This window comes from Roseovarius sp. D22-M7 (genome assembly GCF_037083785.1).
GTDB lineage: Bacteria > Pseudomonadota > Alphaproteobacteria > Rhodobacterales > Rhodobacteraceae > Roseovarius.
The window spans coordinates 1-110561 of sequence record NZ_JBAPKY010000003.1; the positions used below are offsets into that span (position 1 = coordinate 1).

119 protein-coding genes (1 of these 119 running past the window's edge) are annotated in these 110561 nt (G+C 66.5%); 66 read left to right on the plus strand and 53 right to left on the minus strand.

The features are described from left to right. Positions 1–203: hypothetical protein (locus V8324_RS01945; protein ID WP_336418228.1), on the plus strand; the 203-nt coding region annotated here is incomplete at its 5' end. A gap of 315 nt (positions 204–518) precedes the next feature. On the opposite strand, the gene V8324_RS01950 is transcribed toward V8324_RS01945, so the two are convergent. After that, entirely contained in the window at positions 519–1298 is a 780-nt protein-coding gene (locus tag V8324_RS01950; RefSeq protein ID WP_336418229.1) for a Bax inhibitor-1/YccA family protein, read from the minus strand. A gap of 169 nt (positions 1299–1467) precedes the next feature. Continuing rightward, complete coding sequence (locus V8324_RS01955) at positions 1468–2436, minus strand: NADPH:quinone oxidoreductase family protein (RefSeq protein ID WP_336418230.1); 969 nt, start codon at positions 2434–2436, stop codon at positions 1468–1470. A 327-nt stretch (positions 2437–2763) separates the two neighbouring features. On the opposite strand from V8324_RS01955, the gene V8324_RS01960 reads away from it, so the two are divergent. Beyond that, entirely contained in the window at positions 2764–3132 is a 369-nt protein-coding gene (locus tag V8324_RS01960) for a helix-turn-helix domain-containing protein (protein ID WP_336418404.1), read from the plus strand. A gap of 59 nt (positions 3133–3191) precedes the next feature. Continuing rightward, positions 3192–3968, plus strand: coding sequence for an inositol monophosphatase family protein (locus tag V8324_RS01965; protein WP_336418405.1), 777 nt, complete (start codon positions 3192–3194; stop codon positions 3966–3968). A gap of 75 nt (positions 3969–4043) precedes the next feature. On the opposite strand, the gene V8324_RS01970 is transcribed toward V8324_RS01965, so the two are convergent. Both V8324_RS01970 and guaD read right to left on the minus strand, forming a co-directional pair. Continuing rightward, positions 4044–4292, minus strand: a complete 249-nt coding sequence (locus V8324_RS01970; protein ID WP_336418231.1) for a hypothetical protein — start codon at positions 4290–4292, stop codon at positions 4044–4046. A 95-nt stretch (positions 4293–4387) separates the two neighbouring features. Further along, positions 4388–5671: a guanine deaminase gene (gene guaD, locus V8324_RS01975; RefSeq protein ID WP_336418232.1), complete on the minus strand. Its 1284-nt coding sequence runs from the start codon at positions 5669–5671 to the stop codon at positions 4388–4390. 145 nt (positions 5672–5816) lie between these two features. Here guaD and mgtE point away from each other — a divergent pair, with 145 nt between their 5' ends. From mgtE to rplP, 10 genes are all read left to right on the plus strand, one after another. After that, positions 5817–7211 (plus strand): magnesium transporter, encoded by a 1395-nt coding sequence (gene mgtE, locus V8324_RS01980; RefSeq protein ID WP_336418233.1) that lies wholly within the window; start codon positions 5817–5819, stop codon positions 7209–7211. After that, positions 7208–7771 carry a 5-formyltetrahydrofolate cyclo-ligase gene (locus tag V8324_RS01985; protein ID WP_336418234.1) on the plus strand — a complete coding sequence of 188 codons (564 nt, stop codon included), beginning with the start codon at positions 7208–7210 and terminating at the stop codon, positions 7769–7771. The genes mgtE and V8324_RS01985 overlap by 4 nt, the downstream gene beginning before the upstream one ends. Positions 7772–7904: 133 nt before the next feature. After that, positions 7905–8717 (plus strand): TIGR00282 family metallophosphoesterase, encoded by an 813-nt coding sequence (locus V8324_RS01990; protein WP_336418235.1) that lies wholly within the window; start codon positions 7905–7907, stop codon positions 8715–8717. 79 nt (positions 8718–8796) lie between these two features. Further along, positions 8797–9537: a YebC/PmpR family DNA-binding transcriptional regulator gene (locus V8324_RS01995; RefSeq protein WP_336418236.1), complete on the plus strand. Its 741-nt coding sequence runs from the start codon at positions 8797–8799 to the stop codon at positions 9535–9537. Between the two features lie 103 nt (positions 9538–9640). Then, positions 9641–9760: an entericidin A/B family lipoprotein gene (locus V8324_RS02000; protein WP_336418237.1), complete on the plus strand. Its 120-nt coding sequence runs from the start codon at positions 9641–9643 to the stop codon at positions 9758–9760. 252 nt (positions 9761–10012) lie between these two features. After that, complete coding sequence (rplB, locus tag V8324_RS02005) at positions 10013–10855, plus strand: 50S ribosomal protein L2 (RefSeq protein WP_336418238.1); 843 nt, start codon at positions 10013–10015, stop codon at positions 10853–10855. 3 nt (positions 10856–10858) lie between these two features. Beyond that, positions 10859–11137, plus strand: a complete 279-nt coding sequence (gene rpsS / locus V8324_RS02010; protein WP_336418239.1) for a 30S ribosomal protein S19 — start codon at positions 10859–10861, stop codon at positions 11135–11137. 3 nt (positions 11138–11140) lie between these two features. Next, positions 11141–11521: a 50S ribosomal protein L22 gene (rplV, locus tag V8324_RS02015; protein WP_336418240.1), complete on the plus strand. Its 381-nt coding sequence runs from the start codon at positions 11141–11143 to the stop codon at positions 11519–11521. Further along, on the plus strand, positions 11521–12231 hold the full coding sequence (gene rpsC, locus V8324_RS02020; protein WP_336418241.1) for a 30S ribosomal protein S3: 711 nt from the start codon (positions 11521–11523) through the stop codon (positions 12229–12231). The genes rplV and rpsC overlap by 1 nt, the downstream gene beginning before the upstream one ends. Before the next feature lie 13 nt (positions 12232–12244). Continuing rightward, complete coding sequence (gene rplP, locus V8324_RS02025) at positions 12245–12658, plus strand: 50S ribosomal protein L16 (protein WP_336418242.1); 414 nt, start codon at positions 12245–12247, stop codon at positions 12656–12658. Positions 12659–12732: 74 nt separating this feature from the next. Here the strand turns inward: rplP and V8324_RS02030 are convergent, their stop codons facing one another. Further along, positions 12733–13470: a hypothetical protein gene (locus V8324_RS02030; RefSeq protein WP_336418243.1), complete on the minus strand. Its 738-nt coding sequence runs from the start codon at positions 13468–13470 to the stop codon at positions 12733–12735. A 69-nt stretch (positions 13471–13539) separates the two neighbouring features. Between V8324_RS02030 and V8324_RS02035 the strand changes: the two genes are divergently transcribed. The 15 genes from V8324_RS02035 (at position 13540) to V8324_RS02105 (ending at position 20431) form a co-directional block, all read left to right on the plus strand. Then, positions 13540–14160: a 2OG-Fe(II) oxygenase family protein gene (locus V8324_RS02035; RefSeq protein WP_336418244.1), complete on the plus strand. Its 621-nt coding sequence runs from the start codon at positions 13540–13542 to the stop codon at positions 14158–14160. A 186-nt stretch (positions 14161–14346) separates the two neighbouring features. Beyond that, positions 14347–14553 (plus strand): cold-shock protein, encoded by a 207-nt coding sequence (locus V8324_RS02040; protein ID WP_336418406.1) that lies wholly within the window; start codon positions 14347–14349, stop codon positions 14551–14553. Positions 14554–14803: 250 nt separating this feature from the next. Further along, entirely contained in the window at positions 14804–15004 is a 201-nt protein-coding gene (gene rpmC, locus V8324_RS02045) for a 50S ribosomal protein L29 (RefSeq protein ID WP_336418245.1), read from the plus strand. A gap of 12 nt (positions 15005–15016) precedes the next feature. Beyond that, positions 15017–15247, plus strand: coding sequence for a 30S ribosomal protein S17 (gene rpsQ / locus V8324_RS02050; RefSeq protein WP_336418246.1), 231 nt, complete (start codon positions 15017–15019; stop codon positions 15245–15247). Positions 15248–15328: 81 nt separating this feature from the next. Beyond that, the gene (rplN, locus tag V8324_RS02055) at positions 15329–15697 is read left to right on the plus strand and encodes a 50S ribosomal protein L14 (RefSeq protein ID WP_336418247.1); all 369 of its coding nucleotides are present in this window, start codon (positions 15329–15331) and stop codon (positions 15695–15697) included. Between the two features lies 1 nt (position 15698). Beyond that, entirely contained in the window at positions 15699–16010 is a 312-nt protein-coding gene (gene rplX, locus V8324_RS02060) for a 50S ribosomal protein L24 (protein ID WP_336418248.1), read from the plus strand. Beyond that, positions 16003–16566, plus strand: a complete 564-nt coding sequence (rplE, locus tag V8324_RS02065; protein ID WP_336418249.1) for a 50S ribosomal protein L5 — start codon at positions 16003–16005, stop codon at positions 16564–16566. The genes rplX and rplE overlap by 8 nt, the downstream gene beginning before the upstream one ends. A 19-nt stretch (positions 16567–16585) precedes the next feature. After that, positions 16586–16891, plus strand: a complete 306-nt coding sequence (rpsN, locus tag V8324_RS02070) for a 30S ribosomal protein S14 (protein WP_336418250.1) — start codon at positions 16586–16588, stop codon at positions 16889–16891. A gap of 13 nt (positions 16892–16904) precedes the next feature. After that, positions 16905–17297 carry a 30S ribosomal protein S8 gene (rpsH, locus tag V8324_RS02075; protein ID WP_336418251.1) on the plus strand — a complete coding sequence of 131 codons (393 nt, stop codon included), beginning with the start codon at positions 16905–16907 and terminating at the stop codon, positions 17295–17297. Between the two features lie 12 nt (positions 17298–17309). Continuing rightward, complete coding sequence (gene rplF / locus V8324_RS02080; protein WP_336418252.1) at positions 17310–17843, plus strand: 50S ribosomal protein L6; 534 nt, start codon at positions 17310–17312, stop codon at positions 17841–17843. Positions 17844–17854: 11 nt separating this feature from the next. Next, positions 17855–18214, plus strand: a complete 360-nt coding sequence (gene rplR / locus V8324_RS02085; RefSeq protein ID WP_336418253.1) for a 50S ribosomal protein L18 — start codon at positions 17855–17857, stop codon at positions 18212–18214. Positions 18215–18226: 12 nt separating this feature from the next. Then, positions 18227–18796: a 30S ribosomal protein S5 gene (gene rpsE / locus V8324_RS02090; protein WP_336418254.1), complete on the plus strand. Its 570-nt coding sequence runs from the start codon at positions 18227–18229 to the stop codon at positions 18794–18796. 13 nt (positions 18797–18809) lie between these two features. After that, positions 18810–18998 carry a 50S ribosomal protein L30 gene (gene rpmD / locus V8324_RS02095; protein WP_336418255.1) on the plus strand — a complete coding sequence of 63 codons (189 nt, stop codon included), beginning with the start codon at positions 18810–18812 and terminating at the stop codon, positions 18996–18998. 153 nt (positions 18999–19151) lie between these two features. Beyond that, entirely contained in the window at positions 19152–19832 is a 681-nt protein-coding gene (locus V8324_RS02100; RefSeq protein WP_336418256.1) for a hypothetical protein, read from the plus strand. 161 nt (positions 19833–19993) lie between these two features. Further along, on the plus strand, positions 19994–20431 hold the full coding sequence (locus tag V8324_RS02105) for a GFA family protein (protein WP_336418257.1): 438 nt from the start codon (positions 19994–19996) through the stop codon (positions 20429–20431). A gap of 25 nt (positions 20432–20456) precedes the next feature. Here the strand turns inward: V8324_RS02105 and V8324_RS02110 are convergent, their stop codons facing one another. Further along, on the minus strand, positions 20457–21638 hold the full coding sequence (locus V8324_RS02110; RefSeq protein ID WP_336418258.1) for an acyl-CoA dehydrogenase family protein: 1182 nt from the start codon (positions 21636–21638) through the stop codon (positions 20457–20459). 145 nt (positions 21639–21783) lie between these two features. Here V8324_RS02110 and V8324_RS02115 point away from each other — a divergent pair, with 145 nt between their 5' ends. Next, a complete protein-coding gene (locus V8324_RS02115; protein ID WP_336418259.1) occupies positions 21784–22926 on the plus strand; it encodes a CaiB/BaiF CoA transferase family protein in 1143 nt (380 codons plus the stop codon). Here V8324_RS02115 and V8324_RS02120 read toward each other — a convergent pair. Continuing rightward, a complete protein-coding gene (locus V8324_RS02120; protein ID WP_336418260.1) occupies positions 22923–23357 on the minus strand; it encodes a DUF6691 family protein in 435 nt (144 codons plus the stop codon). The genes V8324_RS02115 and V8324_RS02120 overlap by 4 nt on opposite strands. Before the next feature lie 4 nt (positions 23358–23361). Then, on the minus strand, positions 23362–23802 hold the full coding sequence (locus V8324_RS02125) for a YeeE/YedE family protein (protein WP_336418407.1): 441 nt from the start codon (positions 23800–23802) through the stop codon (positions 23362–23364). Positions 23803–24075: 273 nt separating this feature from the next. On the opposite strand from V8324_RS02125, the gene V8324_RS02130 reads away from it, so the two are divergent. The 4 genes from V8324_RS02130 to V8324_RS02145 are packed head-to-tail and all read left to right on the plus strand — an operon-like array spanning position 24076 to position 28007. Next, positions 24076–25494 (plus strand): circularly permuted type 2 ATP-grasp protein, encoded by a 1419-nt coding sequence (locus tag V8324_RS02130; RefSeq protein ID WP_336418261.1) that lies wholly within the window; start codon positions 24076–24078, stop codon positions 25492–25494. 2 nt (positions 25495–25496) lie between these two features. Beyond that, a complete protein-coding gene (locus V8324_RS02135; RefSeq protein ID WP_336418262.1) occupies positions 25497–26438 on the plus strand; it encodes an alpha-E domain-containing protein in 942 nt (313 codons plus the stop codon). A 6-nt stretch (positions 26439–26444) separates the two neighbouring features. After that, complete coding sequence (locus V8324_RS02140) at positions 26445–27242, plus strand: transglutaminase family protein (protein ID WP_336418263.1); 798 nt, start codon at positions 26445–26447, stop codon at positions 27240–27242. Positions 27243–27266: 24 nt separating this feature from the next. Beyond that, positions 27267–28007 carry a peptidase gene (locus V8324_RS02145; protein ID WP_336418264.1) on the plus strand — a complete coding sequence of 247 codons (741 nt, stop codon included), beginning with the start codon at positions 27267–27269 and terminating at the stop codon, positions 28005–28007. Between the two features lie 13 nt (positions 28008–28020). Here the strand turns inward: V8324_RS02145 and V8324_RS02150 are convergent, their stop codons facing one another. Beyond that, the gene (locus tag V8324_RS02150; RefSeq protein ID WP_336418265.1) at positions 28021–28227 is read right to left on the minus strand and encodes a DUF2061 domain-containing protein; all 207 of its coding nucleotides are present in this window, start codon (positions 28225–28227) and stop codon (positions 28021–28023) included. A 111-nt stretch (positions 28228–28338) separates the two neighbouring features. On the opposite strand from V8324_RS02150, the gene V8324_RS02155 reads away from it, so the two are divergent. Continuing rightward, entirely contained in the window at positions 28339–29199 is an 861-nt protein-coding gene (locus V8324_RS02155) for a helix-turn-helix domain-containing protein (RefSeq protein WP_336418266.1), read from the plus strand. 32 nt (positions 29200–29231) lie between these two features. On the opposite strand, the gene V8324_RS02160 is transcribed toward V8324_RS02155, so the two are convergent. Continuing rightward, entirely contained in the window at positions 29232–30137 is a 906-nt protein-coding gene (locus V8324_RS02160; RefSeq protein WP_336418267.1) for a LysR family transcriptional regulator, read from the minus strand. Between the two features lie 101 nt (positions 30138–30238). Here V8324_RS02160 and metF point away from each other — a divergent pair, with 101 nt between their 5' ends. Further along, on the plus strand, positions 30239–31105 hold the full coding sequence (gene metF / locus V8324_RS02165; RefSeq protein ID WP_336418268.1) for a methylenetetrahydrofolate reductase [NAD(P)H]: 867 nt from the start codon (positions 30239–30241) through the stop codon (positions 31103–31105). A 51-nt stretch (positions 31106–31156) separates the two neighbouring features. Here metF and ectA read toward each other — a convergent pair whose 3' ends face one another. The 5 genes from ectA to V8324_RS02190 all read right to left on the minus strand — a co-directional run bounded on the left by ectA (position 31157) and on the right by V8324_RS02190 (position 38761). Then, complete coding sequence (ectA, locus tag V8324_RS02170; protein ID WP_336418269.1) at positions 31157–31702, minus strand: diaminobutyrate acetyltransferase; 546 nt, start codon at positions 31700–31702, stop codon at positions 31157–31159. Between the two features lie 97 nt (positions 31703–31799). Continuing rightward, a complete protein-coding gene (locus V8324_RS02175; RefSeq protein ID WP_336418270.1) occupies positions 31800–33824 on the minus strand; it encodes a CocE/NonD family hydrolase in 2025 nt (674 codons plus the stop codon). Between the two features lie 75 nt (positions 33825–33899). Then, positions 33900–35198, minus strand: a complete 1299-nt coding sequence (locus V8324_RS02180; protein ID WP_336418271.1) for an ATP-grasp domain-containing protein — start codon at positions 35196–35198, stop codon at positions 33900–33902. Between the two features lie 73 nt (positions 35199–35271). After that, complete coding sequence (gene cphA / locus V8324_RS02185; RefSeq protein WP_336418272.1) at positions 35272–37914, minus strand: cyanophycin synthetase; 2643 nt, start codon at positions 37912–37914, stop codon at positions 35272–35274. Further along, positions 37901–38761 (minus strand): cyanophycinase, encoded by an 861-nt coding sequence (locus V8324_RS02190; protein WP_336418273.1) that lies wholly within the window; start codon positions 38759–38761, stop codon positions 37901–37903. Before V8324_RS02190 ends, cphA begins: the two co-directional genes overlap by 14 nt. A gap of 166 nt (positions 38762–38927) precedes the next feature. On the opposite strand from V8324_RS02190, the gene V8324_RS02195 reads away from it, so the two are divergent. From V8324_RS02195 to V8324_RS02255, 13 genes are all read left to right on the plus strand, one after another. Continuing rightward, on the plus strand, positions 38928–39857 hold the full coding sequence (locus V8324_RS02195; protein ID WP_336418274.1) for an isoaspartyl peptidase/L-asparaginase family protein: 930 nt from the start codon (positions 38928–38930) through the stop codon (positions 39855–39857). Between the two features lie 192 nt (positions 39858–40049). Beyond that, positions 40050–41069, plus strand: coding sequence for a TRAP transporter substrate-binding protein (locus V8324_RS02200; protein ID WP_336418275.1), 1020 nt, complete (start codon positions 40050–40052; stop codon positions 41067–41069). Between the two features lie 169 nt (positions 41070–41238). Then, positions 41239–41778: a TRAP transporter small permease gene (locus V8324_RS02205; RefSeq protein WP_336418408.1), complete on the plus strand. Its 540-nt coding sequence runs from the start codon at positions 41239–41241 to the stop codon at positions 41776–41778. A 4-nt stretch (positions 41779–41782) separates the two neighbouring features. After that, on the plus strand, positions 41783–43069 hold the full coding sequence (locus tag V8324_RS02210) for a TRAP transporter large permease (RefSeq protein WP_336418276.1): 1287 nt from the start codon (positions 41783–41785) through the stop codon (positions 43067–43069). A gap of 15 nt (positions 43070–43084) precedes the next feature. Continuing rightward, positions 43085–43522: a universal stress protein gene (locus V8324_RS02215; RefSeq protein WP_336418277.1), complete on the plus strand. Its 438-nt coding sequence runs from the start codon at positions 43085–43087 to the stop codon at positions 43520–43522. Between the two features lie 189 nt (positions 43523–43711). Further along, positions 43712–45022 (plus strand): sn-glycerol-3-phosphate ABC transporter substrate-binding protein UgpB, encoded by a 1311-nt coding sequence (ugpB, locus tag V8324_RS02220; protein WP_336418278.1) that lies wholly within the window; start codon positions 43712–43714, stop codon positions 45020–45022. Positions 45023–45105: 83 nt separating this feature from the next. After that, positions 45106–45990 carry a sn-glycerol-3-phosphate ABC transporter permease UgpA gene (gene ugpA / locus V8324_RS02225; RefSeq protein ID WP_336418279.1) on the plus strand — a complete coding sequence of 295 codons (885 nt, stop codon included), beginning with the start codon at positions 45106–45108 and terminating at the stop codon, positions 45988–45990. Further along, on the plus strand, positions 45990–46835 hold the full coding sequence (gene ugpE, locus V8324_RS02230) for a sn-glycerol-3-phosphate ABC transporter permease UgpE (protein ID WP_336418280.1): 846 nt from the start codon (positions 45990–45992) through the stop codon (positions 46833–46835). Before ugpA ends, ugpE begins: the two co-directional genes overlap by 1 nt. A 7-nt stretch (positions 46836–46842) precedes the next feature. Next, on the plus strand, positions 46843–47898 hold the full coding sequence (locus V8324_RS02235; protein WP_336418281.1) for a sn-glycerol-3-phosphate import ATP-binding protein UgpC: 1056 nt from the start codon (positions 46843–46845) through the stop codon (positions 47896–47898). A gap of 68 nt (positions 47899–47966) precedes the next feature. Then, positions 47967–48830, plus strand: a complete 864-nt coding sequence (gene argB, locus V8324_RS02240; protein WP_336418282.1) for an acetylglutamate kinase — start codon at positions 47967–47969, stop codon at positions 48828–48830. A 63-nt stretch (positions 48831–48893) separates the two neighbouring features. Next, positions 48894–49532, plus strand: a complete 639-nt coding sequence (locus V8324_RS02245; RefSeq protein WP_336418283.1) for a ferredoxin — start codon at positions 48894–48896, stop codon at positions 49530–49532. Then, positions 49529–50017 carry a SixA phosphatase family protein gene (locus tag V8324_RS02250; protein ID WP_336418284.1) on the plus strand — a complete coding sequence of 163 codons (489 nt, stop codon included), beginning with the start codon at positions 49529–49531 and terminating at the stop codon, positions 50015–50017. Before V8324_RS02245 ends, V8324_RS02250 begins: the two co-directional genes overlap by 4 nt. 6 nt (positions 50018–50023) lie before the next feature. Beyond that, complete coding sequence (locus V8324_RS02255) at positions 50024–51139, plus strand: acetoin utilization protein AcuC (protein WP_336418285.1); 1116 nt, start codon at positions 50024–50026, stop codon at positions 51137–51139. Positions 51140–51234: 95 nt separating this feature from the next. Here the strand turns inward: V8324_RS02255 and V8324_RS02260 are convergent, their stop codons facing one another. The 13 genes from V8324_RS02260 to V8324_RS02320 all read right to left on the minus strand — a co-directional run bounded on the left by V8324_RS02260 (position 51235) and on the right by V8324_RS02320 (position 67411). Next, positions 51235–52017 (minus strand): amino acid ABC transporter ATP-binding protein, encoded by a 783-nt coding sequence (locus V8324_RS02260; RefSeq protein WP_336418286.1) that lies wholly within the window; start codon positions 52015–52017, stop codon positions 51235–51237. A 15-nt stretch (positions 52018–52032) separates the two neighbouring features. Further along, a complete protein-coding gene (locus V8324_RS02265) occupies positions 52033–53322 on the minus strand; it encodes an amino acid ABC transporter permease (RefSeq protein WP_336418287.1) in 1290 nt (429 codons plus the stop codon). Positions 53323–53325: 3 nt separating this feature from the next. Next, positions 53326–54540 carry an amino acid ABC transporter permease gene (locus V8324_RS02270; RefSeq protein ID WP_336418288.1) on the minus strand — a complete coding sequence of 405 codons (1215 nt, stop codon included), beginning with the start codon at positions 54538–54540 and terminating at the stop codon, positions 53326–53328. A gap of 120 nt (positions 54541–54660) precedes the next feature. After that, the gene (locus V8324_RS02275; RefSeq protein ID WP_336418289.1) at positions 54661–55680 is read right to left on the minus strand and encodes an amino acid ABC transporter substrate-binding protein; all 1020 of its coding nucleotides are present in this window, start codon (positions 55678–55680) and stop codon (positions 54661–54663) included. Between the two features lie 211 nt (positions 55681–55891). Further along, complete coding sequence (locus V8324_RS02280; protein WP_336418290.1) at positions 55892–56602, minus strand: ATP12 family chaperone protein; 711 nt, start codon at positions 56600–56602, stop codon at positions 55892–55894. Further along, positions 56599–57282, minus strand: coding sequence for an HAD-IA family hydrolase (locus V8324_RS02285; protein ID WP_336418291.1), 684 nt, complete (start codon positions 57280–57282; stop codon positions 56599–56601). Before V8324_RS02285 ends, V8324_RS02280 begins: the two co-directional genes overlap by 4 nt. Then, positions 57279–58322, minus strand: coding sequence for an RluA family pseudouridine synthase (locus V8324_RS02290; RefSeq protein WP_336418292.1), 1044 nt, complete (start codon positions 58320–58322; stop codon positions 57279–57281). Before V8324_RS02290 ends, V8324_RS02285 begins: the two co-directional genes overlap by 4 nt. Next, the gene (gene crcB / locus V8324_RS02295) at positions 58319–58696 is read right to left on the minus strand and encodes a fluoride efflux transporter CrcB (protein WP_336418293.1); all 378 of its coding nucleotides are present in this window, start codon (positions 58694–58696) and stop codon (positions 58319–58321) included. The genes V8324_RS02290 and crcB overlap by 4 nt, the downstream gene beginning before the upstream one ends. A 238-nt stretch (positions 58697–58934) precedes the next feature. Continuing rightward, positions 58935–60608 carry a cytochrome c oxidase subunit I gene (gene ctaD, locus V8324_RS02300; RefSeq protein ID WP_336418294.1) on the minus strand — a complete coding sequence of 558 codons (1674 nt, stop codon included), beginning with the start codon at positions 60606–60608 and terminating at the stop codon, positions 58935–58937. Positions 60609–60762: 154 nt separating this feature from the next. After that, positions 60763–61554, minus strand: coding sequence for a 23S rRNA (adenine(2030)-N(6))-methyltransferase RlmJ (rlmJ, locus tag V8324_RS02305; protein WP_336418295.1), 792 nt, complete (start codon positions 61552–61554; stop codon positions 60763–60765). 389 nt (positions 61555–61943) lie between these two features. Further along, positions 61944–63257, minus strand: a complete 1314-nt coding sequence (locus tag V8324_RS02310) for a pentapeptide repeat-containing protein (protein WP_336418296.1) — start codon at positions 63255–63257, stop codon at positions 61944–61946. A 131-nt stretch (positions 63258–63388) separates the two neighbouring features. Further along, positions 63389–66847, minus strand: a complete 3459-nt coding sequence (mfd, locus tag V8324_RS02315; RefSeq protein ID WP_336418297.1) for a transcription-repair coupling factor — start codon at positions 66845–66847, stop codon at positions 63389–63391. A gap of 36 nt (positions 66848–66883) precedes the next feature. Further along, positions 66884–67411, minus strand: coding sequence for a component of SufBCD complex (locus V8324_RS02320; RefSeq protein ID WP_336418298.1), 528 nt, complete (start codon positions 67409–67411; stop codon positions 66884–66886). A 121-nt stretch (positions 67412–67532) separates the two neighbouring features. Here V8324_RS02320 and hemB point away from each other — a divergent pair, with 121 nt between their 5' ends. Continuing rightward, a complete protein-coding gene (gene hemB / locus V8324_RS02325) occupies positions 67533–68528 on the plus strand; it encodes a porphobilinogen synthase (RefSeq protein WP_336418299.1) in 996 nt (331 codons plus the stop codon). Positions 68529–68651: 123 nt separating this feature from the next. Beyond that, positions 68652–69212, plus strand: coding sequence for a YSC84-related protein (locus V8324_RS02330; protein ID WP_336418300.1), 561 nt, complete (start codon positions 68652–68654; stop codon positions 69210–69212). Here the strand turns inward: V8324_RS02330 and V8324_RS02335 are convergent. Next, positions 69202–70131, minus strand: a complete 930-nt coding sequence (locus tag V8324_RS02335; RefSeq protein ID WP_336418301.1) for an MBL fold metallo-hydrolase — start codon at positions 70129–70131, stop codon at positions 69202–69204. The genes V8324_RS02330 and V8324_RS02335 overlap by 11 nt on opposite strands. A 40-nt stretch (positions 70132–70171) precedes the next feature. On the opposite strand from V8324_RS02335, the gene V8324_RS02340 reads away from it, so the two are divergent. Continuing rightward, positions 70172–71485, plus strand: coding sequence for an ATP-binding protein (locus V8324_RS02340; protein ID WP_442970446.1), 1314 nt, complete (start codon positions 70172–70174; stop codon positions 71483–71485). A 120-nt stretch (positions 71486–71605) separates the two neighbouring features. Beyond that, positions 71606–72328 (plus strand): NAD(P)-binding domain-containing protein, encoded by a 723-nt coding sequence (locus tag V8324_RS02345; protein ID WP_336418302.1) that lies wholly within the window; start codon positions 71606–71608, stop codon positions 72326–72328. A 204-nt stretch (positions 72329–72532) separates the two neighbouring features. Here the strand turns inward: V8324_RS02345 and V8324_RS02350 are convergent, their stop codons facing one another. The 8 genes from V8324_RS02350 to V8324_RS02385 form a co-directional block, all read right to left on the minus strand. Beyond that, entirely contained in the window at positions 72533–74098 is a 1566-nt protein-coding gene (locus tag V8324_RS02350; protein WP_336418303.1) for a DEAD/DEAH box helicase, read from the minus strand. 150 nt (positions 74099–74248) lie between these two features. After that, entirely contained in the window at positions 74249–75223 is a 975-nt protein-coding gene (locus V8324_RS02355; protein ID WP_336418304.1) for a glycosyltransferase family 2 protein, read from the minus strand. A gap of 43 nt (positions 75224–75266) precedes the next feature. Continuing rightward, positions 75267–75710, minus strand: a complete 444-nt coding sequence (locus V8324_RS02360; RefSeq protein WP_336418305.1) for a MaoC family dehydratase — start codon at positions 75708–75710, stop codon at positions 75267–75269. 138 nt (positions 75711–75848) lie between these two features. After that, positions 75849–76721 (minus strand): TIGR01459 family HAD-type hydrolase, encoded by an 873-nt coding sequence (locus tag V8324_RS02365; protein ID WP_336418306.1) that lies wholly within the window; start codon positions 76719–76721, stop codon positions 75849–75851. Positions 76722–76826: 105 nt separating this feature from the next. After that, positions 76827–77330, minus strand: a complete 504-nt coding sequence (locus V8324_RS02370; RefSeq protein WP_336418307.1) for a flavin reductase family protein — start codon at positions 77328–77330, stop codon at positions 76827–76829. Positions 77331–77450: 120 nt separating this feature from the next. Next, positions 77451–78827 (minus strand): TRAP transporter large permease, encoded by a 1377-nt coding sequence (locus V8324_RS02375; protein ID WP_336418308.1) that lies wholly within the window; start codon positions 78825–78827, stop codon positions 77451–77453. After that, positions 78827–79498 carry a TRAP transporter small permease gene (locus tag V8324_RS02380; RefSeq protein ID WP_336418309.1) on the minus strand — a complete coding sequence of 224 codons (672 nt, stop codon included), beginning with the start codon at positions 79496–79498 and terminating at the stop codon, positions 78827–78829. The genes V8324_RS02375 and V8324_RS02380 overlap by 1 nt, the downstream gene beginning before the upstream one ends. A gap of 114 nt (positions 79499–79612) precedes the next feature. Beyond that, positions 79613–80614, minus strand: coding sequence for a DctP family TRAP transporter solute-binding subunit (locus V8324_RS02385; protein ID WP_336418310.1), 1002 nt, complete (start codon positions 80612–80614; stop codon positions 79613–79615). A 244-nt stretch (positions 80615–80858) separates the two neighbouring features. On the opposite strand from V8324_RS02385, the gene V8324_RS02390 reads away from it, so the two are divergent. Next, entirely contained in the window at positions 80859–81029 is a 171-nt protein-coding gene (locus V8324_RS02390) for a hypothetical protein (protein ID WP_336418311.1), read from the plus strand. A gap of 183 nt (positions 81030–81212) precedes the next feature. Here V8324_RS02390 and V8324_RS02395 read toward each other — a convergent pair whose 3' ends face one another. Further along, complete coding sequence (locus V8324_RS02395; protein WP_336418312.1) at positions 81213–82949, minus strand: pentapeptide repeat-containing protein; 1737 nt, start codon at positions 82947–82949, stop codon at positions 81213–81215. Positions 82950–83066: 117 nt separating this feature from the next. Next, positions 83067–83654 (minus strand): YqgE/AlgH family protein, encoded by a 588-nt coding sequence (locus V8324_RS02400; protein ID WP_336418313.1) that lies wholly within the window; start codon positions 83652–83654, stop codon positions 83067–83069. Between the two features lie 129 nt (positions 83655–83783). Between V8324_RS02400 and V8324_RS02405 the strand changes: the two genes are divergently transcribed. Then, positions 83784–84596: a protein-disulfide reductase DsbD domain-containing protein gene (locus V8324_RS02405; RefSeq protein WP_336418314.1), complete on the plus strand. Its 813-nt coding sequence runs from the start codon at positions 83784–83786 to the stop codon at positions 84594–84596. Positions 84597–84602: 6 nt separating this feature from the next. Here V8324_RS02405 and V8324_RS02410 read toward each other — a convergent pair whose 3' ends face one another. From V8324_RS02410 to V8324_RS02420, 3 genes are all read right to left on the minus strand, one after another. After that, positions 84603–85430 carry an arginyltransferase gene (locus V8324_RS02410; protein ID WP_336418315.1) on the minus strand — a complete coding sequence of 276 codons (828 nt, stop codon included), beginning with the start codon at positions 85428–85430 and terminating at the stop codon, positions 84603–84605. Between the two features lie 98 nt (positions 85431–85528). Then, positions 85529–85978: an RDD family protein gene (locus V8324_RS02415; RefSeq protein WP_336418316.1), complete on the minus strand. Its 450-nt coding sequence runs from the start codon at positions 85976–85978 to the stop codon at positions 85529–85531. A 68-nt stretch (positions 85979–86046) separates the two neighbouring features. Beyond that, complete coding sequence (locus V8324_RS02420; RefSeq protein WP_336418317.1) at positions 86047–86514, minus strand: YbaK/EbsC family protein; 468 nt, start codon at positions 86512–86514, stop codon at positions 86047–86049. Between the two features lie 80 nt (positions 86515–86594). On the opposite strand from V8324_RS02420, the gene V8324_RS02425 reads away from it, so the two are divergent. The 6 genes from V8324_RS02425 to V8324_RS02450 all read left to right on the plus strand — a co-directional run bounded on the left by V8324_RS02425 (position 86595) and on the right by V8324_RS02450 (position 93199). Then, on the plus strand, positions 86595–89387 hold the full coding sequence (locus V8324_RS02425; protein WP_336418318.1) for a bifunctional [glutamine synthetase] adenylyltransferase/[glutamine synthetase]-adenylyl-L-tyrosine phosphorylase: 2793 nt from the start codon (positions 86595–86597) through the stop codon (positions 89385–89387). A gap of 5 nt (positions 89388–89392) precedes the next feature. Beyond that, positions 89393–89665, plus strand: coding sequence for a hypothetical protein (locus V8324_RS02430; protein WP_336418319.1), 273 nt, complete (start codon positions 89393–89395; stop codon positions 89663–89665). A gap of 61 nt (positions 89666–89726) precedes the next feature. Next, positions 89727–90923 (plus strand): RSP_2647 family RNA methyltransferase, encoded by a 1197-nt coding sequence (locus V8324_RS02435; protein ID WP_336418320.1) that lies wholly within the window; start codon positions 89727–89729, stop codon positions 90921–90923. Then, positions 90920–91465 carry an RSP_2648 family PIN domain-containing protein gene (locus V8324_RS02440; RefSeq protein WP_336418321.1) on the plus strand — a complete coding sequence of 182 codons (546 nt, stop codon included), beginning with the start codon at positions 90920–90922 and terminating at the stop codon, positions 91463–91465. Before V8324_RS02435 ends, V8324_RS02440 begins: the two co-directional genes overlap by 4 nt. A gap of 132 nt (positions 91466–91597) precedes the next feature. Then, positions 91598–91915 (plus strand): hypothetical protein, encoded by a 318-nt coding sequence (locus V8324_RS02445; RefSeq protein ID WP_336418322.1) that lies wholly within the window; start codon positions 91598–91600, stop codon positions 91913–91915. A 12-nt stretch (positions 91916–91927) separates the two neighbouring features. After that, on the plus strand, positions 91928–93199 hold the full coding sequence (locus V8324_RS02450; protein ID WP_336418323.1) for a PqqD family protein: 1272 nt from the start codon (positions 91928–91930) through the stop codon (positions 93197–93199). On the opposite strand, the gene V8324_RS02455 is transcribed toward V8324_RS02450, so the two are convergent. The 4 genes from V8324_RS02455 to V8324_RS02470 are packed head-to-tail and all read right to left on the minus strand — an operon-like array spanning position 93172 to position 96782. Further along, positions 93172–94356 (minus strand): vWA domain-containing protein, encoded by a 1185-nt coding sequence (locus V8324_RS02455; RefSeq protein ID WP_336418324.1) that lies wholly within the window; start codon positions 94354–94356, stop codon positions 93172–93174. The genes V8324_RS02450 and V8324_RS02455 overlap by 28 nt on opposite strands. Positions 94357–94362: 6 nt before the next feature. Then, the gene (locus V8324_RS02460; RefSeq protein ID WP_336418325.1) at positions 94363–94530 is read right to left on the minus strand and encodes a hypothetical protein; all 168 of its coding nucleotides are present in this window, start codon (positions 94528–94530) and stop codon (positions 94363–94365) included. A gap of 3 nt (positions 94531–94533) precedes the next feature. Next, positions 94534–95937: a DUF2927 domain-containing protein gene (locus tag V8324_RS02465; RefSeq protein ID WP_442970451.1), complete on the minus strand. Its 1404-nt coding sequence runs from the start codon at positions 95935–95937 to the stop codon at positions 94534–94536. After that, on the minus strand, positions 95937–96782 hold the full coding sequence (locus V8324_RS02470; protein ID WP_336418327.1) for an AAA family ATPase: 846 nt from the start codon (positions 96780–96782) through the stop codon (positions 95937–95939). The genes V8324_RS02465 and V8324_RS02470 overlap by 1 nt, the downstream gene beginning before the upstream one ends. Before the next feature lie 191 nt (positions 96783–96973). Here V8324_RS02470 and dksA point away from each other — a divergent pair, with 191 nt between their 5' ends. Continuing rightward, positions 96974–97396 (plus strand): RNA polymerase-binding protein DksA, encoded by a 423-nt coding sequence (dksA, locus tag V8324_RS02475; protein ID WP_336418410.1) that lies wholly within the window; start codon positions 96974–96976, stop codon positions 97394–97396. Positions 97397–97484: 88 nt separating this feature from the next. Continuing rightward, a complete protein-coding gene (locus V8324_RS02480; RefSeq protein ID WP_336418328.1) occupies positions 97485–98654 on the plus strand; it encodes an FAD-dependent oxidoreductase in 1170 nt (389 codons plus the stop codon). A gap of 69 nt (positions 98655–98723) precedes the next feature. Here the strand turns inward: V8324_RS02480 and xth are convergent, their stop codons facing one another. The 6 genes from xth to V8324_RS02510 all read right to left on the minus strand — a co-directional run bounded on the left by xth (position 98724) and on the right by V8324_RS02510 (position 105426). Beyond that, the gene (gene xth / locus V8324_RS02485; RefSeq protein WP_336418329.1) at positions 98724–99506 is read right to left on the minus strand and encodes an exodeoxyribonuclease III; all 783 of its coding nucleotides are present in this window, start codon (positions 99504–99506) and stop codon (positions 98724–98726) included. Further along, positions 99503–100840, minus strand: a complete 1338-nt coding sequence (locus tag V8324_RS02490; RefSeq protein WP_336418330.1) for a pyruvate dehydrogenase complex dihydrolipoamide acetyltransferase — start codon at positions 100838–100840, stop codon at positions 99503–99505. The genes xth and V8324_RS02490 overlap by 4 nt, the downstream gene beginning before the upstream one ends. 12 nt (positions 100841–100852) lie before the next feature. Next, positions 100853–102238 (minus strand): pyruvate dehydrogenase complex E1 component subunit beta, encoded by a 1386-nt coding sequence (locus V8324_RS02495; protein ID WP_336418331.1) that lies wholly within the window; start codon positions 102236–102238, stop codon positions 100853–100855. Positions 102239–102253: 15 nt separating this feature from the next. After that, positions 102254–103264, minus strand: a complete 1011-nt coding sequence (gene pdhA, locus V8324_RS02500) for a pyruvate dehydrogenase (acetyl-transferring) E1 component subunit alpha (protein WP_336418332.1) — start codon at positions 103262–103264, stop codon at positions 102254–102256. Between the two features lie 102 nt (positions 103265–103366). After that, a complete protein-coding gene (locus V8324_RS02505; protein ID WP_336418333.1) occupies positions 103367–105016 on the minus strand; it encodes a Na/Pi cotransporter family protein in 1650 nt (549 codons plus the stop codon). A gap of 113 nt (positions 105017–105129) precedes the next feature. After that, a complete protein-coding gene (locus V8324_RS02510) occupies positions 105130–105426 on the minus strand; it encodes an FtsB family cell division protein (RefSeq protein ID WP_336418334.1) in 297 nt (98 codons plus the stop codon). Positions 105427–105570: 144 nt separating this feature from the next. Here V8324_RS02510 and V8324_RS02515 point away from each other — a divergent pair, with 144 nt between their 5' ends. From V8324_RS02515 to folP, 4 genes are all read left to right on the plus strand, one after another. Then, positions 105571–107193, plus strand: a complete 1623-nt coding sequence (locus V8324_RS02515; protein WP_336418335.1) for an acyl-CoA dehydrogenase family protein — start codon at positions 105571–105573, stop codon at positions 107191–107193. Positions 107194–107335: 142 nt separating this feature from the next. Continuing rightward, on the plus strand, positions 107336–107782 hold the full coding sequence (locus V8324_RS02520; RefSeq protein ID WP_336418336.1) for a hypothetical protein: 447 nt from the start codon (positions 107336–107338) through the stop codon (positions 107780–107782). A gap of 191 nt (positions 107783–107973) precedes the next feature. Further along, the gene (locus V8324_RS02525) at positions 107974–108903 is read left to right on the plus strand and encodes a dihydroneopterin aldolase (RefSeq protein ID WP_336418337.1); all 930 of its coding nucleotides are present in this window, start codon (positions 107974–107976) and stop codon (positions 108901–108903) included. A gap of 14 nt (positions 108904–108917) precedes the next feature. Continuing rightward, the gene (gene folP, locus V8324_RS02530) at positions 108918–109922 is read left to right on the plus strand and encodes a dihydropteroate synthase (RefSeq protein ID WP_336418338.1); all 1005 of its coding nucleotides are present in this window, start codon (positions 108918–108920) and stop codon (positions 109920–109922) included. A 6-nt stretch (positions 109923–109928) separates the two neighbouring features. Here folP and V8324_RS02535 read toward each other — a convergent pair whose 3' ends face one another. Continuing rightward, positions 109929–110561, minus strand: partial view of a DMT family transporter gene (locus V8324_RS02535; protein ID WP_336418339.1) — the 3' portion only. The gene runs 285 nt beyond the window's last position; 633 of the gene's 918 nt are visible here — the last part of the coding sequence; its start codon lies beyond the right edge, outside the window; it ends in the stop codon at positions 109929–109931.

Here is a 110561-nt window from a genome sequence, read left to right on the forward strand (position 1 = left end):
GTTCATGGATGGCTCCCTTCGTTGGCCGTATTCACAGCACCCAACATGGCACATTGCGATGCCGGAAGCGGGAGCCATCCACTCCATCAATGGCGTTCCAATGGCTCACGCCCGACTGCCAGACCGCCGAAATCCACATCCGCATCGCCCTCATGAACCGCTTCTCGGCCCTCGGCACCGCCGAGATCGTCCGCGTGGCATGACGTCAATGGGGTAAGGGGAAGTCACGTCTCAGGCCTGAGTTCTGCAACACTGCCGTTTGAGACTGAGAGCCGACGAAACCTCAACGGAGTACGTCTCTCTTCGGGCTTTTCCATGTGCAAACTCCAGCACAGGTCTTAATGTAGTGAGTCACAGTGGTCGCTTTGGTCAAAGGCGAAGTTACATTTTTGTGCGCAGATCTGTGAGACCCGGGCATGGTTCGTCGAGATCGATGAGCGTGTTCGTAGGACACGAAAAACCCCGCCAAACCAGAGGCTTGGCGGGGTTGATGAGCTAAGGTGCTCCCGATGCGCTCTTTACTCTTGCTGGCCCATGAACATCAGCAGGAACTGGAACATGTTCAGGAAGCTGATATAAAGGTTCAGCGCGCCGTCATAGGCGGCCTTGTCGAGCCATTCCTGATCGCCCTGAGCGGCATGTTCCACGTAGACGTTCTTGATCTCTTGCGTGTGGAACGCGGTGAGGCCCGCGAAGATCAGCACGCCGATGGACGAGATCGCGAACATCATCGCTTCGCTCTGCAGGAAGATGTTGACGATCATCGCGACAATCAGGCCGATCACGCCCATGATCAGGAAGCTGCCCCAACCAGAGATGTCCTTCTTGGTGGTGTAGCCCCAGAGCGACAGCCCCGAGAACGCGATCGCCGTGACCACGAAGGTCTGCGCGATCGAGAAGTTGGTGAACACCAAGAAGATCGAACTGAGTGACAGCCCGATCAGCGCCGCGAAGCCGAAGAAGCCCAGCTGCACGCCGGCGGCGGGTGCGCGGCGCAGAAGCGAGCCCCAGCCAAGAAAGATGAAGGCCAGCGGTGCCAGCATCACCACCCATTTGAGCGGGGACAGGTAAAGCGCGGCCCCGAGACCGGTCAGCAGCTTGCCGTTGCCAAGCTCCGCCGCGGCGGCGGATGGATCGGTCGTCACGGCCAGTCCGGAAATGGCCCATGCCGCCAGAGCGGTGATGAGCATGCCGATGGACATGGTCGCGTAGACCTTGTTCATATGCGCGCGAAGACCCGCGTCGATCTGCTTGGACTGTGTCCCTGCCGCCGACCGGATCGTGTTGTACTCAGCCATGTAATCCCTCCGATATGTGGATGTCAGTCTTTTGACCCAGACTTTACTCGCAATATCGGTGAGGTTGCGGGCGTTTTCAAGTTTTTCCGACAGTTTTCGGCATGTTCTCTGCGACGCCGCCTGATGGCTGCACAGCATCCCCGCCCGCACAGCGTGATATCGCGCTAGATCAGTCCTGCGCCGTCGTGACCACCACCTTGCCGGTGGATGTGCGGCTGCGCAACAGGTCCAGCGCCTCTTCGGCCTGTTCGAGCGGCAGGACATGGCTGACATGCGGTCTGATCCGGCCCTCGGCATACCAGTCGAACAGGGTGCGCAGGCTGTCGGTGACCACCTCGGGGTGGAATTTCAGGTAGCCGCCCCAGTACAGCCCCATCACCGACAGGTTCTTGACCAGCAGGTGGTTGGCCGGAACCTGCGGCACATCGCCGCTGGCGAACCCGATGGTCAGGATCCGCGCCTCGGGGCGGCAGGCGCGAAAGGCGGCCTTGAACTGGTCGCCGCCGACCGGATCGTAGACCACGTCGACGCCGCCCAGCCCCTTGCAGACGTCGCGAATATCCTCGGACCGCGCGTCGATGAGGTGATCGGCGCCGGCGCGGCGCACCACGTCGAGCTTGTCAGGCCCGCGCGCGCAGGCGATCACCCGAGCACCCATCAGCTTGCCGATCTCGACCGCGGTCAGCCCGACGCCACCGGCCGCGCCCAGCACCAGCAGCGTCTCGCCGGGTTGCAGCCGCGCCTTGTGGTCCAGCGCCACGTGGCTGGTGCCGTAGGCGACCTGGAAGGCGGCGGCGTCCGTGAAGCTCATGGCGTCGGGCAGAAGCACCGCGCGCTCGGCGGGAAAGCAGCCCTGCTCGGCCAGTCCGCCATGCCCGCCAAAGACCGCGACGCGGGCGCCGACCGGCGGCCCGTCGGTGTCGGGCCCGCGCGACGTGACGCGCCCGGCGACCTCCATCCCGAGGGTGAAGGGGGGCGCGGGCATTTCCTGGTATTCGCCCTTGATCATCAGCAGATCGGCGAAGTTCAGCCCGCAGGCGGCGATGGCGACGCCGATCTCGCCCGCCTGGGGCGTGGGCTCGGCGATCTCGCGCAGGGCGGGCGGTGTCCCGGCAGAGGGGATGGCATAGGCGCGCATGGCGTTATTCCGGTTGTTGGCGCTGCAACGCTAGACCACCGGTGCCGCCGGTTTCAATGCGATTCGAACGGGTTCGCCCACCTGTGACCCCGAAAATGCACGGCCGGGGGTTTCCGTCAGGCGGATGAAAGCGGGTTCGCGTTTGAATTGAGTAGTTTGCGGAGACAGCACGTTAACGATTAGCGATATAACTTGTTTTCCGGCGTGAAATTGGTATGTATTAAGGAGCTGCTGGGATGCGTGGCGCAATGTCTTAAAGGTGCGGCAACGGTGACGGTCCATCCGATTGTCGCATCATGTTCGAAATGTTTCGAAGAGGAAAATCTTATGTCGCACCCCGTTGACGTGCATGTTGGCAAACGCATCCGCCACAGACGCTGGCTCGTCGGAATGACGCAGCAGCAGCTGGCAGAGGCTGTCGGAATCAAGTTTCAGCAGATTCAGAAATACGAAACCGGGGCGAACCGGGTGAGTGCATCGCGGCTGTGGGATATCGCAGCGGCGCTCGACATTCAGGTCAGCTTCTTTTTCGAAGGCATCGACGACAAGGAGAATGTCGGGGCCACGGGGCGTCTTTCGGACGACTTGATCGGGGACAAGGAAGCACTCGATCTTGTGCGCTCCTATTACGCGATCCCCGAGAATCAGCGTCGCCGCCTTTTCGATCTTGCGCGGGTTCTGAGCGAGGTTGCGTGAGCGACCCCACGATTTCGACAACGAAAACAAATCCTTACCCGGTCGAGGAGACAGGCGCGATCAGGCGGGCCGCGCATGCGGTCGCCGATGCCGCCCGGGGAGCGATCCTGCCGCATTTCCGCAGTGCGGGCCTGCTGACCGACAACAAGATGTCCGACGGGTCGTTCGATCCGGTCACGCAGGCGGATCGCACGGCGGAATTGGCAATGGGGTCTGTTATCAGGGACTTGCGCCCCGAAGATGCCATACTGGGTGAAGAGTACGGCGCGCAGTCGGGATCGTCGGGCCTGACCTGGGTGCTCGACCCGATCGACGGGACGCGGGCGTTTCTGTCCGGCGCCCCGACCTGGGGGGTACTGATTGCGGTGTCGGATGCGACTGGCCCCATATATGGTATCATCGATCAGCCCTATATCGGCGAACGCTTCGAGGGCGGCTTTGGCCGGGCCGCGCTTTGCGGACCGTATGGCACCCTGCCGCTGCGCGTGCGGGGCGACCGACCGCTGGCCGACGCGATCCTGTTCACCACCTTTCCCGAGGTTGGCACGCCCGCCGAGGGCGCGGCCTTCGCGGAGGTGGCAAACCGCGTGAGGCTGACGCGCTACGGCCTTGATTGCTATGCCTATTCCATGCTGGCCCTCGGGCAGATCGACCTCGTGATCGAGGCGGGGCTGCACGCCTACGATGTGGGCGCACCGATCGCCGTGATCGAGGCGGCGGGCGGCATCGTCACCGACTGGCAGGGGCGCCCCGCGCATGAGGGCGGCCGTGTGGTGGCGGCCGCGGGGCGGCAACAACACGCTGCCGCGCTGGAGATCCTGTCGCGGGTGCCGTGACGGCGAACCTGTACACAACAGGCCGCGGTTTTTCACAAACTCGCCCGCGCGCGCGACAGTCCCTCAGCCAGTCCCTCAGCCGAAGATCCGCGGCTTGAGCTTCAGGATCGTCTCGCCCATCTCGGCACTGATCTGGCGGGCGGCTGCAAGCGCCTCCTGGTGGGCGCCGTAGCCGGTGGCGACGGCAGCGTCGATGGTCGCGCTTTGCACCAGGCTTGCGACAAGTTCGGGGTGGTCGCGGGCGTAGCCGTCGCCGAACTGGGCGTCGATGGCGCGGGTGGCCTCGGCGAGGTGCCGGGCCGCGGCTGTGGGGATTTCGGTCATCGGGGGCTCCTTTCGGGATCTGTCATCCTGTTGACGACACGACAATAGGCCGAACACCCGGCGATCCAATTCGTCGCGCCGCGCATCGCGACCGGTCATGTCACCGGCCGCCCCGCGACCCAGACCTGCGCGATGGCGCGATCGTCGCCCATCATGATCGTCGGGAAAAGCGCGCTCCAGATATCGCCGGCGCGGTCGGCGCGTTGCGCGATGGCGGGGGTCGAGGCGAGGTCGAGGGTGACCAGATCGGCCTCCATCCCCGGGGCGATGGTGCCGATGCGGTCGCCGAGATGCAGCGCCTGTGCCGATCCGGCGGTGGCCAGCCACAAAAGCTGCGCGGGGTGCAGGGCGGTGCCAGAAATCTGGCCGATCTCGTAGGCTGCCGCCATGGTGCGCAGCATCGAGAAGGACGAGCCGCCACCGGTATCGGTGGCAAGTCCGACGCGGCAGTCCTCGGCGACGCGCGCGGCGAGATCGAACAGCCCCGAGCCGATGAAGGTGTTCGAGGTCGGGCAGTGGATCAGCGCCGCGCCGACCTCTGCCAGCCGGGCGCGTTCACGCGGGGCAAGATGAATGGCATGACCGTAAAGCCCGCGCGCGCCCAGCAGGCCGTGCGCCTCGTAGGTGTCGAGGTAGTCGCGCGCCGCCGGGAAAAGCGACGCGACCCACGCGACCTCGTCGGGCTGTTCGGCCAGATGTGTCTGCATCAGGCAATCGGGGTATTCGGCCCAGAGCGCGCCGAGCGCCTCGAGCTGTTCGGGCGTCGAGGTCGGCGCAAACCGCGGCGTGATGGCATAGCCCAGCCGGTCCACGCCGTGCCACGCCTGCAACAGGCGCTTGCTGTCGTCATAGGCCGATTGCGCGGTGTCGCGCAGGTCGTCGGGCGCGTTGCGGTCCATGCAGGTCTTGCCCGCCACGGCGCGCAGCCCGCGCGCGCGGGCTGCCTCGAAGAACGCGGTCACGCTGCCGGGATGGATCGTGCAATAGCTGACGGTCGTGGTGGTGCCATGCGCCAGCGTGAGGTCGAGGTAGCGGTGCGCGACCTCGTCGGCATATGTCGGGTCGGCAAAGCGCGCCTCTTCGGGGAAAGTGTAGGTGGTCAGCCAGTCGATCAGCCGCTTGCCCCAACTGGCGATGATCGCGGTCTGCGGATAATGCGCGTGGGCATCTATGAACCCGGCGGTGATCAGCCGCTCGCCCATGTCGCGATGCACCGCGCCGGGATAGGCGGCGCGCAGATCGGCGCGCGGGCCGAGGGCCGCGACATGGCCATCCGCGATGACCAGCGCCTCGTGCAGGCGCGCGGCCTCGGCCGGATCGCCGTCGAAGGGGGACCGGTCGTAGGCCAGGATCCGGCCGGTGAGAAGGGTGTCGGGCATCGCGAGGCGGGTCCGCTTCGGTCAAAGGCTGCGCGACCCGCAGGGTAGAGGCTGGCGATCTCGGGGTAAATCGCCCCATTGTCATTGTTTTAACCACCACCCTTCTTTATCCGTGATCGGGATTCAGGCGACGGGAGTGCGCGACATGGATGACAAGGACGACGTGGCGACCCCCGAGAGCGAGCCGGGGGAGGATGCCAATCCGCTCAACACGCAGGCCGTGTCGCGGATCATGGAGGCCGTGGACACCGATGATCGCGAGCGTCTCTGGCAGGAGATGGAGCCGCTGCACGCCGCAGACATCGCCGACCTTCTCGAACAGATCGGCGGAACCGACCGGCGCCGGCTGATCGCGCTTTACGGCACCGAGTTCGACGGCGAGATCCTGTCGGAGCTTGACGAGTCGATCCGCGAGGAGGTGATCGGCCTGCTGACGCCCGAGGTTCTGGCCGACGCGGTGCGCGAGCTCGAATCCGATGACGTGGTCGACCTGGTCGAGGATCTGGAGGACCGCCAGCAGGACGCCATCCTCGGCGCGCTCGAGGCGAGCGACCAGCTGGCGGTGCGGCAATCGCTGAGCTACCCGGAATACTCCGCCGGTCGCCTGATGCAGCGCGAGGTGGTGATGGCCCCCGAGCACTGGACCGTGGGCGACGTCATCGATTTCATGCGCAACGCCGAGGACCTGCCCGAGCAGTTCTATCACATCATCCTTGTCGATCCGCGCCTGCACCCGGTCGGCAACGTGATGCTGGGGCGGATCATGGCCGCGCGCCGCACCGTGGCGCTGCGCGACATGGTCGAGGAGACGTTCCACGTCATCCCCGTCACGCAGGCCGAGGGCGACGTGGCCTATGCGTTCAACCAGTATCACCTGATCTCGGCGCCGGTGGTGGACGAGGAGGGCCGGCTTGTCGGCGTGATCACCATCGACGACGCGATGGCGGTGCTGGATGCCGAGCACGAGGAGGACATCTTTCGCCTCGCCGGCGTCAGCGAGGAGGGCAGCCTGAGCGACACGGTGATGGATACCGTCAAGCGCCGCGTGCCGTGGCTGGCGGTGAACCTGGTGACGGCGATCCTGGCCTCGCTGGTGATCTCGATATTCGACGAGGCGCTGGCGCAGCTGGTGGCGCTGGCGGTGCTGATGCCCATCGTGGCGTCGATGGGGGGCAATGCCGGCACCCAGAGCCTTACGGTGGCGGTGCGCGCGCTGGCGACCAAGGATCTGACCGGCGCGAACGTCAAACGGGTGCTGATGCGCGAGGTCTCGGTCGGGCTGATCAACGGCGTGACCTTCGCGGTGGTGATGGGGATCGTCGGGGTGATCTGGTTCGGCGGGTTCGGGCTGGGCTACGTGATCGCCGCCGCGATGGTCATCAACCTTGCCGTGGCCGGTCTGGCCGGGGCGGCGATCCCGGTGGTCATGGACCGGATGGGGGTCGATCCCGCTCTGGGATCGGGCACCTTCGTGACGACGGTGACGGATGTCGTCGGGTTCTTCGCCTTTCTCGGGCTGGGGGCGATGTTCCTGTTATGAGCGACCGCGACGGGATCAAGCAGGCGGCGCGCAAGGCGGCTTTCGCGCGGCGGGCCGCGGCGCACAAGCTGGATGACGGCGCCGGGGCGCGGCATCTTCGGGACGTGCTGCGGGCGTGGCGCGGGGTGCCGGTGGCGGGCTACCTGCCGATCCGCACCGAGATCGATCCGCGCCCGGCGATGGCCGAAGCCGCCAAGCACGGCCCGGTGGCGGTGCCGGTGATCGTCGGGCCGGGGCGCCCGCTGCTGTTCTCGCGCTGGGCCCCGGATTGCACGCTGCGCGACGGGCCGTTCGGCGCGATGGTGCCGGAGGTCGACGATTTCCTCGAGCCCGAGGTGCTGATCGTGCCGCTGGTGGCCTTCGACCGCGCGGGCGGGCGGCTGGGCTATGGCGGCGGCTTTTACGACCGCACGCTGGAGAGGCTGCGGGCGCAGCGCCCCACCGTCGCGATCGGCTTTGCCTATGCCGCGCAGGAGACCGAGGCGCTGCCGCTGGAGGCGACCGACCAGCCGCTCGACATGGTGGTGACCGAGGCGGGCGTGATCGGGATCGGCGACTGACGGGTCTGCCGGGGACCGGGCCGTGCGCCGGGCCGCAACGCAGGGTGTCGAGTATTTTTGGAAAGATGAAGGGCAGGGTGGCGACCCATCCCGAACGCTTGCGCTTGCGGGCGCGCGGACCTATCAGGGCGGCATGAAGATACTTTTCCTTGGCGATGTCATGGGGCGTGCGGGACGCGCCGCGGTGGCCGACAATCTGCCCGCTTTGCGCAAGGCCTGGACCCTCGATTTCGTGGTGGTCAACGGCGAGAACGCCTCTGGCGGGATGGGGCTGTCGGCGGCGCATGCGACGGGCCTGTTCGAGGCCGGGGCCGATTGTGTCACGCTGGGCGATCACGCCTTCGACCAGAAGGACATGCTGCAGGCGGTCGAGCGCGAGACGCGCCTCATTCGGCCGCTGAACTATGCAAAGGTCGCCCCCGGGCGCGGGCACCGGGTTTTCACCGATGCCCGGGGCCGCAGGATCCTCGTGGCGCAGGTGCTGGGCAACGTGTTCATGCGGCGCGCCTTCGACGATCCGTTCTCGGCCATCGACACGGTGCTGCGCACGCATCCGCTGGGCGGGGCGGTGCAGGCGGCGGTGGTCGACATGCATTGCGAGGCCACGTCCGAGAAGATGGCGATGGGCCATTTCTGCGACGGGCGCGCCAGCCTCGTGGTGGGCACGCACACGCATATCCCGACCGCCGACGCTCAGATCCTGACCGGGGGTACGGCGTTCCAGGGCGATGCGGGGATGTGCGGCGATTACGATTCGGTGATCGGCATGGACAAGGCTGAGCCGATGCGCCGGTTCGTGACCGGCATGGGCCGCGACCGCTTCACCCCCGCGATGGGGGCGGTGACGCTGGCGGGCGTCTATGTCGAGACCGAGGACGCCACGGGGCGTGCGACCCGTATCGAGATGGTGCGCCAGGGCGGGCGGCTGCCGCAGGCCGGGCCGTAAGCGGGCCCCGGGGCGTTGCCCTGCTGTCCCTGAGCGGGTAGAAGGCCCCGAATTCCGGATTTCGCAGGAGACACGCACGATGGCCGGCCATTCCAAATGGGCGAATATTCAACACCGCAAGGGACGCCAGGACGCGGTCCGCGCCAAGCTGTTCTCGAAATTCTCCAAGGAGATCACGGTCGCCGCCAAGATGGGCGATCCCGATCCCGAGAAGAACCCGCGGCTGCGGATGGCGATCAAGGAAGCCAAGTCGCAATCCATGCCCAAGGACAATATCGAGCGCGCCATCAAGAAGGCGCAGGGCGGCGATGCCGATGACTACGAGGAGATCCGCTACGAGGGCTACGGCCCGGGCGGCGTCGCGGTGATCGTCGAGGCGATGACCGACAACCGCAACCGCACCGCCAGCAACGTGCGCAGCACCTTCACCAAGCAGGGCGGCAACATGGGCGAGACCGGCAGCGTGGTCTTCATGTTCGAGCGCAAGGGCGAGATCACCTATCCCGCCGAGGCCGGCGATGCCGAAACGGTGCTGATGGCGGCGATCGAGGCCGGTGCCGAGGATGTCGAGAGCGGCGAGGACGGTCACGTGATCTGGTGTGCCGATACCGACCTGAACGATGTGGCGACGGCGCTGGAGGCGCAGCTGGGCGAGTCGCATTCGACCCGGCTGGTCTGGAAGCCCAACATGACGACCGAGATGGACCTCGAGGGCATGCAGAAGCTGATGAAGCTGATCGAGGCGCTGGAGGACGACGACGACGTGCAGCGCGTCACCACAAATTTCGAGGCCCCCGACGAGGTGATGGAGCAGCTGTGACGGCGCCCGCGATCGCCGACCCTTCGGAGGCCGCGACGCGCGGCATCTTGCGCGCCCTGTCGCGGCTGTCATTATGTCGCCGACACCTCAAGGGAGAGACGAGATGAAATCCATCATGACACTGGTGCTGGCCTGCCTCGTGCTGACCGGCTGCAACACCGTGCAGGGGGCCGGGCAAGATATCGAGACGGCCGGGCAGACGATCGAGGATGCCGCCGAGTGAAGGGGCGCGGGGGTCGCGGATCGGGACTTGCCGAAATCGCGGCCCGAATTGCGGCCCGATGGCTTGACCCGCGGCGCGGGCTCGCCTAACAGGACATGTCTGCACGGCTCCGGATTCGTCCGGGGCCGTGCTGTCATTGGCTGAAACCGCCAGAACCGGGGACCTCGCCGAGGGCCCTTCATCCGGACCGGGACGCATCCGGTCCCAACATAGGCGGGGCAACCCGTCGCAAGCTAACGGAAGACAGAAAGCATGGCACTCAAGTCGTACAATCCGACGACGCCGGGCCAGCGCGGGCTGGTGCTGATCAACCGTTCGGAGCTGTGGAAAGGTCGCCCCGTCAAGTCTCTCACCGAGGGTCTGACGAAATCGGGCGGACGCAACAACACCGGGCGGATCACCTCGCGCAGACGCGGGGGCGGGGCGAAACGCCTCTACCGGGTCGTGGATTTCAAACGCACGAAATTCGATATCCAGGCCACCGTCGAGCGGATCGAATATGATCCCAACCGCACCGCCTTCATCGCGCTGATCCGCTATGACGACGGCGAGCAGTCCTACATCCTCGCGCCGCAGCGCATCGCCGCGGGCGACAAGGTGATCGCCTCGGCGAAGGCCGACATCAAGCCCGGCAACACGATGCCCTTCTCGGGGATGCCGATCGGCACGATCGTCCACAATGTCGAGCTGAAGCCCGGCAAGGGCGGGCAGATCGCCCGGGCCGCCGGATCCTACGCGCAATTCGTGGGCCGCGATGGCGGCTACGCGCAGATCCGGCTGAGTTCCGGCGAGCTGCGCCTCGTGCGGCAGGAATGCCTCGCCACCGTGGGTGCGGTCAGCAACCCCGACAACAGCAACCAGAATTTCGGCAAGGCCGGGCGCATGCGCCATCACGGCAAGCGCCCCTCTGTGCGCGGTGTCGTGATGAACCCGATCGACCACCCGCATGGCGGCGGCGAGGGCCGCACCAGCGGTGGCCGTCACCCGGTCACGCCATGGGGCAAGCCCACCAAGGGCGCACGCACCCGCAACACCAACAAGGCGTCGCAGAAGCTTATCCTGCGGTCGCGTCACGCGAGAAAGAAGGGCCGTTAAGACATGAGCCGCTCTGTATGGAAAGGCCCCTTCGTCGATGCCTACGTCCTGAAAAAGGCCGAGGCCGCGCGCGAATCGGGGCGCAACGACGTCATCAAGATCTGGTCGCGCCGCTCGACCATCCTGCCGCAATTCGTCGGGCTCACCTTCGGTGTCTACAATGGCAAGAAGCATGTGCCGGTGAATGTCAGCGAGGACATGATCGGGCAGAAGTTCGGGGAATATTCGCCGACGCGCACCTATTACGGTCACACCGCCGACAAGAAAGCGAAGAGGAAATAAGCCATGGGCAAGGACAAGAATCCCCGCCGCGTGGCGGATAACGAGGCGATGGCCAAGCTGCGCATGCTGCGCACCAGCCCGCAGAAGCTGAACCTCGTCGCGGCGATGATCCGCGGCAAGAAGGTGGACCGGGCGCTGACCGATCTGACATTCTCGAAAAAGCGCATTTCGGACGATGTGCGCAAGTGCCTGCAATCGGCGATCGCCAATGCCGAGAACAACCACAATCTCGACGTCGACGAGCTGGTGGTGGCCGAGGCCTATGTCGGCAAGAACCTGGTGCTGAAGCGCGGACGTCCGCGGGCCCGGGGCCGGTTCGGCGCGCTGCGCAAACCGTTCTCGGAACTGACGATCAAGGTGCGTGAAGTTGAGGAGCAAGCCTGATGGGAAATAAAGTAAATCCGATTGGCATGCGCCTGCAGGTCAACCGCACCTGGGACAGCCGCTGGTATGCCGACACCAAGGATTACGGGAACCTCCTGCTGGAGGATCTCAAGATCCGCGAGTTCATCAATACCGAGTGCAAGCAGGCCGGCATCAGCCGGGTGATCATCGAGCGGCCGCACAAGAAGTGCCGCGTGACGATCCACACCGCGCGCCCGGGCGTGATCATCGGCAAGAAGGGCGCGGATATCGAGACGCTGCGCAAGAAGCTGGCCAAGATCACCGCGAGCGAGCTGCATCTCAACATCGTCGAGGTGCGCAAGCCCGAGCTGGACGCCGCGCTGGTGGGTGACAGCATCGCGCAGCAGCTCGAACGGCGGGTGTCGTTCCGGCGGGCCATGAAGCGGGCCGTGCAGAACGCCATGCGGATGGGTGCGCTGGGCATCCGGGTCAATGTAGCGGGCCGTCTCGGCGGTGCCGAGATTGCGCGCACCGAATGGTATCGCGAGGGTCGCGTGCCGCTGCACACCCTTCGGTCGGACATCGATTATGCCAGCATCCAGGCGCAAACCGCCTACGGGATCATCGGGATCAAGGTCTGGATCTTCAAGGGCGAGATCCTCGAGCACGATCCCGCGGCGCGTGATCGCAAGGCCCAGGAACTCCAGGACGGTCCCGCGCCACGTGGTGCCGGCGGCGGTCGTCGATAAGGGGACATGACAGATGCTACAACCTAAACGGACGAAATTCCGCAAGCAGTTCAAGGGCCGGATCAGCGGCGAGGCCAAGGGCGGGTCCGATCTGAACTTCGGCGGCTACGGCCTGAAGGCGACCGAGCCCGAGCGCGTCACCGCGCGCCAGATCGAGGCCGCGCGCCGCGCCATGACGCGTCACATGAAACGCCAGGGCCGGGTCTGGATCCGGATCTTCCCGGATGTGCCGGTCTCGGCCAAGCCGATCGAGGTGCGGATGGGCAAGGGCAAGGGCTCTGTTGATCGCTGGGTCTGCAAGGTCAAGCCGGGCCGGATCATGTTCGAGATCGACGGTGTCAATGACGAGACCGCGATGGAGGCCCTGCGCCTTGCCGCGATGAAGCTGCCGGTCAAGACCCGGGTCGTGGTGCGCGACGACTGGTAAACGGGCAGCGACGCCGTTTGCGAAGAATGGCCCCGGCGCGCAAGCGGCGGGGTTTTTTCATGGCCGCGTACCGTTCAGCCGTCGAGGATCTCGCGCACCGCGCGGGCGTAGCGATTCCAGCTCATCGTGGCCTTGTTGCCGGCGACGCCGTGATAATAGCTGCGCCCCGAGGCCGTCGGCAGCCCGGCCCAGATCCGCGACAGGTTCAGAAGGAAGGCGGCCTCACTGATCTTGCCGCGCTGTACCTCGGCCAGCCCGGCCTCGGCCAGCAGCAGATCGCCCAGCCGATCCTGCACATGCGGGCCGAACCGCGTGCCGGGCGGCAGGTCCAGCGTTGCCGTCAGCCGGCGCAGCGTGGCGGGGATGAACTGGTAGCGCCCGATGGCGTGGGGCTGTCCCGGCGTGGCGCGGGTCCATGCCTCGATCTCGCGCAGGGTCATTCGGGTCGGCGGCTTGGGCGGACGGATGCGCGCGCCGTGCTGTACCGCGTCGTAACCGTCGGGCCCCGCCTCGGCCAGCGCGATGAGGTCGCGCAGGCGCGCGGCGACCGAGCCGTCGGTCAGCGGTCCGGTAAGGGCCCGGCGCGAGGCCGCGCCGAAAAGCCCGTCATCCTTGCGGCCCGTGAAGAGACTGGCGCTTTGCACCGGCGGGGCCTCGCGCGCGGCGAACATCGGCTGTCGCGCGCCATTGACGAGCGGTGTGCGATCCTCGAAGAGATCGGCCGCGGCGGGGCCGGCCAGCCCGCCAACCAGCATAAGGCCGATCGCGGCCGTCCTGCGGATGAGTCTTTGCGCCGTTCTGGTGCTTTCCATGCCGGTACCCTGTCGCAAAAGGGTTGAGAAACCCTTGCGCCGCGCCGCATCTGCGATCAGAAACGGGCCATGTCGTCGATCACATCCCTTTTTGTCACCCGGCTGTACCGCGCCGCGCTGTCGGAGCACGCCCCGGCCATCGACGCGGCAGAACTGGCCGCGTCGTGCTATTCCATCGCCGAGGATGACGAGGCCGGTCAGGACTGGTGCGAGAGCGAGGGCTATCCCGGCTACACGTCTTACGCGTCACTGACCGATCTGCCCTGGCGCTTCCCGATCTTCGCCGACCTTGTGAAGGTGCTCGATTCGCATGTCGCCGATTTCGCGCGCGACCTGGAATTCGACCTCGAGGGGCGGGACCTGAAGCTCGAGGATATCTGGATCAACATCCTGCCCGAGGGCGGCAGTCATGGCAGCCATATCCACCCGCATTCGGTGATTTCCGGCACGACCTACGTCGCGATGCCCAAGGGCACCAGCGCGCTGAAGCTCGAAGACCCGCGATCGGCGCGGATGATGGCGGCGCCCGCCCGGCTGCGCGACGCGCGCGAGGAGATGCGCAGCTTCGTCTACGTGGCGCCCGTGGTGGGCGAGGTGCTGATGTGGGAATCGTGGCTGCGCCACGAGGTGCCGATGAACCAGTCCGAGGACGAGCGCATCAGCGTGAGCTTCAACTACAGCTGGGGCTGAACCCGGCGATTTCGGGCAGCGCGCATTCGGGGCTTGCAATCGGTCGGCAACATCGTCATACAGGTATGGCTAACGTTATTCTATTTCGACGCTCTGTCTCCTCTCACGGCGGTCAGTACCTCGATCCAGACCGACCACGCCGAGCTGCCGCACTTCCGCGGGCAGGACAATCAAGGAGACGACACGATGGCAAATGGCACCGTGAAATGGTTCAACGCAACTAAAGGCTTCGGCTTCATCGCACCCGACGGTGGCGGCAAGGACGTTTTCGTCCACATCTCCGCTGTCGAGCGTGCGGGCCTGACCGGCCTCGCCGACGACCAGAAAGTGACGTTCGACGTCGAAGCCGGCCGTGACGGCCGCGAGAGCGCCGCGAACCTCCAGCTCGCATAAGCGACCTGACGAGATGTATGGACGGCCCCGGGGTGACCCTCGGGGCCGTCTTGCGTTGCGGTGCCCTGTCCCCGCGGCCGGGTTTGTCGCAGGTTTCGCTTGCCCTTGCCCGCCACGTCTTTTATAGAGCGCCAATCCACGGGGGTCTCCGATGCGGAGATTCGCGTGTCTTGCACATGATCCACCGGATGTCAGGTGACCCTGAAGCAACCGTCAGGGGCCGACCGGTGTTTTGAGAAAGGAAAAGGCGATGGACGCCAAGGAACTTCGCGACAAGACCCCCGACCAGCTTCGGGAAGAACTGACGCGGCTGAAGAAGCAGCAATTCAACCTGCGCTTTCAGGCGGCGACAAGCCAGCTCGAGAACCCCGCGCAGATGCGTCTGGCGCGCCGCGACGCGGCCCGCGTCAAGACCATCCTGAACGAAAAAGCCCGCGCGGCGGCAGAGTAAGGAGCCCCTGAGATGCCCAAACGAATCCTTCAAGGGGTGGTGACCTCTGACGCCAACGCCCAGACCGTCACGGTTTCCGTGGAACGCCGTCTGAAGCACCCGGTGCTGCAGAAGACGATCCGCAAGTCCAAGAAATACCGGGCGCACGATCCGAACAACGCCTACAAGGCCGGCGATGCCGTTCGGATCATCGAATGCGCGCCCTACTCGAAAACCAAGCGCTGGGAGGTGCTGGAGGCGTAACGTCACCAAGCATTTTTCGGCATCATCGAAACCCTGGGGACCAAGGCAATGCATCGCCCCCCATAGGTCGGGAGACATCAAATGATCCAGATGCAGACCAATCTGGATGTAGCTGACAACTCTGGCGCGCGCCGGGTTCAGTGCATCAAGGTTCTGGGGGGTTCCAAGCGGAAATACGCCTCCGTCGGCGACATCATCGTCGTCTCGGTGAAGGAAGCCATCCCCCGCGGTCGCGTGAAGAAGGGGGACGTCCGCAAGGCCGTCGTCGTGCGCACCGCCAAGGAGGTCCGTCGCGAGGACGGGACCGCCATCAGCTTCGACCGCAACGCCGCCGTGATCCTGAACAACGCGGGAGAGCCGCTGGGCACGCGTATCTTCGGGCCGGTGGTGCGCGAGCTGCGCTCGAAAAGCTTCATGAAAATCATCTCGCTCGCCCCGGAGGTGCTGTAAGATGGCAGCCAAACTGAAAAAAGGCGACAAGGTGATCGTCCTGGCCGGCAAGGACAAGGGCCAGACCGGCACCATCGCCAGCGTCGATCCGAAATCCGGCAAGGCCGTGGTCGAGGGGGTCAACATGGCCATCCGCCACACCCGCCAGAGCCAGTCCAGCCAGGGCGGCCGCATCCCCAAGGCGATGCCCATCGACCTGAGCAACCTCGCCATCGCCGACAAGAACGGCAAACCCACCCGCGTCGGTTTCCGGATCGAGGGCGACAAGAAGGTGCGGTTCGCCAAGACCACGGGGGACGTGATCGATGCTTGATACTGCCGCCTACACCCCGCGCCTGCGCACGCAGTTCCGCGATGTGATCAAGCCCGCGCTCCGCGAAGAGTTCGGCTATACCAACGACATGCAGATCGCGCGGCTCGACAAGATCGTGCTGAACATCGGCTGCGGCGCCGAGGCCGTGCGCGATTCCAAGAAGGCGAAGGCGGCCCAGGACGATCTGAGCACGATCGCCGGCCAGCGCGCCGTGATTACCAAGGCCCGCAACTCGATCGCCGGGTTCCGGGTGCGCGAGGACATGCCGCTGGGCGCCAAGGTGACGCTGCGCGGCGACCGCATGTACGATTTCCTCGACCGCCTGATCACCGTCGCCATGCCGCGCATCCGCGACTTTCGCGGCGTGCCGGGCAAATCGTTCGACGGGCACGGCAACTATGCCATGGGTCTCAAGGAACACATCGTTTTCCCCGAAATCAACTTCGACAAGGTCGACGAAGTCTGGGGGATGGACATCATCATCACAACCACGGCGAAGACCGACGCTGAAGCACGCAGCCTGTTGAAGCATTTCAACATGCCGTTCACCAGCTGAGCCGGGGAAGGATTACATCATGGCCAAGAAAGCAATGATCGAGCGCGAGAAGAAACGCCAGAAGATGGTGGATCGCTACGCCAAGAAACGCGCCGAGCTCAAGGCGATCATCAACGACCAGGCAAAGCCGATGGAAGAGCGCTTTCGCGCCTCGCTGAAGCTTGCCGAACTGCCGCGCAACAGCTCTGCCACCCGGCTGCACAACCGCTGCCAGCTGACCGGGCGTCCGCATGCCTATTACCGCAAGCTGAAGATCAGCCGCATCGCGCTGCGCGATCTGGGCTCTGCCGGGCAGTTGCCCGGTGTCGTGAAGTCGAGCTGGTGAGGAGGGCAGAGATATGAACGATCCTATCGGCGACATGCTCACCCGGATCCGCAACGGGCAGATGCGCGGCAAGTCCACCATCGTCACGCCGTCCTCGAAGCTGCGCGAGCGCGTGCTCGAGGTGCTGCAATCCGAGGGCTACATCCGCGGCTTCGAGACCGTGACGGGGGCCAACGGCCATCCCAACATCGAGGTCAGCCTGAAATATTACGAGGGCACGCCCGTTATTCGCGAGATGAGCCGGGTCTCGACCCCAGGCCGTCGCGTCTACATGGGCGTGAAGGACATCCCGCAGGTCCGAAAGGGCCTGGGCGTGTCGATTGTCTCCACCTCCAAGGGTGTGATGTCGGATGCAGCCGCGCGCGCCGCCAATGTCGGTGGCGAAGTGATCTGCACGGTATTCTGAGGAGCCCCGGACATGTCTCGAATCGGAAAACAACCCGTGGCCCTGCCGGATGGCGTCACCGCCAAGATGTCGGGCCAGACCATCGAGGTGAAGGGCCCGAAGGACGCGAAGTCCTTCACCTTCAGCGACGATGTCACCATCGCCATCGAGGACGCGCAGATCAGGGTGTCGCCGCGCGGCGCCTCGAAGCGGGCGCGCCAGCAATGGGGCATGACCCGCACGGTCATCGCCAACCTCGTCCACGGCGCGACCAACACCTTCAAGCAGGAGATGGAGATCCGCGGCGTCGGCTACCGGGCCCAGATGCAGGGCAACTCGGTCAAGCTCAATCTCGGGCTCAGCCATGATGTCGAGTTCCCGATCCCCGACGGCGTCACCGTCACCGTCCCCAAGCCCACCGAGGTGGTCATCGAGGGCACCGACAAGCAGCTTGTCGGGCAGGTCGCGGCCAACATGCGTGACTGGCGACCGCCGGAGCCGTACAAGGGCAAGGGGATCCGCTACAAGGGCGAATACCTGCTCTTGAAAGAAGGCAAGAAGAAGTAAGGACGCGACAGATGGCATACAGCAAGAGAAAACTGTTCCAGAAACGCCGCATGCGCGTTCGGAACAAGCTTCGCAAGGTCAATGCCGGGCGTCCGCGCCTGAGTGTTCACCGCTCCAACAAGAATATCAGCGTGCAGCTGATCGACGACGTGCGGGGGATCACCCTCGCCGCCGCCTCGACCCTCGAGAAGGATTTCGGGCTGGTCGGTCAGTGCAATGTCGAGGCCGCAACCAGGATCGGCACCGCGATTGCCGAGCGCGCGCGGGATGCGGGCGTGACCGAGGCGTATTTCGACCGCGGCGGGTTCCTGTTCCATGGCCGGATCAAGGCCGTGGCGGATGCCGCGCGTGACGCCGGCCTGAAGATTTAAGGAGACGATAGAATGGCAAGAGAAGACAACCGCCGCGGAGGTCGCGGACGCGACGAAACGCCGGAATTCGCCGATCGTCTCGTGGCGATCAACCGGGTCAGCAAGACGGTCAAGGGCGGCAAGCGCTTCGGCTTCGCGGCGCTCGTGGTCGTCGGCGATCAGAAGGGCCGCGTGGGCTTTGGCAAGGGCAAGGCCAAGGAGGTCCCCGAGGCCATCCGCAAGGCCAACGAGGCTGCCAAGCGCGCGATGTTCCGCGTGCCGCTGCGCGAGGGACGGACGCTGCACCATGACGGCTCGGGTCACGCGGGCGCCGGCAAGATCGTCATGCGCAGCGCGCCGCAGGGGACGGGCATCATCGCCGGCGGTCCGATGCGCGCGGTGTTCGAGATGCTGGGCGTTCAGGACGTGGTCGCGAAATCCACCGGCTCGCAGAACCCCTACGCGATGATCCACGCCACCATCGACGCGCTGAAATTCCAGGCCAGCCCCCGGATGGTGGCGCAGCGTCGCGGCAAGAAGGTCGCCGATATCCTCAAGAAGGGCGACGAGGCCCCGGCGAGCGCCGAGACGGCCGAAGCGTAAGGAGCCCCCAGAGATGTCAAAAACCATCGTCGTCAAGCAGATCGGCTCGCCCATCCGGCGCCCCGAGAAGCAGCGCCAGACCCTGATCGGTCTGGGCCTCAACAAGATGCACAAGACACGCGAGCTGGAAGACACGCCCGCCGTGCGCGGCATGATCGCCAAGATCCCGCACATGGTGCAGATCGTCGAGGAAAAGGGCTGACGTCCGTTTTCTTGCGAAGAAAGCCGTCCGGAAACTTTTGACGTTTCCACACCCCGACTGCTACGCCCCGGCCCCTCAAGGCCGGGGCGTTTTGGTTTGCGCCAGAACTAGCCTGCCGATACGCTAGATGTCGTTGTAGTTGGGAGATAACAGATGCGATTTTCCACAAACGCTTTGGCTGCGAGCGTTCTCGCTTTCTGCGGAAGTAACGTCGCGGCGGCGGTCTGCGATTACAGGCCAAGCGTGAAACTTGGCAGCGCGCCTTCCAGTGCCATCGTCGGTGCAGGTGGGGCTGCCGCTGTGGGCGGGGCCGCGATGAAAGCGGCGGGCTTTTACACCTTGGTGCATGCAGGATCTGGGCTGACAATGCTCGGTTCTACGTTAGCTGGTGCATCCGGCGCAGGCACAATCGGTATAATTGCCGGCACTGGTGGTGTGCTCGGTACAGTTGGAGCCGTGCTGATGGCACCCGCGACTCTGATCGCCGGGGGCGTCGCGCTGGTCGGGGTCGGCGGGCTCGAGGCCGGGTGCTATTTCACCGATGAGCGGGTCACGGAGTACGGAGCTGTTCTGACGATGATGAAACACTTCGCGGCCAACCATCCGCAGGATCGTTTCGCCCTCGTGCATGGCATGGACGGGCGTGAAGACGACGCGATCCTCATCTGGAATCCGGAAACCGGTGAACTGGATCGCTACCTTGTAGCGGATTTGTATATCGTTAACGGCACGCTGATGCACAGGAAATGGGGGCCTAACCGCAATCTCGGGCAGATCACCTATGTCGATCCCAAGGCTGATCCGGCGGAACTGCCGCCCTCCGCGCAGGACTGACCTGCCCCTTTACCGGTGCGTGGTCCGTTACACTATCACGCGCGCCCTTGGTCGCGGTGCTACGCGGTCGGGTAATGTGTTAAAATGTCGCAGCCCGTGGTTCATCGGCACGTCAGGGGGCCGCCCTGCGCCGACCCGCGGCATCACAGGAGGAGAAAGACATGGCACATACCTATTCCGGGGGCTGCGCGCATATCCACACCCATGCCGACAGCGAACCGATCGACAATCACACCTGCCATTGTTCGGTCTGCAAGGGCGTCACTGGCCAGGACACGACGCATGTCGTGTTCTTCAAGCACGGCGACGTGGTGGCGGACAACGAGGCGGGGATGAACCGCCAGCCCTTCAATGCCAACAATCCCGACGGCCCGCTGGAGCTGTGTACCTGCGCGGAATGCGGCGCGCCGATCATGCTGGATGACAAGCAGCGCCGCATCCGGGTGATCGTGCCCAACCTGATGGGCTATGACGGCCAGATCCCCGAGGCCCCCTATCACGCCTTCTACGACCCGGCGAGCGGCGTGCCGAAGCCCGATGACGGCCGCCCGGTCCACGAGGGGCTGCGCCCGGATTTCGTCTGGCCGGACCCGGCCTGACCCGCCGGGCCCCTGCCGGGGACGCCTAGCCGCGCCCCGGCCCGTAGGATTTCGGCAGGTCCAGCACCTGTTCGGCGATATAGGCCAGGATCAGGTTGGTCGAGATCGGTGCGATCTGGTAGAGCCGCGCCTCGCGCCACTTGCGTTCGACATCATATTCCTCGGCGAAGGCGAAGCCGCCATGGGTCTGCATGCAGGCCTCGGCGGCTTCCCAGCTGGCATCGGCGGCCAGAAGCTTGGCGGTGTTGGCCTCGACCCCCGGGGTCTCGCCCGCGTCATACATCGCCGCGGCGCGGTAGACGATCGCCTCGGCCCCCATCAGGTGCGCGTGGGCGCGCGCCAGCGGGAACTGCACGCCCTGGTTGGCTCCGATCGGTTCGCCGAACACCTCGCGCGAGCGCGCGTAATCCGCGCCGGTTTTCAGGAACCACTTGGCGTCGCCGATGCATTCGGCGGCGATCAGGATGCGCTCGGCATTCATCCCCGACAGGATGTAGCGAAAGCCCTTGCCCTCTTCGCCGATCAGGCTGTCCGCCGGGATGCGCAGGTTATCGAAGAACACCTCCGTGGTTGCGTGGTTGATCATCGTGCGGATCGGGCGGATGTTGACGCGCTTGCCGATATGTTCGCGCAGATCCACCAGGAACACCGACAGACCGCCCGTGCGCGAGCTGGCCTGATCTCGCGGCGTGGTCCGGGCCAGCAGGATCATCAGGTCGGAATGTTCGACCCGCGAGGTCCAGATCTTCTGGCCGTTGATGACGTAGTCGTCGCCGTCGCGCCGCGCCGTGGTCTTAAGTGCCAGCGTGTCGGTGCCGCTGGTCGGTTCGGTCACGCCGAAGGCCTGCAGCCGCAGCGACCCGTCGGCGATCCCCGGCAGATACGCCTCTTTCTGCGCGTCCGAGCCGTGCCGCAGCAGCGTGCCCATCGTGTACATCTGCGCGTGACAGGCGGCCGCGTTGCAGCCCTGGTGGTGGATCTCTTCGAGGATCACCGAGGCCGCCGTCAGGTTCAGCCCCGATCCGCCGTAGGTTTCCGGGATCATCGCCGCAAGAAAGCCCTCGCGGATCAACGCCGCGACGAAGTCGTGCGGATAGGCGCGGCGCGCGTCCAGATCGCGCCAGTAGGGCCCCGTGAAGTCCGCGCAGACACGCGCCACGCCGTCGCGGATATCGGCATAGTCGGCTGTCGGATCGAAAGAACTCATGGCATCCCCCTTGTGCGTTTCCCCGGTCCCTGACTGTCAGGTTTTCGCGGCGAGGGGAATATCGGTGGCGCTAGGATCGGGCTTTTCACCGTCGCCGTGGACGGGCAAGGTGCCGCCACGATGCCGCAACGCAAGGAGTATCCCGATGCGCACCGATCTCTGCGGTCTTCTCGTGGTCTCCGTCGAACAGGCGGTCGCCGCGCCCTATGCGTCGAACCGGCTGGCCGAGGCGGGCGCGCGGGTGATCAAGGTCGAACGTCCCGAGGGCGATTTCGCGCGGGGCTACGATGCGCTGGTCCATGGCGAAAGCGCGTATTTCGTCTGGCTCAACCGTGGCAAGGAATCGATCTGCCTCGATCTGCGCGAGGCGGGCGATCACGCGCTGCTGGCGCGGATGCTGGGGCGTGCGGATGTCTTCATCCAGAACCTCGCGCCGGGCGCCGTGGCCAGGCTGGGACTGGCGCCGGACAGCTTGCGCGCCGCCAATCCACGGCTGATCACCGTGTCGATCTCTGGCTATGGAGAGGACGGGCCGCTGGCCGATCTCAAGGCCTATGACTTGCTGGTGCAGGCCGAAACCGGGCTGTCGTCGATCACCGGCAACGCGGCGGGGCCGGCGCGCACCGGGGTGTCGGTCTGCGACATAGCGGCGGGGATGACCGCCTACCAGGCGATCCTCGAGGCGCTGATCGGGCGCGGCATCACCGGCCGAGGCCGGCATGTCGAGGTGTCGCTGTTTCACGCTCTGGCGGACTGGATGAACGTGCCGTACCTGCAATATACCCATGGCGGCAAGGTGCCGGCGCGCGCCGGGCTGAACCATCCCAGCATCGCGCCCTACGGGGCCTATGCGGGGTCGGACGGCAAATCGGTGCTGATCTCGATCCAGAACGAACGCGAATGGGCCGTGTTCTGCGACGCGATCCTCGGGCAGCCTGGGCTGGCCCGCGATCCGCGCTTTGACAGCAACGCGGCCCGCGTCGCCAATCGCGAGGCTCTCGATGCCGTGCTGCGTCCGGTCTTCGCCGGTCTGACGCGCGATGCGATGGCCGACCGGCTGCGCGCCGCGCGCATCGCCTATGGACGGGTGAGCGAGATGGAGGATCTGAGAACCCATCCGCAGAACCGCTACGTCACCGCCGAGACACCCTCGGGCCCGGTGCGCCTGCTCGCCCCCGGTGCGGTGGTGGATGGCGCGGTGCCCGACTGCGGCGCGGTGCCCGAGCTGGGCGCACACACGGACGCCCTGCGCGCGGAATTCGCGGACGGGGACGCGGACCGGGGCTAGGCCGCAGCCCCCTTGCCCGCAAGCCTGTCCTGAACCATACGCGCCGACCAGAGGCCCGCCAGAAGTGCGGCGACGAACAGCGCCACCTGCCACCGGCCGGTGGCCAGCGCCGGAACCGCAGCCCCCGGGCAGAAGCCCGCGATGCCCCAGCCGATGCCGAACACCGCCGAGCCGCCGATGAGACGTGTGTCGAGGCTGCGGGCGGTGGGCAGCTGGAACCGCGCCTCGATCAGCGGGGCGCCGCGGCGCAGCACCATGCGGTAGCCGAGGAATGTCGTCACCAGCGCGCCGCTCATCACCAAGGCGAGGCTGGGATCCCACGCGCCGGCGATGTCGAAGAAATTGAGGACCTTGGCCGGGTTGATCATCCCCGACAGGGCGATGCCCGTGCCGAAGATAAGCCCGACGAGAAATGCGGAGAAAAGACGCATGGTATTAGGCTCCGATCACGTGACGGATGATGTAGACGGTGATCCCGCAGGCGATCATGAAGGTGATCGTCGCCGCAAGGGAGCGCGGCGACAGCCGCGCCATCCCGCAGACCCCGTGCCCCGAGGTGCAGCCCGACCCGAAACTCGCGCCGAGCCCGACGACGAAACCGCCGACGAGGATCATCGGCCAGCCGACCGGCACCTCGACCACGGGCATGGTGCCGGTGAGACCCAGCAGCAGAAGCGGCCCCGTGATCATCCCCGCGACCATCGCCGCGCGCCAGCCCCGGTCGCCGGGCGCGGCGCCCGTCAGAAGGCCCGAAAGGATCCCCGTGGCCCCCAGCACCCGGCCCTGCAGCGCCATCAGCAGCACCGCCGCCGCCCCGATCAGCACACCTCCCGCAAGCGATTCCAGCGGTGTGAACGCGGTCTCGTATCCCGTCATTTCTGTCATTCCTGTCCTGGTCGTCACCGATATATTCAGAGAATTATATATGATGCGCCGGCCCCGTTATACAGGGGAAATCCGACCGCAACGAAATCGTGATCGGGGTGGCGCCATCGCGGCCCCCGACTTTCACTGCCCATATATGAGGCAGCCTGCGGGCTTTCGCGCCGCGGATCGGCGTTTTTCGCCCGCCGCCGCGTCATCGCGGTTTGCGCGGGCCGGCGTTTGGGGCTCAATCAGCGTGACGGGGCTGCATCGGGCGGGGCGCGGATGACGGAATGTTTCGACGAGATGTGGGGCAGGGACGGCGCCTGTCGCGGCGCCTATCGCGGCTTTCACGACTGGTTCACCGGCGAGGATCCCAAGCGGCTGCGCGCCAAGCAGCGCGAGGCCGAGGAGATATTCCGTCTGACCGGCATCACCTTCAACGTCTATGGCCGGGACGCCGCCGAGGAACGGCTGATTCCCTTCGACATCGTGCCGCGCATCATGTCCGGGGCGGAATGGCACCGCCTCGCACGCGGGATCGAGCAGCGGGTGCGCGCCATCAACGCCTTGCTGCACGACATCTACCACAAGCAGGAGATCGTGAAGGCCGGGCGCATTCCGCAGGAGATGATCGCGCGCAACGATGCCTTCCTGCCGCACATGATCGGGGTGTCGCCGCCCGGCGGGGTCTATACCCATATCGTCGGTATCGACCTTGTCTGCACCGGCGAAGGCGAGTTTTTCGTGCTGGAAGACAATGCGCGCACGCCGTCGGGCATGAGCTACATGCTGGAAAACCGCGAGACGATGTTGCAGATGTTCCCCGAGCTGTTCTCGCGCAACCGGGTGCAGGCGGTGCAGAACTACCCCGCCAACCTGCGCCGGTCGCTGGCCGCCAGCGCGCCGCCCGCCGCCGGGCCGGACCCGGTGGTCGCGGTGCTGACGCCGGGGATCTACAACTCGGCCTATTTCGAACATGCGTTCCTTGCCGACAAGATGGGGGTCGATCTGGTCGAAGGCCACGATCTGCGGGTCGTGGATGGGCGCGTCGCGATGCGCACCACGCGCGGCTACACGCCCATCGACGTGCTTTACCGCCGCGTCGACGACGGATTCCTCGATCCGCTGAACTTCAACCCCGAAAGCCAGCTTGGCGTGCCCGGGATCATGGACGTCTACCGCACCGGCGGCCTCACCATCGCCAACGCCCCCGGCACCGGGATCTCCGACGACAAGGCGATCTATTCCTACATGCCCGAGATCGTCGAGTTCTACACCGGCGAGCCGCCGCTGCTGCCCAACGTGCCGACGTGGCGCTGCTCCGAGCCAGAGGCGCTGGGCTACGTGCTGGAACACCTCTCGGAACTGGTCGTCAAGGAGGTGCACGGATCGGGCGGCTACGGCATGCTGGTGGGGCCGGCGGCCACCAAGAAAGACCTCGCCGCGTTCCGCCGCAAGCTGAAGGCACGGCCGGGCAACTATATCGCGCAGCCCACCCTCAGCCTGTCGACGGTGCCGATCTTTGCGCGCAGCGGGCTGGCGCCGCGGCATGTCGACCTGCGCCCCTTCGTGCTGGTGCGCCCCGACGGCATCCGCGTGACCCCCGGCGGGCTGACGCGGGTGGCGCTGAAGAAGGGGTCGCTGGTGGTCAATTCATCCCAGGGCGGCGGCACAAAGGACACCTGGGTGCTGGAGGACTGAAGGTGCTGGGCAAGACCGCGAACGGCCTGTTCTGGATGTACCGCCTGCTGGAACGGGCCGAGCATACCGGGCGCCTGATCGAGACCGGGCAGCGCCTGGCGCTGACGCGGCTGAACGATCCGGATGCCGAATGGCGCCCGGTGCTGCAATCGGCGGCGGTGCTGCAAGCGTATCTGGCCAATAACGAGACCGTGACCCGCGAGGCGGTCATCGACTGGCTGCTGCGGTCGCGCGACAATCCCGGCTCGGTGCTGCGCTGCATCGAACAGGCGCGGATGAACGCGCGGCTGGTGCGCACCGCGCTGACCGGCGACGTCTGGGAGGCGATGAACGCCAGCTACATGCAGGCCCGCGCCGCGCTGGCCCGCAAGGTGGGCGAACGCGACCTGCCACGCGTTCTGGGCGCGCTGCGCCAGCAGACGGCGCTGGTGCGCGGCATGACGCAGGGCACGATGATGCGCGACGAGATCTACGAGTTCGCGCGCCTCGGCACCTATGTCGAGCGTGCCGACAACACCGCGCGCATCCTCGACGTGAAATATTACGTGCTGCTGCCCTCGACGCTGGCGGTGGGCAGTTCCATCGACAACGTGCAATGGGAAGGCGTCCTGCAGTCGCTGTCGGCCAAGGGCGGGTTCCGGATGCATTACGGCTCCAACCCCGCGCCGCGCGAGATCACGCATTTCCTGATGCTCGACAAGCGGATGCCGCGCAGCCTGGCCTTCTGCACCGACAAGATCCGCGAGAACCTGACCTATCTCAACCGCGGCAATCGCGAGCCAAGCGCGGCATTGAGGCTGGTCTGCCAGATCGAACAGCAGTATCTGTCGCATGACGTCGACCGGATCTTCGAATTCGGCCTGCACGAGATGATTATCGAACTGCTCGGCGCCTTCGCCACGCTGGCCCGGCAGATAGAGACCGATTACCGCTTTCACGAGTAGGCCCCCATGCGTCTGAGCATCCATCACGTCACCAGCTACCGGTTCGGCGGGCCCGTCCGCTTCGGCCTGCAACAGGTGCGCAAGACGCCCAAGACCACGCCGCACCAGACCGTCCTCAGCTGGCACACCGAGATCACCGGCGGCCGCAAGGAACTGGTCTTCGAGGATCACCACAACAACACCACCGAGCTGGTCAGCCTCGACCGCGACACCCAACGCCTCGACGTCACCAGCGGCGGAGAGATCGAGGTCAGCGACACGCACGGTATCGTCGGCGCGCATCGCGGGCCGGCGCCCTTGTGGCTGTATCAGCGGATCACCCCGCGCACCGAGGCGCGCGACGGGGTCCGCGCCCTGCTGAAAGGGCTGCCCGCCGAGAGCGATCTCGACCGCCTGCACCGGCTCTGCGCGAGCATCGCAAAGGCCGTTCCCTACGAGACCGGCGTTTCGGAACCGACGTGGAGCGCCGAGGAAACGCTGAAGGCCGGGCGCGGTGTCTGCCAGGATCACGCGCATGTCTTCATCGCCTGCGCGCGGCATCTCGGGCTTCCCGCGCGCTACGTGTCGGGCTATCTTCTGATGGACGGACAGACCGACCAGACCGCGATGCATGCCTGGGCCGAGGCCTGGCTCGAGGATCTCGGCTGGGTCGGGTTCGACGTGTCGAATGTCATCTCGCCGGATGCGCGCTATGTGAGAGTCGCGACCGGGCTGGATTATTCCGACGCGTCGCCGGTCACCGGAACGCGGATCGGCGGGCTCGACGAGACGCTGGGCGTGCAGATCACGGTCGCCGAACAGTAGCGGCCGAAAGGTAAGGGCGCAGAGATGACCTATTGCGTGGGCATGACCCTGAACCGGGGCCTGATCTTCATGTCCGATACCCGCACCAATGCCGGGGTCGACAACATCTCGACCTTCCGCAAGATGACCCTGTGGGAGGCGCCCGGGCGGTTGTCGCTGACGCTTCTGTCATCTGGCAACCTCGCCACCACGCAGGCGGTCATCAGCCAGCTTGCCGAGCGCAGCAAGGCGCATGAGGACCGCGATCCCGGGATCCTGTCGGCGCCGTCGATGTTCCAGGCGGCGCGAATCGTGGCCGAGACGCTGCGCGAGGTGGTGGCGTCGCATGCCACCGGGGGCATGACGTCCAGCGCGTCGTTCAAGGCGACGCTGATCCTTGGCGGGCAGGTCGCCGGCGGGCCGCCGCGGCTGTTCCTGATCTACCCCGAGGGCAATTTCATCGAGGCCAGCGAGGACACCCCGTTCCTGCAGGTGGGCGAGACCAAGTACGGCAAGCCGATCCTAGTGCGCGCCTACGACCCGGATCTCGACTTCGGCCAAGCGATGCGGCTGCTGCTGGTCAGCTTCGATTCGACGGTCAAGGCCAATCTCGGCGTCGCGCCGCCCTTCGATTACCATTTCTACGAGACCGACAGCCTGTGCAGCGGCACGCGTGGCCGCATCCAGCCGGACGATCCCTATTATACCCTGATTTCAGAGGCTTGGGGGCAGGCGCTCAAATCCGCGCTGAGCAGCCTGCCGGATTTCCCGACGGATCGCGGCTGAACCGCGCGCCCGCTCAGGCCGTGCTGCGGCCCCAGCGGATGCGCGACCACAGGCGTTCATAGCAGAAATAGGTGAGGAACCCGATCGCGGTGTTGATCGCCGCGATCAGCCCGCCGGCACTGGCCGATCCGGTGACCAGCACGCCCACGACCGTCATCACGGCGAGGCCGATCAGTTGCCAGATCAATGCTTTCAGAACACTGCGTATCCGCGTTTCCATGGCGCCTCCGTTGTGGGTGTGGGTTGACGGGGCCAAGATGCGCGACTTCGTGCCACGCCGCCATTCGGAAAACGGTTAACATCGCGCTGCATATGTGATTAAACGAAACACATGACCGAAAAGATCGACAAACGTTTGCGCGCCGACATGTTCCGCACCCGGCTGGCCGAGGCGATGCGCCTGCGCGATACCAACCAAAGCGTTCTGGCCCGGGCCATCGGCGTGGACCGCTCGACCGTGTCGCAACTGCTGAAGGACACCGCGGCGCGGCTGCCCAATGCGCAGGTGGTGGGCGAATGCGCGGCCGCGCTCGGGGTATCCGCCGACTGGCTTCTGGGCCTGACGGACCGGCCCGAAACCGCCGCCGACATCCTCGCCAACACGCTGTCGCTGACCGAGGCGCCGCGCGCGCTGGTAGACGAGCAGATCTTCGCGTGGCACAAGGAGGCGGCGGGCTACAAGATCCGCCATGTGCCGGCCGGGCTGCCCGACATGCTCAAGACCCGGCCGATGCTGGAATGGGAATATGCGCCGCATCTGGGGCGCTCCACCGACCAGGCGATCGGCGCGTCCGAGGACCGCCTGAACTGGATGCGCGCCGCCCGCTCGGATTACGAGATCGCCCTGCCGCTTTTCGAGGTCGAGAGCTTCGCGCGCGGCGAGGGCTATTACCGCGACCTGCCGGGCGACGTCAGGCGCGCGCAGCTCGATCACCTGATCGCGGTGACAGGGCAATTATATCCGGGGCTGCGGGTCTATCTCTTCGACGCGCGGCGGCTTTATTCCGCGCCGGTCACGATCTTCGGCTCGCTGCTGGCGGTGCTCTACCTCGGGCGCAATTACATGGTCTTTCGCGATGTCGAACGGGTGCAGGCGATCACCCGGCATTTCGACGGCCTCGTGCGAGAGGCCTCGGTCACCGCGCGCGGGTTGCCCGATCACTTGCGCGGGCTGCGCGACCTTGTGGATTAGCCGCATGTTGGCGAACATGCGAACCCCATGCCTTAGGCGTGTTGCAGTTGCACCGGGATCTCGCGCGCGAGTTTCAGCAGATGCGCCATGAAGGGCTTGTCGGCGTCCTCCTCGCGGATCGCGGCGTATAACCGTTTGATCTTGCCCGTTTCGGTCAGCGGGCGGGTGACGTAATCGGTGCTGGTGCGCAATTCGCGCACGACCCAGTCGGGCAGCACCGCCACCCCGCGATTGGACGCCACCAGCAGCAGGATCACCGCCGTCAGTTCCACCTGCCGGATGCTTCTCGGTTCCACCTTGGCGGGGGTCAGCAATTCGGTGAAAACGTCCAGACGCGCGCGGTCCACCGGGTAGGTGATCAGCACCTCGTCGCGGAAATCGGCGGCCTCGACAAAGTCCTTCTGCGCCAGCGGATGCTGCGAGGACGCGACGAAGACTGGCTCGTAGTCGAAAAGCGGCTTGAAGCCGACCCCGGGCAGATCCTCGGGATCCGACGAGACCACCAGGTCGACCTCCTGTTTCTGCAGTGCAGGCAGGGCGTCAAAGGCCAGCCCGGGCCGGATATCCACGTCGACCTCGCCCCAAGTCTTGCGAAATTCCTCGAGCACCGGGAACAGCCATTCGAAACAGGCATGGCATTCGATGGCGATATGCAGCCGCCCGGTGCTGCCGTCGCGAAGCCCCTCGAATTCCTGCTCCAGCGCCTCGATCTCGGGCAGGATCTTCTCGGCCAGCCGCAGCAGGCGCTGCCCCGCCGATGACAGCCGCAGGGGGCGCGAGCGGCGCACGAAAAGCTCGACCCCGGCCTGGTCCTCCAGCCCCTTGATCTGGTGGCTGAGCGCCGATTGCGTCATGTGCAGCACATCCGCCGCCTTGGCCAATCCGCCCGCCTGGTGGATCGCCCGGATCGTCCGGAGATGACGAAACTCGATATGCATTATTAGCGAACCTCATCCTAAGCATGAAATTTATGAAGTTGTCTCACAATGCTGCACCTGCGACAAGGGGAGGGAACAGATTGACCGACAGGATGACACCGATGACACCGCCCCGTATCTCTTTCGAATTCTTCCCGCCCAAGACGCTCGAGGCGTCGTTCCGGCTGTGGGACACCGTGCATGCCCTTTCGCCCCTCGATCCGCGCTTCGTCTCGGTCACTTACGGGGCGGGCGGTACGACCCGCGAACTGACGCGCGAGGCGGTGGGCACGCTGCAAAAGGCCACCGGCCTCAACGTCGCGGCGCATCTGACCTGCGTCGACGCCACGCGCGAGGAAACGCTGGCCATCGCCGACCAGTTCGCCGAGGCCGGCGTGACCGAGATCGTGGCCCTGCGTGGCGATCCGCCGAAAGGGTCGGGCGGGTTCACGCCGCATCCCGACGGGTTCGCCAATAGCTGCGAGCTGATCTCGGCGCTGGCCGAGACCGGCAAGTTCACGATCCGCGTGGGCGCCTATCCCGAAAAGCACCCCGAGGCCGCCGATCACGCGGCCGATATCGACTGGCTGAAACGCAAGATCGACGCGGGCGCGACCGAGGCGGTGACGCAGTTCTTCTTCGAGGCCGAGACCTTCTTGCGATTCCGCGACGCCTGTGCCGATGCCGGCATCACCGCGCCGATCATCCCCGGCGTCCTGCCGGTCGAGAACTGGAAAGGCGCGCGCAAGTTCGCGATGTCCTGCGGCACGCATATCCCGGCCTGGGTTGACAATGCGTTCGACAAGGCAATCCGCGACAACCGGCACGATCTGCTGGCCACCGCGCTGGCGACCGAACTGTGCAGCAAGCTGATCGAGGGTGGCGTCGAGGATCTGCACTTCTACACGCTGAACCGGCCCGATCTGACGCGCGACGTCTGTCACGCGCTGGGTGTCACGCCCAAGGTCACCCTGCGCGACGTCGCCTGATACCGGTCCCGGGTCTGATACGGGGCCGGCACCGGCGCGGCGGGGAGTGCGTCACCCCGCCGCGGCAGTGTCGTCCGCCGCCTCGCGCTCGGGCGAGATATCCTCGATCGTGACCATGTATTCGGTGGCGTGCCGGCCGGCAAAATGCGTGTCGCGCTTGTAATGCGCCTCGAACCCCAGATCGCCATCCATCTGGTCCGCAAAGCTGTTGAACAGCGCCCAGCTCGCCTCGTTGTCGCCGGTGATCGTGGTCTTGAGGTTGGTGACATCGGCACAGACCTCGCGCGCGAAAAGCTCTGTCAGCATCCGCTTGGCGACGCCGCATCCGCGCGCCGCCTCGCCGACGGCCACCTGCCAGACGAACAGCGTGTCCGGCGAATCGGGCGGGATGAAGGCCGAGATCCAGCCGACGATCTCGCCGTCCAGCTCTGCGATCACGCAGGTTTCGGCGAAGTGATCGCACTGGATCAGGTTGCAATAGACCGAATTTTCGTCCAGCGGGCCCGCCTCGCGGATGAGGTCCCAGACCTCCATCCCGTCCTCTGATGAGGGCGTGCGGAAAGTGATCGGAGATTTCGTGTCGGCTTGGTCGGTCATGATCGTAGAGTCCTTGATGGGGCAGGTCCGTGGACCTGAGAGAATGTCGCCTTTCCGCGCATCACGCAAGAAAAACCGGCGTATTGTCGACAGTATCTCAGACCAGCCGGCGCGCGATGGCCTCGTTCCACTCCTGCTCGTAGACCAGTTCCGGGCCTTCCCACGCGCGCAGCCGCGCGGTGATGCAGAACTCGGTCGGCGTCGCGGTCAGGCGCGTGGTCGTCTCGGTGCGGATCTCCCAGTCGTCGCGGCGCATCTCGTGGGTCCAGGTCACCGTGCCCTCGGCCGATAGCGGGTCGTCGGGCAGGATCGCGTAATGCTCCAACCCTTCGCCGGAATGGGTGATGCCGTGCTCGGTGATATGCGCGGCGCCCTCGTGATCGCGGATGTCGATCATCAGGCGGCCGGTATCGACATCCTCCGACAGGACCCATTCCGATTGCGGCGGCGTCTCGAAGCTTTGCTCGAGCGGCTGACCGGCGCGCGGGGCCGCGAAGGCGGGCTCGACCTCGGGACGGTCGTCGCGCAGCGGCAGGTGCAGCGTGGTGCGTCCCGTGTCCACCTGCAGCGTCACCGGCGCGGGCGCGGGCCAGGCCAGCGGGAAATAGCTGGTCGAGACGCCCAGCCGGATGCGATGCCCGGCGCGGAACGTCTGGGCGACATGCTTCATCGGCACCTCGACGGTGTAGGTCTTGCCCGGCTCGAGTGCTTCGGGGTGCTCGTGGCTGTCGCGATGCGTGAGGTTGAACAGGCCGTAGCTGACCCGCGTCGCGGCGCCGCCGGGGGCCACGTCCATCAGCCGCAGCGCTATCTGCGCGATCGGTTGGTCCACGGTGAAGGTCAGTGTCAGGGTCGGATCGCCGACCATGTGCAGCGCCTCGGGCAGCGGGGCGGTGTCGAATGTCAGGCTGCCGGCATCGTCGCGCCGCTGGTCGCCGGGCTGATCGCCGGGATGCGCGTAGGAGCACCACTTGCCGCCATGCCGACCCACCCAGAGTGGCGAATTGATCGACAGCTTACCGGCGGGCACATCGCCGGTCCCCAGCGTGCCCTCGGCGCCAAGCGAAAACGCCGTGCGGGTGATGTCGGGCGAGGGCCACGCGGCTTCGGTGATCCAGTGCCCGTCGCGGCGGGGGTAATGCGCGGCCGGGCGGGCGTGATCCTGCAGGAAGAGGCGCAGCGGCGGCTCGTCCATGATGCCCGTGTCTTCGCCCTTCAGCCACTGGTCCCACCAGCGGGCTTCCTCGGTCAGCCAGTCGATGGCCGGGCCCGGCTCGCCGACATGCGGATACTTGTGCGACCACGGCCCGACGATGCCCTTGACAGGGCCCGGCAGATTCTCGACCAGCCGGAACACCGACCGGCAATACCCGTCGGCCCAGCCGCTGACGGCGTAGACCGGGATCTGGACGTCGTCGTAATCCTCGCAGATCGAGCCGTGCTTCCAGAACGCGTCGCGGGTCTGATGCTCCAGCCAGTTCTTCAGCCAGAGGCCCGAATCGCGCAGCCGCGCCAGCCACATGTCGCGCCAGCGGTCGCCGACATGCACCGGGTCGGGGGGCAGGGTGTTGATGCCGAACATCACCGACGCCCATGACAATTGCTCGCCCAGCAGGGTGCCGCCCATGTAGTGGATATCGTCGGCATAGCGGTCGTCGGTGGAACAGATCGAGACCACGGCCTTCAGCGCGGACGGTTGCAGGGCTGCCAGTTGCAGACCGTTGAACCCGCCCCAGGAAATGCCGACGATGCCGACGCCGCCATCGCACCATGCCTGTTCGGCGATCCAGGCGATGACGTCGCAGCCGTCCTGCAATTCCAGCTCGGTATATTCATCCGTCATCACGCCTTCGGACTCGCCGGTGCCGCGCAGATCGACGCGCACATAGGCATAGCCGCGCGCGGCGAGCCAGGGCGCGCGGGCGTGGTCCCGCTCGAGCGTCTTGTCGTTCTTGCGGTAGGGGATGTATTCGAGGATCGCGGGCACGGGGGCCGTGTCCGCGCCTTCGGGCATCCAGGTCCGCGCCGCCAGGCGCGTCCCGTCGGGCATGGGGATTTCCAGGTGCTCGATCTCGCGGATCGTGGCGGGCAGCGGATGGTCGATTTTCAGATCGAGGGTCATGGGGCGTTCCGAACGGCAAGAGGGATAAGTGGACATGACGCCGGTAGGGCGCAATGTCCAGCGCGCCCCCGGCCTTTATTCAACGATATCGGTGAATTCGTAGTTGAGCCGCTTCATCACCTGCTCGTAGTTCCACAAGAGCTTGGATTGCTTGCCCGCCCCCATCCAGATCGAGGCCACGGCATAGCTGTAGGCGTCCTGCTCGGGCAGTTCCGACAGCTTCATGCCCTTCTTGACATAGGACACGATGCGCGTGCCGGCGACCTGTTCCGCGGCCACGTCGATCTCGGCGCGCGAGGGGGCGCGGGCGATGGTCGCGTCGTTGAAGAACACCCGGTAGAAGAATTCGCCCGCGACGTTCTCGGGGCCTTCGCCCTGGGGCATGTCGGGCTTCTGCCCGAGGCCCAGATCGACGGTCACCTGCTGGTGACTGACGCCGTCGACCATCTCGAAGAGGTCGCAATGCGACTGCGCGATCCGGGTGTTGATCTCGAGCAGCCAGATCGTGTTCTGCACCTCGTCCCAGTAATACTCGATGTTGAAGGCGGCATTGTCATAGCCGATATGCGACATGATCGTGCGGGTGATCTCGTTCATCTGGTCCTGCACGCGGCGCGGCAGGGTCGAGGGGTAAAGGTAGTAGAAGAAGCTGAGGACCTGCGGGTAGCGGATCGAATCGACGGTTCCGTAGGGCACCACCTCGCCGTCATGCACGTAGCCCTCGACGGTGCATTGCCGCCCGCCGATCACCCGCTCGGCCATGCAGTAATGCCCCTCGACCGCGCGGATCTCGTCGGGCAGGTCGGCCTGGTCGAGCACGTAGTTGAACGGCTCGGAGATCTGGCCGATCTCGGCGCGGAAGGCGGCGATCGCGTAGTCGAAATCCTCGGGGCTGTCGATGCGGAAGCCCAGCCGCGAGCCCGATGACTTGATCGGTTTCACGAAGAACGGAAACCGCAGCCCGGCCTCGCCTATATGCGACAGCGCGTCGTCGTCGAACGGATCGAAGGCGGTGAAGGTGGGCGTGTGGTCGGGGATAACCTCGGCCATGACCTTGCGCGACCAGTACTTGTGCTCGCATTTCAGCAAGGCTTCCAGCGAGGCGTTGCGGGTGCCGTATTTCTTGCACAGGAGCGGCAGCATGGTGGAGACCGGAAAGTCGATATAGCCGACGATCGCATCGATCGAGCCGTCGAAGGCATCCAGCGTCGCCTCGGCCTCGGCCAGCATCGCGGGGATGTCGAAATCCTGCGTTTCCGACACCTGCGCAGGGGTCAGCAAGGGGTGGAACGCGACATCCTCGACCCCGCGCAGCCGCTTGAGGCGCTCGGCGTTCAGCTTGTTCATTCCGACGACGAAGACGTTCTTGGTCATGGTGACTGTCCCTTTTGTTAGCCTGGCGTGCCTGTCACCGGCCGGGCGCGCATCGCCCGGCCGCGCGGCATGCTCATGCCTGTGCGAGGTCGGCCTGAACCGGAAAGCTGCGGCCCTTGAGCCGGTCGGTGGTGCCGGTGATGTCATCGACCAGAAGCAGCAGGAAATCGCCGGGCTTGGCCTCGGCGATGGCGCGGTCCACGGCGTCCCGCTCGTTCATGATGAGATGCACCTCGCTTTTCGATCCGGCCGCGTCGGCGCCGTCGCGGATCAGCTTGGCGACCTCGCCCTCGGCGCGGCCGCGCGCATCGGATTCGTAGACATAGACCACGTCGCACATCTTCGCGAGCTGCGCCCCGAGCGCCTCGAGATCCTCGTCGCGGCGGTTGCCGGGCGCGGTCGACACGCCGATCCGGCGCTGCTGCCCCAGGCCCTTGACCAGCGGCTCCAGCGCCTGGAGCGCGGGCACGTTATGGCCGTAATCGATCAGGCACTTCACGCCGTCGGCCTCGAAGTAGTTGGTGCGGCCGGGCATCTGCGCGGGCGTCGGGTGGAAGGTCAGCAGCCCGGCGCGGATGTCGTCGATCTCGATCCCGTGGGCAAGCGCCGTCGCGGCGGCGGCCATCGCGTTCTGCACGTTGAACGGCGCGTGCCCCTCGAAGGCGATCGGCACGTCGTTGACGTCGACGATATCGACGGTCACCTTGCCGCGCAGCAGCACGATCCGCCCGTTCTTGACGGTCAGCACCATGCCCAGCTCGCTGAGATGTTCCTGCAGGTCGGGATTGTCGGGGTTCATGGTGAAATAGATGATCTCGCCGCGCGCCCAGTAGGTGCCATGCTCCATCACAAGCGGGTCGTCGGCATTCAGGACGCAATACCCGCCCTCTTTCTTGACGGCGTCCACGACCACGGTCTTGCAGCGCGCGAGTTCCTCAAGCGTGTGGATGTCGCGCTCGCCGAGATGGTCCGAGGCGATGTTGAGAAGCACGCCAACGTCGCATTCGTCGAAACCGAGGCCGCGCCGCATGATGCCGCCGCGCGCCACTTCCAGAACGGCGTGTTCGACCGTGGGCTCGCGCAGCACGGCCTGCGCCGCGGCGGGGCCGGAATAGTCGCCGCGCAGGATCACGTGGTTGTCGATCTCGACCGTGCCGGTGCAGCCCATGCCGACCGAGTGCCCCGACTGGCGCAGGATATGCGAGGTCAGCCGCGTGGTCGTGGTCTTGCCGTTGGTGCCGGTGATCGCGGTGATCGGGATGCGGCCGTTATCCGTGGGATCGGGAAACAGCATGTCGACGACATACTGGCCCACCGGGCGCGGCGTACCATGCGTGGGCGCCATGTGCATCCGGAAGCCGGGGCCGGCATTCACCTCGACCACGCCGGCGGATTGCTCGGCCAGCGGCTTGGTCAGGGTTTCCGCCAGCAGGTCGATGCCGATCACGTCGAGCCCGACATGCCGCGCGATCCGCTCCATCGAGAAGCGGATATCGGGATGCACCTCGTCGGTCAGGTCCGTGGCGGTGCCGCCGGTCGAGATGTTCGCGGTGGATTTCAGGAACACCATCTCGCCGTCGCCGGGCACGCTGTCTAGGGTCAGGCCGGCCTGTTCCAGCATGCGGTGGGTCTGCACGTCGACATGGATCTGGGTCAGCACGTTCTCGTGGCCGACGCCGCGGCGCGGGTCCTTGTTGGCGATGTCGATCAGCGCCTGGATTGTGGACTTGCCGTCGCCGGTGACATGCGCCGGGCGCCGCCGCGCGGCCGCCACCAGCTTGCCGCCGATCACCAGGATGCGGTGATCCTCGCCCTTGACGTAGCTTTCGACGATCACCGCGCCGGAATTGTCGCGCACCCGTGCCAGCGCCGCGTCGTAGCCCGATCTCAGGTCTTCGAGAGTGCCGATATCGGTGCTGACGCCGCGGCCGTGATTGCCCGCCAGCGGCTTGGTGACGACCGGCCAGCCGATCCATTCGGTGGCGTTCTTGACCTCGTCCCAGGAATAGCAGGTGCAGCCCTTGGGCACGGCGATGCCGGCATCGTCGAGGATCTGCTTGGTCCAGTCCTTGTCGTCGGCGATCGAGTGCCCGATGATGCCCGACCCGTCGGTCACCGTGGCCTGGAAGCGCCGCTGCTTCACGCCGTGCCCCAGCTGCGTGTAGCTGGTGCCGGGGGTCAGGTTGTAGAACGGGATGTCGCGTTTTTTGGCGGCATCGACGATCGCGCCGGTCGACGGCCCGAGCGCATGCGCGTCACGCACTTCCTTGAGATGGGCGATGATCGGTTCGAGATCGACATGCCCGCCATCGTAGAGCTTGCGCACGATCGCCACGGCCGCCTCGCCGGCGGCAAGGCCGGTGGCCTCGTCGCGGTAGCGGTAGACGACGTGGTAGACGCCCTTCTCGTAGGTGTCGACGGTCTTGCCGTAGCCCACGGCGAAGCCGACGAGGTTCTGCAGCTCGATCGCCAGATGCTCGACCATGTGCCCGGCAAAGGTGCCGTTGCGCACCCGTTGCAGGAAGCCGCCCACCTCGCCGACCGAGCAGCGATGCCCGTAGATCGACGGGATAACCGCCTCGAGCTTCTCGGCGAGGCCGGGCACCTTGTCGCTGGGCCGGCTTTCGAGATCCTCGATGTCGAGGCGCATGTAGATCGCGTGGTAGCGGCTGTAGTAATTCGGGCCGCGCAGGGCGCGATGTTCAAGTATGTTCATTCGTCTGCTCCAGGCCTTCGGTTCCCAGGTCTTTCGCACTCAGCATTCGACGTTGGGACATGTTGTACGTATCCCCGTCGATCATGGCGTGCATCAGGACGTTGTGAACGCTCACCGCCTCACCGTCCGAAAGATCGAAGACATTGGAACCGGTTATCCGCGAACTGTCAACGAGGATGACATGACCGGGACCGAAGGCATGGATGGTATCTTCTCCGAACAGGACCGCAGCATCTTCGCCGAGCCCGACGCCGAGATATTCGGGATTCGTCGCTCCGACTTCCATCAGCCGTGAGAATCGCCCGCGTTCGAGGAAGTGCGTGTCGATGATGACCTTGTCGATCAGTCCGAACCCCGCCGACATCTTCACCGCGCCCTTGCGCAGCGAATCCGTCGCGTTGCCGCCATAGACCATCGTCGTCGACTGGCAGGCCGCGCCGGCGCTGGTGCCGGCGATCACGCCGCCCTCCTGGTAGTGCTTGCGGATCGCGCCAAGCGCGTCCGAGCCGCCGAAGATGCTGGTCAGGCGCATCTGGTCGCCGCCCGAGATGAAGACCACGTCGCAGCCCTCGATCATCTCGATTTTCGCCGGGTCCCCGGCATCCTTGCGCTCGCGGATGCGGATGTCGACGACCTCGCCGGCGCCCAGCCGGTCGAACACCTCGCGATAGGACTCGAAGACCTCGTCGGGGATGCTGCTGGCCGTGGTGATCACGCCGACGCGCGGCTCGGACGTGTGAGAGCATTTGAGCACCCGTTCCAGAATGCTCGTGGCCGACGCCTTGTCTTCGGCGCCGCCGATGGCAATGAGCTTGCCCTTGCGCACGGGTTGAATGGGCATGTTCATTTGGGATCTCCTGCCAGCCATCGTTCGCACTATATATTGTGAAAGTTACCGGGTTACAAACGCCGGTGGTGGCGCATCACGCGGAGATGTGGCAGTAATGTTCCAAAATCACAACCACCGCCCCGAAATCGGGCAGTTGCGTGACGGTTCCGAAATGGAGGGATGAATGACCAATGAATTCGCGCTCGCCATTCATGGCGGGGCCGGGGTTCTGCCCCCGGCGGACATGACACCGGCGCGCGAAGCGGCCTATCACGCGGCGCTCGCGCGGGTGCTCGCGGCGGGCGAGGCGGTGCTCGCCGCGGATGGCACGGCGCTCGACGCGGTGACTGCCGCGGTCACTGCGCTCGAGGACGAGCCGCTCTTCAATGCCGGGCACGGCGCGGTCTTCACGCGCGACAGCACGCACGAGATGGACGCCGCCATCGTAGACGGGCAGGGCCGCCGCGCCGGCGCCGTGGCCGGCATCTGCGGGCCGCGCAACCCGGTGCACCTGGCCCGCGCCGTGATGGAGCGGACCGATCACGTGATGATGATCGGCGACGGTGCGCTGGCGCTGGCGCGCGACGCGGGCATCGCCCTCGAGGAGCCCGGCTATTTCTTCACGCAAGAGCGCTGGAACAGCCTGCAGCAGACCTTGCGCATGCAGGCCGAGGGCACGCTCGACGACGATCCCGCGCGGCGCCACGGCACGGTGGGCGCGGTGGCGCGCGACCGGGCCGGCAATCTCGCGGCGGCGACCTCGACCGGCGGGATGACCGCAAAACGCGCGGGCCGCGTGGGCGACAGCCCGATCGTCGGCGCCGGCACCTTCGCCGACAACGCCACCTGCGCGATCTCGGCCACCGGCGACGGCGAGGCCTTCATCCGCCGCGTCGCGGCGCACGAGATCGACGCGCGGATGCGGCTGGCAGGCCAGTCGCTGACCGACGCGGCAGAGCACGTGGTGCAGGTCGATCTGGCCGCGCATGAGGGCTCGGGCGGGCTGATCGCGATCGATCGCGACGGCACGATCACCATGCCGTTTAATTGTGCAGGCATGTATCGCGGCACCCTGCGCGACGGGCAAGCCGCGCAGACCGCGATCTATACCTGATCCGCCGATGATCCGGCCGAGACCCCGCAAGCCATTGGCATAGATATAGTTTATATTCATGGCGGGGCGGGTCTTTCGCGTCCAGCGCGCCCGGGCGCGCCGGCAAGGCCGCCCCCCGCGTTCCCCCTTGTTGACATGCGGGCCTCTTCGGATAGGCTTGCATCATAAATGTCACAAAACAGGGAGAGCGAAATGTTCACATCCGTAAAACGTCTGGCCATCACGACCGCGGCCACGAGCATCGTGGCGCTGAGCGCATCGGCGGCCGTCGCGGATACGTGGCGCTACGCCTTCGAAGAGGCCATCGACGAGGTGCAGGGCGTCTTCGCCCAGAAGTTCAAGGAAGAGGTCGAGGCGAATACCGACCATACCGTCCAGCTTTTCCCCTATGGCACCCTTGGCGAATCCGCCGACACCATGGAGCAGGCGCAGTCCGGCATCCTGCAATTCGTCGATCAGAGCCCGGGCTTCACCGGCTCGCTGATCCCCGAGGCGCAGGTGTTCTTCGTGCCGTACCTTCTGCCGCAGGACACCGACAAGCTGGCAGAGTTCTTCCGCACCTCCGAGGCGATCAACGAGATGTTCCCCGAGCTCTACGCCGAGCAGGGGCTGGAATTGCTGACCATGTTCCCCGAGGGAGAGGTCTGCCTGACCACGCAGGAGCCGGTGACCGAACCGGCCGATCTCGACCAGACCAAGGTTCGCGTGATGACCAACCCGCTGCTGGTGGAAAGCTACCAGGCGTTCGGCGCGACGCCCACGCCGCTGCCATGGGGCGAGGTCTACGGCGCGCTGCAGACCGGCATCATCCAGGGCCAGGAGAACCCGATGTTCTTCATCGAGTCTACGAAGATGTACGAGGTGACCGAGGTCATCACCTGCATGGGGCACAACAACTTCACCACCGCGGTGATGGCCAACCTCGACTTCTACGAGGGCCTCTCTGACGAGGAACAGCAGGTCGTTCAGGATGCCATCGACGTCGCCTTCGATCACATCATCGAGTACCAGAAGGGCCTGCACGAAGAGAGCATCGAGAAGATCAAGGAAGCCAAGCCCTCGATGGAGGTCAACATCCTGACCGAAGAACAGCGCCAGCCCTTTATCGAGGCCGGCAAGCAGGTCGAGGACAAGTTCATCGAGATGACCGGCGACAGCGGCAAGGAAATCCTCGACCAGATGAAAGAGGATCTTTCCGAAGTGTCCGGCTGACGCCGGATCCTGCCTGCGGGTGCGGCCGGTATCGCGGGCCGCACCCGCCCCATCATCCAGACAACCAGTGGAGGCTCAGCCCGTGAGCGACAAGCCTGAACCGGACGGCGGATCAGCGCCGGATCGCAAGCCGCGCGCCACCCCCAAGGCGGACGCCTACGCCTCCTCCCTGCCGGGGCCACTGGGCGTCATCGACAACACCATCGCATGGATCGAAAGCGTCATGCTGGCCGTCGGGGTGCTGTTGATGGCGGCCAACACGGTGGCCAACGTGGTCGGCCGCTTCGTGTTCCAGAACAGCCTGTTCTTCTCCGAGGAACTCAACCGCATCCTGATCATCCTGATCACCTTTGCAGGCATCAGCTACGCCGCGCGGCAGGGCCGGCATATCCGCATGTCGGCGATCTACGATGCGCTGCCGCCCGCGGGACGCAAGATCCTGATGATCATCATCGCCGCGATAACCGCGGTGTTCATGTTCGGTCTGTGCTACTATGCCATTCAATACATTCTGGTGCAGGCTGACCGTGGCCGTGTGCTGCCGTCGCTGCGAATCCCGGTCTGGATCACCCTCGTCTGGGTGCCCGTCGGCTTCTTCATGACCGGCCTGCAATACGCGCTGACCGCGATCAAGAACATCATATCCAAGGATACCTGGCTGTCGACCTCGGTGCTCGAAGGGTATGACGACAACGAGATGGAGGTCTGACGCGATGGCCACGACGATATTCTCGATCATGATCGTGCTTCTGCTGCTGGGATTCCCGATGATGATCCCGCTGATCGTCGCCTCCTTCGTGGGCTTCTACACGATGTTCGGCGGCATGGGCCAGATGGAGACGATGATCCAGCAGATCATGGGGGGCATTCGGCCCGCCTCGCTGATCGCGGTGCCGATGTTCATCTTCGCCGCCGACATCATGACGCGCGGGCAATCCGCCAGGCGGCTGATCGACCTCGTGATGGCCTTCGTGGGACATCTCAAGGGCGGGCTCGCGGTCTCGACGGCGGCGGCCTGCACGATGTTCGGCGCGGTCTCGGGATCGACGCAGGCGACGGTGGTCGCCATCGGCTCGCCGCTGCGGCCGCGGATGCAGAAGGCCGGCTACAATGACAGCTTCATCCTCGCGCTGATCATCAACGCCGCCGACATCGCCTTTCTCATCCCGCCCTCGATCGGGATGATCATCTACGGCGTGGTCTCCGGCACCTCGATCGCGGAACTGTTCATCGCCGGCATCGGGCCGGGGCTGCTGATCCTCGTGCTCTTCTCGTTCTATTCGTGGGTCTACGCGGTGCGCAACAACGTGCCCACCGAAGACAAGTACACCTGGGCCGAACGCGCGGGCGCGATGCGCAGCGCGCTCTGGCCGCTGGGCTTTCCGGCGATCATCATCGGCGGCATCTATGGCGGCATCTTCAGCCCGACAGAGGCCGCGGCGGCCTGCGTGCTGTATGCCCTCGTCCTCGAGGTGCTGGTGTTCCGCTCGCTCGATCTTGCCGGGGTTTACGACACCGCGAAATCGACCGGTCTGATCACCGCGGTGGTGTTCATTCTCGTCGGCGTCGGCGCGGCGTTCTCGTGGGTGATCTCGTTCGCGCAGATCCCGCAGGAGATCCTCAGCGGCATCGGCATCGACCAGATGGGCCAGATCGGCGTGCTCTTCGTGATCTCGATCGCGTTCTTCATCGGCTGCATGTTCGTCGATCCGATCGTGGTGATCCTGGTGATGGTGCCGATCTTCGCGCCGGTGGTGGATGCGGTCGGCCTCGACCCGGTTCTGGTGGGCACGATCATCACGCTGCAGGTCGCCATCGGCTCTGCGACGCCGCCCTTCGGGTGCGATATCTTCACCGCCATCGCGGTCTTCAAGCGGCCCTACTGGGAGGTGATCCGCGGCACGCCGCCCTTCATCGTGATCCTGCTCGGCGTGGCCGTGGCGCTGATCTACTTCCCGCAGATCGCCCTCTTCCTGCGCGATCTCGCGTTCTCGAAATGAGCGGAGGAGACACCCATGTTCAAATCCATCCTCGTCCCCTATGACGGTTCGCCGAACGCCGAGAAGGCACTGGACCGGGCGATGGAGATGGCCCGTCTGACCGGCGCGGCGCTGACCATCCTGACGGTCTACCGGCACCATTCGATGCTCGAGGCGTCGCTGTCGATGGTGCGCCCCAGCGATCCCGGCAATCTCGACGACATCATGTCCGAGCATGCCACCGAAGTGGCCGAATACGGCAAAGAGCACGTCCTGAAGGCCGGCTTCGAGAACGTGCGCGCCTTCGTCACGGCCGGCCACACGTCGCGCACCATCATCAAGTTCGCCAAGGAACACGGCCACGACCTGATCGTGATCGGCAGCCGCGGCATGGGCTCGATGGAGGGGTACCTGCTGGGCAGCGTCTCGCTCAAGGTCACGGGCCTTTCCGAGGTGCCGGTGCTGGTGGTCTGATCCGCGCCGGGGCTGGACGACGGTTGACGGAATGTCGCAGTCATCCCTTCCCATGATACCGGCATCGTGTCACAAAGGTTTCATTTGAAACCCCGTGACAGCGGTGACTTTAAAACCCCGAGAGGCGGATCGATCGGCGCTGCCGGCGGACCGTCCTGCTCACCCACCTCAAGGTTCGGAGAACACGCGATGCAACGCAGACAGACTCTTACCGCGATGACCGGCGCGCTGGCGCTTCTCGGGTCCGCAGCGACGGCCCAGACGGAAATCCAGTTCTGGCACGCCCTGGGCGGCGCGCTCGGCGAAAAGGTCGACGAGATCGCAGGCGACTTCAACGAGATGCAGGACGACTACACCGTCGTGCCCACCTACAAGGGCACCTATACCGAGAACATGACCGCCGCCATCGCCGCCTTCCGCGCCGGCGAGCAGCCGCATGTCGTGCAGGTCTTCGAGGTCGGCACGGCCACGATGATGGCCGCCGAGGGTGCCATCCGGCGCGTGCAGGGCGTGATGGAGCAGGCCGATATCGACTGGAACAACGACGCCTACTTGCCGGCGGTGAAATCCTACTACACCACGACCGACGGTGACATGCTGTCGCTGCCGTTCAACTCGTCCACGCCGGTGCTGTGGTACAACCGCGACCTGCTGAACGACGCCGGCGTCGAGGATGTGCCCGAGACATGGGACGAGATGTTCGCGGCCGCCGACGCGCTGCAGGCCAACGGCCATGACTGCGCGTTCTCCTTCGGCTGGCAGTCCTGGGTGATGATCGAGAACTACCTCGCCTGGCACGACCAGCCGATCGGCACGCAGCAGAACGGCTTCGCCGGGCTCGACACGGAATTCATGTTCGATCAAAGCGAGGATCTGAGCAACCTGCTGCAGCGCATCGCAGACAGCCAGGCCGACGGCACGTTCCAGTATGGCGGCCGCCGCGGCGACAGTCTGCCGCTGTTCACCAACGGCGAATGCGCGATGTGGATGAACTCGTCGGCCTATTATGCCGGGATCAGCGAGCAGGCCGATTTCGAGTTCGGCCAGGCGATGCTGCCGCTCAACACCGACGGGGCCGAAGCGCCGCAGAACTCGATCATCGGCGGCGCCACGCTTTGGGTGCTCGAAGGTCATGACGAGGGCGATTACGACGGTGTCGCGGCGTTCTTCAACTATCTCAGCTCGCCCGAGGTGCAGGCCGACTGGCACCAGTCCACCGGCTACGTGCCGATCACCACCGCCGCCTACGAGCTGAGCCAGGAGCAGGGCTTCTACGAGGAGAACCCCGGCACCGACACCGCGATCAAGCAGCTGTCGCTGAACGAGCCGACCGAGAACTCGCGCGGTCTGCGCTTCGGCAACTTCGTGCAGATCCGCGACATCATCAACCAGGAGCTGGAAGACCTGTGGGCCGGCAACCAGAGCGCCGAGACAGCGCTTGACGCCGCTGCCGCCCGCGGCAATGCCCTGCTGCGCGATTTCGAGGCCGCCAACAACTGAAGCAGTCGGGACGTGACCACAGCGCCGGCCCGACCCCGTCCGGGCCGGCGCATCAGTGAATAACAACCGTCGAGGCCCGGCCCGTGCGCACCAAGACCGTCACCTTCCGGCACAACTGGCTGCCCTACGCGCTGATCGCGCCGCAGATCGTCATCACGCTGATCTTCTTCATCTGGCCGGCCAGCCAGGCGCTGTATCAATCCGTGCTGCGCGAGGATGCGTTCGGGCTGAAGACCGAGTTCATCGGGATGGCCAATTTCGCGCGGCTGTTCGCCGACAGCGACTACATCAACAGCTTCATCACCACGATCAGCTTCAGCGCCATGGTCGCCGGCTTCTCGATGGGGATCGCGCTGGTGATGGCGATCATGGCCGACCGGGTGATCCGCCGCGCCATGCTCTACCGGACGCTGCTGATCTGGCCCTATGCCGTGGCGCCCGCCGTGGCGGGCGTGCTGTGGTGGTTCCTGTTCAACCCGACGATCGGCATCGTGGCCTATGCGCTCGATGCTCTGGGCTATGACTGGAACCATTACGTCGATGGCGGCGACGCGATGACGCTGATCGTCGTGGCCTCCGTCTGGCGGCAGGTCAGCTACAACTTCCTGTTCTTCCTCGCCGGGCTGCAGGCGATCCCGCGCTCGCTCACAGAGGCCGCGGCGATCGACGGGGCGGGGCCGTTCAAGCGCTTCGTCACCATCCAGCTGCCGCTCTTGTCGCCCACGGTGTTCTTCCTGATCGTCGTCAACGTGGTCTATTCCTTCTTCGAGACCTTCGGCGTGGTGCATGCCACCACCAGCGGCGGGCCGGGGCAGGCCACCAACATCCTCGTCTACAAGGTCTGGCGCGACGCGTTCGAGGGGCTCAACCTCGGCGCGTCGGCGGCGCAGTCGGTGATCCTGATGGTGCTGGTGATCGCGCTGACGGCGATCCAGTTCCGCTATATCGAGCGCAAGGTGGAATACTGATGGTCGAACGGCGCCCCTTCCTGACCTTCATCCAGCATGCCGTGCTGATCTTCGGCGCGGCGATGTTCGTGTTCCCGATCTACCTGGCCTTCGTCGCCTCGACCCATACCGCCGCCGAGGTCAGCCGCGGCATACCCCTGCTGCCGGGGGCCGAGATGATCCGGAACTATTCGCTGGTCCTCGGCGAGGGGATCTCGGCCGCCGGCGCGCCGCCGTTGTGGATCATGCTGATGAATTCCACGATCATGGCGCTGTCGATCACCATCGGCAAGATCGTCATCTCGCTGCTGTCGGCCTTCGCGGTGGTGTATTTCAAGTTTCCCTTCCGGATGCTCGCCTTCTGGACGATCTTCGTCACGCTGATGCTGCCGGTCGAGGTGCGGATCCTGCCCACCTTCGAGGTCGTCGCAAGCCTCGGGATGCTCAACTCCTATGCCGGGCTGTCGATCCCGTTGATCGCCTCGGCGACGGCGACGTTCCTGTTCCGGCAGTTCTTCATGACGATCCCCGACCAGTTGACCGAGGCCGCGCGCATCGACGGCGCCGGGCCGATGAAGTTCTTCCGCGACATCCTGCTGCCTCTGTCGCGCACCAACCTCGCGGCGCTGTTCGTGATCCTCTTCATCTATGGCTGGAACCAGTACCTCTGGCCGCTGCTGGTGACCACGGATGAAAGCTATTACACCATCGTCATGGGCATTCAGCGCATGACCAGCGCCGGCGAGGGCACCCCGCAATGGCACCTGATCATGTCCACCGCGATCCTCGCGCTCTTGCCGCCGGTGGCGGTCATCCTGTTCATGCAGCGGCTTTTCGTGCGCGGCCTCGTCGAAGTGGAGAAATGAGTACCCGATGAGCAACATCCAGATCAACAATGTCCGCAAGACCTATCCCGGCGGCATCGAGGCGATCCGCGGCATATCGATCGACATCGCGGATGGCGAGTTCTGCGTGCTCGTGGGTCCCTCGGGCTGCGGCAAGTCCACGCTGCTGCGGATGATCGCCGGGCTCGAGACGATCACCGACGGCACCGTCTCGATCGGGCCCCGCGTGGTCAACGACCTAGAACCGGCAGAGCGTGACATCGCGATGGTGTTCCAGAACTACGCGCTTTACCCGCATATGACCGTCTATGGCAACATGGCCTACGGGCTGAAGAACCGCGGCGTGCCGAAGCAACAGATCAAGAAAATGGTCGACGAGGCCGCCGCGACCCTCGGCCTGTCGGAGTTCCTGACCCGCAAGCCCGCGCAGCTCTCGGGCGGGCAGCGCCAGCGCGTCGCCATGGGCCGCGCCATCGTGCGCCAGCCGCAGGCGTTTCTCTTCGACGAGCCGCTGTCGAACCTCGACGCCAAGCTGCGCCTCAAGACCCGGGTCGAGATCCGCGACCTGCAACAGCGCCTCGGCACCACCTCGATCTACGTCACCCACGACCAGATGGAGGCGATGACGCTGGCCGATCAGCTCGTGGTGCTTAATGGCGGCGCGGTGGAGCAGGTCGGCACGCCGATCGACGTCTACAACCGCCCGGCTTCGGTCTTCGTGGCGGAATTCATCGGCTCGCCGCCGATGAACCTGATGCAGGGCCGGATCGACGCGCAGGGCCTCGTCACCCCGGCGGGCACGGTGGCGGCGCCCGCGGGCGTGCGCCACGGCGAGGTGACCATCGGCATCCGACCCGAGCATCTGCACCCCGAAACCGACGGGCCGCTGCGCCTGTCCGTGCGGGTGGTCGAACATCTGGGCGCCTCGGCCAACGTGCACGGCACCGTGCCGGGCAACGAGGTCGAGATGATCGCCAGCCTGACCGGCGATGCGCTGCCGCATCCCGGCGACACGCTGGGGCTGGATGTCGCCGCCGCGAACCTGCACCTCTTCGACCCTGTGACCGGCCGCCGCCTCGACTGACGCGCCCGCGAAGACTTGGCAGGGCCGGGCGCAGCCGCTAACAGGGCATGACCCCGCCGGAGATTACCATGAAGGCCCGAGACATGACCCGCGACTGGATCGCCACCGCCCGCACGCTGTCCGAGGCGCTGCCCTACCTGCAACGCTATACCGGCGCCATCGTGGTGATAAAGCTGGGCGGTCACGCCATGGGCAGCGACGCGGCGATGGAAACCTTCGCCCGCGACGTCGTGCTGATGAGCCATGTGGGCGTGCACCCCGTGATCGTCCATGGCGGCGGGCCGATGATCAACGAGATGCTGGAAAAGCTGTCGATAACCTCGCAATTCGTCGACGGCAAGCGCGTCACCGACGAGGCCACCATGAGGGTCGTCGAGATGGTCCTGTCGGGCCGCGTCAACAAGCGCATCGTGCAGGCCATAAGCGGGCAGGGCGGCAGCGCCGTGGGCCTGTCGGGCAAGGATGCAAGCCTCATCACCTGCACGCCGGTCAGCCCCGAGCTCGGCCTCGTGGGGGCGCCCGCGCAGATCGACACGACGATCCTGCACACGCTGTTCGACGCCAACATGATCCCCGTCATCGCCCCCTTGGGCGCCGGCCCGGCGGGCGAGACCTTCAACATCAACGGCGACACCGCCGCCGGTGCCGTGGCCGGCGCGCTCAAGGCCGACCGGCTGCTGCTTCTGACCGATATCGACGGGGTGCGCGACACCGAGGGGCGCGTGGTCACCGAACTGACAGCTGACCAGATCCGCGAGATGACCCGCGACGGGGTGATCGCCGGCGGCATGATCCCCAAGACCGAAACGGCCCTCGCCGCGATAGAGGCCGGCGTGCGCGCGGTGGTGATCCTCGACGGGCGCGCCCCCAACGCCACGCTGCTGGAACTTTACACCGAGCACGGCGCCGGCTCGCTCATCCGCGCGACATGACCGCGGCCTTGTGAAACCACGGGGTCGCGTTAGATGCTTCAGCATGCCAAGGATGCCCCGGATATGAGCCTCGACCGCATCGCCTGTCGCGTGACGTCCCACCGCCTCGCGGTGATGGGCGCGCTGCACCTGGCCGAGGACGAGGTGCCGGGGCATCGGACGCTGGTGCTTCTGGGCCCCGACGGGCCGGGGTTCTGGGCGCATTTCGAAAGCCAGCCGGAATATCGCGACGCCCGCCCCGACCCGATGGATCGCTGGTCGGCCCGCGTCATCACTGCTGTCGCGCGCGATCTCGGCGGTACGGCGATTTTCCCGTTCGGCGGGCCGCCCTGGCAGCCCTTCATCGACTGGGCGCGGCGCAGCGGCCGCGCCTGGCCCTCGCCGGTGGGCCTGCTGGTGCATGACACCGCCGGGCTGATGGTCTCCTATCGTGGGGCCATCGCGTTGCCCGAGCGGTTCGATCTGCCGCCCCCCGGCACGCGCCCGTGCGACAGCTGCGCCGATCAGCCCTGCCGCACCGCGTGCCCGGTCTCGGCCCTGACACCCGAAGGCTACGACGTGCCGGCCTGCCGCGCCGATCTCGACCGGCCGGGCAATGACTGCCGCGCGCGCGGCTGCGCCGTGCGCCGCGCCTGCCCGGTCAGCCAGGCACATGCCCGGCCAGAGGCGCAATCGGCCTTCCACATGGGGTATTTCGGATGAGGAACCTGATCCTGATGCGCCACGCCAAGTCGTCCTGGGCCAAGCCCGGCCTCGGCGACCATGACCGCCCGCTGAACGGGCGCGGGCGTCGCGCGGCCACGGCGCTCGGGCACTGGCTGCGCGCCCAAGGTCTCGCGCCCGACCAGATCCTCTGCTCGCCCTCGTCCCGCACGCAAGAGACCTGCGAGCGGCTCGGCCTGTCGCTTGCCCCGGAATTGCACGCGCGGCTCTACCTTGCCGAGCCTGCGGAAATGCTCGGCGTCCTGCGCCAGGCGCGCGGCAACCGCGTGCTGATGATCGGCCACAACCCCGGCATCTGCGACTTCGCCCACGCACTGGTTGCGACACCCCCCGCACATGACCGCTTCGCGGATTACCCCACGGGGGCCACGCTGGTCGCACGGTTCGATATCGACGACTGGTCGTATCTCGCCCCCGGCAGCGGGACGGTGCAAGACTTCGTCACGCCGCACGACCTCGGCTAGGCGGCGATGCACCCCCCGGTCTTCATCGGTTCCAACATCTATCGCGGCTCGTCCTACGGGGCGCATCACCCGCTGTCGATCCCGCGGGTGCCCACCGTGATCGACCTCTGCCGCGCCATCGGCTGGCTGCCGCCGGGCCGCTACATCAACAGCCCGCGCGCCAAGCCGCAGGCGCTGACCACCTGGCACACCCCGGCCTATATCGCGGCGCTTCAGCACGCCGAAAATGCCGGCGCGGTCACCCCCGAGACCCGCGATCGCCACCATCTCGGCACGCTCTCGAACCCGGTCTTCGCCGAGATGTTCCGCCGCCCCGCCACCGCCGCCGGCGGCTCGCTGATGGCGGCGAACCTGCTGGCGGATGGCGGCGCGGTCTACAATCCCGGCGGCGGGACGCATCACGGCATGGCCGACCGGGCCGGCGGGTTCTGCTATCTCAACGACCCGGTGCTGGCGATCCATGCCTTCCTCGCGCAGGGGCTCACGCGCATCGCCTATGTCGATATCGACGCGCATCACTGCGACGGGGTCGCGGCGGCCTTCCACGGCGACCCGCGGGTGCTGATGATCTCCACGCACGAGGCGAACCGCTGGCCCTTCACCGGGCCGCTCGACGACCGCGCGGGCGGATCGGCGATCAACCTGCCGCTGCCGCGGGGCACCAATGACACCGGCTTCCGGATGGCGCTTGACGAGGTGATCCTGCCCACGGTGCAGGCCATGCGGCCTCAGGCGCTGATTCTGCAATGCGGTGCCGATGCCGTCACCGAGGACCCGCTGTCGCGGCTCATGCTCTCGAACAACGCCCATTGGGACACTGTCGCGGCGCTGCGCGGCATGGCGCCGCGGCTGCTGGTGCTGGGCGGTGGCGGCTACAACCCGTGGACGGTGGCGCGCCTCTGGTCGGGCGTCTGGGCGACGCTTGCCGGACACGAGATCCCCGACCGGCTGCCGGAACCGGCGCGCGCGGTACTCGCCGCCCTCGCATGGACGCGCCGCCCGATCCTGCCGCCCGACGCGCTGATCGACACGCTGCGCGACACCCCGCGCGAGGGTGCCGTGCCCGACGATCTGCGCCGCGATATCCGCGCCTTGCGCACCCGCCAAACGGCCTGGGTCTGACAGGACTAAAGGCGGCCCGTCGGACCGCCCTTCATGTTGCCCGAAATACTCCGGGGGAGTCGCCCGTCAGGGCGACGGGGACAGCGCCCCCGTCCTCAGTGGCCCAGGATCTGGCTCAGGAACAGCTTGGTGCGCTCGGATTTGGGGTTGTTGAAGAATTCCTCGGGCTCGTTCTGCTCAACGATCTGGCCCTCGTCCATGAAGATCACCCGGTTGGCCACCTTGCGCGCGAAACCCATCTCGTGGGTCACGCAGCACATCGTCATGCCTTCCTCGGCCAGCTCGATCATCGTGTCGAGCACTTCCGAGATCATCTCGGGATCGAGCGCCGAGGTGGGCTCGTCGAACAGCATGATCCGCGGCTTCATGCACAGGCTGCGGGCGATCGCCACGCGCTGCTGCTGTCCGCCCGAGAGCTGGCCGGGATACTTGTCGGCCTGCTCGGGGATCTTGACCTTGGTCAGAAAATGCATCGCCGTGTCCTCGGCCTCGCGCTTGGGCGTCTTGCGCACCCAGATCGGCGCCAGCGTGCAGTTCTCGAGGATCGTCAGATGCGGGAACAGGTTGAAATGCTGGAACACCATCCCGACCTCCGACCGGATCCGGTCGATGTTCTTCACGTCGTTCGACAGCTCCGTGCCGTCGACGATGATCTTGCCCTTCTGGTGCTCCTCCAGCGCGTTGATGCAGCGGATCAGCGTCGACTTTCCGGAACCGGAGGGGCCGGCGATGACGATCCGCTCGCCCTGGTAGACGGTCAGGTCGATGTCGCGCAGCACGTGGAAGGTGCCGAACCACTTGTTCATGTTCACGATCTCGACGGCAACCTTGTCGGAAACCTCCAGCGTCTTTGCGGCTTGCTTCGTTTCTGCCGTCATCGGGTCTGACCCTCCTTACCGGTGATCGGTCTGCAGCTGTCGCTCCAGCCATTGCGAATATTGCGAGATGCCGTAACAGGTGACGAAGAACAGCACGGCGGCAAAGCCGAACAGTTCCCAATAGACGCCGTTCCATTCCGACGAGGCCAGGATCGGGCCGCGGATCATGCCGACGATGTCGAACATCGAGATCACCGAGACCAGCGTGGTGTCCTTGAACAGCCCCACCGCGACGTTGACGATGCCGGGGATCGAGATCTTCATTGCCTGCGGCAGGATGATGAACTGCATCGCCTGCGCGTAATCGAGGCCGAGGCTGTCGGCGGCCTCGTACTGCCCCTTGGGCAATGCGGCCAGCCCGCCGCGGATCACCTCGGCGATATAGGCCGAGGCGAACATGGTGATCATGATGATCACCCGCAGGATCAGGTCGAAATCGTTGTCGGGCGGCAGGAAGTAGCCCAGCACCACGTTGGCCACGAACAGCAGCGTGATCAGCGGCACGCCGCGGATGAACTCGATGAAGACCACGCAGATCCACTTGATGATCGGCATGCTCGACTGCCGCCCCAGCGCCAGCAGGATGCCGAACGGCACCGACAGCGAGATGCAGGTGACGCCCAGCATCAGGTTGATCATGAAGCCGCCCAGATCGCGCGAATCGATCGGTTGCAGCGCCAGGAAGCCCGACATCGGCGTGGTCACATAGCCCGACAGGATCCAGAAGATCAGCGCGGCGGCGAAGCCCGCGATCACCGCCATGCCGGCGCTGGCCGAGACCGTCTTGTTGTAGACATAGGCGCCCACCAGCACGCCCAGCAGGGCGAAGACCGGGACCATGATCGTGCCGCCCCAGATCAGCCAGTAGGCGACGAACGGATAGAGGCCGGTCAGCACCAGGAACTTGCTGGGGATGAACTTGAAGAACAGAAGCGGCGCCGCGCACACGAAGAGCAGGATGAAGGCAAGGCCCGGCCGCCAGTACAGCTCCTCCGGGTACTTGAACCCGAACAGCAACTGGTTCCAGCGCTCGGTCAGCACCGCGAAACAGGCGCCCACTTCGCCGCCGAGGATCTCGCGGCAGGCCGACAGGCTGGGGCTGACCCAGATCCCGTTGAGCAGCCAGGGCGCCGCGGCGACCACGAGCTGGTAGAGCACGAAGATCGACACGAGCGTCAGCAGCGAATTGGCCGGCGACGAGAAGAGGTTCTCGCGCATCCATTTCAGCACGCCGGTCTCGGCCACCGGCGGCGGCGCCTCGGGAAGCATGTCGCGCCGCACGAAAGAGGTGTCACTTTGCGACATGGCTCAACGCTCCTTCAGCTCGATGGACTTGTTGTAGACGTTCATCACCGCCGAGATCGCGAGGCTGATCATCAGGTAGAACAGCATCAGCAGCAGCACGCATTCGATCGCCCGCCCGGTCTGGTTGAGGGTGATCCCCCCCAGCGTGCCGGTCACGTCCATGTAGCCCACGGCGATCGCCAGCGACGAGTTCTTCGTCAGGTTCAGGTATTGCGAGATCAGCGGCGGGATGATGATCCGCAGCGCCTGCGGCAGGACCACGAGGTTCATGATCCGGCGCGGCCGCAGCCCGAGCGAGGCCGCGGCCTCGGTCTGGCCGCGATCGACGGCCTGGATGCCGGCGCGCACGTTCTCGGCGATGAACGCCCCGGTATAGACCGCCAGCGCCAGCCATAGCGCGATCAGCGACCCGCGGATCTGGATCCCGCCCTGGAAGTTGAAGCCCGCGAGCGCCGGGTAGTCGAAGGTGATCGGGCGCCCGAGGATGAAATAGATCAGGATCGTCGGCACCAGCAGGATCACCAGCGCCGGCCAGACCATCGGCAGCAGCTTGCCCGTGTCGTAAAGCAGCCTGGTGGCGTAGCGGCGATAATAAATGGCCCCGAAGATCGACGCGAGGAAGGTCAGACCCACGACCGACGATCCCGGCCCCCAGATCGGCGCCGGGATGTAGACCCCGCGATTGGTGAAGGCGAAGGCCCCGAACAGCATGCTCGACGCCGAATCCTCGCCCCGGAACGCGCTGGGCGCCGGCATCACCGCGGTCATGATGGTGAAGATGATCAGGATCCAGATCAGCACGGGCACGTTGCGGAACGCCTCGACATAGCCGGCCATCAGCTTGCGCACCAGCCAGTTGGGCGAGATCCGCAGGATGCCGGCGATGGTGCCGAGGATGGTCGCGGTCAGACAGCCCAGGAAGGCCACGATCAGCGTGTTGAGCACGCCCACGAAGGCCGCGCGCAGGTGCGGCGACTGGCTGTCATACGGGATGGGGCGCTGGTTGATGTCATAGCCCGCCGGCTCCGTCAGGAAGGAAAAGCTGATATCCTGCCCCTGCTCGGCGAGGTTCTGCACCAGGTTGCTGCCAAGATAGGCAAAAAGCGTGATCAGCAGCATCAGCGCGATGAACTGGAACGTGTAGGACCGGTACCGCGTGTCGTAGATCAGCTGCGAGAACCGGAAGGACTCTCTCGGGGGGTCGGTTGCCGTTGTCATCCGATACTTCCCTGTGCTTCGACCCTTGTTTTTCCGACAATCCTGCCGCGAGCCGTTATTTTTGAAAGCTTTTATGTGAAAGGGGCGCGGCTGGCGCCGCACCCCTCGCCGGTGCCGGATTTACCGGAAGGGCGGTGCGTAGAGCAGACCACCTTCGGTCCACTGCGCGTTCAGACCGCGCGCCAGGCCGACAGGGGTGTTCTCGCCGATATGACGCTCGAACAGCTCGCCGTAGTTGCCGCCCGCCGAGATCGCCTTGACGGCCCAGTCCTGCTCCAGACCGATCATCTCGCCGAGATTGCCCTCGGTGCCGAGGATCCGGTTGATTTCCGGGCTGTCGGTCGGCTCGGATGCCAGTTCCTCGATATTCGCGCTGGTGATGCCGTACTCTTCCGCGGCGATCAGCGCGTTGAGCGTCCAGCGGACGATATCGCCCCACTCGTTGTCGCCGTGGCGCACCAGCGGGCCGAGCGGTTCCTTGGACACCACCTCGGGCAGGATCACGTGATCGCCCGGGCTCTCGAACGCCGCGCGCGTGGCGGCCAGACCGGACGTGTCGGTGGTGTAGGCGTCACATGCCCCGGCCAGGTATTGCTGCTGGCCTTCGGCATTGGTCTCGACCGGGACCGGCTCGTAGTCCATGTCGTTCTTGCGGAAGAAATCCGCGAGGTTGAGCTCGGTGGTCGTGCCGGTCTGGATGCAGACCGTCGCGCCGTTGAGTTCGAGCGCCGAGGTCACGCCGAGCGCCTTGGGCACCATGAATCCCTGACCGTCATAGTAGTTGATGCCGACGAACTCGAAGTTCAGATCGTTGTCGCGCGAGAACGTCCAGGTCGTGTTGCGCGCCAGCATGTCCACCTCGCCCGACGAGAGCGCGGTGAAGCGCGTCTTGCCGGTGGTCGGCACGAAGCTGATCGCTTGCGGATCGCCGAGGACGGCGGCCGCGACCGCGCGGCAGACCGCCACGTCGAAGCCTTCCCACACGCCGTTGGCATCCGGTGCCGCGAACCCGACGAGCCCCGTGGTCACGCCGCAATTCAGTTCGCCGCGCGCGACCACGTCGTCCAGCGTGGCCGCGGCGGATGCCCCGGCGCTCACGCCCGCGACCGTCAGCGCGCCCATAAATACGGATCGTTTCATGTTTACCTCTTCCTGATTTTCCACCCCCTGTCGGGGCAGTTCATTCGACCTGCCAAGAGGCCGCTTTGGCACTGCGTTCGGGACCGCGGCCCCGGTCAGTAACTGGGAGTTTGTGTGGATTCAGCGCGACACGTCAAGTCTTTGTTCAAGAAAGCGAACCCCGCGCACCGCCCCCCGGACACGTCGTCGCGCTCTTGCGCCCGTGCCCCGATCAGCCGCGCGACAGGTCGTGGAACCGCTTGGCGTTGACGAAATCGCGTTCCTTGGCGCGTGCCACGCGGTCCGCATCCTCGTCCTTACCCCATTGCTCCTGCTGCCAGACCTCGTCGAGCCGCGAAACCTGCCAGAGGGTATGCGCCGGCCACGCGCCGCGCAGCGCCGCGAAACCGATGATCAGCGACCCGCTGATGCCGACCAGATCATGAAACGCCGTCATTGCCCAATTATCGAGCATTTCGACCTCGCGGTGCAGCCGGTCGAGCGTCTCGGGATGCTGCGGGCGCGGCATCAGCCCGGTCCGCGTCTCGAGCCGCGCCGACAGTTCCGATTCGGCCCAATCCAGAAGCGGATCCCACGCCTCGGCCTGTCTTGCGGCAAGTTCCGCGGGGCTGTCTGCGCGGTAGCACAGCAGGTCGCTGTCGCCGTAATCGGCGAGCATGCGCGCCATTTCCGCGTGCTGATGCGCGACCTTGTCGATCGTGGCATTGGCGGCGCGGGTGACCGGCATGCTGGCGGGCACGATCTCGCCCGCCTGCGCGTCCCATTCCGCGGCGATCTCGGCGGCCAGCGCGCGGGTAGGCAGCACGACCGGGGCCTTGGCCGGCGTCCGCACCGGGCGCCCGTCCAGATGCACGGTATACCCCTCGGCCAGTTCCGCGACCGTGGCCGCGGTCCAGAACCGTTTCGCCGCCCATTCGCTCATGCCGGCGCCTTTCGCATCTCGTCGAGCATCGCCGCCAGCTCGCGGAAATCGCGGGCGATCGCGGTGGCGGCAGCAAGCGCCTCGGCCGGGTGGTAGCCCCAGCCCACGCCGATACCGGCGATGCCGGCGGCGCGCGCCATGTCCATGTCGTAGCTGGTATCGCCGACCATCACCGCATGCTCCGGCGCGACGCCGGTCTCGGCCAATGCGGCCCGCAGCATCGACGGGTGCGGCTTCGACGGGTGGTGATCGGCCACCTGTCGCGTGACGAAAAGCCGCCGCAGGTCGTGACCGTCAAGCAGCTTCTCGAGCCCGCGCGCCGATTTTCCCGTCGCCACGCCCAGCAGCGTCTCGGGGATGGCATGCAGCGCCTCCAGCGTGCCGCGCGCATCGGGGTATAGCGGCGAGGATTGCGCGACGCCCGTGGTCGCGCGCAGGTCGGTGTAGGCGTCCTTGTACCAGCCGACGAGGCGCGCCTGCACCTCGCCGGGCAGGTCTGGCGCCAGCCGCGCCACCGCCACATCCAGCGACAGACCGACGATCCCGAGGATCGCGGCGCGCGGCGGGGCGGGGTGATCGGCGCGCGCGAAGGCGCTGTGCATCGCCGCAAGGATATCGCCCTGGCTGTCCACGAGCGTGCCGTCCACGTCGAAAACGATCAGGCGCAACGGACCCGTCATGCCATGTCCTCGAGCGGGTCCTCCAGCGCCTCGGAGGGCTGCCATTGGAACAGCTCCCACGTGCGGGCCATGTGTTCGGGCAGCGGCGCCGTCAGGTGCAGCATGGCGCGCGTCACCGGGTGCTCGATCTTCAGGGTGCGGGCATGCAGGTGCAGCTTGCGGCTGACATCGCCGCCCAGCTGCGCTCCCCAGCCATCGCCGAGGTTTTCCTGCCCAGACCCGCCATACTTGCCGTCGCCGATGATCGGATGCCCGATCTCGGCGAGATGCGCGCGCAGCTGGTGCGTGCGCCCGGTGACCGGGATCAGCGCCATCCACGCTACCCGCCCGCCGGCATTCTCGACCATCGCGTAATCGGTGGTGGCGGGCTTGGCGCCGGGGGTGGTGCCCAGATCGCGCGGGTGCAGGCACAGCATCTTCTCGCCCTCGCCCTCGGGGCCGTGCCCGGGCGCCTTGACCAGCCCGTAGCGGATCGTGCCCATGCGCGGATGCGGCGATCCGGCGACGGCGGCCCAGTAGATCTTGCGCGTGTTGCGGTGCCGGAACGCCGCCGTCAGCCCCTTGGCCGCCTCGCGGGTGCGCGCCAGCACCAGCACCCCCGACGTGTCCTTGTCCAGCCGGTGCACGAGGCGCGGCTTTTCCTCGGACCCGAACCGCAGCGCCTCGGCCAGTCCGTCGACATGGCGGGCCTGTTTCGATCCGCCCTGCACCGGCAGCCCCGGCGGCTTGTTGAGGGCTATGACGTGATCGTCGCGGTAGATCACGCATCCCTGGATCATCTTCGCATCGGCGGCGCTGATCCTTGTGGCATCCGGCGCGGGCTTGGTGCCGGGATCGGGCAGGGGCGGGATGCGCACGCTCTGGCCCTCGGCGACGCGGGTGGCCGACTTCACGCGCCCGCCCTCGACGCGCAGGTCGCCCTTGCGGCACATCTTCTCGATCTGGCCCTGCGTCAGGTGCGGGAACTGCCGCCGCAGCCAGCGGTCAAGCCGCTGGTCGCCGTCGCCCGGGGCGACGTGCAGGGTCTGCACGCCGCTCATGCCAGAGCCCCGCGCGCCAGCGCGACGCCAAGCGCCAGCCCGGCCAGCGACAGCACCACGTTCAATCCGACATAGGCGCCCGAGGCCAGGACCTGCCCGCGCTCGAACAGCGCGAACGCCTCCAGCGAGAAGGTGGAAAAGGTCGTGAACCCGCCAAGGATGCCGACCATCACGAGCGGGCCGAGCCAGGCGATATCACGCTCCATCGACAGCACCATCACCACCCCCATCAGGAAAGAGCCCGCGACATTGACCGTCAGGACGCCCAGCGGGAGGCCCGGGCCCGTGATGCGCGACATCGCGACGACCACGCCAAAGCGCAGGCACGCGCCGATCGCACCGCCCAAGGCCACTTGCAGAAGGGTCATCATCATGGCGCGTCTGTCGCGTGCGCGGTGTGTATTGTCAAGCTGGACCGGGGGCGAAGTGATTTTCGTCATGCAGCGCCGTTCGGGCGTCGGAAGGAGGGACGCAGCGCCGCGTCGCGTATCGCGCCGGACCACAGCGTGACGGGCTGCCGTCTGACCAAATGCGCACACGAGGTCACGTACCCGACGAAAAAGGCCCCGGCGCTTTGCCGGGGCCTCTTGGCGTTTTCATCGCAACCGTACCCTAGTGGGCCGGCGACCGGTCCCAGTCCTCGCGCTTGGGAAGCTCCTCGAAGGTATGCTCCGGCGGCGGCGAGGGCAGGGTCCATTCCAACGTGTCGGCGTACTCGTTCCAGTAGTTGTTCTCGGTCACCTTGGCACCGCGGAACAGCGCATAAAGCACCACACCGAAGAAGAACACGAATGACGCGAAGGAGATGAACGCCCCGATCGACGACCACCAGTTCCACAGCGCGAACGCCTCGGGGTAGTCGATGTAGCGGCGCGGCATGCCCTGACGCCCGAGGAAGTGCTGCGGGAAGAAGGTCAGGTTCGCGCCGATGAACATCGCCCAGAAATGCAGCTTGCCCGCCCATTCCGGCAGGTGCCGGCCGGTCATCTTGCCGAAGTAGAAGTAGATCCCGGCAAAGATCGCGAACACCGCGCCAAGGCTCATCACGTAGTGGAAGTGGGCAACCACGTAGTAAGTGTCATGATAGGCCCGGTCCACCGCCGCCTGGCTGAGGACGACGCCGGTGACGCCGCCCACGGTGAACAGGAACAGGAACCCGAACGCCCAGAGCATCGGCGTCTTCATCTCGACCGATCCGCCCCACATCGTGGCGATCCAACTGAACACTTTCACACCCGTGGGCACGGCGATCACCATCGTGGCCAGCATGAAGTAGCTTTGCTGCGTCAGCGACATGCCGACCGTGTACATGTGGTGCGCCCACACGACGAAACCGAGCACGCCGATTGCGATCAACGCCCAGACCATCGGCAGGTAGCCGAAGATCGGCTTGCGGCTGAACGTGGCGATCACGTGGCTGATGATGCCGAAGCCGGGCAGGATGATGATGTAGACCTCCGGGTGCCCGAAGAACCACAGGATGTGCTGGTAAAGCACCGGGTCGCCGCCACCCGCCGGATCGAAGAACGTGGTGCCGAAGTTGCGGTCGGTCAGCAGCATGGTGATCGCGCCCGCCAACACCGGCAGCGCCAGCAGGATGAGCCACGCGGTGACGAAGATCGACCACGCGAACAGCGGCACCTTGAACAGCGTCATGCCCGGCGCGCGCATGTTGAGGAAGGTGGTGATCATGTTGATCGCCCCGAGGATCGAGGACGCGCCCGAGACGTGCACCGCGAAGATCGCCAGATCCATCGACATGCCCGCCTCATTGGTCGACAGCGGCGGATACATCACCCAGCCCACGCCCGAGCCAAGCTGGCCGTTGCCCCCCGGCGCCAGCATCGAGGCGATGCCCAGCGACGTACCGGCGACATACAGCCAGAACGACAGGTTGTTGAGGCGCGGAAACGCCATGTCCGGCGCACCGATCTGCAGCGGCATGAAATAGTTGCCGAAGCCTCCGAACAGCGCCGGGATCACCACGAAGAACATCATCAGGATGCCGTGATAGGTGATCAGCACGTTCCACAGGTGCCCGTTCGGCGTGCAATCCGCGACCGCGGCGGCGGTAAAGCGCATGCCCTCCATGCACATGTACTGCACACCGGGCTCCATCAGCTCCATGCGCATGTAGACCGTGAACAACACCGCGATAAAGCCGACGAGCGCCGAGGTGACCAGGTACAGGATACCGATATCCTTGTGGTTCGTGGACATGAACCACCGGGTGAAGAACCCGCGCTGACCTTCGTGCTCGTGGCCGTGAATGGCTGCGTCCGCCATTGGCTGCCTCCTGCTGAATTTGCGCAGCGCATCGCAAGGGATTCCTCGCACTCGCGCCCGACTGATATCTTGGTTTTAGAATGTCTGCAGGGTCACGGCAATGCGCGAAGTTGATGCAGGCCGAACAATTTGTCGCATGCGCGCGCCCGCGCGATCAGCTTTCGGCCCCGAAAATCCCCGAAATCCGGGCGGTTTCCTCTGCCAGCCCGTAGGGCGGGTTGACCACGAAAAGCCCCGATCCGCGCATCCCGCGGCCCGGTTCGCGCCCCGTTGCACCTGCCGTCACCGGCACCTCGTGGCGCAGCGCGTCCGGAAAGGCGGCGCGCAGCGTGTCCAGCATGCCCGCATGGCTGCCGGCGCCCAGGATCGGGTACCACAGCACCAAAACCCCGACGTTCCACGCCCGCGCGATCCGGGCCATGTGCCGGGACAGGGCGTCGTAATCGGCCTTCACCTCGTAGCTGGGATCGATCAGCATCAGCCCCCGCCGCGGCGTCGGCGGGCAGAGGCCATGCGCCATCTCGAACCCGTCCTGCTTGCGCACCTGCGCCGCGAAAGGCGCCATTGCGGCGCGCAGATGCGCATGCTCGCCGGGATGCAGTTCCGCCAGGTGCAGCCTGTCGCCCGCCCGCAGGCCCTCGGCGGCGATCAGCGGCGATCCCGGATAGGCCGCCTCGCCGTGCCGCGCCCGCACGGCATCCAGGCACCGCCGGTAGGGATGATCGGCGGCAAACCGCTCCCCCAGCCGCCCCACCCCAAGCGCCGCCTCGCCGGTCTTGAGGGCGGCCGCATCCCCCAGATCATACAAGCCCCGCCCCGCATGCGTCTCGATATAGCTCAGCGGCTTGTCCTTGCGCGTGAGATAGTCGAGCACCCAGGCCAGCACCGCATGCTTGTGCACATCCGCCGCGTTCCCGGCATGGTAATGATGCTGATAACTGAGCATGCGCGGCTGTTAGCAGGCGCAGCGGCACAGGGAAAGACGGCATGCCCCGTGCCACCCGCCTCCTTGCGGTCATCCCCGCGCAAGCGGGAAGCCTGCCGGGCCGAGAGATCCTCGGATCAAGCCCGAGGATGACGGCGAAACGGCGCGACGGTCACTCCCCGGGCTTCGGCGGCGGCGTGTAGCCGCCCGGATCGGCCCGCCACTTGTGCCATCTTCGTAGAATGGTTGACACCGAAGATAGGCAAATTCCAATCCGGCCAATGAACGCGTTGCGGCAAAACCTCCGGAAAATTAAACGGCCGCTCCGAAGTCTCCATTTTTACGGACAGCACGATCCGATGGTGTCTTGTCCGCAAGGAAACGCTATCAGCAACGTCATAACGCAGGTATTAGTTGTCATACGGCCATCCGGTAAGCGATAGCGACGTACGAAACCTTTGAAGCAAATGACCAGTCGCCATGTCTGATCCATCATATTTTGACCAATTGATGAACGGGTTGTTTGAAATTCGTTCTTGCAGTTCGACTGCTTCAGCCGGGCCGGTTCCTTTTCTGGCTCTTGACAAACGTTCCATGGTCCCTGCCCCTTCCTTGCGATACTCTTCCAAAGCCCAGTTTAAAATTGTGTCTTTAGTCCCGAATGTAAGCCCCGTCTCGACACCAAAATATTGAATGGAGGGTACATTCGCTGATATCAAAGAAAGCCCCGTTACATCACCCATAGTGATGGTGGTCACAAATCCGCCGGCAAGTGGTTCAGGCTTATCGATCCTGCAACGACGCATATCTGCGCCAATGAACTTAGCACCTAAACAATCCAAGTAATTTAGAATGGAGCCATCAAACCGCGCGCCCGAGAAGTCCGAGTTACGCATGTTTGCGAAGTCGAACCGGCACTGGGCAAAGATCGTACCGCGAAAAGACCCTTGCGATAGATCGAGGCCACGCAGATCACACCCACGCAGATCAAGGCGATATCTCTGATCTGCTTCTATTTCGATTTGCTCGATGCTTCTGCGCTTTATGACATCGATTCCGATTTGAATATCTGTTCTCGGTACGAACGGACCATCCTCGTCCGTTTCTGGTTCAAGATGTGGTGTGTTAGTATTCTCCCGCACATAGGCGCACAGGATTTCCATTGCCCGTACGTGATCGCGGCCCTTGTCGTAGCGCGTGCTGTCCTGCGCGATGCGTTCCAGCGACAGGATCGCGCCGATGCGGACTTCGATATTGGGCTCGGAGGTCTCCTGCGTCGCGCCCTCAACGATTTTCTTGACGGTCTTCTCCGCGCCAAGCTGTTCCACCGCCGCCGTGATCCGGTCGGTGATGTGGCCCTCTTTCTGGAAGTCCACCGTGCGCTGTTTCAACACCGTGCCCCAGACCACGAAGGGCGCGCCCCGCAGGGCCGCGAGCAGCGCGCCCATGCCCAGCGAGGGGCCGGACCCAAGGGCCGACGGCGCGCCGGATAGCAATTGCCAGACCTGCCAGAGCGTGCCCGCGAAGATCACCAGCCAGACCGGCGCCATGATCACGGCAAAGGCGCCCAGCAGGTTGGCCGGGCTCCCGCGGGGTGCGCGGCCCTGTTCGGAGAGGATCAGCCAGACGATCCATGTCGCCACCCCGATGCCGAGCGCGGTCAGGATCACGGCCAGCCCATGCTCTGACATCGGCAACGTGACAGTGACATAAGACTGGTCCATGCGCCCTCACTCGTCCGGATAGGCCCCGACTGTGGCGGGGTGGCTGGCATTGGGCAAGCCCCCCGCCGTGCACGCGGCATCCGCGTACCCCGCGTTCATCTTTCCAGAAATACTCGAAATACCCCGGCCGCTCACCCCTCGGTGCCGGTCGCCTGTTTCTTGCGGCCCACGACCTTTTCCGCCAGATCCCGCGCGATCGCGAACGCGCCCTTGATGCGGTCGGCCTCGGCCTTCCAGTCGCGGCGCACGACCAGCTTGTTGTCGCGCAGCTTGGCCAGCCCGCGCTGGTCCTCGATGAACGCCACCAGCCCCTCGGGCGAGGCGAACTTGTCGTTGTGGAACTGGATCGTCGCGCCCTTTGGCCCGCCATCCAGCTTGGCGATGCCGGCGCGCTTGCACATCGCCTTGATGCGCACCACCAGCATCAGCATGTTGACCTCGCGCGGCAGCTTGCCGAAGCGGTCGATCAGCTCGGCGGCGAAGCCTTCCATCTCAACCTTAGTCTCCAGCCCGCTCAGCCGGCGGTAGAGCCCCAGCCGCACGTCGAGATCGGGCACGTAATCCTCGGGGATCAGCACCGGCACACCGAGGTTGATCTGCGGCGCCCATTGCTCGCCCGTCTCCGCGATGCCCTCGACCTGGCCCGAGCGGATCTTCGCGATCGCCTCTTCCAGCATCGACTGGTACAACTCGAAGCCTACATCGCGCATCTGGCCCGACTGCTCCTCGCCCAGAAGATTGCCGGCGCCGCGGATGTCGAGGTCCTGGCTGGCCAGCGTGAACCCGGCCCCCAGCGTGTCGAGGCTACCCAGCACGCGCAGGCGCTTCTCGGCCCCCGGCGTCAGCGGCACGCGCGGCTTGGTCGTGAGGTAGGCATAGGCGCGGGTCTTGGCCCGGCCCACACGGCCGCGGATCTGGTAAAGCTGGCTCAGCCCGAACATGTCGGCGCGGTGGATGATCATCGTGTTGGCGGTCGGGATGTCGAGGCCCGATTCCACGATCGTCGTGGCCAGCAGCACGTCGTATTTGCCGTCGTAAAAGGCGTTCATCCGGTCATCCAGATCTGTCGCGGCCAACTGCCCGTGCGCGACGACATACGACACCTCGGGCACCTGATTTGCGAGGAAATCCTCGATCTCTGGCAGGTCCTTGATGCGCGGCACCACGAAGAACGACTGCCCGCCGCGGTAATGCTCGCGCAGCAGCGCCTCGCGCACGGTCACCGTGTCGAACTCGCTGATATAGGTGCGGATCGACAGCCGGTCGACGGGCGGCGTGCCGATGATCGACAGGTCCCGCACCCCCGACAGCGACAGTTGCAGCGTGCGCGGGATCGGCGTCGCGGTCAGCGTCAGCACATGCACGTCTGATCGCATCTGCTTCAGCCGCTCCTTGTGGGTCACGCCGAAACGCTGTTCCTCGTCGATGACCAGCAGGCCGAGGTTCTTGAACCGCACCGACTTGGCCAGCAGCGCATGCGTGCCCACCACGATATCGGCGGTGCCCTTCGCCATGGCGTCGCGGGTCCTGGCGGCCTCCTTTGCCGAGACGAACCGCGACAGCGGCCGCACCTCGATCGGAAAGCCACGGAACCGCTCGGCGAACTCGCGGTAATGCTGCCGCGCCAGCAGCGTGGTGGGCGTGATCACCGCCACTTGGTGGCCGCACATCGCCGCGGCGAAGGCGGCGCGCATCGCCACCTCGGTCTTGCCGAAACCGACATCGCCGCAGATCAGCCGGTCCATCGGGCGGCCCGCCGCAAGGTCATTGGCCACGTCGTCGATGGCGTGCAGCTGGTCCTCGGTCTCCTGGTAGGGGAAGCGCGCCGCGAACGCCTCCCAGGCGTGATGCTCGGGCTCGATCACCGGGGCGCGGCGCAATTCGCGCTCTGCGGCCACGCGGATCAGGCGGTCCGCCATCTCGCGGATGCGCTCTTTCAGGCGGGCCTTCTTGGCCTGCCACGCGCCGCCGCCCAGACGGTCGAGCAGCCCGTCCTCGTGCCCGTATTTCGACAGAAGCTCGATATTCTCGACCGGCAGGAACAGCTTGGCGCCCTCGGCATATTCCAGCACCAGGCATTCATGCGCCGCCCCCGCCGCCGTCACCACCTCTAGGCCGAGATACCGCCCGATCCCGTGATCGACATGCACCACGAGGTCGCCTTGCGTCAGCGCCTGCGCCTCGGTCAGGAAATTCTCGGCCCGCCGCTTGCGCCGGGCGCCGCGGATCAGGCGCTCGCCCAGCACGTCCTGTTCCGAGATCACCGTCAGGCCGGGGCCCTCGAACCCCTGCTCCAGCGGCCAGACCGCGAGATGCAGCCCGTGCTTGCCCAGACCCCGCGCGCTGCGGATCGTGACCGCGCCGATCAGCCCCTCGTCGTCCAGAAGCCCCTCGATCCGCTCGCGCGCCCCCTCGCTGTAAGAGGCGACGACGACCGGGCCCTCGGCCATGCGCGCCTCGACATGATCCTTCAGGACGCTGAAAAGATTGACGTTCTCCTGCTGGCGCTCGGGGGCGAAGCTGCGCCCGATGCGGCCGCCCGCGTCGATCACGCCGGCCCCGGTGGGCTGCGGCAGCACGTTGAACTGCAACACCCGGCGGGGTGCTGTCGCCGCCTGCCACGCCTCCTCGTCAAGATACAGAAGCCCCGGCGGGACGGGCTTGTAAACGGTGTCGCCGCGGGTCTTCTGGCCCAGGGCGTGCTGGCGGGCCTCGAACTGGTCGGTGACAGCCTCCCACCGCGCGGCGCGCGCCGGGCCGACCCGGTCATCCAGCGTGATCGAGGCATCGGGCAGGTAGTCGAAGACCCGCTCCAGACGCTCGTGAAAGAAGGGCAGCCAATGCTCGACCCCGGCATGTTTGCGCCCCGCGCTGACCGCCTCGTAAAGCGGATCGTCGGTGCCCGCCGCGCCGAACTCGATCCGGTAATTCTGGCGGAACCGCCTTATCGCCTCGTCATCCAGCAGGACCTCCGAGACCGGCGCAAGCTCGATCCGCTCCAGCGTGTCGGTGGTGCGCTGGGTGCCGGGATCGAAGCGCCGGATGCCGTCCAGCACGTCGCCGAACAGGTCCAGCCGCACCGGCCCGGTCTCGCCCGGCGGGTAGATGTCGATGATCCCGCCGCGCAGCGCGTAATCGCCGGGCTCGGTCACCGTGGTCGCCTGCGAAAACCCCATCCGCACGAGGAAATCGCGCAACGCCTTCTCGTCGATCCGCTCGCCCTTGGCGGCGGCGAAGGCCGCCTGCGCCAGGACATCGCGCGGCGGCACGCGCTGGGTGGCGGCATTTACCGTGGTCAGCAGCACGAAGCGGCCTGGCGCGCCATGCACCAGCGTGGCCAGCGTCGCCATTCGCGTGGCCGAGATATCGGCATTGGGCGATACCCGGTCATAAGGCAGGCAATCCCAGCCGGGAAAGCGCAGCACCGGCATCTCGGGCGCGAAGAACGCAATCGCGGCGGCCATCGCCGCGAGGCGCTTGTCGTCGCGCGCGACATGGATGACTGGCCCGCCGCGCGCCTCTATCTCCTGCAGCACCAGCCGCGCGTCGAAGCCTTCCGGCGCACCGCCCACCGTGATGTGATCGCTCATCGCCTTGTCCGCCCCACCCGCTGCCATGGCCCGGCCTCAGCCCAGCACATAGGCGTTCATGTTCTTGTACATGCCCCACATCGCGGTGACGAAGATCGCCACCATCCCGATCGCTTGCGTCTGTGTCCGCAGCCGCGTGACCGCCTTGACCAGCGGCGGCCCGTCGAGGCCCGCGTCGCGGATCCGGCGCGCGGTGCGCAGCGACAGCGCGGCCACCCCCATCAGCGGCCCGGCCAGCAGCAGCACCGCCTGCGCGAACTCGTTGCCGTAAAGGACGGCCAGCAGCGCCAGCGAGGTGACCACGAACCCCGCAAGCCCCGTCAGAACCGGGCCGGACTGGTCGACGATGCGCAGCCGGCGGCTCACGGTGATGCGCAGCATCTCCGACAGGTCCGCCATCGCGGCCGCATCCTGCCCGCGCCGCGCGCGGATCACCATGTCCCACGGCACGTCGAGCACGCGCTGCCCGGCCGCGGACCAGACGAGCGCCAGCAGGATCCAGTACCACAGGTTGTTGAACGAGCGCATGTTGATGAGCTCGAAAACGGTGTCTTGCCAGTCCAAGTCAGGGCCTTTCGGTGGCGTTCGCGGGATGTCTTAGCGCCCGTGCCGGGCAATTCCCACCCTTGAGATGCGCGAATTTCCATGTCACTTAACTCGCGTCCCCTTTCCGGAAAGCCCGCCCATGCGCCCCACCCAAGCCCCGTTTCCCGCCACCCGTCTGCGTCGCACGCGGCAATCGCCCGCGATCCGCGACATGGTGGCCGAAAACACCCTGACCGCCGCCGACCTGATCTGGCCGGTCTTCGTGCGCGACGGCGAGGGTGTCGAGGAACCCGTGCCGTCGATGCCGGGCGTGCTGCGGCGCTCCGTCGACCGGGTGGTCGAGGCGGCGCGCGAGGCCGCCGATCTTGGCATCCCCGCGATCTGCCTCTTTCCCTATACCTCGCCAGATCAGCGCACCGCCGATTGCGCCGAGGCGTGGAACCCCGACAATCTGTCCAACCGCGCGACGCGCGCGATCAAGGCGGCGGTGCCGGGGCTTGCGGTGATGACCGACGTCGCCCTCGATCCCTATTCCGATACCGGCCATGACGGCTTTGTCGAGGAGGGCCGGATCGTCAACGACGCCACCGTCGAGGCGCTGGTCAGACAGGCGCTCGCGCAGGCCGAGGCGGGGGTCGACATCATCGGCCCGTCCGACATGATGGACGGGCGCATCGGCGCCATACGCCGCGCGCTGGAGGGCGGCGGTCACCAAGACGTGATGATCATGTCCTACGCGGCGAAATACGCCTCGGCCTTCTACGGGCCGTTCCGCGACGCGGTGGGGGCGTCGGACGCGCTGAAAGGCGACAAGAAGACCTACCAGATGAACCCCGCCAACACCGACGAGGCGCTGCGCCTGATCGAGCGCGACTTGCGGGAAGGCGCCGACATGGTGATGGTCAAGCCGGGGATGCCCTATCTCGACATCTGCCGGCGGGTGAAGGACGGCTTCGGCGCGCCGACCTTCGCCTACCAGGTGTCGGGCGAATACGCGATGATCATGGCCGCCGCGCAGCAGGGCTGGATCGACGAGGAACGCGCGATGCTGGAAAGCCTGATGTGCTTCAAGCGCGCCGGCTGCGACGGGGTGCTCAGCTATTTCGCCCCCGCCCTCGCGCGCCATCTGTCCTGAAACCGCGAGAAACCCCGCCATGCGCGGCAATCGCTAGTGACAGGGCCGCGTACTGCGCGTATGCTTCGTTAACCAGATCCGGCAGAAGACCGGCCATTCCAGAGGCAACGAACGGGCAGTGACATGGGCAATCTGACACGACGCGGATTCACGCTTGGGCTCTTGGCGGGAACACCCCTGCTGGCGGCCTGCAACAATGGCGTGGGCAGCGACGGCGCCGCGCAACTCGATGCACGGGTCGCGGCGACGCGCAATTTCATGTACCAGAAATATCCCGCCACGCGCGACCTCGCCGCGAAAGCCAACGGCATGCTGATCATGCCGGTGGTGACGCAAGGCGGCTTCTTCGTCGGCGGCGGCTACGGGCGCGGGGCGCTGCAGATCGACGGGATCACCGTCGATTACTACTCGGCCACCAAGGGCAGCGTCGGCCTCCAGTTCGGCGCCCAGCAATACGCGCATGTGCTGTTCTTCATGACCGACACGGCGCTGCAGCGGTTCCGCCGCGGCTCGGGCTGGGTCGCCGGCGCGGATATCCAGTACGCCTTCAACGACGAGGGCGGCAACCTGCGCGCCGACACCACCACCGCGACCGCCCCGGTGATCGCGGTGATCTTCGGTCAGGCCGGGCTGCTGGTCGGGGCCTCGATCGAGGGCATGAAATACAACCGCATCATCCCCTGACCGGGGCAGAGACCGCGCGAAACCGCGCCTCGGGGTGCAGCTCGCCCTCGGGCCGGACGCGCGACTTCTGCGTCAGGTCGATCAGATGCGCCAGCACGTTGCGCGTGGCGGCCGGGATCAGCCCGGCGGGCGTGTCGGTATAGATGAACGCGGCGAGGGTGGCGGCGCTTGCCGGCCCGTCTTCAAGCGCGCTCATGATCTCGGCCTCGCGCGCCCGCCTGTGCGCCATCAGCCAGACCAGCCTTGCATCCGGATCCTCGATCGGCGCGCCATGGCCCGGCAGGTGCCGCGCCGCGCCAAGGCCGCGCAACCGCGCGCAGGACGCCATGTATTGCGTCACGTCCCCCTCGGGCGGCGACACCACGGAACTTGCCCAGCCCATCACCACGTCGCCGGTCAGCATTGTGTCGCCGCAGGCATAGCACATGTGGTTGCTGAAATGCCCCGGCGTCCAGTGGGCGGTGATCTGCCAGCCGTCGCCGCGGATGGTCTCGCCATCGCCCAGGGCGAGGTCGGGGGCAAAGCCCTGATCGATCGCCTCGCCGCCGCCGGTCAGCCCGCGCTCGGCCAGCGTCTGCATCACCGCGCTGCGGCCCGCATGTGCGTCGCCATAGGCCAGAACCTGCGCGCCGGTCTCGGCCGCAAGCCGCGCCGCGAGCCCCGAATGGTCCAGATGCGCATGAGTGACGAAGATGTGGCTGATGCTCTGGCCGGGCAGCAGCGCGGCGAGGATCGCGTCGAGATGCGCGGCGTCGTCGGGGCCGGGATCGATCACCGCCAGCTGCCGCGTGCCGAGAAGATAGGTGTTGGTGCCGCGAAACGTCATCGGCGACGCATTGGGGGCCAGCACGCAGCGCAGCCCGTGGCCCGCATGCCGTGCGACCCCCACGGTCGGGGCTTTGCCCTGATCCAGGTGCATGGCTCTATCCTTCCGTGGTCACATATGTCTAGGTTTACCCATGATCTTGCGCAGGCTCAAACCCTACCTGATTTTCCGTTGGTTGAAACCCTACCTTCCGCGCGGGCTTTACGGGCGCTCGGCGCTCGGCGTGCTGGTGCCGGTGGTCGCGCTGCTGCTGGTGGCGTCGATCGTCATCGTGCAGCGCCATTTCGAGGGCGTCACCGAGCAGTTGACCCGCGGCATGGCCCGCGAGATAGACCTCGTGCGCAGCACCGAGGATCCGGCCATCGCCGCGGCCCTCGGGATCTCGATGAGCTATGTCGCCGAGGACGCGCTGCCGCCGGACAACCTGCGACGCTGGTACGATTTCTCCGGCATCGTGGTGCTGCGCGAGATGCGCGACCTGATCCCCGGTTTCGCCCGCCTCGCCCTGCCCGACGACCAAAGCGTGCATGTCTATATCGACGACGATTCCGGGCTGATGAAGCTCAGCTTCGCGCGCCGCTACGTCTCGGCCCGGCGGCCCTACCTGCTGTTCGTGAACATCATGGGCGTGGGCGTGCTGATGACGGCGATCTCGTTCGTCTACATGCGCAACCAGCTGCGGCCGATCACCCGGCTGGCCGAGGCGGCCGAGGCGTTCGGGCGCGGGCGCCACGTGGACTACCGCCCGAAGGGCGCCCGCGAGGTGCGCGCGGCGGGGGCCGCCTTCATCGACATGCGCGCCCGGATCGAGCGCCAGATCGAGCAGCGCACGCTGATGCTGTCGGGGGTCAGCCACGACATGCGCACGCCGCTGACGCGGCTGCGGCTGTCGCTGGCGATGCTCGACGAGGACGAGGCCGAACCGATGCGCCGCGATGTCGAGGACATGGAACGCCTGCTCGACGGGTTTCTCGATTTCGCGCATGGCGCGCAGGAGGGCACGGCAGAGCCGCTCGATCCCGTCGCGCTGGTCCGCCAGGTCGTGGCGGACATGCAACGCGCGCGCATTCCGGTGGTGCTGCACGCGGCCTCGGGCGAGGACGGGCAGGTCAGCCTGCGCCGGCTCGCGATGCGGCGGGCGCTGGAAAATCTCATCAACAACGCGGTGCGCTACGGCACCCGCGCCGAGGTGTCGGTCACGCTGACCGACGCGGCCTTGCGCATCCGGGTCGAGGATGACGGGCCGGGCATCGCGCCCGAGGATCGCGGCGAGGCGGTCAAGCCCTTCACCCGGCTGGAACCGGCGCGCAACCAGAACCGCGGCACCGGCGTCGGGCTGGGGCTGTCGATCGTCATCGACGTGGCGCGCGCGCATGGCGGCACGCTGCGGCTGGCGCAAAGCGACCGGCTGGGCGGGCTATGCGCGGATATCGTGATCGCCGCCTGAACCCTCGCTCTCGACCCGGCCAAGTGTCGCCACTCAGACATTTCGACCCCTCGCCTGCGGCTTTGCGGACAAACCTGATGTTGATCTGTATGATGGTCTTGTCAAAAGTGGAGAAGCATCATGCGGATCGGGGTGATTGGATGTGGGACGATCGCGAGCGCCGTAGTGAGGGGCATAGCGGATGACGACCATCAGATCACGATTTCCAAGCGCAGCGCGAGTTACGCTCAGGCGCTCGCGGACGAGTTCCAGAACGTCAGCATCGCGGATAATCAGGGCGTCGTCGACGCAAGCGACTTGGTTTTCCTGGGACTGATGGCCGAGGTTGCTCCGGAGGTTTTGGGAAATCTGGAGTTTCGTGAAGAACACAAGATCATAACGTTCATGGCGGGCGCGACGTTGGAACAGGTGGACGCCATGGTGCGCCCTGCGCGCGCCGTCGCAATCATGATGCCGTTTCCCGCAATATCCAAGGGCGGTTCACCGATCATGATGCAGGGCGATGCGCGGCTGATTGAGGAGATATTCGGCGCGAGAAACAGCATCTTCCCTCTGGGGACCCCCCACGAGATGGCTGCTTACATTTGTGCACAGGCCGTCCTTTCTGTCGTCGCGCGGATGGTGGGCGACGCATCCGAATGGCTCGGAGAACGCGTTTCGGACAAACCCCAAGCCGAAGCATTCCTGCGCGCACTTGTCGCCTCGAACCTGTCAGTGACCGAAAGCACCGCACTTATCGAAGCCCTGAACGCTCCCGGAGGCTACAATCAAAGATTGCGGCTGCACATGGAGGCAAGCGGCATGGCCGACTTGCTCAAGCGAGGATTGGACGAACTGGAATAGCCTTGCCGCACGAGGGAAATTAGTTGCTTCGGGCTCGAAGCTACCCCCCGATCTTGTCATTCGGGCGGCATGCCCCGCGTCGGGGCTCGGGGGCTCATCTGTTTCAGTCGATCCACACACGGGCGGGTTACGCGGCTTTCAGCGGTGCGTGGGCACCAGATGAATGGGTCGTGCGCGGGCTGCCGCCGCGCCACCCGTCCGGGGTTAGCCGGCGCGGCGCTCCTCGAAGCTGAGCGCGATGAAGGTGGGCATGTGATCGCCCATCCCGACGACCTTGCCGCCCTGCTGGTCCGAGCTGCCGGCCTTCTCGCCGCCGCGCCCGGCTCCGCGCCGGCGCGGCGCGCGCGCGGCGGGGGCGGTCTCGGCCGGCGGGGTCTCGGCCGGGGTGTCCGCCTGCGGTGCGGTCGGCTCGGCGTCCGCGGCTCCCTGCGGCGCAGGCGTGTCTTCCGGCGCGGGCGCGGGCGTCGCGGCCTGCGCGGGCGTGTCCCCGGCCTCGTCCTTCGGCGTCTTCTTGCGGCTGACGTTGCGGCGGCGGGGCTTGCCGCCCGCCGGCTTGTCGTCGCCCTTGTCGGGCGATCCGGCGACCGCCTCGTCGCGCTCGGGCTCGTCGGTGGTGCTGGGCGTCACCGGGTTATCAAGCCGCGGGATCTCCTTTTGCAGCAACGTCTCGATGGCGGCAAAGTTCTTTTCGTCCTTCGGGTTGCAGATCATCAGCGCCTTGCCGGTCAGCCCGGCGCGCCCGGTGCGGCCGATGCGGTGCACGTAATCCTCGGGGTGTCCCGGCACGTCGAAGTTGAACACGTGGCTGACCGCCGGCACGTCGAGGCCGCGCGCCGCCACGTCCGAGGCCACTAGGAACTTCAGATCGCCGTTGCGGAACCCGTCCAGGGTGCGCGTGCGGACGCTCTGTTCCAGGTCGCCATGGATCGGTGCGGCGTCATAGCCGTATTTCTTCAGCGACTTGGCGACGGCATCCACGTCGATCTTGCGGTTGCAGAAGATGATCGCGTTGCTCAGCGCGTCGCTTTCGCGGTCGATCAGCGCGCGCAGCAGCTTGCGCTTCTCGGTATCGGCGCGGTCGCGGCGCGACGGCTTGGCCATCACCACGCCCTGCTCGATGGTCTCCGACGCGGTGGCCTGGCGGGCCATCTCGACGCGCTCGGGGGCCGACAGGAAGGTGTTGGTGATTCGCTCGATCTCGGGGGCCATGGTTGCCGAGAAGAACAGCGTCTGCCGGGTGAACGGCGTCAGCGAGAAGATCCGCTCGATATCGGGGATGAACCCCATGTCGAGCATCCGGTCGGCCTCGTCCACCACCATGATCTGCACGCCGGTCAGCAACAGCTTGCCGCGCTCGAAATGATCCAGAAGCCGGCCCGGCGTGGCGATCAGCACATCCACGCCCTTGTCGATCAGCTTGTCCTGCTCCTTGAAGCTGACGCCGCCGATCAGCAGCGCCTTGGTCAGTTTCAGGTGCTTGGAATAGGTGTCGAAATTCTCGGCCACCTGTGCGGCCAGTTCGCGCGTGGGGCACAGCACGAGGCTGCGCGGCATCCGCGCCCGGGCCCGGCCGCGGGCCAGCATCGACAGCATCGGCAGCGTGAAGCCGGCGGTCTTGCCGGTGCCGGTCTGGGCGATCCCCAGAACGTCGCGGCCGGCGAGGGCGGCGGGAATGGCCGCGGCCTGGATCGGCGTCGGCGTCTCGTAGCCCGCCTCTTCGACGGCCTTCAGAACCTTGGGATTGAGGTTGAGATCAGAAAACTTTGTCATGCGTATCCGTTTTTTACGGACACAATCAGGCCCGTGCGTCTGTCGCCGGGTCGGGCCCCTGGTGGGCCTGTGGTTCGTCACAAGGATGACCCGCGACGGGACGTGTAAACGATGCATGGGGAGGGGTCAATGCAATGCGGCCCGTGGCCGTTAACGATTCGCGCCATGGCCGGGAAAATGCCGCGCGCGCCCGGCGCCGAGGTCGAGGTCGACGGCATGCAGCCGGCCATGCGCGGCCAGCCGCGCGCGCAAGTCCGGCGTCGCCGTGCAGACCTCGGTGTAGAACCGGCGCAGCGCGGCCTCGCCGCCCTCGGCCTCCAGCCGCTGCAACAGCGCGTGGAGCGTCGGCGCGTCCCGCGACAGCGGCGCGGGTTTCAGCCCCGGCCGGTAGGATCCCCGCCGCAGCCGGAAGCGGTAGCGCGCCTGCCAGTGATCCCAGCTTTCGGCATGCAGGTGGCACAGCCACGTACCGGGCAGAAGCGCGGGCGCGTCGTCCTTGACGCCGTGCCGCAGCGCGTTGTGGATGCGCAGGCTCAGCCCGTCCAGCCCGGTGCGCACGAACACCTTGCCGGCGACATGGCTCAGGAACCCGCCATTCAGATGCGGCCCGAAACCGGGATAGATCGCGTCGGTCTCCTCGCGGCGGCGGGACTGCGCCAGCGCGCAGGACTTGAACCACCGCGGGCCCGCGGGGGCCGGATCGCCCGAATCCGGCGCCAGCGCCTCGATCGGGCGCACGCGCGCGCTCATTGCCGATGCGGGCAGGTCGGCCAGTTGCGCGCCCAGCGGCGTGGCGGGCCACAGGAACTCGTCCACGTCGACATGTGCCAGCCAGTCGACCTGCGGCCGCCGGTCGAGGCAATGCGTGGCGTTGAGGCTTTGCCGCGGCTGGTGCCGGTCTGGCCGCCCGCGGCGCGTCCGGCGTCGCCAATAGGCCTCGTCGCAGAGGATCACGCGGCACTTGGGATGCGCGCGCAACGCCGCCTGCGCCGCCGGGTCCGGCGAATCGAGATAGATGAACACGCGATGCGCGCCGAGATCGAGATGATGCGCGGCGAAATCGAGGGTCTCGCGCGTAGGCGCCTTGATCGTGGCGACGAGGCCCCAGGTGGGTGGCTGGCTCATGCGCCGACGATGCGGTCAGCCGGCCCCGCGCGCAAGCCGCCTGTCAGTCGAACTTGCGCGAGGGCGCAAGCACCGTGGCCTCGCCGATCAGCACCTTCTTATTGTTCACCAGGCACCGGCAGTCGAGCTGCACGCGGCGCTTGCCGTGATCGATGCCCACGACCTCGACCTCGGCATGCACCATGTCGCCGGGCCGCACGGGGCCGAGGAATTTCAGCGTCTGGCCCATGTAGACCGTGCCATGCCCCGGCAACTGCTCGCCGATCACCGCGGAAATCAGCCCGGCGGTCAGCATGCCATGCGCGATCCGCCCCTCGAAGATCGTGTCCTGCGCGTAGGCGTCATCGAGATGCACCGGGTTGTGGTCGGTCGAGACCTCGGCGAACATCTCTATGTCGCGATCTGTCACCACTTTGCGCAGGTGACGGGTCATGCCCATCTCGATATCCTCGATGCAGATCGTCCCGCGCGGCATGTTATCCAACATTTTCACCCTCCGGCTGGCTTGGCCCAAAAAATTGGACTGGTAATATTGCGGCGCTTTTCTGGCCTGCATTGGAATTTTATTACTTTGCGGATGCAGAAAGATCAAGGAATTTCTGTCACCGGGGTGACTGGCGGTCGCTTAGCGCAGATGGCCGATGCTGTAGGTCGGCGCGACGCCCTCCCGTTCGAGATAGGCGCGCAGGGCGTCCGCGTCGGGCTGCTGGGTGGTCTTGGTCTCGTCGGCGGCCAGTCCGCCGCTGATGAAGAGCGAATCGATATCCTCGCCCATCGCGCCCGCGATATCGGTCTGCGCGCCGTCGCCGATGGCCAGCGTGCGGAAGGTGTCGGCGTCGCGGCCCAGCGCCGTCAGCCGGCGCCGCGCGAGATCGTAGATCGGCGGGTGCGGCTTGCCGAAATAAAGGCTTGTCCCCCCCATCTCGGTATAAAGCCGCGCCACGGCCCCCGCGCACCACTCGCGGACATCGCCGCGATCGACGACGATATCGGGGTTGGCGCAAAGCAGCTTCAGCCCCTTCTGCTTGGCATGAAGAAGCTGCGGGCGCAGCGTTTCGGGATCGGCCATCGGATCGAACGGGCCGACGCAGGCGATCCCCTCGGCCTCGTCCAGCGGGACGCAGGCGATCTCTACCGGGTCCTCGATCACCTCCAGCGGCTCGAAGAAGCGGTGGTCGAAGGACTGGCCCATGAACCAGACCCTTGTCCCCACCGCGCCGCGGAACATCGCCGCGCGCGCGCTGTCGCCGGAGGTCGCGATGCTGTCCCAGGCGTCCCCGGGCACGCCGAACTCGGCCAGCTGTTTCTCGATGCCGCGGCGGGCGCGGGGCGAGTTGGTGACCAGCACCACCGCGCCGCCGCGCGCGCGGTAGGCGCGGAGTGCGGCGACCGCGTCGGGCAGGGCGCGGACCCCGTCATGCACGCAGCCCCAGAGATCGACGAACAGCGTGTCATAGCCGTCGGAAATATCGTCGAGGGCGGTGATGATGCGGGTCATGGGCGTCTCTCCGTGGGGGGATCTGCGCGCCGATATGGCAGGCGGGGCACGGTTTGGCCAGCCACGCGATTCGAGTATTTTCGGAAAGATGAAATGCGCGCGTGGTCACTCGCCCTGCGGGCGCACGATGTGGAAATCGCCGCTGAGATAGGCCAGCGGGCGTCGCCCGGCATTGCTGATCGCGGTCACCGCGCCGATGCAGATCGCGTGGCTGCCATGGATCACCTCCTCGGTCAGCGCGCAGGTGAAGGCGGTGGCGCGCGGCAGGATCGGGCCATGCGCGGTGTCAGTGATCGCCAGCCCCGCGAAGCGGTCGGCGGGATCCTCGGGCGAGGGGCCGGCAAAGGCGCGCGCGACATCCGCGGCATCCTCGGGCAGCACGTTGACGCAAAAGCCGCGATTGGCGGCCACCGCGCGCGCGATCCGGCTGTCCGAGCGCAGGCAGACCAGCACCGCGGGCGGGTCGGCCGACAGCGAGGTGAAGGCGCTGACCGTCGCGCCGACCTTGCCCGACGCGCCGTCGGTGGTGACCACCGTGACGGTCGAGGCCACCAGCCGCATCGCGGCGAGGAACGCCTCGCGGTCCACGGGTCGGGTCTTGTCGGTCACGCGGGGGGCCCTCCTGCGGCGGGTGGCGGGGCGAGTGCGCAGATGCCGCCCTGCCGGAGCGCGATACCTAGCGCCGCGCCGGGCGCTTTTCAAACGGCAAATGCCGGCGCCCGGCGCGCGTCAGTCGAGGATGATCTCGGGGCCCATGAAGGTGTTGGGCAGCACCGTCGAGATCCACGGGATATAGGTGATCATGATCAGGAACACGAAGAGCACCGCGAGAAAGGGCAGCGCCGCGCGCACCACCGCCATCATCGGCATCCCCGCCACGCCGGATGTCACGAAGAGGTTGAGCCCTACCGGCGGGGTGATCATCCCGATCTCCATGTTGACCACCATGATGATGCCGAGATGGATGGGATCGATCCCCAGCTCCATGGCGATGGGAAAGACCAGCGGCGCCACGATCACCAGAAGGCCCGAGGGTTCCATGAACTGCCCGCCGATCAGCAGGATCACGTTGACCATCACGAGAAACATAACCGGCCCCAGCCCCGCCGCCAGCAGCGTGTTGGCGATGCCCTGCGGGATCTGCTCGTCGGTCAGCACGTGTTTCAGCAGCAGCGCGTTGGCGATCACGAAAAGCAGGGTGACGGTCAGCTTGCCCGCCTCGAGCAGCGTGTCGCGGGTATCGGGATGCACGAAGGCGGTGATCAGCGCCTGCGGCTTGCGCCAGAGCGGCGTGTTGGCATCCGCGCCGGTGGTCGCCAGCGGCCCCATGTCGCGGTAGACGAAGGTGGCGATGACGAAGGCGTAGACCGCCGCGACGGCCGCCGCCTCTGTCGGCGTGAAGATGCCGCCATAGATGCCGCCGAGGATGATGACGATCAGGAACAGCCCCCAGGCGGCATCGCGCCCGGCCGCCCAGATCTCGCACCAGCCCTGCCAGTCGCCCTTGGGCAGGTCGCGCAGCTTGGCGATCACGTAGATCGTGGTCATCAGCATCAGCCCGGCCAGCAGGCCCGGGATGACGCCCGCAAGGAACATCCGCCCCACCGACACGTCGACCGAGGCCGCGTAGACCACCATCACGATCGAGGGCGGAATGAGGATCCCCAGCGTGCCGGCATTGCAGATCACCCCGGCGGCGAAGTCGCGCGTGTAGCCGACCTGCCGCATGCCGGCGATCACGATCGTGCCGATGGCGACCACCGTGGCCGGCGACGATCCCGACAGCGCCGCGAACAGCATGCAGGCAAACACCCCGGCGATGGCGAGGCCCCCCGGCAGGTGCCCGACGCAGGCGATCGAGAACCGGATGATCCGCTGCGCCACCCCGCCGGTGGTCATGAAGGCCGAGGCGAGGATGAAATAGGGGATCGCCAGCAGTGTGAAATGGCCCTCGAACGCCTCGAAGAGCGTGCCTGCGACCGACCCCAGCGAACTGCCGGAATAGACCAGCAGGAAGATCGTCGAACTGAGGCCCAGCGAGATCGCGATCGGCACCCCGATCAGCAGCAGGCCGATCACCATCGAAAACAGCAGCACCACATCCATCAGCGCGTTTCCCCGTCATGGCCGTCGACCGGGTCCGCCCCGGCCGTGTCCTCGATCTCGTGGCTGGCGACGATCCGGTCGATGTCGCCGCGCCAGACGGCGACCGCCGCCTGAACGAACCGCAGCAGCAGCAGCAGCGAGGCAATCGGCAGCACCGCGTAGGGGATCACCTTGGGCAGCTTCTCGTAGGATTCGCCGTAATTGATCAGCCCTTCGAGAAAGCCGAACGCGTCGATCATGGGAATGTCCTGCGCCTCGTAGAAACTCATGCTGCGGGCCCCCGCGTCAAAGCCGGTGGGGATCCAGCGGCCCGTCGTGGGGGGCAGATCGGCGAACGGCGCCCAGTAGTCGTAGGATCCCTTCACCAGCAGCAGCGCGAAGACGATGCAGGCGCCGATCGCGACCAAAGCGAGGCCCCGCCGCACGGGCCGCGAGAACAGGTCGACGATCGCGTCCACACCCAGGTGCGCGTTCTTCTTGACGGCATAGGACGCGCCCAGCAGCACCAGCCAGCCGAACATGTAGACCGTCAGCTCCAGCGCCCACAGGATGTTGGAGTTGAAGATGTAGCGCGCCACCACGTTGGCGAAGGTGGTCAGCGTCATCAGCCCCAGAAGCACGGCGATCACCGTCTCCTCGATCTGGTCGATCAGCCCGGTCCTGTGCCGCATCGTCCCGGTTCCTCGTGCTGCTTTCGGATCTGGCAAAAAGGACGGGCACCAAAGCGCCCGTCCGAACGGCGCGGCACGCCCCGCGGCAACGGGGCGGGCCGTCAGGTCACCGGTTCACGATGCGGGTTCCGCCGCGACCGCCGCCTCGAGGTTCTCGGCCCCGACATCGCCCTCGAACTGCTCCCAGACGGGCTTCATCGTGTCGACCCATGTCTGGCGCTGCTCGGGCGTCAGTTCGCGCACCGTGCCGCCGGCATCGATGATCGCCTGCCTGGCCTCCTGATTGACCTGGACCGACTTGCTGTTGCGGGTCTCGGTCACCTCGTCGACGATGGTCAGGAACTGCTCGCGCACATCCGGCTCGAGGCTGTCGAGGAAATCGACGCTGGTCACCAGCATGTAGTCGATGATGCCGTGATTGGTCTCGGTGATGCCGTCCTGCACCTCGAAGAACTTCTTGCCGTAGATGTTGGACCAGGTGTTTTCCTGGCCGTCCACGACGCCCTGCTGCAACGCGCCGTAGACCTCGGAAAAGGCCATCTTCTGCGGGTTGGCGCCCATCTGCTCGAACTGCGCCACCAGCACCTCCGAGGGCTGCACGCGGAACTTCAGGCCTTCGGCATCCGACGGCTCCAGCAGCGGCACGTTGGCCGACATCTGCTTCATGCCGTTATGCCAGTAGGCCAGTCCCTGCAGCCCGCGCCGCTGCATCGTGTCCAGAAGCGCCTGCCCGGTCTCGGACGCCTGGAACGCATCCACGGCGTCGATGTTCTCGAACAGGAACGGCAGGTCGAACAGCCGGTACTTCTTGGTGAAGGTCTCGAATTTCGACAGGCTGGGCGCGGCCAGCTGCACATCGCCCTGCAGCATCGCCTCCATCACCTTGTCGTCATTGTAGAGGGTCGAGTTCGGATACACCTCCATGCACATCGTGCCGTCCATCTCGGCATTGACGCGCTCTTGCAGCAGCGAGGCCGCGATGCCCTTGGGGTGCTTGTCGGTATTGGTCACATGGCTGAACTTGACGACGGTCTCGCCATCGTCGCAGGCGGCCATCGCGGCGGTCGAGCCGACGCTCAGCGCCAGCGCCGACAGGGTGGTTGTCAGGATCTTCATGTCGATCTCCTCCCAGAGTCATTGACAGGGTCTTTTGTCTTGTTCTTGTCAGCCCTCGCCGCGCCCGTCGCGACGCGGGGTCGCTGTGCAGGGGATCGTGACACGCCCGCGTTCATTGTTCAAGCCGCACGCGGTTTGCGTCGGGGCGCGGCATGACCGCACGCGGGCTGCAACCTGCCGGCGTCCGGGCGGTGCCTGCTGGCGCGCATCAGCCTATGCCAACCTTCGGCCGCGGCGGACACGAATGGACCTTGATCTGCCGGTCGACACCGAAGCCCTGCGCGGACTCAAGGCCGCAGGCCGCCGCGCATCGTCATGCTGGAAGCATGCCTCCGGCATGACGCCGCCCCCCGGCACGGCGATTTGGCTGCAACCTGCGCAACGCTCGGATCTTTTCCTGACGTGGCTGCCATAAAGCACTGCCAAGTTCACGCCGGTTCGCCGCACCCCGGCCCGTCGATGCGCGGCTCATCACGATATCCCCGACTTCCCGCTCAAGCCCAAATCGCGTCCGCCACGGCGCGGGCGGACTCGGACCCGAGACCGGCGTATCGGGCGGGGGCAGGCGAGGGCACGCGGACGCGCTATGGACCGCCTTTCACGCGGGATGTTCGGGTTGGGGCGGATCGGGCGGATCCTCTGTTTCCAGATCCTTTAGCCATGCCTGCCATTGAGTGACGAAATCCCGTGGGTTCAATTTGACACTCGGCCAATGCGCGGGCCAACTTTCATGCCCCGGCCCATGCCCGTCGGGCAGGGTGACACTGGCATCGCCGAAAATGCCCTGCAAATGGTCTGCGATTTGTGGTATGGTCGTAAAATCCACATCCCTGACTGCGGCACCTCGAAGAGGTGCCGCAGTCAGGGATGTATGCGCGTCAAACCGCGCCTCCCCGAGGAACGCCCCCTGCAACCGTGCCTCCGCTAGGCCGGCCCCCTGCAACCGCGCCGCCCTGAGGTTCGCCCCCTGCAACCGCGCCGCCCAGAGCTTCGCCCCCTGCAACCGCGCCTCCAGTAGGCGTACCCCCTGTAACCGCGCAGCCGCGAAATTCGCCCCCTGCAACCGTGCCTCCCCGAGGTTTGCCCCCTGCAACCGCGCTTCCCAGAGCTTCGCCCCCTGCAACTGCGCATTCCAAAGAAACACGCCCTCCAACCCGGCCCGCATGAGGTCCGCCCCCTGCAACCGCGCCTGCCTAAGGCGTGATCCCCGCAACCGCGCCTGCCAGAGGACCGCCCCCTGCAACCTTGCCCCCACGAGGTCCGCCCCTTGAAGATATGTGCCGTTCAGCTTCGCGCCTTGCAGTTCGCGTTCGGCAAGATCCGCGCCGCGCAGATCGGTCCCGCGCAGATCGAGCCGGTACCCCTCGTAATCCTCAAGGTCGCTTTTCCATGCCGCCAGCTTTTCGAGGTAGGCGTCCAACGCGTCCGGACTAAGCCGCTCCTCCGGCCCGTCATACTCGGGGAAGGGCGCGTCAAAGGAAAAGTCAGCCTCTTTCCCGCGCCCGGCCTCCAGTCGCCGCTGTCGCGCGCTACGCCGCCCGATCACCGTCAGCGCCACCTGGATATCCTCGCGCACCCTGAGTGCCGCTTTGGCCGACACCTGCTTTTCGCGGAACGCTTCGAGACGTTCTTCCCAGTCCGCCTTTAGCGGCCCGTCGTATTCGCCCTCTTTCATCTCAAGCACCGGCCAGTCGTCGGTCTCGGGGGCCGGGGCGTTCTGGCGGATATAGGCGCAGAGGATCTCCATGATCTGCACATGGTCGCGGTCGCTGTCCTGCGCGATCCGCTCCAGCGCGTAGATCGCCCCGATCCGCACTTCGAGATTGGGCAAGGTCTCATTAAAAACCTGCCAATCTCCTTCCGCGTCAATCTTGTCGCCCTCGACCTCTTTCAACTTGCCGCCGGCCCACTTGATTTCCTGCCGGACGTGTCCGTCGGGTGCCTTGACTTTGACTATGCGTCCAATGCGACTTACGGTTTTCTCGGCCCCCAGCCCCTCGACCGCCGTGTTGATCCGGTCGGTGATGTGGCCCTGTTCGGTGACGTTCACGGTCTTCTGCGCCACGACCGAGCGCCAGATCACGAAGGGCGCGCCGATCAGCGCGACGGTCACGCCGCCAACCCCAAGCGCGCTTCGAGGGTCATCGAGCAGTGACCCGAAGGCGGCAGAGGATAGGAGGATAAACGCCGTGAGAAGCGCCAGCAGGAACAGCCCGCCGACGATCAGTCCCGAACCGATCATCAAAAGCGGTCCCAGCCATCGGGCCTTGGTCAGATCCGGGATTTTGCGCAGGCCCAGCCAGCCGGGCAGATCGGTCTTGTCGTCGTCGCGCATGCCGCTTTTGCCCCGCTCGATTCAGCCCCGGTCAGCCGCCCTCGTGGCCCACGGCACAACCGGCGACGATTTGCGTACGTTTCGCGCGTCCGCAACGTACACCCTGTACGCGAGCGCTCAGGCGCGGCCGCCATCCGAGGACAGCATCAGCGCCGACACGCCCAGCCGGTCGAGCGCGGTTTCCCACTTGCGGGCATCCTTGGTTTTGAACACCAGATCGGCATCCGCGTCGCAGGTCAGCCAGCCGTTCTGGGCCAGTTCGGCCTCCAGCTGACCCGGGCCCCAGCCCGCATATCCCAATGCGATCAAGGCGCTGGCCGGTCCGCGCCCCTCGGCCAGGTCCTCGAGGATATCCAGCGTGGCGGTCATCGCGAAGGCCTCGCCGATCTCCAGCGTCGAGATCGCCGAGGTGTAGCCCGCGTCATGCAGCACGAACCCGCGCCCATGCTCGACCGGCCCGCCAAAATGCACCGGCAGGTTGCGCATGTCATTTCCAGCCTCGATCGACAACTGATCCAGCAGATCCCGCAGCCGCAACTCGTCCGTCGGCTTGTTGATGATCAGCCCCATCCCGCCCTCGGGCGAGTGTGCACAGATGAATACGAGCGCATTGGTGAAGCGCGGATCGCCCATGCCCGGCAGGGCGATCAGGAGTTTTCCTGTCAGATCCAGCTCTTGGGGGTCGTCGGTGTCATGATCGGTCATGGTCTCAGCATGGCGGCAGGGGGCCGTCTGTGCAAGCCGGCTGTGCGCGCCGCGCCCGGATTTCGTGGCGAAAGCCCGCTCGCCCGAATGTGAGTTGGCATTTGCCCGCGCATCCGGCATGAGACGGGGATGATGATCCGGACCATTGCCGCCTTCCTCGCCCTGCTTGTGGCGCTTGCCCCGCCGCTTGCCGCGCGCTCGCCCGCCGACATGGTCACCGTGCGCATCCTGCCGGGCTGGCAGGACGCCGACGGCACCCACATGGCGGCGCTGCAGTTCAGCCTTGCGGAAGGATGGAAGACCTATTGGCGCGCCCCCGGCGATGCCGGCATCCCGCCGCGGATCGACTGGCGCGGATCGGGCAACCTCGACGCGGTGGACATCGTCTGGCCGACGCCGCAACAGACCGTGACAAGCGGCATGCGCACCATCGGCTACGAGCGCGATCTCGTGCTCCCGCTGCGCCTGACGCCCCGCCGGGCCGACCGCGCAGTGTCGCTGGAGGCGCGGATCGAGATCGGGATCTGCAAGGATATCTGCGTGCCGGTCGATATGACGGTAGCCGCGCAGTTGCCGCCGGGCGGCGACGAGCGCGACCCGCGGATCGCCGCGGCGCTCGCCGCGAGGCCCTATACCGCGCAAGAGGCCGGCGTGGGCCGTGTTGCCTGCACGATGACTCCGCTCGAGGGCGGTGGGCTGCGGCTGGTGGCCGAGATCGACATGAAACCGATGGGCGCGCGCGAATGGGTCGTGGTCGAGACCGACACCGAGGATCTCTGGGTCTCGCAGTCCGACACCACGAGGCATGGCGACCGCCTGCGCGCCGTGACCGAGGTGCATCATGTCGAAAGGCAGGGCTTCATGATCGACCGCTCGGGTCTGCGCCTCACGGTGCTCAGCACCGGCGACGCGGTCGAGATCGAGGGCTGCCCCGGGGGGTGACGCGGTTCAGCGGTTGCGCCGCCTTGGCGTCCCGTCGGGCAGGGCGATATTGGCCACCTGTTCCGAGATCGGGTCATTGACCAGCGGATGCGCCTGCGCCTTGAAATCCTCCGGGTCGCGCATCTTCTGCCATTTGCCGTCGGCATAGACCTCCAGCCCCGAAAGCGCGGCCTTGTAGCCCATCTTGGGGCTGCCGGGCACCCAGTAGCCGAGATACACGTAAGGCAGCGCGTTCTCACGCGCGATCTCGACATGATCGAGGATGATATAGGTGCCAAGCGAGGCCTTCGGGCGGTCCGGTTCGAAGAAGGAGTACACCATGCTGACCCCGTCATCGAGGATGTCGGTCAGGCAAACCGCCACGAGGTCGCCGGTCTCGGCATCGCTGTATTCCACCACCCGCGTGCGGATCGGCGTCTCTTCGACCATCGCGGCGAATTCGAACGTGTCCATGTCGGCCATGCCGCCGGCGGCGTGACGGCTTTCAAGGTAACGGCGAAAGAGGTTGTACTGGTCCTCGGTGGCCCAAGGCGACGTGGCGCGGCGGCGCAGATGCGCGTTGCGCTTCAAGGTGCGCTTCTGGCTTTTCGAGGGGGCGAAGGCACCCACGTCGATCCGCGCCGACAGGCAGGCGGCGCAATCCGCGCAGGACGGCCGGTAGAGCACGTTCTGCGAGCGGCGAAAGCCCTGTTTCGACAGCCCGTCATTGAGGCTTTGCGCATCGCTGCCCTGCAGCGCCGTGAACAGCTTGCGCTCCATCCGGCCCGGCAGATAGGGGCAGGGTTGCGGGGCCGTCACGTAGAATTGCGGCGCAATGGGAAGCGTGTGTCGCATGCGTTTGTCCGGAACCGTCTTCTTGTCTTTCGGGTAACGTAACAACCAAGGGTGCGGTCGCCAAGAGGGTTGTCACCGGCCTGTCATGTCGCGGCCCGTCACATCGCCGCCCGCCGGTTGATCGCGACGCTGCCCAGCACCAGGTCTGACAGGCCTTGACCGCGCGGCTGGGTCAGCATCAGCACGATCGAGATCACCTGCAGCACCGGCAGCGCGAAGGACACGGTCAGCCCCAGCGTGTGCGCGAAGGCGAGCGTAAGGTCGAACCGCTGGCCGTCGGCGGCCCGAAACTCGATCGCCATCAGGCCCATCCCCCAGGTGGCCGAGCCCCGCGCGATGGTCACCACGCGGTAGGCGAAGCCCACCACCGCCATCAGCACGGGAAAGAAGAACAGCCCCGTGAACGCGGTGAACGGCACGACGAGCAGGCTGATGACCAGGATCACCAGCGTGTCCACGATGAACGCCACAAGGCGCTTGGCCGCGACGTCGGCGTAGAATTCCGGCTGCAGGTCCGGATCGGGCAGGTGCCATGTGACGTCGCTCATGCGCGGTCATGTCCGTTGCGGTTTCGAATGGGCTCAAGGTTGCAACGCGGGGCGAGAATTGCAAGGCGTCACGCGGTGAACTCGGACACCTCGGCCCCGCTGAGCGTCACCAGAGCCTGCGGCGATATCCCGAAAAGGTGGCGTGGCGTGCCCGCCGCGGCCCAGACCTGCGCGAACTCCAGCAGATGGGCATCGAAGAACGCGCGTGGGCGGGTCAGGTGCCCGACCGGGGCCACCCCGCCTATGGCAAAGCCGGTCTGCGCGCGGATGAGGGCGGCGTCCGCCTTGCCAAGCGCCTCGCCCGCGACAGCCATGGCCCGCGCGTCATCGACCCGCGCTGCGCCGGAGGTGACGAAAAGCACGGCCTCGCCGCTGATCTCGCCGCGCAGCATGACCGATTTGGCGATCTGGGCCACGTCGCACCCGATCAGCGCCGCCGCCATCGCCGCGGTCGTCGCATCGCCGATCTCGACCGGCGCGATGTCCAGCCCGGCCTCCTGCAACGCCAGGGTCACGCGGCGCACGCTCTTGCTCATGGATCCCCTCCCGTTTCGTGGCAGTATTCCAAGGCGACGGGGCATTGACCAGCCCGTTGCGGCTTGTATCACTCTGTCTCATGAATTTCGCTGATCGCATCACCCGCGTGCCGCGCCCCTACGACCCCGAGGACGGGGACGAGGCGCGTGCGGCCCTGCCGGACCTTGCCGGTCCGCTCTCGGACCTGCTGGCCGGGGCGGGGGGCTGCAGCCCGTTCCTGAAATCGCTGATCCCGCAAGAGGCCGACTGGCTCGAGGCTGCGTTCGATGCGCCCGAGCAAGCCTTCGAGACGCTTCTCGCCGATCTTGCAGAGGTGCCGCCCGACCGTCTCTCCGACGCGTTGCGCGCAGCCAAGCGCCGGGTCGCCCTGCTGATCGGGCTGGCCGATCTCGCCGGGGTCTGGTCGCTTGAAGAGGCGACCTCGCGCCTGACCCAATTCGCCGACCGCGCCTGCGACCTGGCGCTGCGGGCCGCGCTCGGCGCCGAGATCCGGCGGGGCAAGCTGCCGGGCATGACAGAGGACGATTTGGCCACCGGTGCCGGGATGGTTGTCTTCGCCATGGGCAAGATGGGCGCATACGAGCTCAATTACAGCTCCGACATCGACCTCATCTGCCTTTTCGACGAGACGCGCTATGCCCGCGACGATTTCCACGAGGCGCGCGCCAGCCTCGTGCGGGCGACGCGCAAGATGGCCGGGATGCTCAACGACCGCACCGCCGAAGGCTACGTCTTTCGCACCGATCTGCGGCTGCGCCCGGATTCCGGCGTCACCCCGGTCTGCATGGCGATGGCGGCGGCGGAAACCTATTACGAAAGCTTGGGGCGCACCTGGGAACGCGCCGCATGGATCAAGGCGCGGCCCTGCGCGGGCGATCTCGACGCGGGCGCGCGGTTCCTCGAGACGCTGCGGCCGTTCGTCTGGCGCAAGCATCTGGATTTCGCGGCAATCGACGACGCGCACAACATGCGGCTGGCGATCCGCGCGCACAAGGGTCTGGGCGGGCGGCTGTGCATTGAAGGGCACGACATGAAGCTCGGCCGCGGCGGCATCCGCGAGATCGAGTTCTTCACCCAGACCCGGCAACTGATCGCCGGCGGGCGCGACGCCGACCTGCGGGTGCGCGGCACGGTGGCAGGGCTGGAACGGCTGGCGCAAAAGGGCTGGGTGCCGCACGACGCCGCCGACACGCTGACGCGGCACTACCGCTTTCACCGCGAGGTCGAGCATCGAGTGCAGATGCTGCGCGACACGCAGACCCACGACCTGCCCACGTCCAGAGACGAATTCGCTCGCCTCGCCGCCTTCATGGGCCGCGACGCGGCGGATCTGCGCGCCGATCTCACCGACCGCCTGACCGCGGTGCACGAGCTGATCGAGGGGTTCTTTGCCCAGGACGGCACGCAGGACGGCGCCCCGCAGGCGGTGCCCGACACGCTGGATGCAGATGTGATCGCCCGCTGGCCCGGCTATCCCGCGCTGCGCTCGGGTCGCGCGGTCGAAATCTTCAACCGCCTGAAGCCGGATATCCTGAACCGTCTGGCCCGCACCGCCGAGCCGAACGAGGCGCTGCTTGCCTTCGACGGCTTTCTCGCCGGGCTGCCTGCCGGGGTGCAGGTCTTCTCGCTTTTCGAGGCCAATCCGCAGCTGATCGACCTGTTGGTCGATATCGTCGGCACCGCGCCGGTTCTGGCGCAATACCTGGCGCGCAACGCGGACGTGTTCGATGCCGTGATCGCCGGCGATTTCTTTGCCGAGTGGCCCGGACGCCCGGCGCTCGAGGCGGAGCTCTCGGACAGGCTGTCGCGCGAAAGCGATTACGAGCGCGCCCTCGACACCGCCCGCCGCTGGCACAGGGAATGGCATTTCCGCGTCGGCGTGCATCACCTGCGCGGGCTGATCGACGCCGACCGGGCGGGCGCGCAATATGCCGACCTCGCCGGGGCGGTGATCACCGTGCTGTGGCCGCGGGTCGTCGCGCAATTCTCCGAAAAGCACGGGCAACCGCCGGGGCGTGGGGCGGTGGTGCTCGGCATGGGGTCGCTCGGGGTCGGGCGGCTTAACGCGCGGTCGGATCTCGACCTGATCGTGATCTACGACGCGGGCTGCTCGCAGGGCTCTGACGGGCGCCGCCCGCTGGCCGCACAGCCCTATTACGCGCGGCTGACGCAGGCGATGATCACCGCGCTGTCGGCACCGATGGCCGAAGGGCGGCTTTACGAGGTGGACATGCGGCTGCGCCCCTCGGGCAACCAGGGGCCGGTCGCCACAAGTTGGCCGTCCTTCCGCAACTACCAGCAGGACGAGGCCTGGACATGGGAGCATCTGGCGCTGACCCGCGCCCGCGCGATCGCCGGGCACGAGGGGCTTGCCGAGGATGTCGAAAGCTTTCGCGCCGACCTGATCGCCGGGACATCGGATCCCGCGAAGGTCATCTCGGCGGTGTCGGACATGCGCGCCCGGCTGGCCGAGGCCAAGCGGCCCGACGGGCCGTGGGACGCCAAGCTGGGCCCCGGCCGGATGCTCGAGATCGAGCTCGTCGCGCAGGCCGGGCACCTGCTGGCGGGGCGCGCGACGCGCGACGTGCCGGACGGTCTGGAGGCCGGTGTCGCAATCGGCTGGCTGGATGACGCCGACAGCGCAGCGCTGAACGCCGCTTATGCGCTTTGCTGGAAGGTGCAGATGGTGGCGCGGCTGATTTCCGACAAGCCGCTCGCGCCGGGGAAGATCGGCGAGGGTGGCGCGGCCTTCCTGTTGCGTGAAACGAAGGAGGAAAGCCTCGAGATGTTGCAGACCCGGCTTGACGAGATCTGTGCCGAGGCGGCGCAAGTGATCGACGCCTGTCTCGCGCGCGGCGCACCCGCGCGGTGACGTCATTGGCGCGCGATCCGCTGGACCCCAAGGGCCTGATCCGCGAGGCCTACCGCATCGAGGGGATCGGGCCGGGCGAGTGCCGCTCGATCTTTCTCGACTGGGCGCTGTCGCGGCCCGATGACGCCGACACCGAAGACGGCATCGCACAGCTTCTCGCCCGCTACGGCGTGGCGCATCCCGATCACCCGATGACCGCCGTGCTGCGCGAGGGTCTGACCCGGGCCGAGCATCCGCGCCGCCGGGGCGGCTGGCGGTCGCGCCCGCGCGGTACCTGATACCTGACAGCGGCGCAACTTGGCGCTTTCCCGGTCATGGCAAAGCGCGTAATGGGGCGGCATGACACAGCCCGCATATCCCGTGATCCGTCTGCGCCCCAAGGTGCAGGACCGCGCCATCCGCCATGGCGCGCCGTGGGTCTTCGACAACGAGATCGTCACAGACCGCCGGACCAAGGCACTCGCCCCAGGCACCATTGCCGTTCTGGAAGATGCCGAACGCGCGCCGCTCGGGCTCGTCGCCGTCAATCCTACCTCGAAGATCATGGCGCGCATGCTCGACCGCGACCCCGGCGCGCGGATTGACGCGGCCTGGCTGTCGGTGCGCATCAGGCGCGCCCACGCGTTGCGTGCCCGGCTTTACGACGCGCCGTTCTGCCGGCTTGTCCATGCCGAAGCCGACGGCCTGCCCGGCGTGGTGATCGACCGTTTCGACGAGATCGCGGTGATCCAGCCGAACGCCGCCTGGGCCGAGGCGTTGTTGCCCGAGATGACCCGCACCCTATGCGAGGTGACGGGCGTGACGACGGTGCTGAAGAACGCCGGCGGCCGCGCGCGCAGCCTCGAAGGGCTGGACGGCGAAAACGCGGTGCTGGCCGGTACCGCCCCCGACGCGCCCGTGCCCGTGCCGATGAACGGCGCCACGTATCTCGCCGATCTGACGGGCGGGCAGAAGACCGGGCTCTACTTCGATCAACGCCCCAACCACGCCTTCGCCGCAAGACTGGCGCGGGACGCGCGCGTGCTGGATGTGTTCGCCCATGTCGGTGGCTTCTCGCTGGCGGCCTTGGCCGCGGGCGCGCAACATGCCTTGGCGGTCGACAGTTCTGCCCCGGCATTGGAGCTTGCCCGCGACGGGGCGGCCCGGACGGGCGTAGTCAGCCGCCTCGAGACACGCCGCGGCGACGCCTTCGAGGTAATGGAGGCGCTTGCGGCGGAGGGCGCGACCTTCGATCTGGTGATCTGCGATCCGCCCGCCTTCGCGCCAACGAGACCGGCGCTGGAGAAGGGGTTGCGCGCCTATGAACGCGTCGCCCGGCTGGCCGCGGGCCTCGTCGCACCGGGGGGCTACCTGGCGCTGTGCTCGTGCTCGCACGCGGTGGATCTTGCCCGCTTCCGCACCGCCTGCACGCGCGGCATCGGGCGCACGGGGCGCAGCGGGCAGCTGATCCACACGGGCTTTGCCGGCCCCGATCACCCGCTGCATCCCAACCTCGCCGAAAGCGGTTATCTCAAGGCGCTGTTCTACCGGCTATGAAGGTTCTTCTGGATACCTGCGTGATCTATCCGACGGTAATGCGCGAGATGATCCTCGGGGTTGCCGGGTCCGGGGTCTTCACCCCGCTCTGGTCGGACCGGATCATCGCCGAATGGCTGCGTGCGGTGGTGAAGATCGGGCCCGACGCGCAGGCGCAAGCGCGCGGCGAGGCCGCGCTGATGGCGGCGCGATGGCCCGGGGCCTGCACGGCCTATCCGCCCTCGCTCGAGGCGCGGCTGTGGCTGCCCGACGCGGCGGACCGGCATGTTGTGGCGGCGGCGATCGCGGGGTCCGCCGACGGTATCCTGACCCTCAACGCGCGCGACTTTCCGCGTGGCGTTCTGGCCGAGGAAGGGCTGTGGCGCGCCGATCCCGATGGGTTCCTGCACGGTATCTGGCAGGCACAACCCGATCTGGTGGCCCGCGTCGCCGACACAGTCTTGCAAAAGGCGCGGGAACTGTCCGAACACGACTGGGAGATGCGGCCACTGCTAAAGAAGGCGCGGTTGCCGCGTCTGGCCAAGGCGCTCGACCAGGCGTGACACCGCCATACCCTCGGCGGGACACTGCCAATCCGGACGGGCGCGGGCCTTGCGCCTGTTGCGTAGGCCTGTTCGCGTGTTAACATCTCAACATGCTTGGGTAAGGGTCGAGGCAACACCCGGAGGATGTCGATGAAAGAAGAAACCAGTTCGACCATGACACGGCGCCGGCTCCTCGCGCGTCTCGGGCTTGCCAGCGGGATGGCCTATGTCGCACCGGCGATGACGCATCTCGGCGCCGCCCATGCCTCTGGCGCGTCACGCGGATCGCGCGGCTCTGGCATCTCCGGGCGCGGCTACCGGTACGAGAGACGGCGCGGTTCGGGGGTGTCCGGCAGGGGGTCTTATGGGTCCGGGCCGTCGGGGCGCGGGCGCCGTGATCGTGTGCGCGAGGATCGGGTTGTGGACGGTATTCTCAGAACGCTCGACGGGCTCGGCGTGCTGCGCTGAGCCCGCGCCGGAATGAAACGGCTTCTGGCGCCGCTCGCGGCCCTGCGACGACGACGCCTTGACCTCCGCGCGCACCGCCTTGCCTTCCGCGATGTGCCACAGATCCTGTCGCTGATCGACGCCGAAGCGATCGCTCCGGCGCTCGAGACCGTCATGCCCGACTGGGCGCGGCATTCGCCGGACACGCGCGTAGCCACGGACGCGCCCGTCACCCGGATCAGCGGCACGGGGTCGGGGCACTACCTCTTTCAATCGTGGTGGTCGCGCACGCCGCTCAGTGATCTCGGGGTGGCCGGCGCGACCAGTGGCGCCGTGGCTGATCTCGTCCAGAGCTATTGTGACACCCGCCCCGACCTGCTGGCCCTGCATTGCGGGGCGGCACGGATCGGGTCGCATCTCGTGGCGCTGACCGGGCCATACCGGGCCGGCAAGAGCACGCTGGTCGCCCGGCTTGCAGCCGACCCCGATGTCGCGCTGTTCTGTGACGATATCCTGCCCGTGGCCCCTGACGGGGCCGGGATCGCCCTTGGCATTCAGCCGCGCCTGCGGCTGCCGCTGCCGCCCGGAATGCAAGAGGGCGTCCGCGCTGCGCTGATGGAAAGCCTTACTGTTCAGGATCATCGCTATGGCTTCGTCCGCAGTACCGGTCAGGCCCCCTTGGAAACGCGTGTGCCGCTTGACGCGCTGATCGTGCTGCGGCGCGAGCCGGGCAAATCTGCCCGCCTGCACGCGATGGCACCCGCCGATGCGGCGGCGTGTTTGATCCGCCAGAACGTCGCCGACCCGGGCGAGGCCGAGGCGCAGTACGACCGACTGACCGCGCTGGCGAACAGGCTCGTCTGCCTGTGCCTTGTCTATTCGGATCTTGAAGAGGCCGCCGCCTTTGTCCGGCATGCCTGCGCCGGGCCTACGCTGCCTGCCCCGGATGTCGCCATCGCCCCGCCACTTCCCCAGGACGCGACAGAGCCTCCTGTCACCCCCACCGATCTTTCGCGTGTCTTTTGCCGTGACACCGAGGTAAGCGAGCGCGTGATCGGCACCGACACCTTCCTGTGGCAGATGGCGGGGCGCGACTACTTTCGCCTGAATCCGGTCGCGGGCGCGGTCTGGCGCCTGCTGGAGCAGCCCATGCGCGGCCATGCCATCTTGGACACCTTGAACCTGCTGTTCGAGGACACGCCGCGCGACACCATCACCCATGACCTCGCGGCCCTGCTGGGCCAGATGCTGGCGCGCGATCTGGTCCGCGTGACGGATCAGCGCAGCAGTTGCCGCATGCCCTGATCCAGCCCTTCCAGCGTCATCGGCACCATGCGGTCGTCGAAGATCTCGCGGATCATGCCGATCGAATGGGTGTAGTCCCATTCGCGCCGCGGCACCGGGTTGATCCACAGGTGATCGGGCCATTGCGCGCGCGCGCGTTCCAGCCAGACGTGACCGGCCTCTGCGTTCCAGTGCTCGTTGGCGCCGCCGGGATAGGCGATCTCGTAGGGCGACATGCTGGCATCGCCCACGAAGATGCACTTGTAGTCCGAGCCATAGGTGTTGAGCACCTCCGCGGTCGGTGTCTGTGCGTTCCAGCGCCGCGCATTGTCGCGCCACACCCCCTCGTAAAGGCAGTTGTGGAAATAGTAATGCTCCAGATGCTTGAACTCGGCCCGCGCGGCCGAGAACAGCTCTTCGGCCACCCTGATATGCGGGTCCATCGAGCCGCCCACATCGAGAAACAGCAGCACCTTGACCGCGTTGCGCCGTTCGGGGCGGGTCTGCACGTCAAGATAGCCATGCTCGGCGGTGGCGCGGATCGTGCCGTCGAGATCCAGCTCCTCGTTGGCGCCGTCGCGCGCCCATTGGCGCAGGCGTTTCAGCGCCACCTTGATGTTGCGCGTTCCCAGCTCGACACTGTCGTCGAGATTGCGGAACTCGCGCTTGTCCCAGACCTTGACCGCGCGGCGATGGCGGCTTTCCTCCTGCCCGATGCGCACGCCTTCGGGGTTGTAGCCATGCGCGCCGAAGGGCGAGGTGCCGGCGGTGCCGATCCATTTCGAGCCGCCCTGGTGGCGCCCCTCTTGTTCCTTCAGCCGCTCTTTCAATGTTTCCATAAGCTTGTCGAAACCGCCAAGCGACTCGATCTCGGCCTTTTCCTCCGCGCTGAGGTGCTTTTCGGCCATCTTCTCCAGCCAGTCGGCGGGCAGGTCCACCGCTTCGAGCACCTGTTGCGGGTCGATCGCCTCGAGCCCCGAGAAGGTCGCGGCGAAGGCGCGGTCGAAGCGGTCGATCAGGCGTTCGTCCTTCACCATCGCGCTGCGGGCGAGATAGTAGAAGCCGTCGATGTCGTAGATCACCAGATGCGCGCGCATCGCCTCGAGAAAGGTGAGGTATTCGCGCAGTGACACCGGCAGGCCGGTCTTGCGCAGGTTTTCGAAGAACGGCAGGAACATCGCAGGCTAGGTCGTAACGCGGTAGAGGATCAGCGTGGCAAAGAGCGTGCCAAGCGCGAAGAGCAGCGCGAAGACCACGCCGTAGAGCAGGATATCGGGCAGCTTGCCCTTTCGACGCCACGCGATCCACGCCCCGATGATGGCACCCAGAACGGCCCCGATAAGAATGATCATCGTCTACCCTTCCGGTTTGCTTCCCGGTTGCCCGGGCCGCGCGCGCATCGCCGCGACGGGGACCGCCACGCTCAGCCCGAAGCCGTATCGCGCCCATGCCAGACTGTCCAGCCTGACCCGCCGCGCCGCGTCGCCTTGCCCCGTCATCTCGAGCGCATCGGCCTGCAGCATCAGCAGCGTCGCGAGAAGGGCGGCGTTTTCATGGCGTTCCGCGGTTTCGAGATGCGGTTCGATGCGGGCAAGCGCGTCACGGGCACGGCCCTCGGACAGCGTGTCGCTTGCCAGGTGCACGGCGACATGGGCGCGGTGCAGCTCGGTTCCGGGGCTGCGCCTGTAGGCGCGATCCGCGGCGATGAAATGGGCCTGTGCTCTCTCGGGTTCACGGGCCTGCATCAGCTTGCCGACCGCGAAATGGCTGAACCCGAGGCGGTGATCGTCAAGGCCCGCGCCCCGTGCGATGCGTAGCGCGCGGGTCGCGGCCGACCGCCGTGCGGCGGGGCGCGTGCCGGGTCCGAACGCGGTCTGGATCGCCTCGGTCCAGGCGCGCGGCGTGGGCACCTGGTCGCGGGGGGGGATACGCGCGCCCTGCGGGTTGAGGCGGCCAAGGATCGCCGGCAGGCGCGCCGCCACCTCTGCGCGGGTCATGCCCGAGGCCAGTTCCGGCGCGTAATAGGCGCGCAAGATCAGCATGTCGAACCCGGTCAGCACCGCGTGCACGTTATCGTCGTTGAACACGGAGTCGGCGACCCGGTACAGGTCGTTGAGCGGGCCGAGCGCTTGTGCCAGTTCCTCGTGCAGGCAATCGCGCGCCTCTTGCGGGCTGGAATCGCCGGGCACGAAGATCGCGACCCGTTCGCGCCGTGCGATCCGCGTCCAATCTGTCAGGGACAGGGTGCGGGCCTGGCGGTACTCCGCGAGGCGCGAGATGTTGGGCACGACGAAACAGGCCGCATTCGGGACGTGCCGGCGGATCTGCGCGCGCGAGACGACTTCGACGGTGATGTGTGCCTCGCGGCCCGTGACCCGCCGGATGTCGAGCCCCGCCTCGGCCCGCAGGCGGCGGATCAGGCGGTCGAGATCGGCGGCCAGAACGGCGGACGGCGCCCCGGCCAGCCGCACGGTCACCGGCTCCTCGAAGCGCGAGAAGTACGGCAGGGCGCGGCCCGATTCCATCGCGAAGCTGAGATCGAGGAAATCGCGCAGGATGTCGCGGTTGGCGCGCTGCGGCGCCACCGGGCGCGGGGCAGGGAATTGACGCATCGCGGGCAGCGCTACGGAAGCGGAAGCGGCGGCACGCGCAGCGGGATCACCGGTCTTGGGGCGCGGCGCACAGGCCGACAGCACGACGACAAGCGCAAGCAGCGCAGGTCGCAGCCCGGTCAGGCGGCGCGCATGGCCCCGCATCATCATTTCTGGCGCTGACGCCGCGCCATGAACGCGAGGCGCTCGAACAGATGCACGTCCTGCTCGTTCTTCAGAAGCGCGCCATGCAGCTTGGGCAGCGCGTCGGCGCCGTCGCGGCGCAGATCCTCGGGGGCCAGATCTTCCGCGAGGATCAGCTTCAGCCAGTCGAGCACTTCGGAGGTCGAGGGCTTCTTCTTCAGTCCCGGCTGGTCGCGGATCTCGTAGAATTGCGTCAGCGCGGCGGTCAGCAGTGCCTCCTTGATGCCGGGATGATGCACCTCGACGATGCGTTTCAGCGTTTCGGCCTCGGGAAAGCGGATATAGTGAAAGAAACAGCGGCGCAGGAAGGCGTCGGGCAGTTCCTTCTCGTTGTTCGAGGTGATGATGATCACCGGGCGGTGCGCTGCTCGGACCGTCTCGCCGGTCTCGTAGACGTGGAATTCCATCCGGTCGAGTTCCTGCAGCAGGTCGTTGGGAAACTCGATATCCGCCTTGTCGATCTCGTCGATCAGCAGCACCACCTTCTGGTCCGCCTCGAACGCCTCCCACAGCTTGCCGCGGCGGATGTAGTTGCGCACGTCATGCACGCGCTCGTCGCCCAATTGGCTGTCGCGCAGCCGGCTGACGGCGTCATACTCGTAAAGCCCCTGCTGCGCGCGGGTGGTCGACTTGATGCTCCACTCGATCAGGCGCAGCCCGAGCGCCTGTGCCACCTGCCGGGCCAGCTCGGTCTTGCCGGTGCCGGGCTCTCCCTTGACAAGCAGAGGGCGCTCGAGCGTGACGGCGGCGTTGACCGCGACCGCGAGGTCGTCGGTGGTGACATAGGTGTCGGTTCCCTGGAAATTCATGCGCTGCTCGATCCTTTCGCGGCCCGGTCACAAACCAATGCCGGCTACCGTATGGCGTTCGACAATTCACATCAATGCCATGTGTTTGGCTAGTGACAATCCGCCCCGACGGGTATAGATCACGCCGTAGATTGGCTTGGTTGTCGCAGGAGGTAACGATGCCGGATACATGGCGTGACGAGGGGATGGAAATGAAATCGGAAGTGTTCCTGCCCGAGGATTATCGGCCGGCAGAAGACGAGCCATTCATGAACCCACAGCAGCTCGAATACTTTCGGCGCAAGCTGGTCGCGTGGCGCCAGGAACTGCTGGATGGCAGCCGTGAAACCATCGAAGGGCTGCAGGACGGCACGCGGGCCATTCCCGATGTCGCCGACCGCGCCAGCGAGGAAACCGACCGGTCGCTGGAATTGCGTACCCGCGATCGCCAGCGCAAGCTGGTCTCGAAGATCGACGCGGCCCTGCGCCGCATCGAGGAGGGCGAATTCGGATATTGCGAACGCACCGGCGAACCGATCAGCCTCAAACGGCTGGATGCGCGTCCCATCGCCACCATGACCCTCGAGGCGCAGGAACGCCACGAGCGTCGCGAAAGGGTGCACCGCGACGACTGACCCGGATCGGCGCCCGACGCGCCGGATCTACGACATTCGGGTGCACCGGGGGTCAGTCCTCCGGTGTTTTCTTTTCCGAAAGGCGGCCATGGAACTGAAGGCGTTGAAGGTCTGCGTGATCGGGGCCGGCATTGGCGGACTGGCAGTAGCTTGTACGCTCGCGCAGCGCGGGGCCAATGTCAGTGTGCTGGAACAGGCACCCGAGATCGCCGAGGTCGGCGCGGGCCTGCAGATAAGCCCCAACGGATTTGCCGTGCTGCGCGGCCTCGGGCTGGATGACACGCTGCGCGCGAGGGCCATGCAGGCCGCGACCGTCAGCCTGCGTGACTACAAGGGGCCAGAGGTGGTGCGCCTCGACCTGCGCGCGCTTGATGACAGCGAGTATCATTTCGTTCACCGTGCCGACCTGATCGACATCCTCGCCGACGCCGCGCGTGCGGCCGGGGTGCATATCCGGCTTCTGCAGAAGGTGGTCCGGGTCGAGAAGGGCGCGCGGCCTTGCGTGCACCTCGCCAACGGCGCGACGCTCGAGGCCGATCTGGTGATCGGCGCGGACGGGTTGCATTCGGTCGTGCGGCGCGGGCTCAACGCGGACATCACGCCGCTCTTCACCGGCCAGGTGGCGTGGCGCGCGACGGTGCCAAACCCGTGGGATCGCGGCCCGCATGTACAGGTGCATATGGGGCCGATGCGCCACCTGGTCAGCTATCCGCTGCGCGGCGGGACGATGCTCAACCTCGTCGCGGTGCAGGAACGCGCCGCCTGGACCGCCGAAAGCTGGAGCCAGCGCGACGATCCCATGGTCCTGCGCGCAGCCTTCGGGGATTTCGGGGGCGACGCGCGTGCGATGCTCGACGCGGTGGAGGAGGTGAACCTCTGGGGTCTGTTTCGGCATCCGGTGGCGCGGGTCTGGCATGCGGGCGGGGCGGCGATCCTAGGTGACGCGGCGCATCCCATGCTGCCGTTTCTGGCGCAGGGGGCGTCGATGGCGCTCGAGGATGCGTGGGTTCTGGCCGACGCGCTGTCGTCCGAATCCACGGTCGCCGCGGCGCTTGGCCGCTATCAGGCCCGGCGCGAGGGCCGCACGGCAAAGGTCGTAAAGGCAGCCAGCCGCAACGCGTGGAAGTACCACCTGTCCTTTCCGCCGCTCAGATGGGCGGCGCATGCCGCGCTGCGGACGGGCGGACGGTTCGCGCCGGTGCGAATGATGCGGCAATTCGACTGGCTTTACGGCCATGACGTGACGCGGGCGGTTTGAGGCCGAGTCAGGGCACGGAATTTTCGAAAATTCCGGTCAAGAAAATTCCAAGTTTTCTTGGCGCACCGCTCAGGCGTCGATCTCGACCCAGACGGGCACGTGATCCGACGGTTTCTCCCGCCCGCGCACCTCTTTCTCGATGTGACAGTCCGTCATCAGGTCGGCCGCTTGCGGGCTGAGCAGGAAATGGTCGATGCGGATACCGTCATTGCGGTTCCACGCCCCGGCCTGGTAATCCCAGAACGTGTAATGCCCCGGCCCCTGATGCCGGGCGCGGAACGCTTCGGTGAAGCCGAGGTTCAGTATCCGCCGGAACGCCGCGCGGCTGTCGGGCAGGGCGAGGGCATCGTCGCGCCACGCGTCCGGCTTGGCGGCGTCCTCGTCCTGGGGGATGACGTTGTAATCGCCGCCCATCAGCACCGGCTCCTCGCTGGCCAGAAGATCCGCGGCCCGCGCGCGCAGCCGCTTCATCCAGTCCAGCTTGTAGTCGTATTTCGGCCCCGGTGCGGGATTGCCATTCGGCAGGTAGAGACCGCACAGCCGCACCGCGCGCCGCTCGCCCATCACCGTGGCCTCGATCCAGCGGGCCTGTTCGTCGTGCGTGTCGCCGGGCAGGCCGCGGGTGACATCCTCGAGCGGGCGCTTCGACAGGATCGCCACGCCGTTGAAGCCCTTCTGCCCATGCGTCTCGACGTTATATCCGCGGTCCTCGAACGGCTCGCGCGGGACGTTTTCATCGACGGATTTCAGTTCTTGCAGCAGGACAACGTCGGGCTCGGCCGCATCCAGCCAGTCGGTCAGCGCGGCCAGCCGCGCCTTGATGCCGTTGATGTTGAAACTCGCGATTCTCATGCGAGCATCACCATCGGGTTCTCGAGGTTCTCGACGATCCGGGCCAGAAGCTGCGCGCCGAGCGCGCCGTCGATCACCCGGTGATCCACCGACAGCGTCACCGACATCACCGTCGCCACGGTCAGCTCGCCATCATCGCCGACGACCGGTTTCCGCACGCCCGCACCCACGGCAATGATGCCGCCATGCGGCGGGTTGATGACCGCGTCGAAATTCTCGATCCCGAACATGCCGAGATTGGAGATCGCGAAGGTGCCGCCCTGGTATTCATGGGGCGCAAGCTTGCGGTCGCGGGCGCGCCTGGCGAGATCCTTCATCTCCGAGGACAGCGCCGAGAGCGATTTCATCTCGGCATCGCGCAGCACGGGCGTGAAGAGCCCGCCCTCGATCGCCACGGCCACCGCCACGTCCGACGGCTTCAGCTTGAGGATACGGTCGCCGGCCCAGACGGCATTGGCGTCGGGGACATCCTGCAGCGCCAGGGCGCAGGCCTTTATGATGAAATCGTTGACCGACAGCTTCACGCCGCGCGCCTCGAGTCGCGCGTTCAGTTCGGCGCGGAATGTCATCAGCGCGTCGAGGCGGATCTCGCGGCGCAGGTAGAAATGCGGCACGGTCTGCTTGGCCTGCGTGAGCCGCGCGGCGATGGTGCGGCGCATGCCGTCGAGGGTGACCACCTCGTAGTCGCGCCCCTCGTACATGGCCGCGACCGCGTCGGCAGAGGGCCCTGCGGGGGCTGCGGCCATCGCGGGCTCGGCGGACTTTTCGGGCGGCTTTGCGGGCGCGGCGGCGGGCTGCGTTGCCTCGACGTCCGCCTTGACGATTCGGCCATGCGGGCCGGAGCCGGTGATCCGCGTCAGATCGAGGCCCTTCTGGGCGGCGATGCGGCGCGCCAGAGGCGAGGCGAAGATGCGGGTGCCGTCGGCCGTGCACGGGGCGGCCGGGGCGGGCGTGTCGGGGAGCGAGGGCTCGGAAGGCGCGGGCGCGGCCTTCTCGGAGCCCCCTTCGGGGGCCGCCTCGGCGGCCGCGTCGGCCGGCTTCGCGGCCTCCGGCGCGGGCGTCGATGGCGTTTCGATGTCGGAGGCGTCCTCGCCGTCTTCGAGCAGCATGGCGATCGGCGTGTTGACCTTCACGCCCTCGGTGCCCCCGGCGATCAGGATCTTGCCGATTGTGCCTTCGTCCACGGCCTCGAATTCCATCGTCGCCTTGTCGGTCTCGATCTCTGCCAGAAGGTCGCCGGCATTGACGGTATCGCCTTCCTTGACCAGCCATTTCGCCAGCGTGCCCTCTTCCATGGTGGGCGAGAGGGCGGGCATCAGGATCTCTGTCGGCATAGCGTCTCTCCCTCAGCGATAGGTCACTTGGCGCACGGCTCGGGTCACCTCCTCGGTCGAGGTCAGCGCCAGCTTTTCGAGGTTCGCGGCATAGGGCATGGGCACGTCCTTGCCGGTGCAGTTGATCACCGGCGCATCGAGATAATCGAAGGCCTGCTGCATCAGTACCGCCGAGATGTGGTTGCCGATGGCCCCCACGGGCCAGCCTTCCTCGACGGTGACGCAGCGATTGGTCTTTTGCACGCTTTCGATCACCGTGGCGGTGTCCATCGGTCGCAGCGTGCGCAGGTCCACCACCTCGGCCTCGATCCCGTCCTCGGCCAGCGTTTCGGCGGCGTCCAGCGCGTAGGTCATGCCGATGCCGAAGCTGACGATGGTCACGTCGGCCCCTTCGCGCCAGATCTTCGCCTTGCCGAAGGGAATGGTGAAATCGTCGAGCTTCGGCACCTCGAAGCTCTTGCCGTAGAGGATCTCGTTTTCCAGGAAGATCACCGGGTTGGGGTCGCGGATGGCGCCTTTCAGAAGGCCCTTGGCGCAGGCCGCCGAATAGGGCTGAACCACGCGCAGTCCGGGCACATGCGCGTACCACGCCGCGTAATCCTGGCTGTGCTGCGCGGCCACCCGCGCCGCGGCACCGTTGGGGCCGCGAAAGACGATCGGGCTGCCCATCTGGCCGCCGGACATGTAAAGCGTCTTGGCCGCCGAGTTGATGATCTGGTCCATCGCCTGCATCGCGAAGTTCCACGTCATGAATTCCACGACGGGGCGCAACCCGCCCCAGGACGCACCCAGCCCGATGCCGGCGAAGCCGTGTTCGGTGATCGGCGTGTCGATCACCCGCCGCGCGCCGAACTCGTCCAGCAGGTTCTGGGTGATCTTGTAGGCGCCCTCGTATTCCGCGACCTCCTCGCCCATGATGAACACGGTGTCGTCGCGGCGCATCTCTTCGGCCATGGCGGTGTTGAGCGCCTCGCGCACGGTCTTCTGCTCGGTTTCGGTGCCCTCGGGCCAGTCGGGGTCCGCCTGTGACGAAACCCCTATCGCACTTGATGCGGGACCTCCCTGCGATTTCGCTTCGGCCGGGGGGTTGGCGGGCCGGGGCGCCGGCTTCGGGGCGTCGCCTGACTTTGGCGCCTCTATATCGTCTGCGCTCTCGCCCTCGTCGAGCAGCATGGCAATCGGGGTGTTGACCTTCACCCCCGACGTGCCGTTGCCGACGAGGATCTTTCCGATCGTGCCCTCGTCCACGGCCTCGAATTCCATCGTCGCCTTGTCGGTCTCGATCTCGGCCATGATGTCGCCGGCCTTGACGGTGTCGCCTTCGCTGACCAGCCACTTGGCCAGCGTGCCCTCCTCCATCGTCGGCGACAGCGCGGGCATCAGGATCTCGGTGGCCATTCTCGTCTCTCCTCCTCAGGCGTTCTGCGGTGCCGTGTCGGTGATGATGTCGGTCCACAGCTCCTCGACCGCCGGTTCCGGGCTTTCCTTGGCGAAGTCGGCCGCGCCGTTGACGATCTCCTTGATCTCCTTGTCGATCGCCTTGAGATCCTCCTCGGAGGCGTGATCGCCGGAAATCAGCAATTCGCGCACATGCTCGATCGCGTCCTTTTCCTCGCGCATCTTCTGCACCTCTTCGCGGGTGCGGTATTTCGCCGGATCGCTCATCGAATGGCCGCGATAGCGATAGGTCTTGATCTCGAGGATATACGGCCCCTTTCCGGCGCGGCAGTGCTTGACCGCCTTGTCGCCCGCCGCCTTGACGGCGAGCACGTCCATCCCGTCCACCGCCTCGCCGGGGATGCCGAAGGCCTCGCCGCGGGTGTGGATCTCGGGTGACGAGGTCGAGCGTTGCTGCGAGGTGCCCATGGCATACTGGTTGTTCTCGATCACGAAGACCACCGGCAGATCCCAGAGGGCGGCCATGTTGAAGGTCTCGTAGACCTGGCCCTGGTTGGCCGCGCCGTCGCCGAAATACGTGAAGGTCACGCGGTCGTTGCCGAGATACTTGTCGGCGAAGGCCAGCCCCGCGCCAAGCGGGACATTGGCGCCCACGATGCCGTGCCCGCCATAGAACTGCTTCTCGGTCGAGAACATGTGCATCGAGCCACCCTTGCCCTTGGAATAGCCGTCGGCGCGCCCCGTAAGCTCGGCCATCACCCCCCTGGGATCCATGCCGCAGGCCAGCATGTGACCGTGATCGCGGTAGGTGGTGATGCGCTTGTCGCCCTCTTCGGCGGCGGCTTCCAGCCCCACGACGACCGCTTCCTGCCCGATATAGAGATGGCAGAACCCGCCGATCAGCCCCATGCCGTAAAGCTGGCCGGCCTTTTCCTCGAACCGCCGGATGAGCAGCATGTCGCGGTAGTACCGCTTGAGCTCGTCCGCGGACGCCTTGGGTTTCGTTGTGCTTTTGCGGGTCGCCATGGTCGCCCCTCCCTGCTGCGGCATGTCGTTGACCGTCAAGCAAGGTGGTATAGCAATCGCCGCGCCGTTGCGAGGGGGATTTGCCGCGGCGCGGGTGCGGCCTCAGCCTTCGGCGGTGTCCTTCAGCCGGCTTTCGACCAGCATCCCCTCCTCGTCGAGGATCGGATGCGCGACCGAGATCAGATGCGCGCTGACCCGCTTGAGGTCGCGCAGCATGTCGAGATGCAGCGACGAGGTTTGCAGGCTGTCTGTATGGCCCTTGCGCAGCCGCCGGAAATGCCGCTCGGGCGAGCGGCGCTCCATGTGGCGGATGCGCACCTTGGTCTCGATCAGCTGCTTGGCCAGCCCCCGGTCGGGGGTCATGAAGATGGTCTGGGCGATCTTCATGGTGTCCAGCGTCAGGTCGAACAGCGCCTCGAGTTCGCGGTACCCCTCGGCCGAGAACCACAGCCCGAGGCTGATCTTGCGGTCGACCTGCACGGCCAGCCCCTTTTCGATGATGTCGCCGGCATGTTCGAGATTGATGATGTAGTCGAGCACGGTGATCGTGCGGCGCTTGTCGCGTTTCGAGGCCCCTGCGCCAAGCCGCGACAGGTAGAGCTTCACCTCCTGTTGCAGACGGTCTACCCGTTCCTCGAGGCGGGCGATCTCGCGCAGCGCGGCGGGATCGTTGTCGCGAAAGGCGGTCATGATCAGTTGCAGCATCCGCTCGACGGTGTCGCCAAGCTCCAGCGCCTCGCGGCTCGCCCCGGCCAGCGCCACCTCGGGGTGATCGAGCGCCGCCTCGTCCAGCCAGCGGGGCCCGTCGCCGGCCTCGGCGGGCGGATCGGGCACCGCCAGCGGCAGGGCCCGGGCCAGAAGCCCCGCGAGCGGCCAGATCAGCACGGCGAGGGCGAGGTTGAAGGCAAGATGCGCTTCGACGGGAAGGCCGCCGGCAAGCCATGTCACGGCTTCCAGTTCACGTCCGATCATCGCGGCGAAGGGCAGCGCCAGAAGACATCCCAGCCCGCGCACCATGAGGTTGCCGAGGGTCACCCGATGGGCTGCGGGGCTGGCAGCCAGCGTCGCCAGGACCGGCGGGATCGCGCCGCCGAAATTGGCGCCCAGCACCAGCACCACCGCAAGGGCCGGATCCAGACCGCCGGTCAACCCAAGCGACACGATCAGCATGACCATCGCCAGCGATGACGAGAACAGCGCTGCCAGGGCCGCGGACACCGCGAAGGCCACCGGCCACGCATCGCCGAGAAGGCCCAGAAACGCGGTCAGCGCCGCCGAGTCGCGCAGCGGTGCCGTCGCCTGCGTCAGCAAGGTCAGCGACAACAGGACCAGCCCGATACCGATCAGCGCCCGCCCGATCCCTGAGACAACGCGTGGCGTCTGCCGGTAGAGCACGTAGCCCAGAAGCAGCAGCACCGGCGCCAGCGCCTCGATCCCCGCGGTGACGATCAGCGCGGTCAGCGCGGTGCCCAGATTGGCGCCCAGCAAGACGATCTGAGCGCGGCCCTGCGCGATCATGTCCCGCTCGACGAAGCCCGAGGTCATCAGCGCCGTGGCGGTCGAGGATTGCAGCCCGAGCGTGGCGATCATCCCCGACAGGAAGGCGCGCGGCGCGGTGCGCGTGCCGTGGCCGAGCGCCAGTTTCAGCCGCAGCCCGAACGCATCGGTCACCCCGTCCCGCACCAGCCGCAGCGCGAAGAGCAGCAACGCCACCGCACCACCGATCGAGATCAGAACCGCAAGCGACTGCACGCGGACACCATGCCTTTCCGGACCGCCTGATCCGTTCTGTTTGTCATAATTCTGTTACAATCAACCCCCGCCGCGGGCGAAGTCAACCCGAAGGCCAGAGGCCGGCGCACGCGTCAGCGGATCACGATCTCGTCGCTGCGCATCATGCCCAGAACCTCGCGCGCCTGCTGGTCCAGAAGGTCGAGGTCGAGGTAGTCGTCCGACAACCGCTTGGTGAGGTTCTCCATGCGGTCGACATCGGTCTCGATCGTCTCGAGCTGAGCGCGTAAAGCATTCTCCTGCGCCTCGATCTCGGCGCGCCGGAAGAGGCCGTAATCGCCCTGCACGGCGGCAAAGGCGAAATAGCCCCCGAGCAAAACCGCGACGGTATAGAAGATCAGCGCGCCCCAGGGGCGGTTTTGGGCGGTCATGGCGTGCTCTGCTCTGCCTCGCGGTGCCGGTTGGATCCAGCGTATGGGGCAACATTGACACACGCGACGGGTTTTGTGAATTCTCTTTCGCCACAACCTGTCCAGCTTTACAATTGGCGGTGACGGAAAAACGGGGAGCCCTTGATGCCCGACAGCCCGGCCCGCGAGACGCTCGCCACGCATGAGGTGACCAACCAACCCGCCCCGCGCGGTGATCTCGACCTTTGGGGCAGCGACCCGGCATTGCAATGCCATGCCGCGGCGGGCGGCGCGGATGCGGGCCACCTCGCGGAGTACGGCGGGCTGCTCGGCACGCGGGAGATGCGCGAGGCCGGCTGCGCCGCGCGGCGTCATCCCCCGGAACTTCTGGCCTTCGATGCGGGCGGGCGCAGGCTGGATGAGGTGCGGTTTCATCCCGCCTATCACCAGCTTCTGCAGGCCGGGCTTGGTGCGGGCTACGCGGCGCTGCCATGGAAGGGTGGGCCCGGCGGTCACGCCACCCATGCCGCGATGGTCTATCTCACCAGCCAGGTCGAGCCGGGCGTGTGTTGCCCGATGACCATGACCTATGCCGCGGTGCCCGCGCTGCGCGCCGACGCGGGCCTGTCGCAGGCCTGGACGCCCAAGCTGACCGCGCGGGCGCATGATCCGGCGATCCGGCCGCTGGCGCAGAAAAACGCGGCGACGCTCGGCATGGCGATGACGGAAAAACAGGGTGGCTCCGATATTCGCGGCAACGCCACCACGGCGGCGCCCGACGGTGACCTCTACCGGCTGACCGGGCATAAATGGTTCTGCTCGGCGCCGATGTCAGACGGATTCCTGACGCTGGCGCAGACCGACGGTGGGCTCACTTGCTTCCTCGTTCCCCGCTGGCTGGAGGACGGCCGCAACGCCATCGAGATCCAGCGCCTGAAGGACAAGCTGGGCAATCGCGCCAATGCCTCGGCCGAGATCGAGTATCGGGGCGCGCTGGCGCACCGGCTGGGCGAGGAGGGCGCGGGCGTGCGCACGATCATCGAGATGGTGCATCACACCCGGCTCGACACCGCGATGGCGCCGGCGGGGCTGATGCGCGCGGCGCTCGATCATGCCACCTACTGGGTGAGGCACCGCACGGCGTTCCAGAAACGGCTGATCGACCAGCCGCTGATGCGCAGCGTCCTCGCCGATCTGGCGCTCGACTGGGAGGGCACGCTGGCGCTCGGCCTGCATGTCGCGCGCACCTTCGACGGTGACAGCCCGCAGGATCGTGCCTTCGCCCGGCTCGGCGTGGCGCTGGCCAAGTTCCTGGGCAACAAGCTGTGCCCGGGGCTGGTCTACGAGGCGATGGAGGTGATGGGCGGCATGGGCTATGTCGAGGATACCGCGCTGCCGATGCTCTACCGCGAGGCCCCGCTCAATTCGATCTGGGAGGGCGCGGGCAACGTCATCTGCCTCGACATCCTGCGCACCCTGCACCGAGAACCTCTGGCGGCCGAGGCGCTGGAAGCCGAACTTGCGTCCGTGGCGGGGCAGGACCGCGCCTTCGACGCTGCGGTGAAGGCGCACCGGCAGACCTTCCCCGCACTGCCAGAGGAAGCGCAGGCGCGTTGGTATGTCGAAAGCCTCGCCACGCTGCTGACCGGGTCGGTGATGCTGCGGCATGCGCCGGATGCGGTGGCCGCGGCCTATGTCGCGACCCGGCTTGGGGATGCGCGCGGCCGTGTTGCCGGCGCCATCGGCGCGATCGATCCCGCCCCGGTGCTGGCCCGGCTGGGCGGCTGACTCGGGCAACTGCCTTTCTGATAACACATTCCAGAAAACATATATGTTTGATCCAGATCAAGGCTGGCGGTAGATGGGGCCTCTACTGCTAGGGATGCAAAACATAGGTTTTGGACTCACCTTGACGCATCCGGAGGATCCCATGCGCACATACCTGACAGCCGCCGCCCTTGGCCTTGCCACCCTCGCCGCCCCGGCCAGCCACGCACAGGAGGGTCAGACCGCCAACAAGATGGTCACCATCCTGGCGGCCGAAAATCCGCAGACCCAACTCATGTCGATGGTGCTCACGATGCAATCTATGCAGGCCGGCGCCGAGGCTTATGTGCTGCTTTGCGGCCCGGCTGGCGATCTCGCGCTGAAAGAGCCGCCCGAAGCCGCCACCGCCCCGCAGAAACCCAAGGGGATGAGCCCGCAAGGCCTGATGCAGAAGGTCATGGACCAGGGCGCGACGGTCGAGGTCTGCGCGATCTACCTGCCCAACAAGGGGATCGAGGCCGATGCGCTGATCGACGGCGTGACCGCCGCCAAGCCGCCCGCGGTCGCCGCGCGCTTGCTGGCCGAGCGCACGCGGATCATGTCCTTCTGACGACCCCGCCTGACTGCCGACACCGCCGCCCCTAACGGATCATGCGGCGGCGGTGCCCGGATGTGCCGCGACACTACGCATCGCCGGGCGCCGCCCTTGCAACTATCGTCTTACCCGTCGCATTCCCGTGTTTCACGCCCGGGCCCCGCGTGTTATCAGGCCGCCACCATGTCAGGGGAGGGGGTCCCGCAATGAGCCATGAAATCCGTCTTGCCTTCGAGCATCCCGCGGCGCGGGCCTCTGCCACGGCGCCCGATGGTCCGCTGGACCGGATCTCGCTGCGCGATCATGTCGTCTCGGTCGAGATCGGGGCCTTTCAGGCGGAACGCGGCACGACGCAGCGGATCTGCTTCAATGTCGTGGTCGAGGTGCGCCCCATGGCCGACGCGCTCGACGATGATGTCGACCGCATCCTGTCCTACGACCGCGTGACCGAGGCGATTTCGGCGGCGCTGGCCGAGGAACGTCTCAACCTTCTGGAAACGCTGGCCGAACGCATCGCCGAGCGTATCCTCTTCGAGCCGCAGGCGGTGCGCACCTTCGTGCGTATCGAAAAGCTCGACCGCGGCCCCGGCGCGCTTGGCGTCGAGATCGTCCGCTCGGTCGATGACCTGCGCAGCAAACCCGCCAGCCCCAAGCCCGACACCGCGCCGCATCCGCATGTGGTCTTCCTTACCAACGCGGCGGTGCGTTCCGGCAATCTAGGCCGGTGGCTCGACCAGCTGGAGGCGCGGGCAGAGCCGGTGATCCTGTGCGTCGGACGGCCCGACACGCCCGGCCCGGTCACCGGCCACCGCATGACGCAGCGCCGCGTCGACCTGCTGGCGATCGAGCAGAACGCATGGGTTCTTGCGGGGCGCGATGACCGCTGCGTGGTGGTCGCCACGCGAACCGAACTCGACTGGGCGATGAAACACGGCCAGATCAGTGTCTGGGCGCCGTCGAAGATCGTGCTCGACGCGGTGGACGGGCCGACCGTGGGGCCCGACCGGCCGGTCGACCTTGCCGCGTGGTTCGCCGGGCAGATCGAGGCGTCGGACCTGATGCTGATCGGCGAGGGGCCGCCCGCCGCCTGCCGCGTGCCAGTGATCCTGCAGGATATCGCCCGCTCGGGCCTGTGACGCGCGAGACTGCCATGCCCTATTACCGCCCCGTGCCCCGCACCGATCCCGCGCGCCCCGACGGCGCGCTGACCCTCGCCGGGGGCTGGTGCTGGTTCGACCGCGTCGAGGTGCTCGAGCGTGGCGCGCCGCCCCGCCTGATGCCCGCATCCGACCTGCCAGAGCGCGTCGCGGCACGCCTGACAGCGCCGCGCGACGCGGTCGCCGGGGTAGGGATGGGCGCGCCGCGGATCATGGGCATCCTCAACGTGACGCCCGACAGCTTCTCGGATGGCGGAGAGCATGTCGACCCCGCGCGCGCGCTCGCCCACGCCCATGCGATGACCGGGGCCGGCGCGGCGATCCTCGACGTGGGCGGCGAATCCACCCGGCCTGGTGCGGCCGCGGTAAGCACCGAAACCGAGATCGCGCGCACCGCCCCGGTGATCGCCGCCATCCATGCCGAGATCGCGGCACCCATCTCGATCGACACGCGCAAGACAGAGGTGGCGCGCGCCGCGGCGCGCGCCGGCGCGGCGCTGGTCAACGACGTGTCGGGTTTCACCTTCGACGCGGATCTTGCCCCCTTCGCCTCGGAACACGCGCTGCCGGTCTGCGTGATGCATGCGCAAGGATCGCCCGAGACCATGCAGGCCGATCCGCGCTACGATGACGTCCTGCTCGATGTCTATGACTGGCTGGCGCTGCGGGTCGCGGCTCTGATCGCGCTCGGCATCCCGCATGGGGCCATCATCGTCGATCCCGGCATCGGGTTCGGCAAGACCCAAGCACACAACCTGCGCCTTCTGCGCAACCTGTCGCTGTTTCACGGGCTGGGCTGCCCGATCCTGCTGGGCGCGTCGCGCAAGCGCTTCATCGGCGATATCAGCCGCACCCCCGAGGCCCGCGACCGCGTGCCCGGCTCGCTCTCGGTGGCGCTTGGCGCGGTGGGGCAGGGCGTGCAGATCCTGCGCGTGCATGACGTGGCCGAGACCCGCGCGGCGCTGGATCTGTGGCAGGCGGTGCACGGCGCCGCCTGATCCCGCTCAGCCGCGCAGGAACACCCGGCGCAGCGCGCGCCACTGGCTGAGCGCGACGCCACCCAGGATCAGCGTCATCCCCGCCAGCAGGCTGGGCGGCAGCGGTTCGGCCAGGATCAGCCCGCCCAGCACCACCGACCAGACCGGCACCATGTAGTTGACCAGCCCGAAAAAGCTGGGCCCGGCCTCGCTGTTGACCTGCACCAGCAGGATCTGCGCGACCCCCGTGGGCAGGACGCCGAGGTAAAGCAGCGCCAGAAACCCTTGCAGGCTCAGGCCCGTCGGCACGCCCTCGACGATCAGCGCGACCGGCGTGATGATCAGCGCGCCGATGGTCATCACCGTCGCCGCCAGTGCCAGCCGGTCCACATCGGGGCACAGCCGCGTGGCGATGGTGCCCATGGCATAGCAGACCGCCACGCCGAGGCATGCCAGCCGCGCGAGATCCTCGAAATCCTCGCCGGTGGCGGCAAACGCCTCGGGGCCAATCAGCACGACGACGCCCACGGTGCCCAGCACGAACCCCACCAGCTTGCGCAGGCTCATCCGCTCGCCGGGGACCAGTAGATGCGCCAGCGGCAGGATGATCAGCGGCACGGCGGCCATGCAGACCCCGGCAAAGCCCGAGGCGACCGATTG

Bases quoted from the DNA above. Each gene is read 5' to 3' on its own strand.
- rplB (WP_336418238.1), top strand. From the start codon at position 10,013: ATGGCACTCAAGTCGTACAATCCGACGACGCCGGGCCAGCGCGGGCTG.
- crcB (WP_336418293.1), bottom strand. From the start codon at position 58,696: ATGATGATGACCCTTCTGCAAGTGGCCTTGGGCGGTGCGATCGGCGCG.
- rplV (WP_336418240.1), top strand. From the start codon at position 11,141: ATGGGCAAGGACAAGAATCCCCGCCGCGTGGCGGATAACGAGGCGATG.
- V8324_RS02470 (WP_336418327.1), bottom strand. From the start codon at position 96,782: ATGAATTTCCAGGGAACCGACACCTATGTCACCACCGACGACCTCGCG.
- V8324_RS01995 (WP_336418236.1), top strand. From the start codon at position 8,797: ATGGCCGGCCATTCCAAATGGGCGAATATTCAACACCGCAAGGGACGC.
- ectA (WP_336418269.1), bottom strand. From the start codon at position 31,702: ATGACCGACCAAGCCGACACGAAATCTCCGATCACTTTCCGCACGCCC.
- V8324_RS02355 (WP_336418304.1), bottom strand. From the start codon at position 75,223: ATGAGCCAGCCACCCACCTGGGGCCTCGTCGCCACGATCAAGGCGCCT.
- V8324_RS02330 (WP_336418300.1), top strand. From the start codon at position 68,652: ATGGGCAATCTGACACGACGCGGATTCACGCTTGGGCTCTTGGCGGGA.
- V8324_RS02210 (WP_336418276.1), top strand. From the start codon at position 41,783: ATGGCCACGACGATATTCTCGATCATGATCGTGCTTCTGCTGCTGGGA.
- V8324_RS02360 (WP_336418305.1), bottom strand. From the start codon at position 75,710: ATGTTGGATAACATGCCGCGCGGGACGATCTGCATCGAGGATATCGAG.
- V8324_RS02145 (WP_336418264.1), top strand. From the start codon at position 27,267: ATGACCTATTGCGTGGGCATGACCCTGAACCGGGGCCTGATCTTCATG.
- V8324_RS02415 (WP_336418316.1), bottom strand. From the start codon at position 85,978: ATGAGCGACGTCACATGGCACCTGCCCGATCCGGACCTGCAGCCGGAA.
- rpmD (WP_336418255.1), top strand. From the start codon at position 18,810: ATGTCAAAAACCATCGTCGTCAAGCAGATCGGCTCGCCCATCCGGCGC.
- V8324_RS02155 (WP_336418266.1), top strand. From the start codon at position 28,339: ATGACCGAAAAGATCGACAAACGTTTGCGCGCCGACATGTTCCGCACC.
- mgtE (WP_336418233.1), top strand. From the start codon at position 5,817: ATGGATGACAAGGACGACGTGGCGACCCCCGAGAGCGAGCCGGGGGAG.
- argB (WP_336418282.1), top strand. From the start codon at position 47,967: ATGAAGGCCCGAGACATGACCCGCGACTGGATCGCCACCGCCCGCACG.
- folP (WP_336418338.1), top strand. From the start codon at position 108,918: ATGCCCTATTACCGCCCCGTGCCCCGCACCGATCCCGCGCGCCCCGAC.
- V8324_RS02180 (WP_336418271.1), bottom strand. From the start codon at position 35,198: ATGACCAAGAACGTCTTCGTCGTCGGAATGAACAAGCTGAACGCCGAG.
- rplF (WP_336418252.1), top strand. From the start codon at position 17,310: ATGTCTCGAATCGGAAAACAACCCGTGGCCCTGCCGGATGGCGTCACC.
- guaD (WP_336418232.1), bottom strand. From the start codon at position 5,671: ATGCCCGACACCCTTCTCACCGGCCGGATCCTGGCCTACGACCGGTCC.
- V8324_RS02200 (WP_336418275.1), top strand. From the start codon at position 40,050: ATGTTCACATCCGTAAAACGTCTGGCCATCACGACCGCGGCCACGAGC.
- V8324_RS02115 (WP_336418259.1), top strand. From the start codon at position 21,784: ATGCGCACCGATCTCTGCGGTCTTCTCGTGGTCTCCGTCGAACAGGCG.
- V8324_RS02435 (WP_336418320.1), top strand. From the start codon at position 89,727: ATGACACAGCCCGCATATCCCGTGATCCGTCTGCGCCCCAAGGTGCAG.
- xth (WP_336418329.1), bottom strand. From the start codon at position 99,506: ATGAGAATCGCGAGTTTCAACATCAACGGCATCAAGGCGCGGCTGGCC.
- rpsC (WP_336418241.1), top strand. From the start codon at position 11,521: ATGGGAAATAAAGTAAATCCGATTGGCATGCGCCTGCAGGTCAACCGC.
- V8324_RS02495 (WP_336418331.1), bottom strand. From the start codon at position 102,238: ATGGCCACCGAGATCCTGATGCCCGCGCTGTCGCCGACGATGGAGGAG.
- hemB (WP_336418299.1), top strand. From the start codon at position 67,533: ATGCGCCCCACCCAAGCCCCGTTTCCCGCCACCCGTCTGCGTCGCACG.
- V8324_RS02365 (WP_336418306.1), bottom strand. From the start codon at position 76,721: ATGACCCGCATCATCACCGCCCTCGACGATATTTCCGACGGCTATGAC.
- rlmJ (WP_336418295.1), bottom strand. From the start codon at position 61,554: ATGCTCAGTTATCAGCATCATTACCATGCCGGGAACGCGGCGGATGTG.
- V8324_RS01950 (WP_336418229.1), bottom strand. From the start codon at position 1,298: ATGGCTGAGTACAACACGATCCGGTCGGCGGCAGGGACACAGTCCAAG.
- V8324_RS02410 (WP_336418315.1), bottom strand. From the start codon at position 85,430: ATGCGACACACGCTTCCCATTGCGCCGCAATTCTACGTGACGGCCCCG.
- V8324_RS02250 (WP_336418284.1), top strand. From the start codon at position 49,529: ATGAGGAACCTGATCCTGATGCGCCACGCCAAGTCGTCCTGGGCCAAG.
- rpsN (WP_336418250.1), top strand. From the start codon at position 16,586: ATGGCCAAGAAAGCAATGATCGAGCGCGAGAAGAAACGCCAGAAGATG.
- V8324_RS02120 (WP_336418260.1), bottom strand. From the start codon at position 23,357: ATGCGTCTTTTCTCCGCATTTCTCGTCGGGCTTATCTTCGGCACGGGC.
- rpsH (WP_336418251.1), top strand. From the start codon at position 16,905: ATGAACGATCCTATCGGCGACATGCTCACCCGGATCCGCAACGGGCAG.
- rplR (WP_336418253.1), top strand. From the start codon at position 17,855: ATGGCATACAGCAAGAGAAAACTGTTCCAGAAACGCCGCATGCGCGTT.
- V8324_RS02455 (WP_336418324.1), bottom strand. From the start codon at position 94,356: ATGTTCCTGCCGTTCTTCGAAAACCTGCGCAAGACCGGCCTGCCGGTG.
- V8324_RS02100 (WP_336418256.1), top strand. From the start codon at position 19,152: ATGCGATTTTCCACAAACGCTTTGGCTGCGAGCGTTCTCGCTTTCTGC.
- V8324_RS02255 (WP_336418285.1), top strand. From the start codon at position 50,024: ATGCACCCCCCGGTCTTCATCGGTTCCAACATCTATCGCGGCTCGTCC.
- V8324_RS02515 (WP_336418335.1), top strand. From the start codon at position 105,571: ATGCCCGACAGCCCGGCCCGCGAGACGCTCGCCACGCATGAGGTGACC.
- V8324_RS02160 (WP_336418267.1), bottom strand. From the start codon at position 30,137: ATGCATATCGAGTTTCGTCATCTCCGGACGATCCGGGCGATCCACCAG.
- V8324_RS02035 (WP_336418244.1), top strand. From the start codon at position 13,540: ATGTCGTCGATCACATCCCTTTTTGTCACCCGGCTGTACCGCGCCGCG.
- V8324_RS02450 (WP_336418323.1), top strand. From the start codon at position 91,928: ATGAAACGGCTTCTGGCGCCGCTCGCGGCCCTGCGACGACGACGCCTT.
- V8324_RS02490 (WP_336418330.1), bottom strand. From the start codon at position 100,840: ATGCCGACAGAGATCCTGATGCCCGCCCTCTCGCCCACCATGGAAGAG.
- V8324_RS02140 (WP_336418263.1), top strand. From the start codon at position 26,445: ATGCGTCTGAGCATCCATCACGTCACCAGCTACCGGTTCGGCGGGCCC.
- V8324_RS02480 (WP_336418328.1), top strand. From the start codon at position 97,485: ATGGAACTGAAGGCGTTGAAGGTCTGCGTGATCGGGGCCGGCATTGGC.
- V8324_RS02510 (WP_336418334.1), bottom strand. From the start codon at position 105,426: ATGACCGCCCAAAACCGCCCCTGGGGCGCGCTGATCTTCTATACCGTC.
- ugpE (WP_336418280.1), top strand. From the start codon at position 45,990: ATGGTCGAACGGCGCCCCTTCCTGACCTTCATCCAGCATGCCGTGCTG.
- V8324_RS02310 (WP_336418296.1), bottom strand. From the start codon at position 63,257: ATGGACCAGTCTTATGTCACTGTCACGTTGCCGATGTCAGAGCATGGG.
- V8324_RS02290 (WP_336418292.1), bottom strand. From the start codon at position 58,322: ATGAGCGGCGTGCAGACCCTGCACGTCGCCCCGGGCGACGGCGACCAG.
- dksA (WP_336418410.1), top strand. From the start codon at position 96,974: ATGAAATCGGAAGTGTTCCTGCCCGAGGATTATCGGCCGGCAGAAGAC.
- V8324_RS01985 (WP_336418234.1), top strand. From the start codon at position 7,208: ATGAGCGACCGCGACGGGATCAAGCAGGCGGCGCGCAAGGCGGCTTTC.
- metF (WP_336418268.1), top strand. From the start codon at position 30,239: ATGACACCGCCCCGTATCTCTTTCGAATTCTTCCCGCCCAAGACGCTC.
- V8324_RS02460 (WP_336418325.1), bottom strand. From the start codon at position 94,530: ATGATCATTCTTATCGGGGCCGTTCTGGGTGCCATCATCGGGGCGTGG.
- V8324_RS02175 (WP_336418270.1), bottom strand. From the start codon at position 33,824: ATGACCCTCGATCTGAAAATCGACCATCCGCTGCCCGCCACGATCCGC.
- V8324_RS02260 (WP_336418286.1), bottom strand. From the start codon at position 52,017: ATGACGGCAGAAACGAAGCAAGCCGCAAAGACGCTGGAGGTTTCCGAC.
- V8324_RS02215 (WP_336418277.1), top strand. From the start codon at position 43,085: ATGTTCAAATCCATCCTCGTCCCCTATGACGGTTCGCCGAACGCCGAG.
- V8324_RS02245 (WP_336418283.1), top strand. From the start codon at position 48,894: ATGAGCCTCGACCGCATCGCCTGTCGCGTGACGTCCCACCGCCTCGCG.
- V8324_RS02380 (WP_336418309.1), bottom strand. From the start codon at position 79,498: ATGCGGCACAGGACCGGGCTGATCGACCAGATCGAGGAGACGGTGATC.
- V8324_RS02420 (WP_336418317.1), bottom strand. From the start codon at position 86,514: ATGAGCAAGAGCGTGCGCCGCGTGACCCTGGCGTTGCAGGAGGCCGGG.
- rplP (WP_336418242.1), top strand. From the start codon at position 12,245: ATGCTACAACCTAAACGGACGAAATTCCGCAAGCAGTTCAAGGGCCGG.
- V8324_RS02275 (WP_336418289.1), bottom strand. From the start codon at position 55,680: ATGAAACGATCCGTATTTATGGGCGCGCTGACGGTCGCGGGCGTGAGC.
- V8324_RS01955 (WP_336418230.1), bottom strand. From the start codon at position 2,436: ATGCGCGCCTATGCCATCCCCTCTGCCGGGACACCGCCCGCCCTGCGC.
- V8324_RS02390 (WP_336418311.1), top strand. From the start codon at position 80,859: ATGGACCTTGATCTGCCGGTCGACACCGAAGCCCTGCGCGGACTCAAG.
- V8324_RS02195 (WP_336418274.1), top strand. From the start codon at position 38,928: ATGACCAATGAATTCGCGCTCGCCATTCATGGCGGGGCCGGGGTTCTG.
- V8324_RS02235 (WP_336418281.1), top strand. From the start codon at position 46,843: ATGAGCAACATCCAGATCAACAATGTCCGCAAGACCTATCCCGGCGGC.
- rplN (WP_336418247.1), top strand. From the start codon at position 15,329: ATGATCCAGATGCAGACCAATCTGGATGTAGCTGACAACTCTGGCGCG.
- V8324_RS02000 (WP_336418237.1), top strand. From the start codon at position 9,641: ATGAAATCCATCATGACACTGGTGCTGGCCTGCCTCGTGCTGACCGGC.
- V8324_RS02335 (WP_336418301.1), bottom strand. From the start codon at position 70,131: ATGCACCTGGATCAGGGCAAAGCCCCGACCGTGGGGGTCGCACGGCAT.
- V8324_RS02105 (WP_336418257.1), top strand. From the start codon at position 19,994: ATGGCACATACCTATTCCGGGGGCTGCGCGCATATCCACACCCATGCC.
- V8324_RS02150 (WP_336418265.1), bottom strand. From the start codon at position 28,227: ATGGAAACGCGGATACGCAGTGTTCTGAAAGCATTGATCTGGCAACTG.
- V8324_RS02190 (WP_336418273.1), bottom strand. From the start codon at position 38,761: ATGAACATGCCCATTCAACCCGTGCGCAAGGGCAAGCTCATTGCCATC.
- rplE (WP_336418249.1), top strand. From the start codon at position 16,003: ATGCTTGATACTGCCGCCTACACCCCGCGCCTGCGCACGCAGTTCCGC.
- V8324_RS02445 (WP_336418322.1), top strand. From the start codon at position 91,598: ATGAAAGAAGAAACCAGTTCGACCATGACACGGCGCCGGCTCCTCGCG.
- V8324_RS02395 (WP_336418312.1), bottom strand. From the start codon at position 82,949: ATGCGCGACGACGACAAGACCGATCTGCCCGGCTGGCTGGGCCTGCGC.
- V8324_RS02465 (WP_442970451.1), bottom strand. From the start codon at position 95,937: ATGATGCGGGGCCATGCGCGCCGCCTGACCGGGCTGCGACCTGCGCTG.
- V8324_RS01960 (WP_336418404.1), top strand. From the start codon at position 2,764: ATGTCGCACCCCGTTGACGTGCATGTTGGCAAACGCATCCGCCACAGA.
- V8324_RS01970 (WP_336418231.1), bottom strand. From the start codon at position 4,292: ATGACCGAAATCCCCACAGCCGCGGCCCGGCACCTCGCCGAGGCCACC.
- V8324_RS02520 (WP_336418336.1), top strand. From the start codon at position 107,336: ATGCGCACATACCTGACAGCCGCCGCCCTTGGCCTTGCCACCCTCGCC.
- V8324_RS02405 (WP_336418314.1), top strand. From the start codon at position 83,784: ATGATGATCCGGACCATTGCCGCCTTCCTCGCCCTGCTTGTGGCGCTT.
- V8324_RS02425 (WP_336418318.1), top strand. From the start codon at position 86,595: ATGAATTTCGCTGATCGCATCACCCGCGTGCCGCGCCCCTACGACCCC.
- V8324_RS02270 (WP_336418288.1), bottom strand. From the start codon at position 54,540: ATGACAACGGCAACCGACCCCCCGAGAGAGTCCTTCCGGTTCTCGCAG.
- mfd (WP_336418297.1), bottom strand. From the start codon at position 66,847: ATGAGCGATCACATCACGGTGGGCGGTGCGCCGGAAGGCTTCGACGCG.
- V8324_RS02280 (WP_336418290.1), bottom strand. From the start codon at position 56,602: ATGAGCGAATGGGCGGCGAAACGGTTCTGGACCGCGGCCACGGTCGCG.
- V8324_RS02440 (WP_336418321.1), top strand. From the start codon at position 90,920: ATGAAGGTTCTTCTGGATACCTGCGTGATCTATCCGACGGTAATGCGC.
- V8324_RS02110 (WP_336418258.1), bottom strand. From the start codon at position 21,638: ATGAGTTCTTTCGATCCGACAGCCGACTATGCCGATATCCGCGACGGC.
- ctaD (WP_336418294.1), bottom strand. From the start codon at position 60,608: ATGGCGGACGCAGCCATTCACGGCCACGAGCACGAAGGTCAGCGCGGG.
- rpsE (WP_336418254.1), top strand. From the start codon at position 18,227: ATGGCAAGAGAAGACAACCGCCGCGGAGGTCGCGGACGCGACGAAACG.
- V8324_RS02125 (WP_336418407.1), bottom strand. From the start codon at position 23,802: ATGACGGGATACGAGACCGCGTTCACACCGCTGGAATCGCTTGCGGGA.
- V8324_RS02400 (WP_336418313.1), bottom strand. From the start codon at position 83,654: ATGACCGATCATGACACCGACGACCCCCAAGAGCTGGATCTGACAGGA.
- V8324_RS02350 (WP_336418303.1), bottom strand. From the start codon at position 74,098: ATGACAAAGTTTTCTGATCTCAACCTCAATCCCAAGGTTCTGAAGGCC.
- V8324_RS02285 (WP_336418291.1), bottom strand. From the start codon at position 57,282: ATGACGGGTCCGTTGCGCCTGATCGTTTTCGACGTGGACGGCACGCTC.
- rpsS (WP_336418239.1), top strand. From the start codon at position 10,859: ATGAGCCGCTCTGTATGGAAAGGCCCCTTCGTCGATGCCTACGTCCTG.
- V8324_RS02525 (WP_336418337.1), top strand. From the start codon at position 107,974: ATGAGCCATGAAATCCGTCTTGCCTTCGAGCATCCCGCGGCGCGGGCC.
- V8324_RS02030 (WP_336418243.1), bottom strand. From the start codon at position 13,470: ATGGAAAGCACCAGAACGGCGCAAAGACTCATCCGCAGGACGGCCGCG.
- V8324_RS02130 (WP_336418261.1), top strand. From the start codon at position 24,076: ATGACGGAATGTTTCGACGAGATGTGGGGCAGGGACGGCGCCTGTCGC.
- V8324_RS02385 (WP_336418310.1), bottom strand. From the start codon at position 80,614: ATGAAGATCCTGACAACCACCCTGTCGGCGCTGGCGCTGAGCGTCGGC.
- ugpB (WP_336418278.1), top strand. From the start codon at position 43,712: ATGCAACGCAGACAGACTCTTACCGCGATGACCGGCGCGCTGGCGCTT.
- rpmC (WP_336418245.1), top strand. From the start codon at position 14,804: ATGGACGCCAAGGAACTTCGCGACAAGACCCCCGACCAGCTTCGGGAA.
- V8324_RS02345 (WP_336418302.1), top strand. From the start codon at position 71,606: ATGCGGATCGGGGTGATTGGATGTGGGACGATCGCGAGCGCCGTAGTG.
- V8324_RS02040 (WP_336418406.1), top strand. From the start codon at position 14,347: ATGGCAAATGGCACCGTGAAATGGTTCAACGCAACTAAAGGCTTCGGC.
- V8324_RS01990 (WP_336418235.1), top strand. From the start codon at position 7,905: ATGAAGATACTTTTCCTTGGCGATGTCATGGGGCGTGCGGGACGCGCC.
- V8324_RS02265 (WP_336418287.1), bottom strand. From the start codon at position 53,322: ATGTCGCAAAGTGACACCTCTTTCGTGCGGCGCGACATGCTTCCCGAG.
- cphA (WP_336418272.1), bottom strand. From the start codon at position 37,914: ATGAACATACTTGAACATCGCGCCCTGCGCGGCCCGAATTACTACAGC.
- rplX (WP_336418248.1), top strand. From the start codon at position 15,699: ATGGCAGCCAAACTGAAAAAAGGCGACAAGGTGATCGTCCTGGCCGGC.
- pdhA (WP_336418332.1), bottom strand. From the start codon at position 103,264: ATGGCGACCCGCAAAAGCACAACGAAACCCAAGGCGTCCGCGGACGAG.
- rpsQ (WP_336418246.1), top strand. From the start codon at position 15,017: ATGCCCAAACGAATCCTTCAAGGGGTGGTGACCTCTGACGCCAACGCC.
- V8324_RS02340 (WP_442970446.1), top strand. From the start codon at position 70,172: ATGATCTTGCGCAGGCTCAAACCCTACCTGATTTTCCGTTGGTTGAAA.
- V8324_RS02375 (WP_336418308.1), bottom strand. From the start codon at position 78,827: ATGGATGTGGTGCTGCTGTTTTCGATGGTGATCGGCCTGCTGCTGATC.